The organism is Acidobacteriota bacterium (genome assembly GCA_020853395.1).
Classification (GTDB): domain Bacteria; phylum Acidobacteriota; class Vicinamibacteria; order Vicinamibacterales; family SCN-69-37; genus JADYYY01.
This window is the reverse complement of record JADYYY010000005.1, coordinates 171,314-286,656: the sequence shown is the minus strand read 5'-3', so window position 1 is coordinate 286,656 and position 115,343 is coordinate 171,314. Positions and strand designations below refer to the sequence as shown.

Sequence of the window (115,343 nt, the reverse complement as noted above, 5' to 3'; positions counted from 1 at the left end):
CAGGTGGCGTTGGTCGAGAACATCCAGCGGGAGAACCTCAATCCGATCGAAGAGGCGCAGGCGTACCGCCGCCTGGCGGACGAGCTGCAACTGTCGCAGGAGGACATCGCAGCGGCAGTCGGCAAGGATCGAGCTACCGTCGCTAACTACATGCGTCTGTTGAGGTTACCTGTCGAAGTCCGAAGCGATCTCGCTGCCGGCGCGCTCTCGATGGGGCACGCCCGTACGCTCCTCGCGCTCGCCGACGAGGCGGCGCAGCGGCGGATCGCGCGCGAGATCGTGTCGCGCGGTCTGTCGGTTCGAGAGACTGAGGCGCTCGTCCGCCGAGAGCAGGCGCCGCCCGCTCCGCCGCCCCCGGTCAAGAAGGTCGACCCCAACACCCGCGCGGCCGAAGAGCAGCTCCGGCTGGCGCTCGGCACGCGCGTGCGCATCGAGCGGCGCGGCCGCGGCGGCCAGATCGCGATCGAGTTCACGAGCGAGGACGAGCTGCAGCGGCTCTACGACGCGCTGACCGGCAGCCGGTGAACGCCTCCTCGTCTTGAAGGTATCCGAAGGCAAATGGTATAAATTGACGTTTGCCTCGGCCCCCGGTGTGTGCGCCATGAGGCACGGTCATCTCAGGCGATCCGCGCGGCAGGGATCGCCTGCGCCTGACGACCGTTCGCGCCCCTCGACCATGACCTTATGAACGCTCGGACCTCAGCGCGACAGTACGCCAACGCCCTGTTCGACGTGGCGAGCCGCAACGGCCGCACCGAGGAGATCCGGCGCGACCTCGCCCGGTTCGCGGCGCTCGTCGCCTCGCACGCCGAGCTCGGCCGCGTCGCAGCCGATCCCGCCGTGCCATCGTCTGCGAAGGCCGCCATCGTGCGCGCGTTGCTCGATCGCATGGGCGGTGTCGCCGACGAGGTCCGCCGGCTCCTGACCTGGCTCGCGGACCGCGATCGCCTCGTGCTCGTCGCCGACGTCGACGCGCTCTTCTCCGCTCGCGTGCTCGACGCGGCTCGGATCGTCAACGCCGAGGTCACGACGCCGACGGGCCTGGACGAGGGAGCGCGGGCGGCGCTGCAGCAGGCGTTGAGCAAGGCGCTCGGTCGCGACGTCGTGATGACCGAGCGCGTCGACTCGTCGATCGTGGGCGGCCTGATCGCGAAGGCGGGCAGCATCGTGTTCGACGGCAGCGTGACGCGGCAGATCGACCGCGTGCGCGAACAACTTCTCGGGAGCCGCTGACCACACGGCCTCCGATCCGGCCGACGCGAGCGATGACCCGCAACGAGGACTGACCACATGCAGATCAAGGCCGACGAGATTTCCAAGATCATTCGCGACCACATCGGCAACTTCGCCGCGACGGTCGACGTCGCCGAGGTCGGCACCGTCGTGTCGGTCGGCGACGGCATCGCGCGCGTTCACGGCATCGAGCGGGCGATGGCGGGCGAAATGCTCGAGTTTCCGCACGGCCTGTTCGGCATCGCGCTCAACCTCGAGGAGGACGCCGTCGGCGCGGTGTTGCTCGGCCACTCGACGGAGGTCAAGGAAGGCGACACCGTCAAGCGGACCGGCCGGATCATCTCCGTGCCGGTCGGCGACGAGATGATCGGCCGCGTCGTGAACGCCCTCGGGCAGCCCATCGACGGCAAGGGACCGATCGCGTCGAAGCAGTTCTCCCCCATCGAGCGTCTCGCCCCCGGCGTCGTCGATCGCCAGCCGGTGAAGGAGCCGCTGCAGACGGGCCTCAAGGCCATCGACGCGATGGTGCCGATTGGCCGCGGCCAGCGCGAGCTGATCATCGGCGACCGGCAGACGGGCAAGACCGCGGTCGCCGTCGACGCGATCATCAACCAGCGCGGCCTGGACGTGATTTGCATCTACAACGCGATTGGCCAGAAGCAGTCGACGGTCGCGCAGGTGGTTCGCACGCTCGAAGACGCGGGCGCGATGGAGTACACGATCGTGGTGTCGGCGGCCGCGTCGGATCCGGCGCCGCTGCTGTACATCAGCCCGTACTCGGCGTGCACGATCGGCGAGTACTTCCGCGACACCGGCCGTCACGCGCTGTGCGTGTACGACGACCTCTCGAAGCACGCGCAGGCGTACCGCGAGATCTCGCTGCTGCTCCGGCGTCCGCCGGGCCGCGAGGCGTACCCCGGGGACGTCTTCTACCTGCACTCGCGGCTGCTCGAGCGCGCGGCCAAGCTGCGCAAGGAGCTCGGCGGCGGGTCGCTCACGGCGCTGCCGATCATCGAGACGCAGGCCGGCGACCTCTCGGCCTACATCCCGACGAACGTGATCTCGATCACGGACGGGCAGATCTTCCTCGAGGCGGACCTCTTCAACCAGGGCATCCGACCGGCGATCAACGTCGGCAACTCGGTATCGCGCGTCGGCGGCTCGGCGCAGATCCGCGCGATGCGTCAGGTGGCCGGGTCGCTGCGCCTCGATCTGGCGCAGTACCGCGAGCTGGCCGCGTTCGCCCAGTTCGGCAGCGACCTCGATCCGGCCACGCAGCGCCAGTTGAACCGCGGCCGCCGGCTGGTCGAGATCCTGAAGCAGCCCCAGTACCGGCCGCTGGCCGTCGAGAAGCAGGTCGCGATCGTCTACGCGGCGACGAACGGCTATCTCGACAGCGTGCCGGTCGACCGTGTGCGTCAATTCGAAGAGGGGTTGTATCCGTTCCTCGAGACGCGCCACGAGGCCGTCCTCACCGCCATCCGCGAGAAGAAGATCCTCGATGACGAGGTGAAGGGCACGCTGAAGGCGGCGATCGAGGACTACGTGCGCACGTTCGCGGCCGCCACCGCCGCCTAGAGCCAGCCATGTCGCCGTCCATGCCCAACGAGATCTCGCCGTGCCGTCGCTGATCGACATGCGCCGGCGCATCCGCGCCGTCAAGTCCACGCAACAGATCACGAAGGCGATGAAGATGGTGGCCGCCTCCAAGCTGCGGCGCGCGCAGGAGCGGGTCTTCGCGACGCGGCCGTACGCCCGCCAGGCCCGCCACGTGCTGGCGAGCATCGCGTCGCGCGTGGACGAGCACGCGCATCCGCTGCTCGCCCGCCGGCCGGGCGTCGAGGCCGGCGCCACGCTCGTCATCGCGATCACCGCCGACCGCGGCCTCTGCGGCAGCTTCAACACCAACGTCGCGAAAGCGGTTGGCGCGTTCATCAAGGAGCGTCCCAGTCAGCCGGTGTCGCTCGGCCTGGTGGGCCGCAAGGGACGCGACTTCTTCGGCCGCCGCGGATTGCCCATCCGGTTCGAGCACGTGAACCTGCCGAAGGTCATCGGCGTGGCCGACGCCGAGGCCATCGCGGCGCCCGCGATCAGGGACTTCCTCGAGGAGCGCGTCGACAGCGTGTTTCTCGTCTACAACGAGTTCAAGAGCGTCATGCAGCAGCGCGTGGTGGTCGAGCCGCTGTTGCCGCTCACGAGCGTGTCGGCCGAGGAAGAGGCGGCCGCGGCCGTGACGGATTATCTCTACGAGCCGTCGCCCGACCGCATCCTGGACGTGCTGCTGCACCAGTTGGTGCAGGCGCAGGTGCTCCGCGCGCTGGTGGAATCGTCGGCGGCGTTCTTCGCGGCGCAGATGACCGCCATGGACGCGGCGACGCGCAATTCCTCCGAGATGATCGACAGCCTGACGCTCTACATGAACAAGATCCGGCAGGCGGCGATCACGAGGGACATCATCGAGGTCGTATCCGGCGCGCAGGCCCAATAGGGTCCGCGCCGAACGGAAGGTGGAGAGAACGATGGCAGTGGCCGAAGCGGTCAAGACGGGCAAGGTCGTCCAGGTAATCGGGCCGGTGCTCGACGTGGAGTTCGACGGCGGATACCTGCCGGCGATCTACAACGCGCTGCGCATCACCGGCGACGCGGGCGGCACGGCGGTGGATCTGATTGCCGAAGTCGAGCAGCACCTCGGCGAGAACCGCGTGCGCGCCGTCGCGATGAAGCCGACCGACGGCCTGCAGCGCGGGATGCCGGTGCAGGATCTCGGCGGGCCGATCTCGGTGCCGGTGGGGCCCGCGACGCTCGGACGCGTGCTGAACGTGCTCGGCGAGCCGGTGGACTTCCCCGACCGGCCGGTCGCCGCGACGGAACGCTGGCCGATTCACCGGCCGGCGCCCAGCCTCGAGGAGCAGTCCACCGAGCTCAAGATGTTCGAGACCGGCATCAAGGTCATCGATCTGCTCGAGCCGTACCTGCAGGGCGGCAAGATCGGGCTGTTCGGCGGCGCCGGCGTCGGCAAGACCGTCATCATCATGGAGCTCATCAACAACATCGCGATGAAGCACGGCGGCGTGTCCGTGTTCGGCGGTGTCGGCGAGCGCACGCGAGAGGGCAACGACCTCTGGCTGGAGTTCCAGGAGACGGGCGTCATCGATCCGGCCGATTCGTCCAAGTCCCGGGCCGCGCTCGTCTACGGCCAGATGACGGAACCGCCGGGCGCACGGCTGCGCGTCGCGCTCTCGGCGCTCACCGTCGCCGAGTACTTCCGCGACGCCGAGAACAAGGACGTGCTGCTGTTCGTCGACAACATCTTCCGGTTCACGCAGGCGGGCTCGGAGGTCTCGGCGCTGCTCGGCCGCATGCCGTCCGCCGTCGGCTATCAGCCGACGCTGCTCACCGAGATGGGCGAGCTACAGGAACGCATCACGTCCACCCGCAAGGGCTCGATCACGTCGGTGCAGGCGATCTACGTGCCGGCCGACGACTACACGGACCCGGCACCGGCCACGACCTTCGCCCACCTCGACGCGACGACGAACCTCTCGCGCGCGATTGCCGAGCTCGGCATCTACCCCGCGGTCGATCCGCTCGCGTCGTCGTCGCGGATTCTCGATCCGCGCATCATCGGCGACGAGCACTACGCCGTGGCGCGAACGGTCAAGCAGATCCTGCAGCGCTACAAGGACCTGCAGGACATCATCGCGATCCTCGGGATCGACGAGCTGTCGGAGGACGACAAGCTCACGGTCTCGCGCGCGCGAAAGATCCAGAAGTTCCTGTCGCAGCCCTTCTTCGTCGCCGAGCAGTTCACCGGCTACAAGGGCAAGTACGTGCCGATCGCCGACACGGTCCGCGGCTTCAAGGAGATCACCGAGGGCAAGCACGACGAGATCCCGGAACAGGCCTTCTACATGGCCGGCACGATCGAGGAAGTGCTTGAGCGGGCCCGGGAGCAGAAGTAGCCATGGCGGCGCTGCCTGGCCATCTGCGGCTCGAGTTCGTCACGCCGGCGCAGTCGATCGTGCACGAAGAGGTGGACGAGGTGCAGCTGCCAGGCGAAGAAGGCCAGTTCGGCGTCCTGCCCGGCCACGCGCCGATGCTGGCGGCGCTGAGCACCGGACCGATGTGGTACCGGAAAGGGGCGGACACGAAGTACGCCTTCGTCGCTGGCGGCTTCGTCGAGGTCCTGCCCGACCGCGTCTCCGTGCTGGCCCAGGTGGCCGAGCGCGCCGAGGACATCGACATCGAGCGCGCGGAGGCCGCCAAGCGCCGCGCCGAGGAGCAGTTGGCGCGGGCCTCGGTCATCGACGCCGACGTCGAACGCGCGCGCATCGCGATGCTGCGCGCGATCGCCCGGCTGCAGGTGTCCCGACAGTTGCGTCCGCCCCGCGCGTAACCGTCATGGTGCGCATCTCCTCGGCGGCCGCATCCCACCCGGGGTTGCGTCGGGACGAGAACGAAGACGCCTTCGCCATCCGTGACGATCTCGGCCTCTACCTCGTGGCCGACGGCATGGGCGGACACGCGGCGGGCGAGGTCGCGTCCCGGATTGCCATCGAGACGATTGAGGCTTTCGTGCGCGATACCCACGACGCGGACGTGAACCGCACCTGGCCGTTTCCGTACGATCCTGCGCTCAGCCTCGACGGCAATCGTCTCAAGGCGGCGTTCCTGCTCGCGAACCGCCGCTTGGGTGCCGCGGTGGACGAGAACGAGGCGCTGCGCGGCATGGCGACGACGGCGGCCGCCGTCCTCTTCGGGACCGGCAAGCCGGCGGTGGCGCACGTCGGCGACAGCCGCGTCTATCTCTGCCGCGACGGCGCGCTGCGTCAGGTCACCCAGGACCATTCGTGGGTCAGCGAGCAGGTGCGCGCCGGCCTGATCTCCGAGACGGACGCTCGTCGCCATCCCTGGCGCAACGTCGTGACCCGCGCGCTGTCCGGCGGCCAGGACTTGCAGGTCGACGTCGCGGAGTTCGAGGTGCAGCCGCACGACCGGCTGCTGCTCTGCTCCGATGGTCTGCACGGCGTTATCGCTCCGGATCGGCTCGCCGCGCTCGTGCAGCAGCCTGCCCCGCTCGCCGACGTGTGCCGGACGCTCGTCGACGCGGCCAACGACGCAGGCGGACCGGACAACATCACGGTCGCGCTGCTGCAGATCGATGTGGCGTAACCTCGCCGCCCTCGTGCGGTATCGGCCCCTGATCCAGAGTCTCGTCGCGCGGGAGCTCAAGGCGCGCTACCGCGGATCGGTGCTCGGGTTCTTCTGGTCGTTCGTCAACCCGCTGCTGCTGCTCTCCATCTACACGTTCGTCTTCACCAAGATCATGCCCGGCCAGGACGAGCGCACGCAGCCGTACGCCGTGTTCTTCTTCTCGGGCCTGCTGCCGTGGACCTGGTTCACGACGTCGCTGCTCGAGGCCGCGAGCTCGCTCATCGCCGGAGGCAACCTGATCAAGAAGGTGCTGTTCCCGGCCGAGATCCTGCCGATCGTGAGCGTCCTCGCGAACATGGTGCACTTCGTCCTGGGCTTGATCATCCTGGTCGGTTTCATGATCGGCACGCATCACTACCCCGATCCGGCCGGCCTTCCCTGGTTTCCGGTCGTCGTCGCGATTCAGCTCGTGTTCACGCTGGCCCTGGCGCTCGTGCTGTCGGCGCTGACTGTGCACTTCCGCGACATCCGCGACCTGCTCTCGAACCTGCTGACGTTCTGGTTCTTCGCCACGCCGATCATCTACGCCTACTTCATGCCGACCGTGCAGTCGTACCGGTGGCTGTTCCGGTTCAATCCGTTCTACCATCTGGTCGTCTCGTACCAGGAGATCCTGTTCTTTCCTGGCCCGTTCGGGCATCTTCGCTCGCTGCTCATCATGGGCGCGGCGTCGGGGCTCTTCTTCTGCGCGGGCTACTGGCTGTTCGATCGGTTGCGGGATTCGTTCGCCGAGTCGGTATGACCCCTGCGATCGCGCTCGACGACGTCACGAAGATCTACCGCCGGTACGGCGGCCGCCATTTCTCGACGCTGAAGAGCGCGCTGCTGCAGCGGAGCCTGCTCAACGATCTCAAGCCCACCGAGACGTTCGCGGCGCTGCAGCACGTGTCGTTCAGCGTCGCGCCCGGCCAGACGCTCGGCGTCATCGGCCGCAACGGCTCCGGCAAGAGCACCGCGCTGAAGCTCGTGGCCGGCATCACGAAGCCGACGAGCGGCACCGTCACGGTGCGCGGCCGCATCTCCGCGCTGATCGAGCTCGGCGCGGGCTTCCACCCGGAGATCTCCGGGCGGGAGAACGTGTTCATCAACGGGATCATGCTGGGCCTCTCGCGCCGGGAGGTGCAGCAGCGCTTCGACGAGATCGTCGAGTTCGCGGAGATGGCCGAGTTCATCGACGCTCCCGTGAAGACGTACTCCTCCGGGATGTACATGCGTCTGGGCTTCTCCGTTGCGATCCACGTCAATCCCGACGTGCTCCTCGTCGACGAGGTGCTGGCGGTCGGCGACGAGGGCTTCACGCACAAGTGTCTCGACAAATTTGCCGAGTTCAAGCGCCGCAACAAGACGATCCTGCTCGTGACGCACGCCCTCTCCATGGTCGAGCGCTTCTGCGACGATGCCGTCTGGCTCGACGCGGGCGTGAAGCGCGCGCAGGGCGATCCGACCCGGGTGATCGGCGCATACGTGACCGACGTCGCTCGGCAGGAGGAGCAGTTCCTCGCGCGGAGCGACGCCAGGCATCAGGCCGAGGCCGCTGGGCAGGCCCGCAGCTCGCCGGCGGGTCCGGTCGACGCCGGCGAGGCTCGCGCCGACATGTCGCGCGCCACCGAGGGACGATGGGGGTCCGGCGAGGTGGAGATCACGGACGTGTCGCTCCGGAACGATCAGGACGAGGCGACGCACATCTTCCACACGGGACAGTCCATGTCGTTGAGGCTTCAGGTCTCGGCGCGACGGCCCGTCACCGACTTCGTGTTCGGCGTCGCCATCTACAACGCCGAAGGCGTGTGCGTCTACGGCACGAACACCGACATCGAGGAGTACGAGCCCGATCACCTCGGAACGTCCGCAGAGGTGCGGCTGGAGATCGAGGCGCTGGACCTCGTCGAGGGCACCTACAAGCTCGACGTGGCCGTGCACCAACGCGACGGCGCGCCCTACGACTACCATCGCCTGCTCCACACGTTCCGCGTGAAGTCTCGCCTGAAGGACGTCGGCATCTATCGGCCGCGCCACCGGTGGCAGTTCGGCGGCGACGTGAAGGTCACGCCGCGCGTCTGACCGCCATGCCGATCCTGCAGATCGCCGATGCCACGCGCTTCGCGCGCGCGCTTCAGGCCGACGGCCGGCGCGTCGTGATGACGAACGGCGTCTTCGACCTGCTCCATCCCGGCCACGTCCGGTACCTGCAGGCGGCGCGCCGCGAGGGCGATGCGCTCGTGGTGGCGACCAACTCGGATCGCTCGGTGCGCGCGATCAAAGGACCCACACGGCCCATCACGCCGGAGCCGGAGCGCGCCGAGATTCTCGCCGCGCTGGCTTGCGTGGATGCGGTCGTCATCTTCGACGAGGAGACGCCGGATGCGATCATCCGAGCCATCCTGCCCGACGTGCTCGTGAAAGGTGCGGACTGGGCGCTCGATCGGATCGTCGGACGCGAGACCGTCGAGGGCCGAGGCGGGCGCGTCGTGCGCATTGCCGTCGAGGAGGGCTGGTCGACCTCGTCGATGGTCCGGCAGATCGAGGCGGCCGAGCGGCGCCGGCGGTCCGGATCTAGCATGGGATGAAGGGCCTGTGATCGGGTCGTCGTCGTCGCTCGCCTTTCGATCGCTTCTGAAGTCGGCCGCCGCGAAAGCGCGCCTCGACCGGCCGCATCCCCGTCTGTCCGGCATCACGCCGGCGGCGCTCGCGCTGCACGCGGCGGCGCTGGCGCTCGACTCCTCCGTGTTCCTCGTCGTGCCGAACGACGCCGACGTCGAGCAGATGACGGCCGACGCGCGGTTCTTCTTCACGGTGCTGCAGGGCGCGACCGATCGTGCGGTGGCGCAGCAGGTGCTGCCCTTCCCTTCCCAGGAGGTCGATCCCTATCGTGGTCTGAGCCCGCACTTCGAGGTGACATCGGCGCGTGCGCGGGCGCTCCATGCGCTCGCGACCCGGCAGGCGCGGCTCGTGATCGCGTCGGCGCGCGCGCTGCTGCCGCGCATGAGCGATCCCGGGCGCATGGCCGAGGCCGGGCTCGTCGTCGAGCCGGGCGTCGAGATCGCGCCGCTCGATCTCAGCGAGCGCCTGGCTCTCGCCGGCTACGTTCCCGAGGACCCGGTCGACGAGCCCGGCGAGTTCTGCATCCGCGGCGGGGTCGTCGACGTCTATCCCGCGCAGGAGCCTCACCCGCTCCGCCTCGAATTCATCGGCGACATCGTCGAATCGGTGCGATGGTTCGACGGCGGCACGCAGCGCTCGCTGGGCGCCGCCGAGCGGGTCTCGCTCGCGCCGCAGCGGGAGCTGCTGCCGCACGACGCGGCGCCCGACGATCCCGACCATCCCGATCGATCCGCCACGGTGATCGACTTCGTCCGCCGCGCGGGCGCCATCGTGGAGGTCTTCGAGCTCGACGACGTGGCGGATCGGGCCGCGACGCTCGAGCGCCAGTGGCGTACGACGGCCGCCGACATGATCGCGCGCGGCCGGGCCGTCGCGCCGTACGACGAGATCGCCGTCGCCTGGGACGACCTCTCGCCCTGGCTCTCGGCGGCGCACCGGATCAGTCAGCTCAACGTCGATGACGTCGAAGAGCCCGGCGCGCACGTCTCCGTCGTGCCGTCGCTCGAATACCACGGCCGAATCGGCGACTGGGCCGACGAGCTGCGCCGCGCGCGCGAGCGCGACGAGGCGATCGTCTTCGTGGCGGCCACCGCGGGGCGTGCCGAACGCACGATCGAGCTCTTGGCCGATTACGGTCTCAGGGCGCGATCGATGGACACGGCCGACGATCTCTCGAGCGCCGCCGTGCTCGTCGCGACCGGCCAGCTCTCGAAGGGGTTTCACGTCCCCGCCGGCCGGCTGCTCGTCTTCGCCGAGACGGATCTGTTCGAGGAAGAGCGCCGGGTGCACGAGCGTCGCCGCTCGACGGCCCGCACGTTCCTCTCGGACTTCCGCGACCTGAAGATCGGCGACCTCGTCGTACACGTGGACCACGGCATCGGCCGCTTCGCCGGCTTGAAGCGGCTGGGCGTCGTCGCCGGCCAGGACGCGCAGGAGTTCATGGAGCTGCGCTACGCGGGCGACGACAAGCTGTTCGTCCCGCTCGAGCGGCTCGATCTCGTGCAGAAGTACACGGGCGGCGCGGCGCCGGCGCTCGACAGGCTCGGCGGCACGACGTGGGAGAAGGCCAAGACCCGCGTCAAGAAGGCGATGCGCGACATGGCCGAAGAGCTGCTGAAGCTCTATGCCGCGCGCAAGGCCGTCCAGGGGCACGCGTTCAGCCCGGATGCGCACTGGCACCAGGAGTTCGCCGACGCGTTCGAGTACGAGCTGACGGTCGACCAGAAGGCCGCGATCGCCGACATCACGAAGGACATGGAAGCGCCCGTTCCCATGGATCGCCTGCTTTGCGGCGACGTCGGCTACGGCAAGACCGAGGTCGCGATGCGCGCGGCGTTCAAGGCGGTGATGGACAACACGCAGGTCGCGTTCCTCGCCCCGACGACGGTGCTGGCGTTTCAGCACACGAGGACGCTGAAGGAGCGCTTCGCGGGCTTTCCCGTGCGCGTCGAGATGGTCAGTCGATTCCGCACGCGGCAGGAGCAGCAGGAGGTGCTCGCGCAGCTCGCCGCCGGGTCCGTCGACATCATCGTCGGCACGCACCGGCTGCTGTCCAAGGACGTGAGGTTCCGCGACCTCGGTCTGCTCGTGATCGACGAGGAACAGCGGTTCGGCGTGGTCCACAAGGAACGGATCAAGCAGCTCCGCAGGAAGGTGGACGTGCTCACGATGACCGCCACGCCCATCCCGCGCACGCTGAACATGTCGCTCGTCGGCATCCGCGACATGTCGATCATCGAGACGCCGCCGCGCGACCGGCTCGCCGTCCAGACGCAGGTCGTGAAGTTCGAGGCCGACGTGATCGGCCGGGCGATCCGGACGGAGCTGGAACGCGGCGGACAGGTCTACCTCGTGCACAATCGCGTCGAGTCGATCTACTCGATGGCCAATCTGGTCGCGCGGCTCGTGCCGGAGGCGAGGATCGCCGTCGGCCACGGCCAGATGAGCGAGCAGGACCTCGAGCGCGTGATGGTCGACTTCGTCGCGCACAAGCACGACGTGCTCGTGGCCACGACGATCGTGGAGAACGGATTGGACATCCCGAACGCCAACACGATCGTCATCAACCGCGCCGACCGGTACGGGCTGGCGCAGTTGTATCAGTTGCGCGGACGCGTGGGCCGATCCGACCGTCGTGCGTACGCCTACCTGCTCATCCCGGCGGAGCAGACGCTGTCGCCGATCGCGCGGCGCCGGCTCGCGGCGATTCGCGAGTTCAGCGATCTCGGCAGCGGGTTCCGCATCGCCGCGCTCGATCTCGAGATTCGGGGCGCCGGCAATCTGCTGGGCGGACAGCAGAGCGGGCACATCGAAGCCGTCGGTTTCGACATGTACGTGAAGCTGCTCGAGGAGACGATCCGGGAGCTGAAAGGCGAAGACCTCGAGGACGAACGCCGCGCCGCCGTCAACTTGCGCATCGATCTGCGGATCGACGACCGGTACGTGCCGGACATGAATCAGCGGCTCACGGTGTACCGGCGGCTCGCGCGCGCCGCCACCGAGGGCGAAGTGGCCGCGATCCTCGACGAGCTGCGCGATCGCTACGGCACGCCGCCGACGGCCGTCGAAAACCTTGCCCAGTACGCGCGCATCCGCCTGATGGCGGATCAGATCGGCCTCGAGAGCCTCGAGCGCGACCGGCAGATCGTCGTCCTCAAGTTCCGGCAGGACACGCGCGTGGACGCGGTCGTCGTGGCCGAGCTGCTCAAACGGCGGGGCGACCTCACGCTCGTGCCTCCGGCCGTGCTCCGGCTGGATCTCGCGAAGCCCGAACGCGCCCCCGCTCCTGCGGTGCCGGCGCCCACGACGCGACGCCCGATTCGAGGGCCGAGCCCGGCTACGGCCCCCACGTCGGACGTCTCAACGTCGTGGTGGACGGCCCGCGCCACGACCGAGGTCGCGTCCGGGTTCACCCGGGCCGAGATCCTGGCCGAAACGCCGCCCGACCCCTCGCAGCCAGGCGGGCTGTTCGACCGGGTGACGCGGCTCCTCGCGGAGTTGAGCCGCTCGCTGGTCGCCCGGTAACATGGAGAGTCTGCCATCATGAAGAAGCTCACGACCAGCGCGCTCGTTGCCATCCTGTCGTTCGCCGGCACCGGCCTTGCGGCCCGTCAGCAGACGACCGGCATGATCCTCGAGCGCATCATCGTCCGGGTGAATGGCGAGATCCTGACGCAGACGCAGCTCGTCGACCGCCAGACCGAGGCGGTCCGCGAGCGCAATCGCGGGAACCCGAACCTCACGGACGCCGCGATCGTTCAGCAGCTCACCGCGGTCACGCCGGACGTGCTCGTCAATGCCGTGGACGAGATGCTGATCGCGCAGCACGGCCGCGAGCTCGGCGCGAAGTTCACCGACGTGGAATTCAAGAACGCGCTGGAGACCATCAAGAAGGAGAACAACCTCAACGACGAGCAGCTCAAGGCCGCCATGGCGCAGGAAGCGCTGACGATGGATCAGTTGCGCAACAACTTCGAGCGCGCGTACATGATCCAGGCGGTGCAGAGCCAGGAAGTGCTCCGCCGGATCACGCTCACCGAGGAAGAGCTGCGGCAGTACTACAGCGGACATCGCGAGGAGCTGATGACGCCCGCGACGTTGACGCTGCGGGAGATCACCGTCGCGGTGCCGCTCCAGGCCGGGGCCGGCGCCCTCACGGCGCGGCCCGAGGATCTGGCGGCGGCGCGGGCGAAGATCGACGCCGCCCGCGCGAGGCTGGCCGCGGGCGAGGATTTCGCGAGCGTAGCGAAAGCGACGTCCGACTCCCCCACCAAGGAGAACGGCGGGTTGGTCGGACCGCTGAACGTCGAGGACATCAATCCCACGTTGAGGACCGTGCTCGACAAGCTTCGACCGGGAGAGCTGAGCGATATCGTGGAGATGCCGCGAGGCGGCTACCAGATCTTCAAGCTGGAAGAGCGCGCCGCGTCCGTGCTGCCGCCGTTCGATACGGTGCGGCCGCGCGTGGAGCAGGCCGTTCGCGGGAACCGTCTCGATGCCGAGATGCAGAAGGTGAAGGCGAGGCTTCGCAACCAGGCGGTCATCGAATGGAAGGACGAGACGCTCCGGACGCAGTATCAGCGTCGGCTCGCCGAGTTGACCGCGCAGCAGTGAAGATCGCCGGCATCGTCCTCGAACACCCGGTCGCGCTGGCGCCCATGGCCGGCATGACCGACACGGCCTTTCGCCGGCTCGTCAAACGCGGAGGCGGCTGTGGGCTGGTCGTCACCGAGATGGTGAGCTCGGAGGGGCTTGTGCGCGGGATCGGCCGCACGCTCGAGTACGCGGAGTACACCGAGGAAGAGCGGCCGGTGGCGGTGCAGGTGTTCGGCGGCGATCCAGCCGTCATGGCCGAAGCAGCCCGCATCGTCGAGCACATGGGCGCCGACATCGTCGACGTGAACATGGGCTGTCCGGTCCCGAAGATCGCGAAGCACAACGCCGGCTGCAGTCTGATGCGCGAGCCGGATCACGCCGCGGCGGTCGTCCGCGCGATGACCGACGCCGTGAGCATCCCGGTCACGGTGAAGATGCGGGCTGGATGGAACGAACGCGAGATCAACGCGCCGACGCTGGCGAAGATGGTCGAAGACGCTGGCGCCAGCGCGGTGGCCGTCCATGGGCGGACGGCGGCGCAGTCGTACACCGGCGAATCCGACTGGTCGTTGATCGGGAGCGTTGCCGCGAGCGTCGGGATCCCGGTGTTCGGATCGGGCGACTGCGTCGAAGCGGCGCACGTGACTTCTCGCCTGTACGATTCCGGGGTCGCAGGCGTGCTCGTCGGGCGGGGCGCGCTACGGAATCCCTGGATCTTCTCGCAGACCGCGGCCCTGGCTGCGGGCCGGTCTCCGGCCACGGTCTCGCTGCGCGATCGAGGACAGTTTCTCCTCGACTACATCGAGCTGCTCGTCTCGGAGCGCGTCGCCGAGGCGGAGGGCTTCAGGCATCTGGCGCCCGGGGCCGGCGCCCTGGCGCCGCCCGCGACCGGACGAGCGCGTTGGGTGGTGAACAAAGTGCGGGCGCTCGCGAGCTGGTATACGAAAGGCATCGATGGAGGCGCGCAGCTCCGCGTCGCCATCAATTCAGCAGACTCGATTCCTGCCCTTCGGGACATCATCGCGAGCTTCTTCGGCGCACACGACGACGGACTAGTGTCGGTCGTTAGCCAGATTTCTTTGTCTTAGGGCCATTTCTGTGGCCACGGTTCGGCCTCGACCCGCCGGCCATTGAAGTGCTCGTCTGGCGCTGGCGCCGTTTGAACCTTGCTCGCTTCTGATCTCGAGACAGCTTGAAACGCTCGCGCGGGTCTGCGTGAACGCCGCCGGGACGCCAGCTCTTCGGCCGCCGTGGCCGTTGTCGCTCTGCGCGAGTGGCGTCCTCAGGCGACTCCCACAGCTTGCCGCGGGCGAACCACCTAATCGTGGCATCTGGTTGAGTCCGTTGAAGCTGCCGGAGCGTGGGCAGCAGCTCCTCGCGCGTCGCCCCGCGGAAAGCGGTGCTCTCCGTTCCCGACACGATGATCCAGCAGGAAAGGCGGCCCATGATCAGTGGCGCTCCAGGCGCTTGAGCTTTTCGATGAGCGTCGTGCGCTTCAGATTCAGGAGGTCAGCCGCCTGGCGCTTGTTGCCCGCCGTCCGATCGAGGGCCTTGCGGATCAGGCTGTGCTCGAAGTCCGACACGAGACGTTCCATGTCGATTCCTTCGTCAGGAATCGCCAAGTCGGTACTGGCCAGGGCGCCGGCCGCCTGCGTCAGTTCGTCCGGCAGATCGGCTCGCGTGATCTGCGCGCGTCCCGGCGAGAGCGCGAACGCTCGCTCCATCACGTTCTCGAGCTGCCGCACGTTTCCGGGCCAGGCGTAGCGCATCAGCGCCTGCTGGGCATCCTGGGCGATCGTCACGCGCCCGCGCGGCGGCACGGTGTCAGCCGCGAAGCGATCGAGGAAATGCTGGGCGAGCAACGGGATGTCGGCCCGACGCTCGCGAAGTGCAGGCAGCCGGACGGGGATCACGTTCAACCGGTAGTACAGGTCCTCTCGGAACGCGCCAGCCTCGACCATCCGCTTCAGGTCGGAATTCGTGGCGGCGATCACGCGCACGTCCACCTTCACGGTTTGCGAGTCGCCGACGCGTTCGAACTCGCGTGACTGGAGGACGCGGAGCAGCTTCGCCTGAAGGGCAGCGCTCATCGTGCCGACCTCGTCGAGGAACAGCGTCCCTCGGTGCGCCTGCTCGATCCGGCCCTGACGATTCGCGATCGCACCGGTGAACGCGCCCCGCACGTGGCCGAACAGCTCGGCCTCGAGCAGCGTCTCCGGAATGGCGCTGCAGTTGATCGCCATGAAGCGCTGCTGGCGCCGCGGGCTCGCGTCATGAATCGCCCGCGCCGCGAGCTCCTTGCCCGTGCCGGTCTCGCCTGTGATCAGCACCGTGCTCGCCGTGGTCGCGACCGTCTTGAGCAGCTCGAAGAGCTGCAGCATCACGGGCGTGCGGCCGACGATGCCATCGATGTTGAACCGATCGTGGAGCTGGGCGCGAAGGTAGGCGTTTTCGGCCTTCAGCCGCCGTTTCTCGATCGCCGTGTTCACCTCGTGCAGCAGCTCCTCGAATTGAAACGGCTTGGTGATGAAGCCCTCGGCGCCGCGCCGCGTGATCTCGACAGCTTCACGCACGGTGCCGAAGCCGGTGACGACGATCGCGATGATGTCGGGATAGCGCTCGAGCGCATCCTCCAGCACCTGCCGGCCATTCACTCCCGGCAGGCGCAGATCGGTGACGAGGATGCCAAATGCGAACTCGGCGAGCTTCGCGAGCGCTTCCTCGCCCGTATTCGCCTGCTCGACGATGAAGCCATGCTCGCCGAGCCGCTCCGCGATGACGTCGCGAAACGCCGCTTCGTCATCGACGAGCAACAGATGATGCGCGGGCACTTCCGACATGACGCGACGGTATTTTGACATGGATCGCCGCCGCCGGTCCGAGCGCGGTGAAAGGCTTAAAGTCCGCACATGCCACGCCGATACTGCAATGCAGACGTGACGTTTGTGGCGGGACCTGCCGCAAGGCGAGCGCCCGCAGGGATGGCTGAACATGCTGCTCGAGAGAAAGACCGTATCGATTCCTCGCGCCTGCGAACTGGTCGGCGTGAGTCGCCGCACCATCTACAACTGGATCGCCGGCGGCAAGATTCAGTACGTCAGAACCGCCGGCGGGTCCGTCCGCATCTTCGCCGACACGCTGTGGCGCGAACCCGAACCCGCGGCCGATCGGACGGAAGGTGAGTGGAGTGACCGCGTCAGCCGTGGAGCGTGATCGCCTGACGCCGGAACCCGCGCGGACCGATCGCTCCTCCCAGGATCTCTCCGGCGTGTTCCACAGGCTGAACAACCAGCTCGGCATCATCCTCGCGAATGCGGAGCTGCTCGAAGCTCGTCTACACGAAGAGGCGCTCCGGGCGCGCGCCAGCCAGGTCGTGCTGGGCGCCCTCGAAGCGATTTCGTCCGTCCAGGAGTTGCGCACGCACGTCGGCGGCCGCCTGTCTGTCGAACGTTGACGGATGGTCGGACCGCCGACGGTTCGGTGACGGTTTTGCGATCCCCGTCAAGCCGTTGACGCCAGAAACTGCCTGATCCCGCCCGTTCACAGCGATACACGCTCCTGCACGTCTAGCTTGTAAGTCCTACATATTCAACGCTTTGCTGCCAGTGACATCCGGTGGCCGGCCGCGCGATCGAAGCCGAGATCTGGCTGGCATCGCTGTTGCGAAGAGGTGTGCCGTCTTGGGCGTTGCCGCCCTGCAGGAGGCATTGATGTCACGGGTCCCCTTGGAGCAGTCGCAGCAGGATCGAGTGGAGTCCTGCCTGCCGTTCGTTCAGTCGCTCGCTCGACGGATGGCATCGACGATGCCGCATTCGATCGATCTGAGCGATCTCGTGCAGGACGGCGTGCTGGGCCTCATCGATGCCGCGAACCGCTTCGAGGAGTCGCGCGGCATCAAGTTCGAGACCTTCGCCGAACGGCGGGTCCGCGGCGCGATGATCGATGCGCTCCGCCGCGACGCCTGGCCCCGCGGGGTGCGCCGCGTCCGCCGCGAGATCGAAGCGGCGCGCGAACAGCTTCGTCGCGAGCTGGGCGCCGAACCGACGATGGCCGACCTGGCGCGGCGGATCGGATCCGACGAGGCGCAGCTCGAGCGCACCATCGTGCGCATCAACACCATCGAATCGACGTCGCCGCTCGCCAACGTGGAGGCGATGGACAGCACCATGCTTCCGGCGGTGCTGGTGCCGAGCGAGCCGCCGTCGCCCGATCGGCTCTTCGAACAGAACCAGACCAAGGCGCGCGTCCGGCGCGCGCTGGCCCAGTTGCCGCCACGGGAGCGGCGCATCATCGGCATGTACTACTTCGCCGAAGCGACGATGAAGGAGATCGGGGCGGCGATCGGCGTGAACGAATCGCGCGTCTCACAGCTCCACGCGCGTGCGATTCAGCGGCTTCAGCGGATCCTCGTCACCCAGCAGCAGCCGGCCGCGCCCAGGCTGGTGGCCAAGACGCGGAAGCCGAAGTTCCGCCAGCGCGTCGCCGCGGTCCCGACGAACCGTCGCCTGGCAGAGATGCCAGACGATCGGCGCGCGGTCGCCTGATTGCCCTCAGCCGAGCGCCTCGCGCGCGGCGCGCACGAGATCGCGAAGCCGGAACGGCTTCGCGATCCATCGGCAGCCCGTCTCTTCGAGAAACCGGCCGGCTTCGGTGCCGGCCACGTCGCCCGTGACGAAGATCAGCCGGCGGGCGACGTGCGGCATCTTGGCCGACACCTCGCGGAAGAACGCCATGCCGTCGAGTTTCGGCATCTTCAAGTCGCAGATGATGACGTCGTAGTGCCGTTCGCGCAGCCGGACCAGGGCTTCCTCGCCGTCCGCCGCGCGATCCGGTCTGAACCCTTCGTCGGCGAGGGCGGCCGCGACTGCCTCGCCGAGTGCCGCCTCGTCCTCGACGACGAGCGCGCGCGTGCCTTTCGGCACGGCCGGCAGCGGAGTGCTGACCGGCGCCTCGGCGGTCTTGACGCTGGCGCCGCTCACCGGCAGCTCCAGGAAGAACGACGCACCGCGTCCCGGCACCGAGGCGACGCTGATGCGGCCGCCGTGTTCCTGCGCGATCGCGTACGCCACGGTCAACCCCAACCCCGTGCCTTTGCCGACGGGCTTCGTCGTGAAGAACGGATCGAAGACCTTCGACTGCGTCTCCTCCGGCACGCCGGGGCCGTCGTCGCTCACCTCGAGCACGACCGCGTCGCGATCCGGCTCGTGCCAGGAGCGTAGGACGAGCGTGCCGCGGCCGTGCGCGTCGATCATGGCCTGCTCGGCGTTGATCACCAGGTTGAGCACGATCTGCTGGATCTGGTGCGGGTCGGCGAAGACGGGCGGCAGCCCGGCCGCCAGCGCGTCGAGGATCGCGACGTTCGCTGCGCGCTGCTCGAAGGCGCGGAGCGCGACGGTATCGCGCACGACGTGGTTGAGATCGACGGTCGCGCGCGTCGTGTGCCGTTTGCGCGCGAAGGTCTGGAGGTTCCTGACGATGCGGGCGGCGCGTTCGGCCGAGCTGTGAATCGCGTCCAGGTCCCGCCGCGTCGCGTCGTCGAGCCGCCGGCCGGCGAGCCGTTCGGCGCAGACGAGAATCGTGGCGAGCGGGTTGTTCAGCTCGTGCGCCACGCCCGAGATCGTCTGCCCGAGCGCCGCCAGCTTCTCGGCCTGCGAAAGCTGCAGGTACAGCTCGCGTCCCTGATCCTGCAGCTTCTTGCGATCCGTGACGTCGCGCATGATGGCCTCGACGCGCAGCGTCGAGGAGGCGGCGACGGGCTCGGCGCGCGCCGTGACCTCCACCCACATCGCCGAACCGTCGGCGCGCCGGAGCCTGAGCAGGTAATCCTGCGCGGCGCCGTCACGGGCGAGATGGTGCAGGAACTCGCCGCGCGCTTGATCGTCGACGAAGCGATCTGGATCGAGCGGCCGGATGTCGGCGTCGGGCACGTCGTCCATCCAGCCGAAAATCAGCCGCAGGTGAGGATTCGCCGCGAGCGTGGCCGAGCCGTCGAGCTGGACGAGACCGATGTAGATTCCTTCGCGAAGGCCCTCGAACAACCGGGCGAAGGCGGCATCGGCCAGGCGTCCGCGGCCGGCTTGGCTCAACGGCACGGGACGCTCGCCGGCATCGATCGAAGTGTCGTGCGTGAGAGCCCAGGGACGAGCAGCGGGCGCACTCGGAAATCTTAGCATCCCGCGCTAGACTGCCTCGACCGCATGGCACGTCTCCCTCGCATCGCAGAGCTCGACGCCTCGGCGTCCGGCGCCGGCTATTTCCTGTGCGTGCGCAAGGAACGGCGCACCGGCCGCGGCGGACCGTTCCTCGCCATGCACCTGCAGGACGCGTCCGGCGAGATCGGCGCGAAGCTCTTCCAGGACGTGGAGAGCGCCGAGAACCTCTTCGAGGCCGGGGATTTCGTCGCCGTGCAGGCGAAGGGTAACCTCTTCAACCAGCGGCTCGAGCTGGTGATCGAGCGCATTCGTCGCGTGACGGCCGAGGACGAGAAGCTCGGCTTTCGCGAAGAGGACTGCATCCGATGCGCGCCGAGGCCGATCGAGGCGATGTGGCAGGAGCTCTGCGCGCGCATCGACAGCGTCGGCGATCCGCACATCCGTGGCCTGCTGTCACGGCTCGTCGCCCGTCACGGCGATCGGCTGCGCATCTGGCCGGCGGCGCGGCAGATGCACCACGCGTATCGCGGCGGGCTGCTGGAGCACGTGCTGAAGATCGCCGAAGTCGGCGCGCTGCTCGCCGACAGTTATGGCGCGCGGCGCGACCTCGTGATCGCGGGCGCGATCGTCCACGACATCGGCAAGCTCGATGAGCTGACCTACGCGGGCACGATCGAGTACTCGCTCGCGGGCAACCTCGTCGGCCACATCGTGATGGGCGCCGCCATGGTGCGGGAGGAGATCCGATCGATGCCGGAGTTCCCGCCGGAGCTGGCTCTCGAGATCGAGCATCTGATCCTGTCGCACCACGGCGCGAAGGAGCTCGGATCGCCGGTCGTGCCGCTCACCGTCGAGGCGCTGATCCTCTCAGCCGTGGACGACTTCGACGCCACGATGCAGCAGGTCAGGCAGCACCTGTCGAGCGACGACGGCGACGGCCGGTTCACGTCGTACCATCGCAATCTCGAACGGGTGCTCTTGAAGCCGCCGGCCGTGTAGCGCTAGGCCTCCGCCGGCGCGCCGCCGGTCTTCGGTCCGAGCGCGAATCGCATGGTCCCGTCGCAGACGACCTCGCCGTTGACGCGCGCGGCACCGCTCAACACGCCCATGCGGCTACGCAAGCGTTTGACGATCGCTTCGACGACGACGGTGTCGCCGGGGCGGACGGGACGCCGGTAGCGGACGCGTTCGATGCCGAGGAAGAACGGCAGCTTGCCTTCGTTCTCGGGCTTCGCGAGGATCAGAATCGCGCCCACCTGGGCGATGGCCTCGGTGAGGATCGTCGGCGGCAGCACCGGCATCGCCTCGCGTCCGTGCCAGAGATACCGCTCGTTCAGCGAGACGTTCTTGATCCCGACGATGCGCCGGTCCGGCTCGAAGTCGGTGATCCGGTCCACGAGCAGGAACGGATACCGGTGCGGCAGGATGCGCTCGATCGCCGCGTAGTCGAGCGGGAGCTGTAATGTCATCGGCGCCAAGTATAATTCGTTCAGGTTCCCGCCTCGTTTGGCATGAGCCACCATTCCAGTCTCGAGTCCGCTTTGGCGCCGTCAGCCGACGAGCGCGACGTCCTGCTCACGTTGTTCGATCTGGGCCGGAAGATCGTCTCGGTCATCGACCTCGACGAGTTGCTGCCGCTCGTACCACACCTGGTCGGCCGGCTCATTCCCTTCGACGCCTTCGCGGTGTACTTCTATCGCGACCGCCGCAAGGACAAGCGAGACGAGCTGACGCTGGCCTATACCGTCGGCTATCCGGACGAGGCGAAAGCGCTGGTGCGCGATTCGTCGAAGGGGCTCGTCGGCCGCGCCGTCACGACGCAGCAGCCGGTCGTGTCAGGAGACCTCGCGTCGGAGCCCGACTACTTTCCCCTCGTGCCCGCCATGTCGTCGATCGTCGTCGTGCCGCTCCTCCACAAGGCGAACGCGATCGGTGCGCTGAACGTGCTGAGCCGCGAGCGCGACCGCTACACCGAACGCGACGTGACGATCCTCCGGCAGTTCGCGGCGCACGTGGCGACGGCGCTCGTCAACGCGCGGTTGTTCGAGCGGCAGCGGGCCGACGCCGAGGCGTTCGAGACGCTCGCCGAAATCGGCCGTGAGGTCGCGGCCGTGCTCGACCTCGAGCGTCTCCTGTCGCGGATCGCGCAGCTCGCCGCCCGTCTCGTGGACTACCGCACGTTCGGCATCCTGCTGCTCAACGAGGCCACGTCGGAGCTGGAGCTGAAGGTCGGCGTCCAGTACGGGGAGAAAGTCCAGTTGCCGACCGTGCCGCTCGGCGAAGGGCTCGTGGGCTACGCGGCGCTCCACAAGGTGCCGGTCCTCGCACCGGACGTGTCGCAGGACCCGCGCTACATCAAGGTGGTCGAGGACGTGCGGTCGGAGCTGGTCGTGCCGATGCTGCTGAAGGATCGGTGCATCGGCGTGCTGGATCTGGAGAGCCCCGAGCTCGACGCGTTTTCGAAGCGGGACGTGGAGATCCTCACGCTGCTGGCCAGTCAGGCCGCCGTGTCGATCGAGAACGCGCGGCTCTACGAAGAGGTCTCGGCGAACGAATCGCGGCTCGAGCGGGAGCTGCGGTTCGCGACGCGCGTGCAGGCCGCGTTGCTGCCGACGACGCTGCCCAAGCGGGTCAAGGGCATCGACGTCGCGGCGTCGTTCGCGCCCGCGCGCGAGCTCGGCGGCGACTTCCACGATTTCATCCTGCCGGAATCGTCGACGGTCATCGTCGCCGTCGGCGACGTGTCGGGCAAGGGAGTGCCGGCGGCGCTCTATGCGGTCTTCGCGGGCGAGTTGGTGCGCAGCCGGACGTTTCGGCGCCGGATGACCGAGCGCTCGTCGCCCGCGCAGATCCTGTCGTCGATCAACACGATCCTGCACGAGCGCCAACTGGAGGAGTACTACTGCGCGCTGTGCTACGCCGCGTTCGATCTGAAGCGGAAGACGGTGACGCTCGCCAACTCCGGCCTGCCGTACCCGATTCGCACCAGCGGCGATTCAGTCCACCAGATCGAGCTGCCCGGCGTGCCGCTGGGGTCGTTCTTCGGCGTGACGTACGACGAGGTGGAGTTCCCGCTCACCGCCGGGGACGTTTACGTCTTCTGCTCGGACGGCGTCGTGGAAGCGATGAACAGCCGAGGCGAGGAGTACACTCCGGCGCGGCTGCAGGACGTTGTCGCCGCGTCACGGCACCTGAGCGCCGCGGAGATCGCGCGGGCGGTGGTCGAATCGGTGGACGAGCATCGCGCCGGGTTCGCGCCGAACGACGACACGACCGTCGTGGTCGTCAGGGTGACGACGTGAGACGCGCGGCGTGACCTGTTCTGAGTGCTGGGTCTCGAAAGTGGCGACTCCCGAGACTGAACGTCACAACGATCGAGATGTAGCGTTGGGTGGGCTCGACTCCAGGCTTGCAACTCGTGCTCGTGATCGTCGGTCCCTGTGAGCCGCCGGTGCGTCGCCTGACCGGATCGCGGTGATGCCAGCGCCTGCCTGTCGATGTTAACCACGTCCGGTTGACGCCCGACGGCTCGCCCCCTCCAAGTTCAAGACACGTACCACCGGGCGATCGGACCCGCCGCCTGATGGGCACGGCCCGGGATCAGGCGTGTCACTCGCGGAGGACGAGCGGCCGATGCCTGCAGGCTACGCCTGCGCGGCGCTTCGCGCGTCGCTGACCTCGGTCGGGCCGGCGAGGACGGCAAGCTGCGCCGCGATGATGCGCGCGACGGCGACGAGGTCCTGGGACGGCCTCGCGTCGCGTACCTCGGCCGAGAGCACGCCGGCGCATCCGTTGGGCGTGATGAGCGGCACCGCGATCGCCCCGGACGACTCCGGCGCTCCCGGCATCACCTGCGGCCGCATCGTCCGGAAGCACAGCGACGTGACGTTGTCGGCTGACACCGGCAGGGTGCCGAGCCTTGCGACGACCCTGGCGGAGTAGCCGTGTGTCAGCGATGGCCGGAGCGTCGTTTCGTCCACGTCGGGGGCCCAGAGAATCACGCCCTTGGCCTCCAGCAGATCGGCGGCGCGCTGCAGCAGGGCCGGGACGTCCCGGCTGTCGATGACGCGCGCCAGATCGACACACAACTCTGCGGCCTCTCCGAGATTCACCGAGGAGGCCGGTGCGGGTGCCGCCGGCTTGATGGGTGCCGGCTGCGGCGGTGCGGGGGCAGGTGCCGTCTTCACCGGCGGAGGCAGCTCGCGAATCATCTGAGCAGTGAGCGAGGCCGGCGATGCGGGAGCGGGCCGCGTCGTGCGGCCGGCGAGCAGCACCAACACGACGAGCAGCCCGAGCGCGCCGCCGGTGACGCCGAGGCCGAGCTGATGCAGTCCGGCAATGCGTGCTTCGGCCTCGCGCGTCTCCACGGCCTGGCCTTCGCCCAGCTCGCCGCGAATCTGCTGCGTTCCATCGACGCTGTCGGTGAAGATGAGATCGGCCGCGAGATCGGCCTGGGCGTTTGCAAGCTGCTCACGCGCCCGGCTGTCGGTGTCGGCGAGGCCGGCCACCGCGGCCAGCGCCGCCTCGTACCGGCGTCGAGCGCCGGCCTCAGCCGCCGCATCGCGCACGCCGGCCAGCATGGTCTCGAGCCGAGCGAGCAGATCCGCGCCGCGGCGCATCCAGAGCTCGCGCGCCTGCGGTTGAGGCGCGAAGTACGCGTGCTGCGCCGCTTTCAAATCGGACAACGCGACGTCGATCGCCGCGGTCTCACGTTCGCGCGACGTGACGGCGTGCCGCTCGCGATCGATCGACTGCGTGACACGGAAGCCGGAGAAGAGGGCGCCGAAGCCGGCGATGACTGCGAGGACGACCAGCAGACCGAGGAATGCTCTCGTTCGCTCCTGCTGCATCGCCGCTACTATAGCAGGCTCGTCGCACGCCTCAGGCGTGTTTCTCCGGCATCTACCGCGACGGCGGTGGCGTTCCCGCGGCCTTCGGTCTGAGGATCGCGTACACGGGCAGACCGACCGCCTCGATCCGGCGGAGCAGTTCCTTCGTGGGTGTGCTGTCGGGATCCTCGGCTTGATGTTTGACGAGCGTGTAGCCTCGCAGTGCCTGGAGCACGTCGGGATCGCGAAGCGTCGTGCGATCCATGACGAGGCAGTTCTTGCACCACGTCGCCCAGAAGTCGACGAGGACGAGCGTGCGTTTCTGCTCCGCGATCGTCAGGCCCTCGGCGAGCGACGCGTGCCATCCGGACTTCAGTTGCTCGGCGACGCTCGCCTTGACGCGCTCGGGATCGACCCAGCGACTCGAGACGATCTCGTATGCGGTGTAGGCGTAGTAGGCCGCGGTCGCGAGGATGAACACGCCCATCGCCTGTTTGACGCGCACCATCCAGGCTCCTGGCTTCGGCAAGGCGGCCAGGCCGGCACCGGCGATGGGCCAGGGCAACGCCATGCCGAGGCCGAGCACGAACGGCAAGGCGAGGGCCAGCCTCGTGCCTCGCGCGTACATGTCGCTCGCGAACACGACGACCTGGACGACCACCGGCGCGACACAGGCACCGGCGAGCAAGGCCGCGACGGCTCCCATGCCGAACGCGAGATACAGCGTGCCGCGGCTCTGCTCGCTGAAGCGAATCCGGCTCGAGAACCGCGAGAAGTCGAGCGAGAAGACGTCGAACATCGCGAGCCCGAGGAACACGAACAGCCCGGCGATCGCGACGTTGAACCAGACCGACGCGTTGATCGTGCCGAACGTTCCGGCGGTCAGAATCACCACGACGCCGAGCACGCCGTAGACGACGGCCATGGCCGCTCCGTACGTCAGGCCCAACAGGAAGCCCCGCCCGCGCCGGCCCGCGCGTGCGCCGGCGCCGATGATCGCCAGGTTGATCGGGATCATCGGCAGGACGCACGGCGTGAGGTTCAGCGCAAGACCGCCGACGAAGACGAGCATGAGGATCGTGGCCGGACCGCGTCCCTCGAACAGGCCCTTCGAGGCGACGCCAGCCTCCGCATCCCGGATGAACTGCACGAAGGCGCCGGGCGAGGCATAACCGGTCGTGCCGAGCACGTCGAACCGATCGAACTGCGCCAGCACATCGTCAGGCCGCCCGGTGGCGGCGGGGACGGGTGCGGGCCGCGGCGGCGCGGGCGCCGCTGCCGGCGGTTTCGTCGCGCGGGTCCAGTCCACCAGGCTGAACAGGTCCGGGTGCAGACGCCGCGGTGCTGTGGCGGAATCGACGCGCACGGTCCACAGCAGGTCGACCGTCTTCGGCGGAAAGCACGCGGTGTCGTTGCACGCCTGGTAGCGCACGCGTCCTTGGATGGGCAGATCGCCGGGTGGGTGGGTGTTCGCGATCCGCAAACGCGCGCCGATCACGACGTCACCTTCGAACACGTCGAGCGGCTGATCGAAGCCGAGCACGCGGAACTCGGTCGTCGCCGGAAACGCCACGTCCTCGTAGGTGACGCCGGCCGGCGTGTCGATGGCGAGCCGCGTGGGGATGACCGAGGGGTCCGTCGGGCGGTCGGACTGCAGGTGCAAGCCGGCCGGCATCGCAATCGAGACGCCGACTCTGGCGATGCCGCCGGGCACGACGACATCGGTTTCGACGATCGGCGCAACGGTGATGGCTGGTGCGCCGGGGCCGGTCTGACCGAGGCTGAGCGTGCTGGCCGCGAGCAGCGCGAGCGTGAGCGATCGCCGGGCTGTCATCGCGGCCGCCGCGGCCGGTCTACTTCACTTCCTTCAGCGGAATGACTTCGGCACGCGGCAGCGGACCGAAATCCTCGCCGAACTTGACCGGCGGCAGGTCCTGGAACATGAAGTCCCACTTCCATCGCTCCATCGGGTTCGACGCCTGCAGCCACTGGCGTGCGGCGATGGGTCGCGAGAACGCCATCGAGGACAGGGCGCGGTAGCCCGGCACGGCCTCGAGCGCCGCGGCGATGGCTTCGCGAACGGCCTGCGACGACGCGTACTGCACGTTCATGCCGAACACGACGCCGAGCTTCGCGAGGATCTGCCAGTCTTCGATCGCGTCACCGGGCGGAAGGATGACGCGCGAGGCCGGCTGCACGTGTCCCGTCATGTTCGTGTACGTCGCGTCCTTCTCGACGAAGGCGGCGCCGGGCAGCACGATGTCGGCCGCGTCGGCCAGCGGCGTGTGCAGCACGCCTTGGACGACCAGCGTGCCGATGCGCCCCGCCTGCCGCGCCGCCAGGATCCAGTCCACCTCGCCGATCGATCCGTCGGGACCGGGATCCAGCACGTACAGCAGGCGGACCTGGCCGGCGTCGACCGCGGCGCGGAGCGCCGAGACGTCAGCCGGAGCGTGTTCGTCGGCGATCGGAAACCCGAGATCGCGGGCACCGCGCAGGTTGGGGGCGTCCACCGCCGGAATCCGGAACGTCGTGTTGCTCGGCTGCGGCTTCTCGCGGTAGCGCCATCCGAACGTGACGCTGCCGGCATGGGCCGTGATGTCGCGGAGCACGAACAGCTCCTCGAGCGAGGCGTGGCCCGAGACGAAGAAGCGCGCCGCCGACGGACCGCCGCCGGCATCGACCGCGTCCTTCACCGCGACGAGCGCGTCGGCCCACGGCACGGCGTCGAGCGATCGGCCGCGCCGGACGTGCGGCTGACGCAGCCGCCGGTCGCTCTCGATCCAGTGATAGTCGAAGCGGCCGATGTCGCACATCCAGTAGCTGTTGATCTCCGGATTGAGCCGCGGGGTCGTCCGGATCAGCCTCGCGCCCTTCGCCCACTCGGGCTTCGCCTTGATCCAGGCGGTCGTGTTGCACCCCTTCGCGCAGAGCGTGCAGATCGTGTCGACCGCCAGGGCGTTGTCCCACGGCCGCGACTTGAACCGGTAGTCGCGCGTCGTGATCGCGCCGACCGGGCAGACGTCCATGAGGTTGCCCGACAGGAGCGAGACCACGCCCTGTTCGGCGAACGTGGCGATCTCGCTGCCGTAGCCGCGCTGCACGATCCCGATCTGCGCGTCGCCGTCCACTTCCTTCATGAACCGCACGCACCGCGTGCACAGGATGCAGCGGTTGCGGTTCAGCATCAGCGTCGGCCCGAAGTCGACGTCGGCCTTCACGCCTTCGCCGTCGAACACCCGGCGCGGGAACTCCATCCGGCTCCGCTCGGGGCCGAACGAGTACGAGAAATCCTGGAGCGGGCACTCGCCGCCCTTGTCGCAGACCGGGCAGTCGAGCGGGTGGTTGATGAGGAGGAACTCGAAGACGCTGGCGCGCGCCGCTTCGACGTCCGCGGAGTTGGTCGTCACGACCATGCCATCCGCGCAGATGGTCGAGCAGGCGGTCTGCAGCTTCGCCATCTTCTCGATCTTGACGATGCAGACGCGGCAGGACCCGTCGACGCCGATCCCCGGGTGATAGCAGTAGTACGGGACGGGGCTTCCGTGCTGGTTGGCCGCCTCGAGCACGGTCGTGCCCTTCGCGACCGTGACCTGTTGCCCGTTGATCGTCAGCGTGACCGTGTCCATATCGAACCGATCATATCGCAGGCGTTTTCGGGGCCGAGCGCGCCGGGCCGGCCTCGATGATGCGCAGCCGGCGGCCCACCTCTCCGAAGATCTCCAGGGCCCGTTCGAGCTGCTCGTGCGAGTGCGTGGCGGTCACGATCGTGCGGACGCGGGCCTTGCCCCTCGGGACGGTCGGGAACGCGAGGCCCTGGGCGAAGACCCCTTCGGCGAAGAGCTCGTCGGACAGCCGCATCGCCAGGGCGCCGTCGCCGACGATGACGGGCGTGATCGGGCTGTCGCTCGTGCCGGTGTCGAATCCGAGCGCCGCCAGCCCCGCCTTGAAGAACCGCGTGTTCTCCCAGAGCCGATCGATGAGCTGCGGCTCCTCTTCGAGCACGTCCAGCGCGGCCAGGCAGGTAGCCGCGACGGCAGGCGGATGTGAGGTCGAGAAGAGAAGCGGCCGCGCCCGATGCTCCAGGAACTCGATGAGCGCGCGCGATCCCGCAACGTAGCCGCCGAGGGCGCCGATCGCTTTCGAGAGCGTGCCGACCTGGACGTCCACGCGGCCGTGCAACCCGAAGTGATCGACGGTGCCGCGGCCCTGTCGGCCGAACACCCCGCTCGCGTGCGCGTCGTCCACCATCATGATCGCGCCGAATTGCTCGGCGGCGTCGCAGAGGCCGGGCAGGGCGCCAACGTCGCCGTCCATGCTGAAGACGCCGTCGGTGATGACGAGCGTGCGCTGGGCCCGCGGCACGTCGCGCAGAATCCGCCGCGCCGCGTCGACGTCCTTGTGTGGAAAGACCTTGATCGATGCGCGGCTCAGCCGGCAGCCGTCGATGATGCTCGCGTGGTTCAGCTCGTCCGAGACGACGACGTCGTCTTTCGTGAGGATGGCCTGGACGGTGCCCGCGTTGGCGGTGAAGCCGCTCTGGAAGACGAGGGCGGCTTCCGTGCCCTTGAAGGCCGCGAGGCGCCGTTCGAGCTCGACGTGCAGCGTCATCGTGCCGGCGATGGTTCGCACGGATCCCGAGCCGACGCCATAGCGATCGATCGCGTCCTTGGCGCGCTCGATGAGCCGCGGGTGCGTGGTGAGCCCGAGGTAGTTGTTCGACGACAGGTTGATGACGTCGCGGCCGTCGAACTCGGCCTGCGCCTGCTGGCGCCCTTCGAGGATTCGGAACGTGCGGCGCAGCCCCTGCGAGGCCAGGGCCTCGAGATCTGCCGTCAGGTATCGCAGCGGATCCGCGCGCATCCCGCTACTGCGACAGGAATGACGCAGTGAACGCCGCCATGTCGTCGTAGATCGTCGTGAGCACGTCGGGCGCGGCGAGACAGACGATCCGGAAATACCCGTCCTCGGGGCGCGTGCCGAACCCGGCGCCGTAGACGCAGAGGTTGCCCGACGCCTTCAGGAATCCGAGCACGTAGTCCTCGTCGGTGCGTCCGGGCGGCAGGTCCACCTGCGGCATCGCGTAGAACGCGGCTCGCGGCGTGACGCAGCGCATGCCTGGAATCGCGTTGATCCGCTGAGCGGTCAGCTCCGCGCGCACGCGCAGGGCCCCGGCGAACCCCGCCTGATGCGAGCGGTCGCCGTTGAGCGCGGGCTCGATGGCGTACTGCATCGGGCCGGGGCTGCAGAGCCGTCCGTCGGCCATCTTGCGGATCGCGGCGAGCGCCTCGTCGAGCCGCTCGGACCGTCCGACCACCAGCCAGCCGGTGCGCCAGCCGGGCGCGAGGTACGCCTTCGAGAGCGACGAGAACGAGAGGATCGGCGCGTCCGGCGCGAGCGAGCCGTACAGCGGCGACGGCCCGTCGTAGGCGACGTCGCTGTACACCTCGTCGGCGAGCAGGGGCACGCCGGTCCGATCGGCGAGGTCGATGAGCGCGCGGCGCGTCGCTTCCGGATAAATGGCGCCGGTCGGGTTGTTCGGATCGATGACGACGATCGCGCGCGTCGCGCGCGTGATCAATCGCCGGATGTCGTCGACGTCCGGCTGCCAACCTTGCGTCGGATCCGTCCGGTAATAGACGGCCTTCGCGCCGATCTTCGCGAGCACCGCGGTGTACAGCGGATAGGTCGGCGTCGGCACGAGCACTTCCTCGTGCGCGTCGGCGAGCGTGCTGAGCGCAAGCTCGATGCCTTCGCTCGTGCCCGAGGTGATCACGACGCGATCGGGCGACACCGGCATGCCGCGTCGCGTGTACTCCTCGGCGACGGCGCGCCGGGCGGGCTCGATGCCGGCCGACGGCACGTAACCGTTGTGACCGTCTCGCAGTGCGCGTTCGATCGCCGCGACGAGGTGCGCCGGGGTTCGGAACCCGAACTGAATCGGATCCCCGATGTTGAGGTACCGCACCTGACGGCCCGCGGCCTCGAGCTTCTTCGCTTCCGCCACGATGTTCCGGATGGCATAGGAGAAACCGCCGACGCGCGAAGAAATCGGGACCGACGTGCCGAGAGCCATGACCACATCGTAGCGTAGGACCACCGGATCCTTCCGAGAATGCCCGGCGGCCTACAGCCGGGCGGGCCTCGCTCCGACACTCCTGACGAGGGCCCTTCATGTCATTGCACAGCAAGTGGTTCGCGGCGCTGGTGCTGGCCGGCGCGGTCACGGCGCCGGTTGACGTCCTGGCGCAGGCGTTCGGCATCGGACCGCGCCTGAGCTTCGTCCGCAGCGAGGTCGGCTCGTCGGGGCCGGCGACGCGGCTGGTCGGCGGCACTTTGCGGCTCAGGTCGTCCCGCCATGTGGCATTGGAGGCGGCGCTGGATTATCGGGCCGACTACACGGCCGATCGAACGTCGCGTGTTCGGCAGAGTCCGCTGCAGGTGTCCCTGCTGCTCTTTCCCATCCGATCCACGATCTCGCCCTATCTGCTGGCCGGGATGGGGCTCTACACCGAACACGCCGATTCGCTGAACCCTGCGGGCGCGGTGCTCGAGACGACAATGACGCGCAAGACCGGGTCGCATCTCGGCGTGGGCGCGGAACTGCTCCTTGCCCGGCACGCCGCGCTGTTCGTGGACTACCGGCTCCGGTTCGTGAAGTTCGGCACGGCCGAGCCCGACGCCGAGCCGATCGACATCCCGGGCCTGCGCAGCCTCGAGCTGTCGCACCGCGGAACGATGTGGACGTCGGGGATGGCGTTCTACTTCTAGTCCGCGAATTCGGTGTCAGAATCAGCGTCGATGGTGGCCCCCGGCCTGCTCATCGTCCGACTGACGCTCGCGACCGTCCTCATCGCCCACGGCTGCCACACGCTGTTCGGCTTCTTCTCCGGGCCGGGTGTCGGTCCAGGCGGTCTCTCGGCCTCCGCGGCGTTCTTCACCACGATGGGCCTGTCGCCAGGATTCGCGTTCGCGGTGCTCGCCGGCCTCGTACGGCTCGCCGGTGGCATGCTCATCGCGATCGGGTGGTTCACCCGTCCCGCCTCCGCCGGCATCGTCACGCTCGTCGCGATAGAGGCATGGAGAGCGCAGTGGCGCTGGGGATTCTTCCTCAACTGGATGCTCGAGCCGACACAGGGGCACGGCGTCGAGTTCTCGGTCCTGTTGATTGGGGCGCTGACGGGCCTCGTGCTGACCGGGGCCGGTGACTGGTCGTTCGACGGGCGCCGCGCCGAGTCGGCGGCATCGCGGGCATCCGCGCGGGCCCGCCTGCGGACGCGAGGCTGACCACGATGATGCTCACATCGCGCGTCGTGCTGCTCACCGGCGCCAAGCGGATTGGCGCCGAGATCGCGGCGGCCGTCGCGGCGCGCGGCGCGGACGTGGCGGTCGTCTATCGGCGTTCCGCCGCCGAGGCGCGGCAGGTCGAGGAGCGCGTGCAGTCGCTCGGCCGCAGGGCGCTGTTGATTCAGGCCGACGTCGCCGATCCGGCGGCGTGCCGCAGCGCCGTGGCCGCCGTGGATCTCGAGTTCGGGCGGCTCGATGTGCTGGTGAACATGGCCTCGGTGTACCACCAGGTGGCGTTCGACGAGCTGGACGCCGCCGAGTGGCGCCGGCAGCTCTCGGTCGATCTCGACGGATCGTTTCACTGCGCGATGGCCGCCGTGCCGGTCATGCGGCGTCACGGCGGCGGCCGGATCGTGAACTTTGCGGACTGGGTCGCGGCGAGCCGGCGGCCCCGGTATCCCGGCTTCCTGGCGTACTACGTGGCCAAGGCCGGCGTGCAGGCGCTCACCGAAGCGCTGGCGCTCGAAGTCGCGGCCGATCAGATCCTCGTGAATGCGATCGCGCCCGGTCCGATCCTCGCGCCTCCGGGCACGTCGGAGACCGAGCTCGAGGCGGTCGTCGCCGCGACACCGCTCGGCCGCTGGGGCGGCGCCGACGAGATTGTCAAAGCGGTGCTGGCGCTCATCGAGACCGACTTCATCACCGGCGAGACCATCCGGGTCGACGGCGGACGGCATTTGCGATAGCGGTGACGACGGGTACGACGGGTACGACCGGTACGCTGGGTACGACAGGTCCAAGGAACGAACTGACGCTCGCCATCGGGCTGGACAGGTACGACGGGTACGACCGGTCCGAGGAACGAACTGACGCGGGTCATCGGGCTGGACAGGTACGACGAGTACGACCGGTGACGACGGGTACGACCGGTACGACGGGTACGACAGGTCCGAGGAACGAACTGACGCGGGTCATCGGGCTGGACAGGTACGACGGGTACGACCGGTGACGACGGGTACGACAGGTCCAAGGAACGAACTGACGCGGATCATCGGGTTAACAAACACTGGACAGTCATTACAGGCCAACGTCAGGCCGTGCGCATGCGGATCGCGGTTGGCTTCGAGGGAGTGCTCGAGATCCTCACACGCGGTCCGTACCGAAGAAGGCGCGCCCTGGAAGCGTCTTCGGAGACGAGATGAACGCTGGACTGCTGCGGAAGGCCCACGCGTGGGTGCGAATGCTCTGGCGGCGCAACGGCGCCGGCCCTCCGCTTCCGCCGCTTCCGCCAGCGAGCGGCGTGCGACAGCCGAGGAACCAGAAACCTCCACTCGCCGGCTCGTCAGTCGCCGTGCTCGAACCGCCAGATGATCGGGGTTCAGTCAGCGCGGTAGGCCGAACGCAGAGATGAGGCTCTTGGGGCGGGACAACGCCAGCGTTATTAGACCGATGGCCCGCGTCAGTTCGTTCCTTGAACCCGTCGTACCCAGCGTACCGGTCGCACCCGTCGTACCGATTCGGTACTCGCTGAAATCGAGGACCCGCGTCAGTTCGTTCCTTGAACCCGTCGTACCCAGCGTGCCGGTCGCACCCGTCGTACCGATTCGGTACTCGCTGAAATCGAGACCCGCGTCAGCTCGTTCCTTGGACCCGTCGTACCCAGCGTACCGGTCGTACCCGTCGTACCTGTCGAGCCCGCGTCAGTTCGTTCCTTGAACCTGTCGCACCTTCGGACCCGTCGTGTCCGCCGTACCGACGAGCGACAGGATTCTGGTGAGCGTCTGCTTGGCGCGTCCGACGGGCAGGTTCGAGACGTACCACCGGCGGATGCCTGCCGCGTGCAGCGCCGCAATCGTGCGGGCGCAGACCTCGTCCGGCGACGCACCGGCGGCGAACTCCTCCGTCAGTGCCGTGACCGGCACCGGCAGGAACTGTCGCAGCACTTCCAACGTCTTGGCGTTCGCGCTGCGATAGTAGAAGACGCCGAACACGCCCGGGAGGTCGACGTGCTTGCGCACGACGGCGTCCTGGAAGCGTTCGATCGCTCCGCGGTCGTGGTGCGAGACGATCTGCGTGAGGAAGAACTCGCCGGTGAAGTGCGAATCCGCGAGGAAGCCGGCCTGCGCGTCCGCGTTCGCGTGAGGGTTGGCCCAGCCGCCCAGCGCGAGCCCCGGCACCTGCGCGCGGATCTTCTCGCGAAGCTGCCAGGCGTGCTCGACGCAGCGCCTGGGCCCGACGCTTCGATCGCCCCCGAGCACGACGAGCGATCGAAAGCCCTCCTGCCAGGCCTGCTCCGCGTACGAGAGACAGAAGTCGAGCGTGTGCTTGGTCGTGAGGAACGGGACGACGCGGTCGCGCGGCACGTCGCCGCCGAGGTTGTTCACGAGATGGCGGAGGTTGTGCTCCTCGCGCGTGCCGACGGCGCTGTCGGTCAGGAACACGAACGTCCCGCCGCGCACGAGGCCGCGGACCGCGTGGTAGGTGTCGATCCAGGCATCGCGGCTCGCGGCGGCGTCGAGCTCGGCCCGCGGCGGGCGGAGCTCAACCGACATGAGCGCGTCCCCGGTGCCGAGCGCTGTCACGAGCGCGGACGACATGCCGGCAGTATAGCGGCAGGCAGCGCGAGGCGCCGCTTGTCAGCCATGCGGGAGTCGCCAATACTGCTACGCGTGACACTGACTTTTCTGGGCGCGGCGCGCACGGTCACCGGGTCGAAGCATCTGCTCGAGGTGAACGGTGCGCGCGTGCTCGTCGACTGCGGTCTCTTCCAGGGCCTCAAGGAGCTGCGCCTGCGCAACTGGGCGCCGCTGCCGGTCAACGCGACCGGCATCACGTCGGTGGTGCTGACGCACGCGCACCTCGATCACTGCGGCTACCTGCCGCGCCTGGTCAACCAGGGATTCCGCGGCCGGATCTTCTGCACGCCGGCCACGGCCGAGTTGACGCGCATCGTGCTCGCCGATGCCGCGCGGCTCCAGGAAGAGGACGCCGAGCGCGCGAACCGGAAGGGCTACACGAAGCACCATCCCGCGCTTCCGCTGTTCACGATGGAGGACGCGAGCCGTGCGATGGCGCTCCTCCAGCCGGTCGGTTACGAGCGGCCGGTACCGGTCGCGCCAGGCGTGCAAGCGGAGTTCCTCAATGCCGGCCACCTGCTCGGCTCCTCCTACGCGCGCGTCGTCGTCGAGTCCACCGGCCGCACGCTGCTCTTCGGCGGCGATCTCGGCCGGTACAACCGGCCGGTGCTTCCCGATCCCACGCCGGTCGCACACGCCGACCTGCTGCTGCTCGAATCGACGTACGGCGATCGCCTGCACGAGGCCGACGACGACGGCGAGCGCTTCGCCGGCATCGTGAGGACGACGCTCGAGCGCGGCGGACGCCTGCTGATTCCGGCGTTCGCGCTGGGCCGGGTCGAGGAGCTGCTGTACTGGGTCACGCGGCTGGAGCGGGAGCGGCGCATTCCGACCGTGCCCGTGTACGTCGACAGCCCGATGGCCGCGTCGGTCTTGGCCACGTACCGCGCGCGCGTCGAAGAGCTCGACCCCGACATCGCCGGCCCGCTCGGCGAGACCGACCGCGCGAAGGCCTTTCGGGACATGTGCGCATTCTGCGCGTCCGAGCTGAAGGTCGTCGTCTCGATTGCCGAATCGCGCGCGATTCAGGAGTCGCGCGCGCCGGCCATCATCATCTCGGCGAGCGGCATGGCCACCGGCGGGCGCGTGCTGCACCACCTCGCACGCGAGCTGCCGGACGCGCGCAACACGATCCTGTTCGCCGGCTACCAAGCCGTCGGCACGCGCGGCCGCGCGCTCGTCGACGGCGCCAAGTACACGAAGATCCACGGGCAGGACATCCCGGTCGCGGCGCGAATCGAGCGTCTCGACGCGATGTCCGCGCATGCCGACGCGAACGAGATCCTCCGCTGGCTACGCGGTTTCGAGCGCCCGCCGTCGCTCACGTGCCTCGTGCACGGTGAGCCGTCGGCCATGGACGCGCTCAAGGCGAGGATCGAGAGGGAACTGGGCTGGACGATCCGCACGCCGGCGCACCAGGAGAAGATCGAGCTCGGATGACGCCGGCCGGCCGGTCGAACGGCCGACGCCGCACGTGACGTGATCGCATCGAGCCCGGACCGATCGAGCCGACGGCTTCCCGTCACGCGGATCGCCCGCTCGTCGTCACGCGCCCGTGAACGAATCTCATAGAATGACGGCGATGTCAGCGCTGTTCGCCCACCTCGCGACGTATGGCCCCGACGACTGGAGCCGCGCCGTGGAGACGCTCGCGGCCGAAGGCCATCCGGTCGATCGCAACGCGACGCGGATCTGGTTCGCGTTCTTCCCGCTCGAGCTGCACGAGCTCGTCGCCAGCGCGCCCGATCGCGACGCCGCCGCGCGGAAGCTCGGGCTGATGGGGTCGTGGCGGCTGGCGGACCAGATCGACACGTCGCATCGGTTCTTCTACGCGCACCGTTACTGGCCCCAGGTGAAGGGCGCGATCGAGGCGGCCGCGGCGCCGTTCCCTCAGGACCTCACGGCCCTGGCACGCAACGTCGCCGACGTCGCAGCCCGCCGGTCCCGGCTCGATCGCGAGTTCCTGCTGGGCTTTGCGCTCGCCGGCCTGATGACGCTGCGGCAGGCCGGGCCCGAGGCGTTCGCCGCGGCGCCGGGGAAGGTCGCGCTCAGCGACAAAGCCCGCGCGATGTCCGCGCTGCAGGTGCTGAAGCGGCGCGCTCGCGACGACTGGCAGGGCCTGCTCGGGTTCACCCGCGGCCTCAAGAAGCGGTGGACCGTCACGTTCGACGAAAACGATCCGGACGCGAAGTTCACGGTCCTCGAAGGTCAGGAGCTGGCGTCGGGTGCGCAGAGCGATCCGCGCGACTATCGCTCGAGGGATTTGCGATGTACGCCCGGCGAGGGCCCGATTCCGGTCGAGTGCCGGGCGGCGTCGTGCGGGACGTGCTGGGTCGGCGTGCTCGGCGGGGCCGAGAAGCTGTCGCCGGTCGTCGATCGGGACGAACGCCGCCGGATGCGCGTGTTCGGCTACCCGAGCACCGACGAGGAGCGGCCGTTGATCCGGCTCGCGTGCCAGGCGCGGGCCTCGGGCGCCGTCTCGATCGTCATTCCGCCGTGGAACGGGATGCTGGGGGCTTACCTTTCCCGGCGCTCGTGAGGGCGTCCAGCTCGCGCGTGATCCGCTCGCGGATCTCCTGAACCTCACGATCGTCCTTGGCCTGCTTGAGCTCCTCGAGCGCCCGCCGAATCAGCGACTGGCCGATCCAGTTGGTGAACGCCGCCTGCAGCCGATCGATCGCCGGGATCAAGTCGGAGCTGTACATCTCCTTCGGCGTCACCATGTCCAGGAATTCCTGGTGCGTCATCGGATTGCCGCGCCGGGTGGGACCGTTGAGGAAATCGTACCCGCGCGTGTACTCGGCGAAGCTCGGCTGCCTGGCGATGATCTCCAGGTAGAACCGGAGTTGCTGCTCGTCCAGGCGCAGGCCGGATTGCCGGCGGGCGAGTGCGCGCTGAACCCGCTCGATCTGCGCCGGCGTGACCGTCAAAGGTGGAGGCGGCGTCGTGGCGTCAGGCGCCTGTGGCGCTGGCGACGCCGCAACGGCCGGAGGCTGGGCGGGCGGGGTGGCCCGTGCGAACAGCTCGACTGCAGGAGTCGACAGCGCGATGACCGCCAGACACCAGAGTGCGCGAACTCGCCAGGTCATATGCGGCCCTTACGCAATTAGGACGCCAGGCAACAGCCGTCAGTCGTTCAGCCAAACGTCGACGTTCGCCCAAGTCTCCGGATCGAGCACGGCCAGCGTCCGTAGATAAATCCGCACGTCCTCCGGGTCGAACGCGCCCTTCATCGTCGCCACGGCACTCCCAAGCCGCTCGCGGTCCGGAGGTCGCACCGCTTCTTGGGTGATGAGACCGTGATCGTGCGCGATGCCCAAGGCGTCGAGGAAGCTCGACATGAGGGCCTGCTGGTTACGGAAGTGATACGCGATGAGCGCGCGCGTGGCAATGGCGTCCGTGACCTCGGGCAGATGCGCCAATTGCGCCGCGCGCCGCTCCACCGGCTCGGCCAGGATGCTCTTCGGTCTGAACTTCAACCGACGCGCCAGGGCGACGACCGCCTCCTGCTGCTGCACCTCGATCTCCGGCGAGTCCTCGTCCCTCCAGAAGGCGTCCGCGGCGAGGAGACGCTTGGCGAGCGGCAGGTCCTTCCAGAGCCGCGAGGGCAGTTCCGGCATCCCTCGATTCTATCAAGCACGAATGCGCGCCCTATACTGAGCGCTTCATGTCCGAGCGGCTGTTCACGCCCAGGTTCGTGACGATGTTCTGCTACAGCTTCACCGTCTTCGTCTCGGTGTTCCAACTGCTGCCGGCCGCGCCGTATCGCGTGCTCGCACTCGGCGGGTCGACCGCCGTCGCCGGTCTGTTCCAGGGCGTCCTGACGTTCTCGTCGGCCGCATCGGCGGCCTTCACGGGCCCGATTACCGATCGACTCGGCCACCGGCCGGTGCTGATCGTCGTGAGCCTCGTGCTGGCGGGCGTTACCGGCAGCTATGCGTTCGTCGCCAGCAACACCCTGCTGCTCGTCGTCGCGTTCGGCCATGGCCTGATCTGGTCGGCGCTCTTGTCGGCGTCTGGCGCCTACATGACGGCGACCATTCCCGAGAGCCGCCGCGCCGAAGGACTGAGCTACTGGGGGTTGGCCTCGGTCATGGCGATCGGCGCCGCACCCGCGCTCGGCTTCTGGGTCTACAGCCATGGCTGGGCCGTGCTCTGTGCGGAGCTCGCGGCGCTCAACCTCCTGATGGCTGGAATCGCCTGGTTCCTGCCCGACGATCGAATCGCGCCGAGGACGAGCGCGCGCGCGGCGTTGAAGCGCGCGCCGCGGCATCTGGTGCGACACGGCCCGGTCGCGCTGATTCGGACGCACGTCGAGTGGCGCGTCCTGCTCCTGTCGATTGCGATGGCGCTCGTGACGTTCGGCTGGGGATCGCTCACGAGCTTCTCGGCGCTCTTCGCGGATGAGCTCGGCGTCGCACCGCGCAGCCTTTTCCTGACCGCCATGGCGACCGCGACGCTCTTCGCGCGCGTAACGGTGGGCCGCACGCTGGATCGACTCGGCCACCGCCGCGTCCTGCTCTGGTGCTTCCTCGCGCCGCCGGCGGGCCTGGTGCTGCTCGCGCTGGCCCACGATCAGCTCGGCATGCTCGTCGCCGGCCTCGTGTTCGGCGCCGGCTTCGGCCTGACGCATCCGGCCTACACGGCGTTCGTCCTCGGGCACGTCGCGCCGGCTCGGCGGGGCGCCGCGTTCGGCGCCATGCTCGCGGCTTTCGACACCGGCATCGGCGTGGGCTCCGCGCTGATGGGCTGGTTCGTCCACGCCCACGGCTTTCGACCCGCCTTCGGCATCGCGGCGCTGCTGGCGGCCCTCGCGCTGCCGTACTTCGTGTTCGCCGAACAGCGGCTGGGTTTCCGTTTCGCCATCGCAACCGAGGACGCAACGTCATGATTGCCGACGCACACTGCCACTTCTTCTCTGCCGGGTTCTTTCAGGCGCTGGGTCGCGAAGCTGGCGTCGGCGACGCCGACGTCGCGCTGCCGCGTCAGCTCGACTGGGATTCGCCGGGCGATGCCGCGGCCCTCGCGGATCGATGGGCCGCCGAGCTCGATCGGCACGACGTTCAACGCGCGATGCTCATCGCCAGCGCGCCTGGCGACGAGGACTCCGTGGCCGTCGCCGTCCGCCGGCACCCGACCCGCATCGCCGGCGCCTTCATGGTCCATCCAGGAATGACGGACCTCGTCGAGCGGCTCGATCGCGCGTTCGGCGAACAGCGGCTCTCGACGGCCTGTCTCTTTCCCGCGATGCACCACGTCGCGGTCGACGATGCGCGAACGGCGGTCGTGTTCGAGGCGGCGCGCCGGTACGGCCGCGCGGTGTTCGTGCATTGCGGGACGCTCACGGTGGGCATTCGCGGGAGGCTGGGGCTGCCGAGTCGGTTCGACCTGCGGCTCGGCGATCCGTTGGCCGTGGCGGCGGTCGCGGTCCGCTATCCGGAGGTGCCCGTGATCGTCCCGCACTTCGGCGCCGGCATGCTGCGGGAGGCGCTCATGGCCGCCGCCGCGGCGCCGAACGTGCTGCTCGACACGTCCAGCTCGAACAGTTGGATCCGATTCCACCCGAACCTGACGCTGCGCGACGTCTTCGCCCGCGCGCTCGACGTGGTCAGCGCGTCACGGCTGCTGTTCGGCACCGATTCGTCGTTCTTTCCGCGAGGCTGGCATCGCGCCGTGTACGACGCGCAACGCGCGGTGCTGACCGACCTCGGCGTCAGCCGGGACGATCAGGATCTCATCTTCGGCGGGAACTTCGCTCGGCTCTTCGGTACGCCGCGCGAGTAGGTTCCGACCAGGACTCAGGACCGAGGATTCACTCCCCGCATCACACCGCCGCGACTTCGCGCTCCTGAGGCCGCCGATTCGGCGAGGCCTGGCGGCGCGACCGATCGGTGATCTGGCGGCACGCCTCGCGGAACCGGGCGCTCAGCACGCGCGCTTCCGGTTCGGCGACCGGCGGCAGACGCTGCCACGCGGCCTGTGCCTCTTTGACGGCGTCGGCTGCGGCACGCCACTTCGCGTCGTCGCTGGCGCGGCCGCCGATGGCGTTGGACGCGAGCGCCGAGCGGAGCTTGGCGGCCAGCATCTCGGTCGGCGACAGGCCGGCCGGCTGATCCGTGATGTCGCCGAGGAACGACTCGACGCGCGCGACGAGCTTCTCCATCTTCCGAAGCACGGCCGTCGGATCGAGATCCGTGCCGGCGAAGACCTGCGGGGCGAGCATCACGACGCGCCCGATGGCCGTCTGCCAGCGATCGTTCAGGACGCGCATGCCTGGAGCGGGAATCGGCACGCTGCGATTCCAGGTGGTGCGCAGTTGCTGCACCCGGTCCGACAGATCGGCCGGCAGCGCGGTCGGATCGTTGTTGGCGATCGATTCGAGCTCGACGACGAGCGCTTCCCGCTCGGCGAGCTTGGCGTTGAGCGTGATCTCGTGGCGATTGTGATAGCGCGTGAAGAACGTGTCGGCGGCCGACCGGAAACGGTTCCAGATCGCCTCGGAGCGGCTGCGGCGCACCGGGCCGATCGTCTTCCACGCGGCCTGCAGCCTCTTCATCTCGGCCCCGACGGCCTCCCAGTCGGTGGATTCGGCCAGCGCTTCGGCCTGGGCGCACAGGGTTTCCTTCGCCGCCAGATTCTCCGTCCACGCCTTCTTGCGGTCCGTGAGGTCTTCGCGGCGGCGCGTGAAGAACGTGCTGCACGCCGTCCGGAAACGCTGCGAAAGCTCGCGGCCGATCTCGCGCGGCACGGGACCGAGCGTCTGCCACTCCGCCTGCAACTGCTGCAGCGTTTCGGCCGTCTTCGTCCAATCCTGTGACGTGGCGAGCGTTTCGGCTGCCTCGACGATCTCCTTCTTACGATCGAGCGCCGCGCGCCGCTCTTCGCGCTGCTTGGCGAAGTGGGTTTCACAGCGCGCGCGGATGAAGTCGGTCGCCGCGCGGAAGCGATCCCACAGCCGCTGGGCGTTTTGACGAGGGGCTTCGGCAACTTCCTGCCATTTGGTGTGCAGCTCGCGCAAGGCGCGGGCGGTGGCGGCGAGATCGGACGGCCTGCCGGCCTCCTCGTCGCCGCGAAGCGAGCCGACAATCGCCTCGGCCATCGCGATGAGCTGCTCCTGGCGCTGGCCGTTCGCGAAGCGGCGCCACTCGTCCATCTCGCGCAGCTCGCGCACGCGCGGCGCAATCTGCTCCTGCAGCGCCCGCAGCCGCGCGACGGCCTCGTCGATCTCGTGCCACGCCGCGGCGCGCGCCGCGGTGTCGAACGCGGCCGTGATGTCGCGGATGAGGCGCTCGCCTTCGCGAAGGGTGATCGAATCGGCTTCGGCGGCGCGCTTGGCGCGCTCGGTCAGATGGCGGAACTGGTTGAGCACCGCCTGGCGGGCCTGTTCGGCGGCGGCATCGATCGCGGCTTGCCGGGCTTTGGCCAGCGCGTCGAACCGCTCGGCGACGACGGCGAGCCTGTTGAGAAGATCGGCGGCGGGCCGGCCGGAATCGTTCAAGACGGCGGCGACGCCGCGTGCCTCGCGGCTGAGCGTGTCCCACCGCGGCAGCGCGCCCGCGTCGTCGGCCGGGAGCCTTTCGGCTTCGGCGACGAGCGCCTCCAGGGCGGCGCGCTGTTCCGCGAGCAGGGCGCCCATCTCGTGCCGCTTGCGGCACGCGGCGACCGCCTGGGCGAAGCGCTCCGCCAGTCGGTCGGCCTCCGGGCCGTTGCCGACGAGCGGCAGGAGCGATCGCCATTCTTCTTCGATTGGAATCAACTGCTCGAGCGCGTCGTCGCCGTCGAGCGTCTCGACGCGCGCGCAGAGCGCGTCGCGCGTGGCGATCGCCTCGGCTCGCAGCCGGCGCAGGTCGGCCGCTTCGGCGGCTTCGCGTTCGCGGCGCGTCAGGCAGACGTCGGCGGCGGCCTGACCGCGCTGGAATCGTTCGACGAGCTCGGGCTCACCGATCGCCAGGGCCTTCCACGCGTCAACCACGCGCGCGAGCTCGGCTCGCGCGGCGGCGACGTCCGTCAGGCTGCCGACCTGCTCGACCGCGTCGCAGAGGGCGGACGCGCGGCGGCGGCGATCTTCGACGGCGGCGAGGCGGGCGGCTTCGGCCGCTTCGAGTTCCTGAATCATGGTGCGCGCCTTGCGGGCGACGTTCTTGTGGGCAGCGGATTCGATGGCGCGGAGCTGCGCAACGCCTGGGCCGTCGGCAGCGATGCGGTCGAACGCGGCGAGCGCGATCTCGGCCGACACCGCGTGGAGCGCGACCTCGACGAGCTCGTTTGGATCGGTGAGCCGAGCGAGCGCGTCGGCGGCCGTCGATGCATGCCGCGCCTGCCGTGCGACCGAGCCGAGGGCACGTTCGCCCGACAGTCGAGTGAGCGCCGCCTGCGTCACCGGCTCGGCGGCATCGCTCTTGGCGATCGTCGACAACCGTCGCGGGTCGGACAGCTCGCCGAGCGCGGACAAGGCCAGTTCCAGGCCGGCCGCATCGTCGGTTGCGAGGACGCGCGTCGCCAGCGCGACGAGCCGATCGGCCGCGCGGTCACGCAGCTCGGCATCCGCATCGTTCGCCGCGATCCGGCCGAGTGCCGCGGGCGTCGATACGCGTGCCGTCGCGGCCCGCCTCACGCGGACGTCTGGGTCGGACTCCGCCAGGGCGGCGAGCTCCACCTGATCGTCCAGTTCGCGGACGGCGTCCAGCCTGACGGCCGGATCCGCGTGCTTCCAACGGGGTTGCGGCTTCAGCTTGTCGAGAAGTCCCATGGTTTGGACATCTCTGTAAGAAAGGTCTGTGCCGTACGCTGGAGGCGGTCTCTCGGCGGGGTATCGACTACCCGATCCTTACGGATCAATCACTTACGACGATGAGCGCCGTGGAAGTGGGGGATCCCCCTTCCGCGGGATCCAGCAGTCCGAATCGTCAATCCAAAGTTACAAGGTCGCGTTGCCGGCGCGCGTCCGTCCTCGTCGAGCCGTCAGAGGAGCTCCTCGAGGCGATCGAGCAACGTGTTCAGCTCGAGGGACACGGCTTGCACGGTCGACGGCTCGCTCAGGTCGATGCCCGCGCCCTCGAGCAGCGTCATCGGATGGTTGCTGCCGCCGGCCGCGAGGAGCGTCAGGAATCGATCCCGCGCTTCCGCGCCGGCTGTCCCGCCCTGGCGGATCCCGGCCGCCAGCCGCGCGGCCGATGCGAAGCAGGTCGCGTACTGGTAGACGTAGTACGGCGACCCGTAGAAGTGGGGAATCCTGGCCCAGGTCGCGGGCGTCAGATCCTCGAGGTCGACCGCGTCGCCGTAGTAGGCCTCGAACCGCGACTTGTACAGGACGCTCAGCACGTCGGCGGTGACCGGCTCGTCGCGTTCCACCAGCTCGTGCGCCGCGAGCTCGAAATCGGCGAAGAGCACCTGGGTGTAGAACGTGCTCGAGATCTCGTCGATGGCGTGCGTGAGCAGCACGATGCGCTCCTGCCGATCGTGCGCGCGGTCGAGCAGATGATCGAGCAGCAGCATCTCGCTGAGCGTCGACGGCACCTCGGCGACGAAGATCGTGTAATCCGAGTACACGAACGGCTGGCGCGCGTGCGAGAGCAGCGTGTGCATCGAGTGGCCCATCTCGTGCGCGAGCGTGAACACATCGTCGAGCGTGTCGGCCCAGTTGAGGAGCATGTACGGGTGCACGCCGTACACGGGGGCCGAGTAGGCGCCGCTCTGCTTGCCTTCGGTTTCGTAGACGTCGATCCAGCGGCCCGCGAAGCCTTCGCGCATCCTGGCCTGGTAGGCATCGCCGAGCGGCGACACCGACCGGACGATCGCCTCCAGCACGTCGTCGTAGGCGTAGCGGCGATCCCATTCGACGATGGGGATCGAGAAGTCGTAGGGGTAGTAGCGATCGAGCTGCAAGGCGCGCCGGCGGAGCCGGTGGTAGCGCCGCAGCGGCTCCACGCCCGCGCTGGCGCGGGTGGTGGCGATGAGATTGTCCACCACGCTGCGCGGGATGTTGTTGCCGTGGAGCGCGGCGTCGAGCGTCGTCTCGTAGCCGCGTGATCGCGCATGGAACCAGTCGCGCTCGCACACGGCGTGGTAGAGCGCGGCATAGGTGTTGAGCGTCGCGGCGAACGTGCCGTAGTGGCCGAGGAAGGCCGCGCGGCGGTCCGGCTGGTGCCGGTTCGTCGCCATCACGGCGCGGTACTGGCCGTACGTGCAGGTCATGGTCTCGCCCGTGCTGAGCGTGATCTCGGGGAACTTGGCGTCTGCGACCGACAGCGCCTGATACGCCTGCGGCGGCGCGCCCGAGAGTTGCGCCGAGAGCGACAACAGGCGCTCACCCTGCTCGTCGAGCACGTGCTCCTGCAGGCGATAGATCTCCTCGAGGTAGAAGCGATAGATGGCGAGCTGCTCGTCGCGTGCCATCCACGCCTGGACCGTCGCCAGCGGAATCGCCAGCAGTTCCGGACTGAACCAGGACGTGGCTTGCTGCCAACGCGCCATCAGCGCCTGCACCTGCTGCCTTCTGGCGTTGATCTGGTTGTCGCGCTGGTCTTCGTCGTACCGCAGCGACGCGAAGAAGTAGACCCTGTAGGCGAGCTGCCCCAGCCGATCGTTGAGGTGCATGGCGGCGAGCAGCCGGTGGGGCCCTTCGGCCAGCGTGCCCTTCAGGCTCCCGTACTCCGCGATCGCGCCTTCGAGCTCGGCCCGTGCCCGATCCCAGCTCGTCCAGTCCGGGTAGATGTGTCCGAGGTCCCACTGGTAGCGGCGATCGATGTCGGCGCGACGACGGGAGCGGGCGGGAGCGGGGGGCGTCATGCCGGCATCATAGCGGGTCACGCCTGGCGCATCCACGCGGCCGCGGCATCGAGCACGGCGGCGAATGCGGCGCCCGCCGGATCGACGCGCCGCGGCGCTTCGAGCGAGTGGTCTCCGCCGTCGACCAGGTGCAGCGTGGCCAGCGGCAGCGCGGCGGCGAGCGCGCGCATCTCATCGGGCGACCCGAACGGATCGCGCGTGCCGTGCAGCAGCAGGAGCGGCACGCCGACGCGCGCGAGGTGTCGATCGCGACGCTCCGCGGGCCGGCCCGGTGGATGGAGGGGATAGCCGAACGCGAGCACACCGCGCGGGGCCGGCGCGAACCCGCCCGTCGCGGCCACCTGCGTGGCGATGCGGCCTCCCATGGACTTGCCGCCGGCGAAGAGCGCCGCGGCGCTCCGGCCGTCGGCCGAGCTCGCGACGGCGCGCCAGGCCTCCTGGAATGCGGCCTCGAGCACCGGGCCGCGATCGGGGACGCGGCGTCCAGCCCGCAGGTAGGGGAACTCGAAGGTCACGACCGTCACGCCGCGTTCGGCCAGACCGCGCCCGACGCGCTCCATCCACGGGTGCAGCTCTCCCGCGCCCGCGCCGTGGGCGAGCAGGAGCAGCGGCGCGCGCCGGCGGCCGGCGGCGGCATAGGTGCGCACCGCCAGATTCTACGGCGGTTGCGATACGTCATCGATATATGTAGATTTGTTGATGTGATCGATACGGCTGGCCTCCTGCGCGTCCTCGCCGATCCCGCCCGGCTGCGGCTGCTGCGCGCGCTGGCGCGCGAGCCGCTGAACGTCACGGAACTGACCGCTGTGCTGGCCATGGCGCAGTCCGGCGTGTCCAGGCATCTGGGGCTGCTCCGCAAGCTCGGCGTCGTCGTCGAGGAGCGGCGCGGGACGTTCGCGTGGTACCGGCTGGCGCCGGACGTCGCCGGGCAGGCCGGGCCCAGGGCCGCACTGTGGAGCTGGCTGCACGGCGAGTTCGAGCACGCCACCGACGAGACCAGGAGCGACGACAGCCGCCTCGAGGAAGTGCGCCGGCTGCGGAAGGAGAACTTCCTGCAGCACGGCGGCGGCAGCGAACGGCGCCAGTTCGTGCCCGGGCGGAGCTGGGCAGCCTGGGCGCGGGCGCTGTCGCTGCTGCTGCCCGCGGCCGACGTCGCCGATCTCGGCTGCGGCGAGGGGTACCTGACGGTCGAAACCGCACGCTGGGCGACGCGCGTGACCGCGATCGACCGATCGGCCGACGTGCTCGCGCGCGCACGCGCCCTGGCCGCCCGCCGCGGCGTCGACAACATCACCTGGAAGCGCGGCGAGCTCGAGCGGCTGCCGCTCGGAGACGCGAGCGTGGACGTCGCGATCCTCTCGCAGGCGCTCCACCATGCGGACGACCCGGCGGCCGCGCTCGCCGAAGCGTGGCGCGTGCTGCGCCCCGGCGGCCGCGTCCTGATTCTCGATCTCCGCGAGCACGACCAGACGTGGGTCCGATCGAAGCTGGGCGACCGCTGGCTCGGGTTCACGGACGAGAGCCTGCGCCGGCTGCTCGCCGCGTCGGGATTTCACCAGCCGGTCGTGCGGGTGGGCGCGCGGCGGACGGCCGATCCGTTCACGGTGCTGGTGGCCTCGGCGATCAAGCCGTCGGCCGCGGCACGCACGTCCAGCCGTCGGCCGCGAACGGTTTCCGCGCCGCGCCGCCGGGCACCGCGCACGACGCAGGGCGCCGCTGACGTCTCCCTCTCCAACGAAAGGCCGCGACGATGACCGCACGTGAGTATCTCGATCGGATTCTCCAGAGACGGATTGCCGTCCTGGACGGCGCGATGGGCACGATGATCCAGCGCCGCCGGCTGAGCGAAGCCGACTTCCGCGGCAGCGTCTTCGCCGGCCATGCGATCGATCTCAAGGGCAACAACGACGTGCTGGTGCTGACGCAGCCGGCGGTGATCGGCGAGGTCCATCGCGAGTACCTTGCCGCCGGCGCGGACATCGTCGAGACGAACACGTTCAACGCGAACGCCGTGTCGCAGGCCGACTACGGGCTCGAGTCGGCCGTCTACGAGCTGAACCTGGCCGGCGCGCGGCTGGCGCGCGAGGCCGTGGACGAGTGGTCGGCCCGGACGCCGGCGCAGCGACGCTTCGTGGCCGGGGCGATCGGGCCGACCAATCGCACGCTGTCGATCTCGCCGGACGTCAACAACCCGGCGTTCCGCAACATCACCTTCGACGCGATGAAGGCGGCGTACGTCGACCAGGTGCGCGGCTTGATCGACGGCGGCGTGGACCTGCTGCTGCTCGAGACGATCATCGATGCGCTCAACACGAAGGCCGCGATCGTCGCGATCCAGGAGGTCCAGGACGAGCAGGGCGTCGAGCTGCCGTTGATGATCTCCGCGACGATCACCGATCGCAGCGGCCGGACGCTCGCGGGCCAGACGCTCGACGCGTTCTACATCGCGATGCTGCACGCCGATCCGTGGGCGATCGGGATCAACTGCGCGCTCGGCGCAGCCGAGATGCGTCCGTTCCTCGCCGAGCTGTCGCGCATCGCGGAGTGCTGGGTCAGCGCGTACCCGAACGCGGGCCTGCCGAACGCCTTCGGCGAGTACGACCAGCAGCCCGACGAGACCGGGCACCTCCTGCGCGACTTCGCCGCGAGCGGCTTCGCGAACGTCCTGGGCGGCTGCTGCGGTACGACGCCGGACCACATCGCCCGCGTCGTGCAGGCCGTCGACGGCGTGGCCCCTCGCCCTCGCCCCTCGCCGGCCGCGCACGGTACGCGGCTGTCGGGTCTCGAGCCGCTCGAGATCCGGCCGGACAGCAACTTCCAGATGATCGGCGAACGGACCAACGTCACGGGGTCGCGCAAGTTCGCCAGGCTGGTGAAGGACGGCCAGTGGGCGGAGGCGGCGAGCGTGGCGCTCGAGCAGGTACGCGGCGGGGCGAACCTCATCGACGTGAACATGGACGAGGGCATGCTGGACTCGGCCGCCGCGATGACGACGTTCCTGCAGTACGTCGCGACCGAGCCGGAGATCGCCCGCGTGCCGCTGATGATCGACAGCTCGCGCTGGAGCGTGATTCAGGCCGGGCTGAAATGCGTGCAGGGCAGGCCCGTCGTCAACTCGATCTCGCTGAAGGAGGGCGAAGCCGACTTCCTGCAGAAGGCCCGCGAGATCCGCCGGTACGGCGCGGCGGCCGTCGTCATGGCGTTCGACGAGCAGGGCCAGGCCGACACGATCGATCGCAAGGTCGAGATCTGCCAGCGCGCGTACCGGCTGCTCACCGAGCGCGCCCGGTTCGCGCCCGCCGACATCATCTTCGATCCGAACGTCCTGGCCGTCGCGACCGGCATCGAGGAACACAACGCGTACGCGCGCAACTTCATCGAGGCCACGCAAATCATCAAGGCGACGTGCCCGGGCGTGCGCGTGAGCGGCGGGATCAGCAACCTGTCGTTCTCGTTCCGCGGCAACGACGTCGTGCGGGAGGCGATGCACGCCGCGTTCCTGTACCACGCGATCCGGGCCGGCCTCGACATGGGCATCGTCAACGCGGGCCAGCTCGCCGTCTACGAGGACATCCCGCCGGATCTGCTCGAGCGCGTCGAAGACGTGCTCTTCAACCGCCGGCCGGACGCGACCGAGCGGCTCGTCACGTTCGCTGATCAGGTGAAGGGCGCCAAGAAGGAGCAGGACGTCCAGGCTTGGCGCGAGCAGCCGGTGCGCGAGCGGCTGGTACACGCGCTCGTGCACGGCATCGTCGACTTCATCGAGGCCGACGTCGAGGAGGCGCGCGTCGCGCTGGGCCAGCCGATCGACGTCATCGACGGCCCGCTCATGGACGGCATGAAGACCGTGGGCGATCTGTTCGGCGCCGGCAAGATGTTCCTGCCGCAGGTGGTCAAGAGCGCGCGCGCGATGAAGCGCGCGGTCGCCTACCTCGAGCCCTACATGGCCGAGGCGCAGGCGAGCGCGACGTCGAACGGCGCCCGCGAGCCGAACGGGCGCGTGCTGCTCGCCACGGTCAAGGGCGACGTCCACGACATCGGCAAGAACATCGTCGGCGTCGTGCTGGGGTGCAACAACTACCAGGTGATCGACCTCGGCGTCATGGTGCCGATGGATCGGATCCTGTCGGAGGCCGAGGCCCAGCAGGCCGACGTCATCGGCCTGAGCGGGCTGATCACGCCGTCGCTCGACGAGATGGTCGCCGTCGCGCACGAGATGGAACGGCGGCGGCTGCGGACGCCACTGCTCATCGGCGGCGCGACGACGAGCCGGCAGCACACGGCGGTGAAGATCGCGCCGGAGTACCAGGGCATCACCGTGCACGTGCTCGACGCCTCGCGCGCCGTGGACGTCGTGTCGAGCCTGCTGAGCGACCGGCAGCGTGACGCGTTCGTCGACACCGTCCGGCGCGATCAGGCCGCGCTCCGGGACCGCTACGCCGCCTCCCGGGAGAAGCCGCTGCTCGCGTTGGCGAACGCGCGCGCGAACCACCTCGTGACCGACTGGGACACGCAGGAGCTTCCCGTCCCGTGGTTCGTCGGCCGGCGCGTCGTGGAGCCGCCGATCGCCGACCTCGTGCCGTTCATCGACTGGACGTTCTTCTTCTCCGCGTGGGAGATGAAGGGCCGGTTTCCCGCGATCCTCGACCATCCGGAGCTCGGCGCGGCCGCGCGCGAGCTCTACGAGAACGCGCAGGCCGTGCTGTCGCGGATGATGGGCGATCCGCGCATCGCGGTCCGCGGCGTCTACGGCTTCTGGCCCGCCAACAGCGACGGCGACGACATCGTGATCTTCACCGACGATGCGCGCCGCACGGAGCTCGCGCGGTTCCACATGCTCCGGCAGCAGGAGCGGATCGCCGACGGGCGGCCCAACCGCTGCCTTGCCGACTTCGTGGCGCCGCGCGCGTCGCTCGCGCCCGACTACATCGGCGCCTTCGCGGTCACGGGCGGCATCGGCGCCGACGTGCTGGCGCGCGAGTACGAGCGCGCCCACGACGACTACGACGCCATCGTGGTCAAGGCGCTGGCGGATCGGCTGGCGGAGGCCTTCGCGGAGTACCTCCACGCCCAGGCTCGCCGGGACTGGGGCTACGCGCGCGACGAGCAGTTGTCGGCCGAGGATCTGATCCAGGAGAAGTACCGCGGCATCCGGCCCGCGTTCGGCTACCCGGCCTGCCCCGATCACAGCGAGAAGACCACGCTCTTCCGCGTGCTGCGCCCGGAGGACGTCGGCATCGAGCTCACGGAATCGTTCGCCATGACCCCGCCCGCTTCCGTCAGCGGCATCTATCTGAGCCACCCGCAGGCCAAGTACTTCAACGTCGGCCGGCTCGGACGCGACCAGGTGGAGGACTACGCGCGCAGGAAAGGCGTGAGCGTCGAGCAGGCTGAACGCTGGCTCGCGCCGTATCTGGGCTATTGACGTACCGACGGTCGGGGCACTGCTCCGCGCCGCGGCCGGAACGTCATCAGGAGAGACGAGCGAGCCGCCAGTAGCGCGACGTGCCGGGATGCCGCACGAGCCAGAGCGCGACGACGAATGAGAGCAGTTGGGCGATCGCCACGAGGCTGAGCGACCACCCCGGCACGGTGCGCGCCTGATCGGTCGAGATCGTCAGCCAGAAGTTCAGGAACGCGTGCAGGCCGATCGCCGGCCAGAGCGAGGCGAACCGCCAATAGACCCAGGCGAAGACGATGCCGCCGGCGGTCAGCGTGGCGATCTGTCCGGCGAGCATGCCGACGCGCACGAGCGTCAGCTCCCACGGCGAGCTGATGTAGTAGGACCCCACGTGCGCGTTGAGCTGCGGGCCGTGCGCTGCCCCGAACGCGAGCGCGCTGAGCGCGACGGCGGCTGGCAGCGAGAGGCCGGCGCTCCGCCGCAGGTGCGTCAGCAGGAAGCCTCGAAAGAGCACTTCCTCGGCGAAGGGCCCGAGCAGTACCGTCCCGACGATCAGGTCGCCGGTGGCCGTCCGATAGCCGGAAGCGGCGACGGCGGCCGCCATCGGCAGCGTTGCGATCAGGCCGAACGCGAGGCCGCGCGCGATGCCGGCGTCGAGACCGAGCGCCGGCCATCGATCGGCTGCGCCCCGGCGCGCGAGCAGCGCGGCCGCCATGGCGCTCGGCAGGACCCAGATGCCGGCCTTGAAGAGGCCGCTCCAGGTCGCCGAGTACGAGGCGGGTGATTGCTGATCGTCGAGCCACCAGAACAGCCGCACGGCCGCGTACACGAACGAGAGGAGCACGGCGGCCGTCAGCGCGCGGCGGACCTTCACGTCATCCCCGAGAGGCGGCCGCGTCGCGCGACCGGCGGAACGCGGCGAGACGTTGCTCGCGGACGGCGCGGAACTCGCGGCCGGCCGACCACGCCGGATACGCCTCGGCGTTCGCCACGCGGTAGCCGAGCGCGAACAGCAGCTTGCCGTCTTCGGCGGCGCCGCCGAGATCCCACCAATCCTGCACCTGGTCCGACGGCTGGTGGTAATACTTCTCGGTCCACTCCGCTCGCACCCGCTGCCCGTGGTCGGCTGGCTTGCCGGCGAATTCGACGCCCGAGTCGGGATTGAACGCCGGCACGCCGGCTTTCGCGAAGTTGAAGTGATCCGACCGGTAGTAGAAGCCTTTCTCGGGCTCCGGATCGGCGCAGAGCACGCGTCCCTGCTCGGCGGCCGCCTCCGCCGCATACGCGTCGAGGTCGGACGCGCCGAGGCCGATGACCGTCACATCGCGCGTGCGGCCCCACACGTTCAGCTCGTCCACGTTGATCGCGGCGAGCGTCGTCTCGAGCGGATAGAGCGGGAACGTCGCGTAGTAGCCCGATCCGAGCAGGCCCGACTCCTCGGCCGTGACGACGAGGAGCAGAATCGTGCGCCGCGGCCTCGGTGAGATCCGCGCGAACCGCCGCGCGAACTCGATCAGCATCGCGACGCCGCTCGCGTTGTCCCTCGCGCCGTGATGGACGGCCGTCCCGCGCGGCGTCTCCGACGTTCCGAGATGATCCCAGTGCGCGACGTAGAGGACGTGCTCGTCGGCGACGGCGGGATCGCCGCCGGGAATCTTCGCGATCACGTTGCGGGAGTCGACGGTCCGCAGCGTCTGGCGGAACGACATCGACGCGCGCCCGCCGAGCGCGACCGGCGCGAACTCCCGCGTGCGTGCGCGCGATTTCAGCTCGTCGAAGTCGAGACCTGCGCGCGCGAGGAGCCGGACCGCCGCGTCGCGCGACAGCCAGCCCTCGATGGCGGCCCGGCGCATGTTCCGATCCGGCGTGACGAGGTCGAACCGCTCGCCGTCCATGCCCTGCACGACCGTGAAGGGATAGCCGGCCGGCCCGGTCTCGTGCACGATCAGCACGGCCGCGGCGCCGAGCTCGGCGGCTTTCTCGCACTTGTACGTCCACCGGCCGTAGTAGGTCATCGCGCGGCCCGTGAACATGGCGGGATCCAGCTCATCCGGCTTCGATGGATCGAGCGGCACGGGCGGATCGTTGACGAGCACGACGATCGTCTTCCCGCGCACGTCCACGCCCTTGAAGTCGTCCCAGCCGTACTCGGACGCCTGCACGCCGTATCCGACGAAGACGATCTCCGAGTCGTTCACCGTGATGTCGTCGGTCACCCGGCGGCTGAAGGCGACGACCTCCTCGTGCGGCTGGAAGCGTTCGCGATGGTCGTCGAACGCCACGACCAGATCGGTGAACGTGTGGGCGCGAAGGCTGACGAGCGGAACGTGTTGCACCCACCCGCCGTCCGGATGGCCAGGCGCGGCGCCGGCCTCCTGGAAGCGGCGCACGAGGTAGTCGACCGTGCGCTGCTCTCCGGCCGACCCGGGCGCGCGCCCGCCGAAGTCGGCCGACGAAAGCTGGCGGATGTCAGCCAGGACCGACGCGATGTCCACGTCCGGCAGATCCGCCATCGGAATCCGCGGCGCGGTTACCGGCTGACGCTGATTCGCCTGCATCGCTATCCCTCGGCCCCCGAAACCGTCGCCCCAGCGTCTTCTCTAGCGTCCCGCTTCGGCCGCCTTCGCCAGGCTGCGCACCGCCTGCACCATCGACATCAGGCCCATCCCTTTGCCCATCGAGATGTTCTGCCGGAAGATCTTCTCGACGATGTCGGGCGTGACGGCGGCGATCTCGGACGGGGGCAGGCCCGATAGCGATCGGTCGAGGATCGTCGCGAGCGCTTTGGCCGAGATGCCGGACGGGTTCTCGACCGCGAAGTGCAGCTTGAGCGTGCCGTCCGGCTGCTTCAGCGCCCACACGTACGCTTCGGACTCGCAGTGCGGCACGAGATGGTGCTTTGGGAACGGCCGGCTCGCGACCGCGGCCGGCACCTCCCTGAACTGATCCGCGTAGCTCAGCAGCAGGCCGGTGCGATCCGCCGGATCGCTGAACATCTCGAAGGTCTCGAGCACCGCCTGGAGTGTCTGAGGCAGCGCCGGCATCTCACTTCTCGATGGGCAACCCGACCGAATTGCCCCACTCCGTCCACGAGCCGTCGTAGTTCTTGACGTTCTTGAACCCGAGCAGGTACTTCAACGCGAACCAGGTGTGGCTGCTGCGCTCGCCGATGCGGCAGTACGCGATGGTCGGCTTGTCCTTCTTCAGCTTGTTCGTCTTCAGGTAGAGGTCGGCGAGCTCGTTCGCCGTCTTGAACGTGCCGTCGTCCGGGTTGACCGCGCGCGCCCAGGGGACGCTCTTCGCGCCCGGGATGTGGCCGCCACGGAGCGCGCCCTCGTTCGGGTAGTCGGGCATGTGCATCCGCGTGCCCGCGTACTCCTCGGGGCTCCGGACGTCCACGATCTGCCCCTTGCCCTTCACGTGCACCAGCACCTCGGGCCGGAACGCGCGGACCGGCTTGTCGTTGCGCTCGACCGCCGGGTAGCGCGCCGGCTTGATCGCCGGCACGTCTTTCGTCATCGGCCGGCCCTCGCGCTCCCACTTGATCCGGCCGCCGTCCATGATCCGGACGTTCTTGTGGCCGAACAACTGGAAGACCCAGAGCGCATAGCACGCCCACCAGTTGTTCTTGTCGCCGTAGAAGACGACCGTCGTCTTCGGTGTGATGCCGATGCGCGACGCGAGCGCCGAGAACCCCTTCTCGGTGATGTAGTCGCGCCGGACGGGATCGTTCAGATCGGCCGTCCAGTCCACGTGGACGGCGCCCGGAACGTGCCCGGACGCGTAGAGCAGCGTGTCTTCGTTCGACTCGACCAAGCGGACGTTGGGATCGTTCAAGTGCTCGGCGACCCACTCGGTGGACGCGAGCATCTCGGGGTGCGCGTAGCCGCGTGCAGCAATGTCGGACATATCGTCATTATGCCGCAATCATTGCCGCTACAATGCGGGCATGCGCGCCGGGATCCTCGTCCTGTTGCTGTCCGCTGCGGCCGCTCCCGCGGCCTCGGCCCAACCGCCGGTCCAGTCGCCGTACTCGGCGGAGGAGATGAGAGGGAAGCAGGCCGTCGTCGAGACGACGCTGGGGCAGTTCGTCATCCAGCTCCTCCCCGACGTGGCGCCGAACCACGTCGGCTTCTTCATGAAGCAGGCGCGCGACGGCGCGTACGCCAAGACCCTGTTCCACTACGTGTTGAAGAACGCCGTCATCCAGGGCGGCGATCCCAACACGAAGGACCCGGCGAAGGCCGCCGACTACGGACAGGGCGGGTTTCACCAGCTCGCCCGCGAGGAGAACGACCAGAAGCACACGTCGGGCGCCGTCTCGACGGTGCGCGATCTGTCGATGCCGGCGAGCGGCGGCGCGCAGTTCTTCGTGTGCGTGACGGATCAGCCCGACTTCGACGGCAAGTACGACGTGTTCGGCCGCGTCGTGGAGGGCATGGAGGTCGTGCAGGCGATCTCGGCGGCCGAGGCCAGCGCGGCCGGCCTGCCGAAGGCGCGCGTGGAGATCACGAACATCACGATTCGCGATACGCCGCCGGAGCCGTTCGTCAACGACACGCCGGCCGATCTCGCCGGCTACAAGGCGGTGATCGAGACCACCATGGGCCACATCGAGCTGGAGATGCTGCCGAAGGTCGCGCCCGAGACGGTGCGGCAGTTCCTCCGCCTCGCCCAGGCGAAGATCTTCGACGGCATCAAGGTCCACCGCATCGTGCCGAACTTCGTGATCCAGACCGGCGCGCTCAACTTCCGGGCGACGCCGCTCACCGGCGCGCAGCGCCGGCTCGTGCATCCCCTCAAGCCGGAGTTCAACGACACGACCCACGTGCCCGGCGTCGTCTCGATGGCGCACGGCGACGATCCGGCCAGCGCGACCACGTCGTTCTTCATCTGTACCGGCCAGTGCCGCGGCCTCGACGGGAAGTTCACCGCCTTCGCCCGCGTGATCAGCGGCATGGACGTCGTCCGCACGATCGCGACGGTGTCGGTCGAGGGCGAGACGCCGCGGCAGGACATCGTGATGAAGCAGGTCAGGGTCGAGAAGCGCTAGCGGCGATCAGCCGCGCGGCGGCCGCCTCCGATCCCTCGAGGAGCGCCGCCACGCCGATCCTGCCGAGGTAGTTGCCCGCCAGCGCGAGCCACGGCGGGCAGTCCGGCACGCGCGCAGCGACGTCGAGCACATCGCACGAGTAGATCGGCAGCGCGTCGGGCCGGCGGACGATCCGCCACGAGACTGGGGCGTCGCGGCGCCCGGTCAGCCGCTCGCGATCGGCAGCCAGCACCGTCATGATCGTCTCGCCGGAAGGCAGCGTCGCCGCGGCGCCGGTCGTCCGATAGATCCACGTTTCCGATCGCAGCGCGCTCCGGCCGGCGAACACGTCGGCGTTGAACAGCACGCCCAGCGCCTCGACGCCCGTCGAGCGCGGAAACAGCACGCCGAAGCCGTGCGCGTCGTCCGGATGCGGCGCGAAGAACGCCGTCGTGGTCACGATCGACGTCATGCTCACGCGCCGAATCGCATCCGCCAGCGCCGGCGCGTGCGACGCCACGAGCGCCGCGGCCGGCGGCGCGCTCGTCGCGATCACCGTCGGGACGTCTGCGGCGAGGTGGTTCACGTCATGGCCGAGCCGGATCGTGACGCCTCGCCGCTCGAGATCGTTCACGAGCGCGTCGATGAACTGGCCCATACCTCCCTCGGGCGCGGCCAGCCGCTGGCCTTGATAGCGAGGCGGGCGCTCCCGGCCGATGATCACGCGCGCGCAGAGACGATCCGCCGGCGCGCCGTAGATGCCTTGCAGGGCCGGGCCGACGAGCCACTCGGTGGCGCCCCGGCCGACGACCCGCGCGCTCCAGGCCGCGACGCTCTCGCGCTCGTGCGGCCGCGTGCGCCGCGTGCCGAGCGCGGCGACGCCGCGTGCGGCCATGGACAGCGACTCGGCGATGCCGAGCGGCCATCGCCGCGGCCGGCCGCTTCGGAACACGAAGCGCCGGCGGGAGAGCGGCCCGGGGAACGCCGGCGTCAGGCCGAGCCGCTGGAACCATCGCGCGGTCGTCTCGGTCCAGACGAACGCGTTGGCGGCGCACTCGACGAGGCCGTCGGGCGTGCGAAGCGTTTCGATCAGCCCGCCGGGCCGGCCCGACGCCTCGACGACCTCGACCTCGAATCCGGCATCCGACAGGTGCGAGGCTGCGGCCAGCCCGCTCAGCCCGCCGCCGACGACGCGCGCGGCGCGCATGTCAGGCCGAGGTCGAGTACAGCGGCCCGGTGCGCTGTCGATCGAGCTGCGCGTACTCGTCGAAGATCGCGGCGGCGATGTTGCGCAGGAACGGCCGCCCCTCCGGCCGCACGATCAGGCGATGGCCGCGCACGTCGAGCAGGCCGTCGTCGGCCAGCTCGGCGAGCCGGCCGGCGCTCGCCTCGAGATCGGCCGGCGAAAGATCGGCGCAGAGCGTGTTCATGAGCGAGGCGATGCCGGCGCGCCGCCGCCGATCCTCGGGCGAGAGCCGGTGGCCGCGATGTGTCGGGATCTCGCCGGCGCGCACGCGCTCCTCGTACCGCGTGAGCACCTTCTCGTTCTGGTGATAGCAATCGTCCGTCTCGGAGATGCCGCTCACGCCGAGCGCGACCATCGTCGTCGTGTGGACGTCCGTGTAGCCCATGAAGTTGCGGTGCAGCGTGCCGCGGGCGGCCGCCACGGCCAGCGAGTCGTGCGGGCGCGCGAAGTGATCGAGGCCAATCTCGAGGTAGCCCGCCTCGAGCAGCCCGTCGCGCACGATCTCGTAGAGCCGCCGCTTCTCCGCGCCGGTCGGGATCTGGTCGTCGCGGAAGCGGCGCTGCGCCGGCTTGATCCAGGGCACGCGCGCGAAGCTGTAGACGGCCAGCCGATCCGGCGCGAGCCGGACGATCTCGGGCACGAGCCGCGTCATCGATTCGGGCGTCTGTCCTGGCAGCCCGTAGATCAGATCGACGTTCAGCGACTCGTAGCCGAGATCGCGCGCGGCCGCGCAGAGCGTGGCCGTCAGCTCGACCGGCTGATGCCGGTTCACGAGGTGCTGCACTTCCGGATCGATGTCCTGCACGCCGAGCGAGATCCGGCGGAACCCGCGCGCGCGCATGGTCTCGAGCTGCTCGATGGTCGTGACTCGCGGGTCCACCTCGACCGCGCCGATGAACTCGGCGCCGGCCGAGAGCCGTCCGATGAGGCCGTCGATTAGCCGCACGAGCGAGCCGGACGAGAGAAAGGTCGGCGTGCCGCCGCCGAGATGGATCTCGCGCATCGGCGTCTGCGCGAGGGACGGCACGCGCGACAGATACAGGTCGAGCTCGGCCAGCACCAGATCGACGTACGGCCCCTCGCGCCCGTGGTCGCGCGTGATGACCGTGTTGCAGCCGCAGTAGCTGCAGAGCGATTCGCAGAACGGCAGGTGGACGTAGATGGCGATCGATCCGTTGTCGGCGGACGCCGCACGGGTGAGCGAGTCGACCCACTCGTCGGGTGTCGGCGTGGCGTGCCATTGCGGCACGGTCGGATAGCTCGTGTACCGGGGGACCGGCAGGTCGTACTTGGCGAACAGATCCGTGCGGTTCATGACAGGCGCCTCCGGACCGTCTGAACGAAGGTCTTGACGCTTTCTTCGGGCGTGCCCGGCAGCACGCCATGGCCGAGCCCGCAGATCCACCCGGCGCGCGCCTCCGGCTCGAGCTGGGCGAACGGCTCGAGGAACTCGTCGATCGCCTGCCGGAGGTCGCTGCCGGTGAGCTGCAACAGGGCCGGATCGAAGTTGCCCTGGATGAAGCCGCGGTCGGCGTCCGAGGCGAGCACGTCCGGCACGTTCCAACGCCAGTCGACCCCGAGCCCTGCCCACGCGGTGCTCGGCCGCGCCATGCTGTGCTCAAGGTGTGCTGGATGCAGGCCGCGCGCGTAGTAGCCGAGCCGGCCCGGAAAGCGATCCGCGAGCCGGCGCAGATCGGGAAGCAGCAGGTGGCGGAAGGCCGGCGGCGACAGCTCGCCGGCCGCCGTGTCGAACACCATCACGAGGTCGGCGCCCGCCGCGAGCTGGGCGCCGATCGCGCGCTCCAGCAGCTCCACCACGATCGGCGCGAAGCGCCGGTAGAGCGCCCGCGACGATTTCGCGATGACGAGCGATCCGGCGTGCGTGCCCTCGACCGCGTACACGAAGAGCGTCCACGGCGCACCGACGAACCCGATGAGCCCCTTCTCGCCCGGCAGCCGGCGCCGCAGCGCCGCCACGGCCTCGCTCTGGAACGCGAGCGCGGCGGCGGCCGCGTCCACGTCGCGCAGCTCGCCGATCGTGTCGGCCGTCAGCCGGCGGGTGACGACCGGCCGGCCGTCGTCGTAGCGCACCGGGAGGCCGAGCGCGTCGAGCGGGAACAGCAGGTCGCTGAAGAGAATGGCCGCGTCGAAGTCGAAGTCGTCGATCGAGGCCATCGCGACCTGCGCCGCGAGCTCGGGCTCCCGGCACAGCGTCTCGAAGGAGTGCTGCTGCCGGAACTGCTGATACGCGCGCTGGTAGCGGCCGGCCTGCCGCATGCACCAGATGGGCGGCACGGCCTGCACGCGGCCTTCCAGCGCGGCGAGGAACGGATGGCTCATGTCGCCTCCGGATCGGGCGTCCATTGATAGCCCACGCCGCGGACCGACCGAATGAAGTGCCCGCCATCGTCCTGCAGCGCCTGCCGCAGGCGGACGATGGTGTTGTCCACCGCCCGCGGCGTCGGGAACTGATCGCGTCCCCACACGCGGTCGAGAATCGCGGATCGATCGACGGCGGCCGGCGCCGCGGCGATCAGCAGCTTCAGCACCTGGCCGTCGCGCACCTGCAGGAACGCGCGCTCGCCGCCCGGCGTCGTCACCGTGAGCGCACGCAGATCGATCTCGCGGCCGTGCGTGCGCACGACGTCCGGGACGTGCTGCGTCGCGAGCACGTGCCGAACCCGGAGGATGAACTCCTTCAGGTGAAACGGCTTCGGCAGGTACTCGTCGGCGCCGGTCTCGAAGCCCTCGAGCCGGTTCTCCGCGGAGTTGAGCGCCGTCATGAACATGACGGGCGTGAGCGACGTCCGCTTGATCTGGCGCGCCAGCCCGAAGCCGGATCCATCGGGCAGCCGGACGTCGAGAATCGCCAAGTCCCACCCGCCTTCCTTGAGCGCGGTCGTCGCGCTCGCCACGGTCGTGGCCCACACGACGTCCAGCCGTTCCTTCTGGAGCCGCTCGGTCAGCGTGCGGCCGAGCGACTCGTCGTCTTCGACGAGCAACACGCGCGGCATCAGGACGCCCCTGGCAGCTCCATGCGCACCGTCAGCCCTTGGCCGGCCGACGGCGAGAGGAACTGCAGGGCGCCGTGCATGCGCGCCACGAGCCTGCCGCAGACGAACAGCCCGATGCCCGTGCCGCCCGTGCGGCCGACGCGCGCGAACGGCTGGCCGAGGCCGGCGAGCACTTCCGCCGGCACGCCGCGGCCGTCGTCCTCGACCGTCAGCCGCACGCTGCCGCGATCCTGCGGCTCGACGCGGATGCGGACGTGCCGCGCGCCGCCGTGCACGGCGGCGTTCTGCAGGAGGTTGCGCAGCACGGCGTCGAACGCGCGCGCGTCCACGAGGACGAGCGCGTCGCCCTCGACGGCGATCGAGAGATCGGGCCAGTCGAGCGCGAGCCGCGCCACCGCCGTGCGCACGTCGATGCGCTCGCTGAGCAGCCGGCCGTCCGGCTGCGCCACGAACAGCGAGTTCTCGAGCTGAATCTGGAGCCGCACGATGTCGTGCAGCAGCCGATCGAGCGCCTCGCTCGGCAGCGCCTCGGGCCAGTCCTCACGGAGACCGTCGGCCTCGAGCTGGACCCGCGCGAGCGAGGTCTTCAAGTCGTGGGTGAACGACATGAAGAACGTCTCGAGCGACTGGCGGCGGAGGTGCTCACGCCGGATCGCCAGCACGATCGTCGTGCCGCCGGCGACGAGCAGGGCGATGAACGCGCCGCCCTCCCAGAGGAACATGCGGTGCATCGCGGTCGTCGGCGATAGCGAGAGCCCGAGGGCCAGCCACCACGAGGCCAGCGACACCGTCGCGACGAGCCAGCAGATGGCGATCACGTAGTGCACCCGGCTGCCGATCGGCCCGCCCGTCATGGCTCGGCGTCCCTGGCCGCCTGAGCGAGCACGGCGCGCGCCTGCTCGAGCGTGGCCTGGTCGTGCACCATCGACAGGAAGCTCACTTCATAGGCCGACGGCGGCAGGTAGACGCCGCGCGCGAGCGCGGCGTGGAAGAACCGCGCGAACCACTCGGCGTGATCCGCGCCGATCCGGTCGGGCCGTCGCACCGGTTCCGCCGAACCGCGGCGGATCCAGAACAGCGAGGCGTGGCGCACGACGTGCAAATCGGACGAGACCTCGGCCAGTGCCGCACCGAGCTCGCGGACGAACTGGTCCGCCCGGTGCTCGAGCACGGTCCAGCCGTCGCGCCGCGTCATCTCCTCGAGCGTCGCCAGGCCGGCCCGCATGCCGACGGGATTCGCGCTGAGCGTGCCGGCCTGATACACGGGACCGTCCGGCGCGACGAGCGCCATCAGGTCCGCGCGGCCGCCGTACGCGGCGACGGGAAACCCGCCGCCGATGACCTTCCCGTAGCAGACGAGATCCGGCGTGATCTCGAACGCACCCGCCGCGCCGGCCAGACCGGTGCGGAATCCGGTGATCACTTCGTCCAGGATGAGCAGCGTGCCGTTCGCGCGGCACGCCTCGGCGAGCATCGTGAGCCACTCCGGCCGCTGCGGCAGCAGGCCGTAGTTGGCCGGCACCGGCTCGACGATCACGGCCGCGAGATCCTCGCCGTGCTGCTCGAACGCGAGCGCCACCGCCGCGTCGTCGTCGAGCGGCGCGACGACGGTGTGGGCGAGCGTGCCGTCCGGAACGCCGGCGCTCGTCGCCGCGGTCCGGCCGGCGAGGCCGCTGCCCGCGCGCACGAGCAGGCCGTCGGCATGGCCGTGATAGCACCCCTCGAACTTCAGGATCGTCGAGCGGCCGGTCGCCGCGCGAGCGACGCGCAGCGCCGACATCACCGCCTCGGTGCCGGACGAGACGAAGCGCAGCCGCTCGACCCAGGGCACGCGCGCGAGGATCCACTCGGCGAGCGCGAGCGAATACGGCTCGCACGCGCCGAACGACCAGCCGTCCTCGAGGCTGCGCGCGACGGCATCGCGAACGACGGGATCGCGGTGGCCGAGGATGAGCGGCCCGAAGCTCATGCAGAAATCGATGTAGCTCACGGCCGAAACGTCGGTGAGGCGCGGGCCGGCGGCTGACGCGAAGAACACCGGCGTGCCGCCGACGCTGCGAAAGGCGCGGACCGGGCTGTGCACGCCGCCGGGCGCGGTGAGCCGCGCGCGATCGAACAGCGACTGGCTGCTCATGCCAGGCCGGCCGCGCGCGCGCGCCGCGCGCCGTAGGTGATGATGAACGCCGCGCCGGCGCGGCGGAGCACGTGGAGCGTTTCGGCGAACGCCGCGTCGAAGTCCGCGAAGCCGCGTTCGGCGAGCGCGAGGAGGCTCGCATACTCGCCGCTCACCTGGTACGCGCCGACCGGCGCGCCCGTCGCGTCGCCGATCGGGCCGATGAGATCGAGCGACGTCATCGCCGGCTTGACCATGAGCAGGTCGGCGCCCTCCTCGGCGCACCGGAGGCTGGAGCCGATCGCGTCGCGGCGGGAGCGCACGTCGATCTGATAGTGCCGGCGATTGCCGAACTGCGGCGCCGAGTCGGCCGCCACGCGGAAGGGTCCGTAGAACTGGCTCGCGAATTTCGTGCTGTAGCTCATGATCGGCACGCGGCCATGGCCGGCCGCGTCGAGCCCGGCGCGAATCGCCGCCGTGCGGCCGTCCATCATGTCGCTCGGGCTGACGCCGTGGGCGCCGGCGTCGGCGACGCTCACCGATGCGCGGGTGAGCGCGTCGAGCGTCGCGCCGAGATCGATCCCGCCCCCCGGTTCGAGCACCGCGCAGTGCCCGTGCGTCGTCGACGAGCAGAGGCAGATGTCCACCCAGAGATGGAGGCGATCGCCGAATCTCGAGACGATCGACTCGACGGTGCGGGCCGCGTGGCCGAACTCGAGCGCGTGTTCGCGCTTCGCGGACGGCACGGCGAAGAGCAGGAAGTGCGTCACGCCCGCGTCGAGATCACGGGCAATGGCGTCGAGCGCCGATGCGCGGCCGTGCCGGGCGTTGTCGCCGAGCCCGGGGATGGGCTCGCTCCCGGTCAGCGCTTCGTCCACGAACACCGGCTGAACGAGCTGCGCGACGGAGAAGGACGTCTCGGCGACCAGGTCGCGGAGATGCGCCGTTTGCCGGAGGCGAAGCCGCGACCACGCTGGCGCGGCGGCGTTCAGGGTGTCACGTGACGAAGCCATTGGGTGTAGTCCAGCCAGATGCTTGCCCTTGCCGGCGACGCCAGCGCGTCGTGAATCACGCGCGCCGTCCGTCCCGGGCCGCTCGCGTGCCACCCGCCGGCAATCGAGGGATGGAGCGCGAGCGCCCGAAGAAACGCGCTGCCGCTCGTCCAGTAGAAGTGCGTGCGGGCCTCGAGATCGGCCGGGAATTGGACGTCCGCGGTGTAGGTGACCAGCGCCTCCGGATCGCCGGCCTCGGCGTGCGTCAGGCGTCGCCACGGTACGGGATGTCCGACCATCTGATCGATGCCGGGGCGTTCGGCGTCGCCGAGCCCTTCGGCGCAGCCGTTGACCCAGATCCCGCGCGCGGCCAGCCTTTCCCACGTGCGGCGGCCGGCAGCCCACACCGGCTGGTCGGCAGCCGGCATCCAGCGGGCCGGCAGCGCCTCGGCGCGCGTGACCCACACGCCGCCCTCCGGCAGACTGCCGGCCGCGTCGATCGGCCGGCGTCGCGTGAACTCCCGTTCCGACGGCTGCGGCCAAACCCGATCCATCGTCGTCGGTGGCGGCAGCGGCGCCGGCGGGCGCGTCAGCGTCCACGAGTGCGCCGGCGGGCGGTCCGGCACGCTGGCCCGTACGCTCATCACCTCTCCGTAGTCTCGCACGAGCACGGTCACGCCGACCGCATCGTGGCAGCCGCCGCCGAACGCCCGCAGCGTCTCGCGCTCGCGGAGGACGGCCCGCCACGTCGGCTCGTGGTTCACGGCGCGCATCACGTCGAGCACGTCGGCGCGATGCGCCGCGACCTCCACGGCGATGGCGCCTTGGGCGGCGGCCGTCGGGAAGTCCTGGAGCGGCAGCACCATCCAGCGGCATCGATCGACGAGGCGGCGGACGTCCGCGGCCGTGCCGGCTGGTGCCTCGGCCGACAGCAGCCGGTCGAGGGCCGCCTTCGCCATCACCAGCGCGTCGCCGTCGCCGTTCACGAGCTTGCGAAGGCGCGTCGCGATGTTGCCGCGCACCGGCACGCTCTCCCACGCCGACATCGTCCACGGCAGCAGACCGTGGCCCGATGCGGTGATCTCGGCGACGCGCCGCGGCGACGACGAGAGCACGCGCAGCGTCTCGGGCCGCGCTTCGGCGGCCTCGCGCCGGACGAGCAGCACGTCGCGCGGATCGGCGCGTTCGAGCGTCGCCGCCACGAGCGTCTCGGCGCGATCGTCGATCGGCAGGTCTTTCCAGGAGTGGACGACGGCCTCGGCGTCGCCGGCGAGGAGCGCGGCCGACAGATCGGCGGTGAAAACGCCCTTGGTGCCCGTCGCCCACAGATCGAGCCGGCGATCGCGGTCGCCCTCCGACGATCGCGTCGCGCGGTCGATCGCGAGCGACGGCCAGCGCGATCGCAACGCGCGCTCGACGAAGTCGGTTTGGAGTGTCGCGAGCGCGCTCGATCGGCTGAGCAGCCTCAGGCGCACAGATCGTCCCACCCGAGGGGACGCACCTGTTCCCGGCGCTCGAAAGCACGTGCGAGGCGGGTGATGTCGGACCGCGCCGCCTCGATCCGCTCGGCGGGCATGCACGCCGAGCCGCGCGCGTCGGCGAACAGCGTGTCGAGCGTGACGACCGGCAGGTCGTCGGCGATCGGCGATCGCTGATCGGCCGAGCGCAGGTCGATGACTTCGCGCACATCGGCGTAGCAGCGGGCGACGGTGGCGGCCACGGCCGACGCCACCGGCGAGGCGAGGACGAGCGTCGTCGGCGCGGAGCTGACCACGCCGCGCGCATCCGCCGTGGCGATGAGCAGGAGCGCCGGCCGCCCCTCGACGGCTCGCCGCGCCCATTGGTCGATCGTGTGACGGCCGGCAAGGGCCGCCGTGACCTGGCCGGCGAGCGCGCCCGCGCCGACGAGCGCGACGCGCCGGCCCGAGGGCACGCGGCGAGCGGCCAGCACTCCGTACGAGTGGGCGCCGAATCCCTGGAGATGATGCTGGCGGATGTACTTCGCGTCCGCCAGAACCCGCTGTCCGAGCCGGTGCAGATCGAGGTGCGCTGCCGGATCGAGCGAGGCCAGGAAGGCCTTGAACTGCGCCTGCACTTCCGTCTCGCCGACGAGCGGCGATCGCAGGCCGGTCACGATCTCGAGCAGCAGGGCGTACGCCTCCGCGTGGCCGACGAGCTGCTGTCCGGGTGCCGCGCGATGCCAGTCGTCGACGAACGCCACCTCGCGCAGACACGTGCGCCAGACGGGTGCGTCGACGGGCAAGGTCGCTCGGCCGGGCGGCTGGTGAAGGACGAACACGAAAGACCTCTCAGGTGATCTTATTCATGCGGGCGGCGGGAAGTGTCATCGGATTGTCCGATTGTCCGGGCTTTGTCCGAACGCTACGCGCGCCCTGCCCGGCGCGCTACGCTCCAACCATGTCCGCCCCTTCGGTCGGCATCGTCCTGCTGCAACTGGGCACGCCGGACGCGCCGGAAACGTCCGCGCTGCGCCGGTACCTGCACGAGTTTCTCAACGATCGGCGGGTGATCGACCTGCCGCGCGCGCTGTGGTGGCCGATCCTGTACGGCATGGTGCTGCCGACGCGGCCCAAGCGCTCAGCCGAGCTCTACCGGCGGATCTGGACACCGGAAGGGTCGCCGCTGGCGGTCATCACGCAGGGGCAGGTGCGCGGGCTCGAGGAGCGGCTCCAGCGCGCCTCGCCCGGGGCTGCCGTGCGCGTCACCTACGCGATGCGGTACGGACAGCCGCCGGTGTCGCGAGCCATCGACGAGCTGATCGCGGCCGGGTGCGATCGGCTCGTGGCGGTCCCGATGTACCCGCAGTACGCGAGCGCGACGACCGGCTCGAGCGTGCAGCAGTTCTTCGAGGAAGCCGGGCGGCGGCGGGTGGTGCCGCCCGTCCGCGTCGTCCCGCCGTATTTCCTCGCGCGCGAGTACATCCAGGCGCTCGCGGCCACCGTTCGGGATGCGCTCGGCGACTGGCCCGCCGACCACGTGCTCATGAGCTTCCACGGCTTGCCGAAGCGATATGCCACGCTGGGCGACCCGTATCCGCAGCAGTGTCTCGCGACCGCCAGCGCGCTCTCGGCGGTCATGGGCTGGCCGCAGGATCGCGTCACGGTGTCGTTCCAGTCGCGGTTCGGTCGCGAGGAGTGGCTGCAGCCCTACACCGAGCAGACGCTCCGCGATCTGGCCCACCGCCGGCTCGAACGCCTCGCCGTCCTCTGCCCGGGGTTCACGGCCGACTGCCTCGAGACGCTCGAGGAGATGGATCTGACGAACGGCAAGATCTACCGGCTCGAGGGTGGCGGCGAGTACCGGCGCGTGCCGTGCCTCAACACGCACGACGCGTGGCTCGACGCGCTCGCGGCGATCGTCGGCCGCGAGCTCCAGGGCTGGATCGAGCCGTCGCGCTCGTCGGCCGACCTCGGGCTCACGGCGTAGCCGCCGGCGCTCGCGCTCAGCGCTCGTCGAACGGCAGCCATCCGGCATCGATCGTCTCGCGCGCGGCGAGGCCGTGCACGCCGGCGCCGAGCAGCCGCACGGGGCGCTCTCCGGCGGCCGTCTTCTCGAGCAGGCCGACGGCCCGGCGGACGATGTCGGCGGCGTCGGCCGTGGGCCGGCCGCTGTGGCTGCGCGTGACGGTGGCGAAGTCGCCATACCGCACTTTGATCGTGACCGTGCGCGCGACGAGATCGCGCGCGCGAAGCCAGTCGGCGTTCTCGCGCGCCAGCTCCGCGATCTCCTCCCGGATGCGATCGAGATCGACGAGGTCCGCGGCGTAGGTGCACTCGCTCGACGACGACTTCGCCTCGCGGTTGGGCTGTACGCGCCGGTCGTCGCGCCCGTGAGCGAGTGCGACCAGCCACTCGGCGAGGCTGCCGACGGCCGAGCGCAGCACGGCGGGATCGACCTGGCGGACGTCGACGAGCCGCTCGATGCCCCGCTCGCGCAGTCGCTCGGCCGTAACGGGCCCCACGCCCCACAGCGCGTCGACCGGAAGCTGCTGAAGGAACGTCTCGACGCGCTCGGGCGCGATGACGGTCAGGCCGTCGGGCTTGCGCCAGGCGGACGCGATCTTCGCCAGGAACTTGTTGGGCGCGACGCCGGCCGAGGCCGTCAGGCCGGTGCGCTCGCGGATGAGCGCCTTGACGCGCCGCGCGACCGTGACGCCGAGCGGCTCGTGCCAGGCGTTGTCCGTTACGTCGAGATACGCCTCGTCGAGCGACAGCGGCTCGACGAGCGGCGTGACGGATCGAAAGATCGCGAAGACCTGGTCGGACACGGCGCGGTACTTCTGGAAATCCGGGCGGACGATGTCGAGCGCCGGGCAGAGCCGGACGGCGCGCGCCATCGGCATCGCCGATCGCACGCCGAACCGGCGCGCCTCGTAGCTCGCCGCCGCCACGACCCCGCGCGACGCGGGCGAGCCGCCGACGGCGACGGGCCGGCCCCTGAGCGCCGGGCGATCGCGCTGCTCGACCGACGCGTAGAACGCGTCCATGTCCACGTGGATGATGCGTCGGAGATCGGGCAAGACCCGGTATCATCCTACGTATGTCGAACGTGAACGCGCTGCCCGTGCTTGGACTCACCCTGCTCGGCCTCGTCGGCTGGGCGTCCGCGCCCCGCCAGGCCGGGCCGCCGGCGCAGGCGCCGGCGGCGCTCGTCTATCCGGGGGAGCGCCACCTCGCGAACGTGAAGCAGTTGACGTCCGGCGGGGAGAACGCGGAAGCGTACTTCTCGTTCGACGGGCGAAAGCTGAGCTTCCAGTCGAACCGCAACCACGGCTGCGACCAGATCTACACGATGAACGTGGACGGATCGAACGTGAAGCTCGTCAGCACGGGGCAGGGGCGCACGACGTGCAGCTTCTACTATCCGGACAATCGGTCGATCATCTACGCCTCCACGCACCTCGCCGGGGCAGCCTGCCCGCCGGTACCGAGCATGGCGCAGGGCTACGTCTGGCCGATCTACGAGTCGTACGATATCTTCCGCGTGAACGAGGACGGGACGAACCTGCAGCGGCTGACGAGCGCGCCGGGGTACGACGCCGAAGCGACGATCGCGAAGGACGGCCGCGTCGTGTTCACGAGCGTGCGCGACGGCGACATGGAGATCTACTCCATGAACGGCGACGGATCGGACGTGCGGCGCCTGACGAACCTGCCCGGTCCCGACGGCGGGCCGTTCTTCTCGCCCGATGGGTCGAAGATCGTGTTCCGCGGCCGTCATCCGCAGCCCGGCCCGGAGCTCGACGACTTCTTCCGTCTCTTGAAGCAGGCGATCTGGCGGCCGACGTCGCTCGAGGTCTACGTGATGGATCGTGACGGCCGCAATCTGACCCAGGTCACGAAGACGGGCGTCGGCGCCAACTGGGCGCCGTACTGGACGCCCGACGGCAAGCGCATCATCTACGCCTCGAACGCCGCGAACCCGCGCGGCAACAACTTCGATCTGTTCCTCATCGACGTCGACGGCACCGGCCAGGAACAGGTCACGTTCGGTCCGACCTTCGACGGGTTCCCCATGTTCTCGCCCGACGGCACGAAGCTCGTGTTCGCGTCGAACCGCAATGCGGCCAAGGAGGGCGACACCAACCTCTTCATCGCGGACTGGCGGCCCTGAACAACGCGGATCGCGCCGTCGAATCCGCAGGATCGCGCGCCGCGTGGTCGAGACCTGCGGCCGGATTCTGGCCGCGCTCTCAGCACGCTCGTCGCGGCCGAGGAAGGTGATTTCCTCCATCACCCTGGCGCCGACGCCCGACGCCTGGCCGCGACGGCGTTCCGGCCCTGTCGCGAAGCGACGGCCACGCGCGACCCTCTCGCGCATCCAAAATCAAGGTGACCCGCGTCAGTTCGCTCCTGTCGCCTGTCGTACCCGTCGTACCGGTCGTACCTGTCGTACCCGTCTACAGTCTGTTCAACGCCACGGCGGCGCGAACGAGCGCTTTGAACGCGTGCTCGTCGATCTCGTCGCCCTCGTGGATGTCGATCGCCCGCCTGGTGCGCCCTTCGAGGCTGGCGTTGAAGAGCCGCGACGGGTCCGGCAGGGCCGCACCCTTCGCGAACGTCACCTTCACGGTCTGCTTGTAGGTTTCGCCGGTGCAGATCAGGCCGTCGTGCGACCAGACCGGCACGTCCCACTTCCACTCCTCGACGATGGCGGGATCGGCGGCCCGGACGAGGGCACGGATCCGGCCGAGCACCCGGCCTCGCCAATCGCCGAGCTCCTCGATTCGCGCGTCGATCAGGCGAGACGGCGGCTCGTGGTTTCGTGGGGCGCGCTTTGCCATGGCGGGTTCGTCTCCGGACGATCGTCGATACGCGGTGTGCGCGGGGAGCCTGCCGATTGTAGCGCCGGCCGGCGCACGCTCGCGGGCGATGCTTGCGGGCGCAGGTCGCGCGCGAGAACGCGCTGACACGTGAGCTGCCGGCCGCGTCCAGCAGGCGTTGCGTGCGCCCCCGCCGCGCCGCCGAGCCTGCGGCGCCGCGGTACAATTCGCGGCCGTGGCAAAGAAGAAAACCGGCAGCTCCCCGTCCCTCTTCGACAACGCTGATGCCGACCTGCTGACGCCGCCGCCCACGGGCGGCGACGATCGCGTCGCGCTCCACGAGGCGGCGCAGGAGCGGTACCTCAACTACGCGCTGTCGGTCATCACGGCGCGCGCGCTGCCGGACGTCCGCGACGGCCTCAAGCCGGTGCAGCGCCGCATCCTGTTCACGATGTGGCAGCAGAATCTGACGGCCGACGCGAAGCACCGCAAGTGCGCGAAGGTCGTCGGCGACGTGATGGGCAACTACCATCCGCACGGCGACGCCGCGTTGTACGAGACGCTCGTCCGCATGGCGCAGCCCTTCGCGCTGCGCGAGCCGCTCGTCGACGGTTCCGGCAACTTCGGGTCGCTCGACGGCGACAACGCCGCGGCGATGCGCTACACCGAGTGCCGGCTGGCCCGGATCAGCGACGAGATGCTGGCCGAGATCGACCAGGACACCGTCCCGTTCCGCCCGAACTACGACGGCACGCGCGACGAGCCGGTCGTGCTGCCGGCGCGCATCCCGAACCTGCTGGTCAACGGCGCCACCGGCATCGCGGTCGGCATGGCGACCAACATCCCGCCGCACAACCTCACGGAGGTCTGCACCGCCCTCGTCAAGATGATCGACGCCGACCTCGAGATGTCGCCGGCGCAGCTCCGCCGCTACATCAAGGGGCCCGACTTCCCGACCGGCGGCCAGATCGTCAACACGACCGACGAGCTGCGCGAGATCTACGAGAAGGGCACCGGCACGATCCGCATCCGCGCCACGTGGCAGCCGGGGCCGGAGGCGCGCGGCGGGCGCACGATCTACGTCACGAGCGTGCCCTACACGCTCAACAAGGCCACGCTCGTCGAGCGCCTGGCCGACGTGGCGCTCTCCCGCAAGCTCCCGCACCTCGTCGACGTGCGCGATCTGTCGACCGACGACGTGCGGATCGCGCTGGAGCTGAAGAAGGACGCCGATCCGGAGATGGTGATGGCCTACCTCTACCGGCACACGCCGCTCCAGACCACGTTCCCGGTCAACCTGACCTGCCTCGTCCCCACGGAGAACGCGCTCGTCTGCAAGCCCGAGCGGCTCGACCTGCACGAGATCCTCTGGCACTTCCTCGACTTCCGTTTCCATGTCGTCACGCGGCGGCTCGAGTTCGAGCTGGCGGCGCTCAACCGGCGGATCCACGTGCTCGAGGGCTTCGAGAAGGTCTTCGACGCGCTGGACGAGATCCTGCGCATCGTGCGCAAGTCCGACGGCAAGCAGGACGCGGCCGACAAGATCATGAAGCGATTCGAGCTCGATGCCGAGCAGACGGACGCGATCCTCGAGCTGAAGATCTACCGCCTCGCGCGCCTCGAGATCCTGGTCGTGCAGCAGGAGCTGGCGGACAAGCGGCGGCGCGCGCGCGAGATCGGCGCGCTGCTGAAGAGCAAGGACCACCGCTGGACGATCATCCGCCAGGAGATCGAGCTGATCCAGAAAGCCTACGGCGGCGCGCGCCGGACGGAGATCGTGAGCGCGGTCGAGGAGAAGGAGTACTCCGCCGAGGACTTCGTCGTCGACGAGGACAACGTCGTGATCGTCACGCGGGATGGCTGGGTGAAGCGGCAGAAGGAGGTGAAGGATCTGGCGGCCACGCGCGTGCGCGAAGGCGACGCCGTGCTGACGGCGCTCGCCGGCAGCACGCGCGCGACGGTGGTCTTCTTCTCGAACGTCGGCGCGGCCTACAGCATCAAGATCGCGGACGTGCCGGCGTCGACCGGCTACGGCGAGCCGATCCAGCGGCTGTTCAAGTTCAAGGACGGCGAGCGCGTGATCGGCGCGTTCAGCCTCGATCCGCGCGAGGGCACGATTGCGTCGAAGTCGCCGGACGTGCCGGCGCCGGTACACGCGCTGGCGGCGACGAGCGACGGGTACAGCCTGCGCTTCTCGCTCGCGCCGTTCGCCGATCCGAGCACGCGCGCCGGCCGCCGCTTCGCCCGCCTCGCCGACGGCGCCGAGGTGGTGGGCGTGGCGAAGGTCACGGGCACCGAGATCGTGATCGCGGCCACGCGGCAGGCGCGCGCGATGCTCTGCCGCCTCGGCGAGGTGAACTTCCTGGCCGGCCCGGGCCGCGGCGTCATCCTGATCAAGCTCCAGAAGGACGACGACCGGCTGCTGGGCTTCGTCGCGTCGACGGGCGACCGCGATCTGCTGACGGTGGAGACCACGCGCGGCGCCGAGCAGACGATCAGCACGGCCAAGTACGACGTCACGAGCCGCGGCGGCCGCGGGCGGGAGCTGCTCCAGCGCGGCCAGTTCACGCGCGTGGTGTCGCCGCCGCCCGAGGCGCCCGTGCCGTACGAGGCGCGGTGACGCTGCGCGCGTTGCTCACGGGCGGCGATCGGCGTTCGATCGCGCACGTGGCCGCCGCACGGCGGCTCGTCGAAGCGGATCCGGCCCGCGTCGAGGAGCTCGTCGCGCTCGCCCGCGATCCCGACTGGCTGGTGACGCTGCGCGCGCTGGACCTCGTCGAGAAGCTCGCCCATGCGCATCCGGAGTGGGTCGCGCCGTACAAGCGGCTGTTCATCGGACCGCTCGCCGAGCACGACGCGTGGGAGATCCGGCTGCAAATCGTCCGCGCGCTGCCGCTGTTCCGGTGGACGCCACGGCAGCGTGCGCGGGCCGTCGCGATCCTCGAGCGCGACGTCGCTCACCCGCAGCTCTTCGTGCGCGCATGGGCGCTCGACAGCCTGGCGCGTTTCGCCGAATCCCTGCCGGCCCTGCGGCCCGTCGTCCGCCGCCATCTCGCCGCATTCGAGCGATCGGGGCGAAAAGCGCTCCTTTCCCGCGCGCGGCAGATCCGTGCCCGCCTCGCCGGATCGACGCCGTAACGACTTCCGCGGTCGGCGGGTCGGCGAGCGCGCGCGAGGCTGTGCTCGCCTGCGCGTTCAGCGTCCGGCCGCTGGCTGACCTGGCGCGGCGCACCGGCAAGTCCTTTCACGCAGGATGGGCCGGGCCGCGCGGCATGTCTCCGTGGCCGGATACCACGACGTGCGCTACTGTAGCGGCTTCAATCACCGGAGGCGCGATGCGTCAACTCAGCGTCTGGATGCTGGTGGCCGCACTGGGGGCCATGCACGTGGTCCTGGCAGGGCAATCGCAATCGCCCGCCCCGAGCGCGCAGGCGGCCGCCGCTCCCGCGGCGCCCCGCCCGACGCCGCCCACGCGCGACCCCCACACACCAGGCTTCGTCGAGAAGATCGAGCTGCCGGACGGCACGCTCCCGCCGGCCGACACGGTCGGCAACTACGTCATCGGGCCGACGCACACGCCCGCGCCCGAGACGATGCCACGGCCTGGCGTCCCGGTGGGTGACGTCTTCGAATTCCAGATGAGCTCCGCTGAGAGCCGGATCTATCCCGGCATCGCGCGAGACCCTGGCACCTTCGGAACACCCGATCCCCAGAATCCCGCCAGGCTGATCGTCACCACCAGCCATCCGGCGCCGTGGACCCGCCGCGTACAGGTGTACGTGCCGAAGCAGTACCTGCGCGGCGCCGCGGCACCGTTCATCGTCGGCGCCGACGGGCCCGATCCGATGCTCTTCGTCACGCTCGACAACCTCATCGCGCAGGGGCGCGTGCCGGCGATGATCGCGATCTCGATCGGCAACGGCGGCGGCGACGCGCAGGGCAGCCAGCGCGGGCTGGAGTACGACACGATGTCGGGGACCTATGCGGCTTTCGTCGAAAGCGAAGTGCTGCCCCGCGTCGAGGAGCAGTACAACGTGACGCTCTCGCGCGATCCGGACGCGCGCGCGACGATGGGCGGGAGTTCCGGCGGCTCGGCCGCGCTGATCATGGCGTGGTACCGCAACGACCTGTACCATCGCGTGCTCGCGTACTCGATCACGGCGGTCAACCAGCAATGGCCGTCGAACCCCGACACACCCGGCGGCGCGTGGGAGTTCCATCGCAGCCTCATCCAGAGCTCGCCGAGGAAGCCGATTCGGATCTGGCTGGCGGTGGGCGATCGCGATCTGCTCAATCCGAACGTGATGCGCGACGGTATGCACGACTGGGTGCAAGCCAGCGAGGAGATGGCCCGCGTGCTCGCCGCCAGGGGCTACACCTATCAGTACTCGTTCGTGAAGAACGCCGGGCACACCGATCGAGCGATGAAGGCGCAGACGCTGGCGCAGGCACTCGAGTGGCTCTGGAAGGACTATCCCCGGAGCCATTGAGATTCGACGACGAAGAGATCTCGCGCCGGTCGATCGGGCGGTGAGACGCGCGGCACGACCTGTTCATCCGCCGGTCCGTCCCGTCGGGTCGAGGTCCTGCAGGCCGTCGGTCGCGAAGGCGCTCGTGTCGTGCGCGCGGCAGATCCGCGCACGGCTCGCTGGCGCCGATCTTCGGCGCAACACGCCGCGGCCGCGCCGGCTCACGTCATGAGAGACGACAGCGGCCGCGCGGCCGCCGATTCGGGGAACACGCGCGCGAGCTGCGCGGGCGTGAGGTCGAACGCGGCGGCTACGACGGCTTTCAGCACCGATCGCGTGTCGAGTGTCGGCGCGAGATCGCGGCGCTCGAACAGATCCTGATCGCGCAGCCCGGGCCAGTCCGCCACCACGGCTGCCCGCGCGACTTTCGGGCCGAGCACGAATCCCGCGCCGGCCGTGCCGTGGTCCGTGCCCCGTGTGCCGTTCGGCCGCGCCGTGCGGCCGAACTCGGTCATCACGACGACGGTCGTGTCGGACCAGGCCGGGCCCATGTCGCGGCGGAACGCCATGAGCCCTTCCGCGAGCTGGCCGAGCAGCCGATCGAGCGCGCCGCCCGCCACCCCTTGATTGGCGTGCGTGTCCCAGCCGCTGAACTCCACGGCCGCGACGTTCGGGCCGGAGTCCTGGCGGAGGATGCGCGCGGCCGCCTGCATCAGCGGCGTGATGCCGCCCCGCCGGGCGTTGCCGCCGGCCATCGGCTCCTCGCCGACCACGTCCTTCTGCTGAACGGCCGCCTCGAACCGGCCCGACAGGATCTTGTCCGTGCGATAGAGCGCCGCCAGCCGCTCCAGATACGCGTCGTCCACCGCGCCGAGCTGCGCCGGCGACCAGGTCTGCACGTCGAACGGCCCGCTCAGCGAGCGCGGCATGCCGGCCGCGATCGCGATCCCCGCGCGGCGTCCGGACATCGTCTGCAGGAGGCGATTGAGCCAGCCGTCGGACGAGCCGATCGGCCGATCGATGCCCGTCTCGAGCACGGCCTGACCGTCGAAGTGGCTGCGGGTGCGGTATGGGATCGCCATGGCGTGCAGCGCGACGAGCTCGCGCGCGTCCCACAGCTCCTTGAGCGGTGCGAGCCCGGGCGCCAGGCCGAACGTGTCGGTGAGCTCCACGAGCTCGGCGGGCTGGAACGCGAACTGGCCTCGCAGCGACGAGTACGCCGGATCGCCGTAGGGGACGACGGCCGACAGGCCATCGAATCCACCGCGCAGCAGCGCGAAGACGAAGCGGCCCGGCGACGCGATCTGCGCGAAGTTGACGGTCGGGAACCCGAACGTCGCGATGCCGCCGGCGCACATGTGACGAAGGAACGTCCGGCGGTGCATGGTCATCTCCATTGGAACGCCGGGCCGGCGAGCGCGAGCGCCATGCGCTCCTCGACGGCGATCGACGCGTCGTCGAGGAACCGGCGTAGGGGATCGCCCGGCGCGATGTCCATCACGTCCGCGAGCGCGCGCGGATCGACGCGCGGCAGCCGGAGCCGGCGGGTCATGCCGCGGGCCAGCTCGGCGCGGTTCAGGAGCGAATCGGGATCGGCCCATTCGGCCGCCGTGTCGCCGAAGCCCTTCGGCGCCTGCGGCGACCAGAGCGGATGCCGGAGCTGACGCAGCACCGGCAGCACGAGAGCGCCCGCGTCGGCGACGTCGAACGCGCGCAGCATCGCGACCACCCAGTCCTGCGGCGTGCGGAACTTGCGCGCTTCCAGCGTCCAGGCTTCCGGCAGGTCGATGAGCGCCTCGGCGACGAGCGCGAGATCGCCGCCCGTCTCGCGGAACCGCCGCGCGATCCGATCGACCGCGCCGGGCGGCGGGTCGTCGCTGACGAAGTGGCGGACGAGCTTCGTCGCGATGAACCGTGCGGTGGCCGGATGGCGGGCGAGCGCGCGGATCGCCCGTTCGCCCTCGGCCTGTCCTGACTCGTCGTAGCGGGTGCCGAGCAGCGTCTTCGCGCCGGGCTCGTGCAGGAGCGGCCTGAAGGCGAAGCCGACGCCGGCGCCGGCGGCTTCGACCGGTATGGCGGCGGCCCGTCCGCGGCCGCGCGCGACACCGCGCCCGCCCGGCGCGCCGCGTGCCGCGGGCCGCTCGGGCGTGAGCCCGCCCACGGTCCAGCCCGTCAGCATCTTCGCCAGCTCCTGCACGTCCTGCTGCGTGTAGCCGCCGTCCACGCCGAGCGTGTGCAGCTCGAGCAGCTCGCGCGCGTAGTTCTCGTTGAGCCCGCGCGCGGTGCCGCGGCCGCGGCCGCTCGCGCGCGCGGCGGGCGAGCTCGGGCCGATCGACTGCAGGTTGTCGAGGTAGACGAGCATCGCCGGATGCGTCGCCGAGGCCAGCACGAGATCCTCGAAGCGCCCGAGCACGTGCGGCCGGATGGCCTCGCGCTCGTAGCGTCCGGCGAGCGGTGCGACCAGCACCTTGGCGGCCGTGGACACGCAGAGATGGTTCGACCAGAACGCGACCAGCCGTTCGACGAACGGGCGCGCGCTCGTGATGCGCTGCACGAGCGCCTGCCGGCTCTCGGCCGCGGCGATCGACGTGAGCCGTCGCCGCGCTTCCTGCCGAGCGGCCCGGCCGGTGTCGTTCACGGCGCCCTGCCCGGCCATCCGGAACGCCTCGATGGCGGCGGTGAGTTGGTCCGGCGTGGCTTCCGCTGGCGCCTGCACGATCGGCGCCCCGGCGCGAAGCTGCGCCCGGAGCCAGCCGCGCGGGTCGCCGATCGTGGCGCGCTCGCCCGGCCGTGCGCCAAGCCCGAATCCGTTGAGGGCGCGAAGCGAGAGATCCATGAGGAGGTGATCCACAGCGTTCAGCGGCGGCTGCCGGGCTATCGGGCGGACACGATCGCCTCCCATGAAGCCCGTCTCGTCGCCGCCTTCGTACAGACTAATCGGCACCTGCGCGAACGGTGCCACGTTGTAGCACTTGCCCTGCATCGGCCACAGGACGCCGCCGCCGGGCTGGGTGGTCAGGTTTGTCTCCTCGTAGGCATGGGTGACGCCGACGAACACCCCTGCTGCGACGGTTCTGACCGCGAATCCCGCAACGGATGTGCGTGTTCTTCACCGTCACGCCGATGATAGCGACGGAATCCGGCTCCTGCCGTGCGCGCCGCCGTCATCGTTGATCGAGTGTCAGGCGTGAAGGCGCCCGCGGCCGACGTAGCAGCCGCGCGCGCCGCGATGGCGGGTCCTTCGTCCCGGCCCAGTCGCGCGTGACACGACGAAGATCGGTCTCGGTCCTGCGTGGTCTTTCCGCTGCCGGCACCCCGACGACGAGCACGCGTTCGACCGGCGGCGCGAAGGGGACGACACGCGACCGCGAGGCGCGAACGCCGGCGGCGCCGCCGTGCGTTCGCTCGAGGCGCTGACGCGTGATGACGACGGCCCTGTCGGCTGCTACCATCGTCGCCATCGTGGTCGCATCGCCGGCAGATGACGCTCTTCGTGCGCTCGCGGCCGAGACGCCGGCACTACGGCTGCTCGTGCTGCACGGATCGCGCGCGCGCGGTGACGCGCACGATCGATCGGACTGGGATTTCGCGTACCGGGCGGAGGCAGGGTTCGACGCGGACGGGCTCCTGGCCCGGCTGGTCGAACACGTGAACGCCGACCGCGTCGACCTCGTGGATCTGGATCGAGCCGGCGCGCTGCTGCGCTATCGGGTGGCGCGTGACGGCGCGCTGCTGTTCGAGCGCGAGCCCGGCGGCTTCGACGGGTTTCGGCTCGAGGCGATCGACACCTGGTGCGACCTCGCGCCCGTCCTCGAACCCGCGTACGAGCGCGTGCTCGGCGCGCTGCCCCGGTGAGCCCGATGAGGATTGACCGCGCGGTGCTGGCCGAGCGGACCGCGGCTGTCAATCGCCACCTGGCACGCGTGCGAAGCCGGCTGCCCGAGCGCAAGGCCGACTTCGTGGCCTCGACCGATGCGGCCGACGCCGTGATTCTCCACATGTGGCAGGCCACGCAGATCGTGATCGATCTCGCGGTGGCCGCCTGCGTGGCGTACGACCTCGGAACTCCTCGGAGTTACGCAGACGCCTTTCGCCGCCTTCAGGCGGGCAGCATCATCGACGCGACGCTCGCCGACCGCCTGGTTCGCGCGGCCGGCTTCCGCAATGTCGTCGCGCACGCGTACGAAGAGCTCGACATGGCGCGCGTGTACGACGCCGCGTCAGCGGGTCCGGCGGACCTGCTCGCGTTCATCGGCGCGCTGGAGCGCCAGCCGCGGTAGCCGGAGACGCTACCGGCCGACCAGCTTCTGCAGGTGGTCGGGATAGCGAGCGCCCTGCACCTGGATCCGCGATGACGCCTCGTCGATCTCGCTGAGATCGGCTGCGGTCAGGTGGATCGCCGCGGCGCCGAGGTTCTCCTCCAGCCGGTGCCGCTTCGTCGTGCCGGGGATCGGGACGATCCACGGTTTCTGCGCCAGCAGCCAGGCGAGCGCGATCTGCGCCGGCGTCGCGTGCCGGCGTGCGGCGAACGCTTTCAGCCAGTCGACGAACGCGAGATTCGCGCGGCGGTTGTCGTCCGCGAATCGGGGCACGACGTTGCGGATGTCCGTCGAGGCGAAGCTCGTCGTCTCGTCGATCGTGCCGGTGAGGAATCCTTTGCCGAGCGGGCTGAACGGGACGAGGCCGATGCCGAGCTCCTCGAGCGTCGGGAGCACCTCGCGCTCGGGCTCACGCCACCAGAGCGAGTACTCGCTCTGGAGCGCCGCGACCGGCTGGACGGCGTGGGCGCGCCGGATCGTCTGCACGCCCGCCTCGGACAGGCCGAAGTGTTCGACCTTGCCCTCGGCGATCAGGTCCTTCACGGCGCCGGCGACGTCTTCGATCGGCACATCCGGATCGACGCGGTGCTGATAGAGCAGATCGATGCGATCGGTTCGGAGCCGCTTCAGCGACGCCTCGACCACCTCGCGGATGTGCGCCGGCCGGCTGTCGAGCCCCGCCTGCTTGCCGTTCTCGAACTTGAAGCCGAACTTCGTGGCGATCGCGACCTGGTCGCGTACCGGCTCGAGCGCCTCGCCGACGACGTCCTCGTTCGTGAACGGTCCGTAGACCTCGGCGGTGTCGAAGAACGTGACCCCGGCATCCGCCGCCGCGCGGATGATCGCGATCCCCTCGCCGCGGCTCACCCCTGGGCCGAGTCCGAAGCTGATCCCCATGCAGCCGAACCCCAGCGCCGACACCGCCAGCCCGTCAGATCCCAGTACACGTGACTCCATATCCGCACGCTCCGTCGTCAAGCGTAGCGGACTTGCGTGTGCGTCGTGCCGAAAAACGCTGGATCGCCAGGTGACGCGCGTTCACCGATCACGACCCCGCCAGGTCGAGCGGTCGCGGGGTCCTCGGACCTCGAGCGTCAGAGAGGCAGGGCTGCGTTCCTACTGGTCGAAACCTTCCAGCATCCAGATGTCGAACGGCCAGTTCGCGATCGATACGAACGATCCGACAAATCCTCGGTCGAGTGCCTCGGCATGGCGACGGCGTCGTTGCGCCTTCATGGTCTTCGAGATCCGGGACGGGACGATTGCCCTGCTGCGGGAAACCATGAAGCCGCGATGCCGGAGCCAGCCTGGACGTACTGACCTGGCCAGAGATCCGGGCCGCCGGCGGCGACTGCGCGCCTCTCGATCGACAACGCGCGTCAATCCGGGAGGCACGGCTCATTGGATGGCTCAGGTAAGACGCCGCGTATACTGGCGTACGTGCACAGCGCGTTGGCCAGCGACATCGCGCGCATGGACCGCGAGCGGATGCTCGCGCTCACGCCGGCCGAGCGTGTCGAGCTCGCGATGCGGTTGAGCGCGGAAGGCCTGGCGGCGTACATGGCCGCGCACGAGGTCGATCTGCGGACCGCCCGCGCCGCGATCGCCGCCACCCGCCGCGCGGGACGGCCCCGTTCGCGATCGGCTGAAGGGTGAGCGTCCGTGCCGTCGTGCGCGTGCTCGAGGCGCTCGGCATCCCCGTGGCGCTCATCGGCGGCCATGCACTGGCCGCTCGCGGCTACCCACGATTCACCGCCGATATCGATCTGCTGACAACGGATCTCCGCGTCCTCGACGCCGGGATGTGGAGCCGCCTGATGGAGACGGGCGCGGCGGTCGATCCGCGACGTGGGGACGCCGACGACCCGCTGGCCGGCGTGGTCCACATCCAGCTCGCCGACGCCACCGACATCGACATCGTCGTCGGACGCTGGGCGTGGCAGCGCGAGGTCGTGGCGCGGTCGGAGCCGCTCGAGGTGATGGGCGTTGTCCTGCCCGTGCCGCGCGTGAGCGATCTCATCCTGCTGAAGCTCGCGGCCGGCGGCTACCTCGACCGGAACGATGCCGCCGCGGCGCCTCGAACATGTCAGACGCGTCGCCTCACGCGGTGTCGCAGAAACCACGCAGGCTCTCCAGGTCTCCACGGCCTCTGTCTGGCAGATCTCGCTTCCTTCGGTCAGCCGGGCCTCGGAACAGCATCGACTGCGCTGAGGGCGGCTAACCGACAGGCCGCTATGGGGCCGTTGCACCGGTCCCGGGGCGGGCCAGAACCGCTCGCGAGGCCCGCTGGCGAGACCGGAAACCGTGAGTGAGCTATGCCATAGTGCGATCCGTGCCGTTGCACACGATCCTCGGGGCGAACGGCGTGATCGGCCGGGGGCTGTCGCGCGAGCTCCGCGCGTTCGAGGTGCGGGTGAGGCAGGTCGGCCGTTCGCCGCGCGCCGAACACGACACGGATGACGTCGTTCGGGCCGATCTGCTCGACGCCCGAGCGACCGCTGATGCGATCGCGGGCAGCGAGGTCGCCTATCTCGTGGCGGGCCTCGCGTACAACACCCGCGTGTGGCAGGAACAATGGCCCGTCGTGATGCGGAACGTCATCGACGGCTGCCTGCGGCATCGGAGCGCCCTGGTCTTCTTCGACAACGTCTACGCCTACGGGCGGGTGGACGGCCCGATGACCGAGACGACTCCGTACAACCCGTCGAGCCGCAAGGGCGACGTGCGCGCGCGGATTGCCACGACGCTCATGGACGAGGTGCGGCGAGGAACGCTCCGCGGGATGATCGTGCGCGCGGCAGACTTCTACGGTCCTGGCGCGGCACTCAGCCTCACACACGCGACGGTGACCGAGCGGATCAAGGCGGGCAAGACGCCGCAGTGGATCGGCAATCCAGAAGCGGAGCACACGTTCACGTTCACACCCGATGCGGCCCGCGCGCTGGCGCTCCTGGCGAACCGGACCGATGCGTACGGACAGGTCTGGCATGCGCTGACGAGCAAGGAGCCGATGAGCGGCGAACGCTTCGTTCGCCTCGCGTGCGAGATCGCGGGCCGGCCGAACCGGCTGCAGGCCGCCCCTCGCTGGCTGCTGTCCGTGATGGGGCTCTTCGTCCCGGTGCTCCGCGAGAACATGGAAATGCTCTATCAGTTCGAACACGACTACGTCTTCGACAGCACGAAGTTCGAACGGGCGTTCGGCCTGACCGCAACCCCGTACCGGGAGGGGATCAGGCGCATGCTCGAGAGCTGAACGCCGCTTCGAAAGCCACGAGGCGGCTGCAGGACGCGCGTCCTGTTGCCTAACAGCTACGTGGTGCTCGGCACACGCGCATGATCACGGGCGTCGCACGCGCGCCCACGCGGGGCCTCCCCCTCCGGCGCCACCCCGCCGTAAGCCACGAGCCGTCTACGGCAGCTTCCACACCCAGAGGATGGACGACGATGCGCCGCGCACGGCGGCGAGCTCGGGGGCGGTGCCGAGCGCGTTGTTGCCTTGCAGCCCGGTGTTGCCGACCGGCATCGCGAGGTACTGCTTGCCGTCCACCATGTAGGTCATCGGAAACGCGTTCGGGATGTCGTTGAGTCGCGGGCTCTCCCACAGCACCCTGCCGTCGCGATCGTCGAACGCACGGAAGTAGCGGTCCGGCGTCGCCGAGAACACGAGGCCGCCCGCGGTGGCGAGTAGGGCCGAGGACTGCGGCACCCGTGACTTCATGTCCCACACGAACTCCTGCGTCGTCAGGCCCAGCGCGAGGAAGCGGGCGGGCGTGTCGCCCTGCTTGCCCATGCAGACGTCGTTGATGGGGAGGTAGTAGCGATTCGTCAGCGGGCTGTACGCGCCGGCGGGGAAGTTGCGCGCGCCGATGTTCCCGGGGCACCGCGTGACGCCCTCGGGCAACGGCTCGGGCAGCAACGTCTTGACACCCGTCACCGGATCGATCGCGGTGGCCACGTTCTGCGCGCCCGGATCGCGCGCGAAGAGAAACTCGCCCGTGGCCGCGTCGAGCGCTTCGAAGATCCCGGGCTTGCCGACCGTGATGACCGCCTTGCGCGTGCGCCCGCCGAAGTTCACCGGCACGACGATGCGCTCGAACGCGTAGTCCTGGTCGTACGGATCGGCGCCGATGTGCTGGTAGTGCCAGACGAGCTTGCCGGTGTCGGGATTGAGCGCGAGCGTGGAGTTCATGTAGAGCCCCTTCGCGTCGTAGGTCCCGCGCGTGACGGTCGACCAGGGCGAGGGCGAGCCGGTGCCCCAGTAGGTGAGGTTCAGCTCCGGGTCGTACTGCCCGACCACCCAGATGGCGCCGCCGCCGCGCTTCTCGTCCGGCAGGTTGTTCCAGGTGTCGCCGCCGGGCTCGTTCGCGTGCGCGATCGTGTTGAAGCGCCACAGCTCCCGGCCGGTCTCGAGATCGTGGCCCGTGATGAAGCAGCCGCCAGGGGGAAACACGCCCTGGAGCGGCCCGGGTGAATTGGTGTGCCCTGGCGAGCAGTTGCCCGCGCCGACGAGGACCTTGTCTTTGATCACGATGGGCCCGCTGTTGTAGGTGCGCAGGCTCTTGTAGTCGTCGGTGCTGACGTCCCAGAGCTTCGTGCCGGTCTTGACGTCGAGCGCGATGAGGCGCATGTCGATCGTCGGCACGATGAGCTTGTTGCCGCCGATCGCGAGGTTCCGCTTCGTGCGGAAGAAGCCGGGCAGGCTGGGGTAGTCCTTCGGCAACTGGTGCGCGTACTGCCAGAGCAGCGTGCCGGTCTTCGCGTCGAGCGCCTGGATCGTCTCGCCGAAGTTCCAGAGGAACATGACGCCGTCGTGGACGAGCGGCGTGAACTCCATCACCGCGCCCGGGCTGGAGCTCAGGCTCCAGGTCCACGCGACCTGCAGGTTCTTCACCGTGTCGCGGTTGATCTCGGTGAGCGGGCTGTAGCCCCAGCCGTCGTAGGTGCGGCGCCAGTGGAGCCAGTCGCCGGGCGGCGGATTGCGCAGCATCTCGTCGGTGACCGGCGTCAGCCGATCGAGCGGCGCGCGCATGGCGGCCAGGTTGGCCTGCGCGACGGGATCGTTGGCGAGCCCGCGCCCGCGGCCTCCTCCACCGCCACCGCCAGCGGGGGCCGGCGCACCGCCCCGGCCCGGCGGTTGGGCCGGCGCGCCCGGCGCAGGCTGTTGCGTCGCGACGTCGCGATCGGCGAGCGCCCAGGCGAGCACGACGAGCAAAGACGCGCCGAGCGGGCGCGCGAGGTTCCGTCCGAACGATCCGAACCGGCGCATGTGACCGTCTCCCGGACGCCGGCCGACATCGCGATCGGGATGGCGGCGCTCGCGTCCAACTGTGAGGAATCGGCTGATGTTAGCGCATTCGCCGGCCGGTCTCGTTACTGGCCGTTCAGGGTGACGACGAGCGGGCCGACGTCGTGCTTCACGGGCGGCACGGTCCTGAGATAGCGGTAGATCGCGCGCAGGTCGTCCTCGCTCAGCCGCGAGAACGCCTGCCACGGCATCGGCGATCTCGGGATCACCTGTCCCATCCTGAAGCGCTTCACCCAATCGTCTTCGCTCAGGATGCCGACCCGTCCGGTTTCGGGATCGCTCGTGAGGTTCGGCGGCGACCACGAGCGTCCGGGATCGTCGGACTCGATGAAGTCCGTCGCGCCGCCGAACTTCGGTCCGATGAGCGCGCCCGTCATCTGGCTGCGCTGGGTGTGACAGGCCCAGCACAGCGTGACCGACTCGGCGAGGTACCGTCCTGCTTCGATCGTGGCGCCGCGCGGCGCGCGCGAGGGCGGCGTGGACGCCGGGCCGACCGGGTTGGCGAGCACGGTCGCCCGGATCACCTTGCCGAGGAGCGTGTATTCGTGCGGCGGTACCGAGTGCCGGACCGGCGCCAGCGTTCGCAGGTACGACACGACCGCGACGAGATCGTCGTCGGCCAATCCCTGCATCTCCATGAACGGCAAGAGCGCACGGCCGTCGTGGCCAACGCCGTAGCGGACGGCGCGCGCGATCGCGCGGTCGGAGACGCGTCCCAGGCCGGTGTCCGGATCCGGCGTGAGATTGCGCGTGTAGAACCTGCCGGGCGGGATGTCGAAGACGAATCCGCCGCTGAGCGCCACGTCCGCCCCACCGAAGTAGGCCTCGCGCTGCGAGGGGTCGCCGTGGCACGAAGCGCACGGCGCCGCGTCGCGCACGATGTAGCGGCCGCGCGCGATAACGTCCGGATCCGACGAGGCCGTCACGTCAGGGTAGGGCGCGTCGAAGGTCAGATGCTGCCGCAGCGCCACGAAGACGGCGCCGCCGGCCGCAAGGGCCACGATCACGCTGAGAAGGATGAGGAGCGCTCGGCGCATGGGCGTCTATTCTTACCACTCGCGGCCGCGAGCGGTCAGCCGCGTCGCGCCGCCTCGATGGCGGCGATGTCGATCTTCCTCATCGGCATCATGGCCGCGAAGGCGCGCTTGGCCTCGGCGCCGCCGGCCGCGAGCGCGTCGGTCAGGGCACGCGGCGTGATCTGCCACGACAGCCCCCAGCGGTCCTTGCACCAGCCGCACTGGCTCTCCTGACCGCCGTTGCCGACGATCGCGTTCCAGTAGCGGTCCGTCTCCTCCTGGCTGTCGGTGGCGATCTGGAACGAGAAGGCTTCGCTGTGCCGGAACGTCGGCCCACCGTTGAGGCCGAGGCAGGGGATGCCGGCCACGGTGAACTTCACCGTCAGCACGTCACCCTGTTTGCCGCCGGGATAGTCACCGGGCGCCGTCTGGACCGCGGTGACCTCACTGTCCGGAAAGGTGGCGGCATAGAAGCGCGCGGCGTCGAGGGCGTCCTTGTCGAACCACAGGCAGATGGTGTTCTTCGGTGTCATCGTTCGTGTGCTCCTCGCGTGGCCGGGGGCTCTCGCGATTCTAGATCCGGGTGCGCACGGCGCATCGGCCTGCGCCCGGAAGACGATCGCGGCGTAGTCAGCGCCAGCCGAGCGCCGGGGCGACGAACCTCAGGATGCTCTCGATGACGTGCGCGTTGTACTCGACGCCGAGCTGGTTCGGCACCGTGAGGAGCAGCGTGTCGGCCGCCGCGATCGCCTCGTCGGCGGCCAGCTCCTTGACCAGCACGTCGGGCTCTGCGGCGTACGAGCGGCCGAAGATCGCGCGCGTGTTCGCGTCGATGTAGCCGATCTGGTCGCTGCCGCGGCCCTCACGTCCGAAGTAGGCGCGATCGCGGTCGTCGACGAGCGCGAAGATGCTGCGGCTCACCGAGACGCGCGGCTCGCGGCGGTGGCCGGCCCGCGTCCAGGCCGCGCGGTAGGTCTCGATCTGCTTGCGCTGCTGCACGTGCAGCGGCTCGCCCGTCTCGTCGTCCTTGAGCGTGGAGCTCTGCAGGTTCATGCCGAGCTTCGCCGCCCACTCGGCCGTGGCGTTCGAGCTCGAGCCCCACCAGATCCGATCCCGCAGCCCTTCCGAATACGGCTCGAGGCGCAGCAGGCCGGGAGGATTCGGGAACATCGGCCGCGGGTTCGGCTGCGCGAATCCTTTGCCTTCGATGACGTCGAGGAAGACCTCGGCGTGCCGGCGGGCCATGTCGGCGTGGCTCTCACCCTCGCGAGGGGCGTAGCCGAAGTAGCGCCAGCCGTCGATCACTTGCTCCGGTGACCCTCGGCTGATCCCGAGTTGGAGCCGGCCGCCCGCGATGATGTCGGCCGCCCCTGCGTCCTCGGCCATGTAGAGCGGGTTCTCGTAGCGCATGTCGATGACGGCCGTGCCGATCTCGATCGTGCGCGTGCGCGCGCCGACGGCGGCGAGGAGCGGAAACGGCGAGCCGAGCTGGCGCGCGAAGTGGTGCACGCGGAAGTAGGCGCCGTCGGCGCCCAGCGCCTCGGCCGCGACGGCCAGCTCGATCGACTGCCGCAGCGCATCGGCCGCCGTGCGGACCTGCGACTCGGCCGACGGCGTCCAGTGCCCGAAGGACAGAAACCCAATCTTCTTCATCTCGCGGAATAGTGTCTCAAAGCGCAGCGCGCCGCGCGGCCGACCGGCGGCACGGCGCGGTTTCGGCCGCCGGTTCGACGGTACGGCATCGTCCAACCGGTACGTCCCGACCTCGGCATCGGTGACAGGCGCCCTTCGCCGTCGGCTGACAGAACTCCGACAAAACCGCGTAAGATACGGCGTCCGTTTTCTGGAGGCCCTCATGCGTGTTCTGTCACGGAAGCTGGTCACTGCCGCGGCCATGCTGGCCGGGGCGGTGGCGTTTGTCTCTGCCGCCCCCGGCGAGCAGGGACCGCCCCCCGGCCAGGGGCCGGGCGGCCGAGGCGGTGGTGCGCCGCTCGAGAACATCAAGGTTCTACCCAAGGAATGGTCGCGCCCGCAGGTGCAGCAGTTGATGCAGACGTTCGTCGAGGCGCTGGGCGTGGCCGCCCCCGCCGGCGAGGGTTGCGGCCACTGCCACACCGTCGATACCAGCGCGCCGCCGCCGCAGCCCGGCCGCGGCCCGAGCTTCAAGTTCGCGGACGATGAGAAGAAAGAGAAGGACATCGCCCGCAAGATGATCCAGATGACCATGGCGCTGAACGCCGACACGTTGAACGCCGTCGGCGATACCGCCGTGAAGGAGAAAGTGAGCTGCTGGAGCTGCCACCAGGGCAACAAGAAGCCGGCCATGGCGCCGCCGAACGGCTGGGGGCGCGGCAACTTCACGTTGATCAATCCGGGCCCCACGCTGCCGCAGCGCGGCGCGCGGCCTGGCGGCGCTCCGGGCGGTCCCGGCGGCGCGCCCGGCGGTCCGCAGTAGGCGTTTCGCAGCCTCGACGCGGGCGCGTTCGTCTCGCGCGTCTGCTACCCTTGACGGTCCGAGCTCCCGCTCGGACCGTTTTCTATTTCGGAGCTCCGCCGTGTCGAACACCCGCATCGAAACCGACAGCATGGGCGAAATCGCGGTCCCGGCCGATCGCTACTGGGGCGCGCAAACCGAGCGATCGCTGCACCACTTCAGCATCGGCCGCGAGCACTTTCCGCGGCCCATGATCCGCGCGTTGGGCGTGCTGAAGAAAGCCGCGGCGCTCACCAACGGCGAGCTCGGCGCGCTCACGAAGGCGCAGGTGGACCTGATCGTCGCGGCGGCCGACGAGGTGATCGACGGCAAGCTCGATACGCACTTCCCGCTGTTCGTCTGGCAGACCGGCAGCGGCACGCAGACGAACATGAACGCGAACGAGGTGATTTCGAACCGCGCGATCGAGCTGGCCGGCGGCGTCATCGGCTCCAAGAAGCCGATCCATCCCAACGACCACGTCAATCGCGGGCAGTCGTCGAACGACACGTTTCCGACCGCGATGCACATCGCCGCCGCCGAAGAAGTGGTGCATCACCTGCTGCCCGCCGTCGATCAGCTCAGCAGCACGCTCCGCCACAAAGCTGCCGCCTACGCCGACATCGTCAAGATCGGCCGCACGCACCTGCAGGACGCGACGCCGATCACGCTCGGACAGGAGATGTCCGGCTGGGTGGCGCAGATCGGCCTCGCCGTGGCGGCGGTGGAGGCCGCGCTGCCGCCGGTCTACGAGCTCGCGCTCGGCGGCACGGCCGTCGGCACCGGGCTGAACACGCACCCGGACTACGCCGTGCGGAGCGCGCGGCACATCGCCACGATCACGGGCCTGCCGTTCAAGACCGCGCCGAACAAGTTCGCCGCGCTCGCGGGCCACGAGGCGCTCGTGTCGCTGCACGGCGCGCTGAAGACGCTCGCGGCGGCGCTGATGAAGATCGCCAACGACGTGCGGTGGCTCGCGTCAGGACCGCGCTCGGGCCTCGGCGAGCTCGTGATCCCGGAGAACGAGCCGGGCAGCTCGATCATGCCCGGCAAGGTCAACCCGACGCAGTCCGAGGCGATGACGATGGTCGCCGCGCAGGTGATGGGCAACGACGTCGCCGTCGGCATCGGCGGCGCCTCGGGCAATTTCGAGCTGAACGTCTTCAAGCCGCTCGTCATCCACAACGTGCTCCAGAGCATCCAACTGCTCGGCGATGCGTGCACGAACTTCAACCGGTTCTGTGCCGTCGGCATCGAGCCGAATCGCGCGCGCATCGACGAGAACCTGCACAAGAGCCTCATGCTCGTGACCGCGCTCAACCCGCACATCGGCTACGACAACGCCGCGAAGATCGCGAAGAAGGCGCACAAGGACGGCACGACGCTCGTGGAGGCTGCCGCGGCGCTGGGCCTCGTCACGCCCGAGCAGTTCGGCGCCTGGGTGGATCCGAAGAAGATGACCGAGCCGGGAGACTGACTGACGGACGCGTGGCGGGCGGCGGGTGCCGCGCGTCTACTTCGCCAGCTTCAGCGTCGACCAGACGAGCAGCGGCTTCGGCCGCTCGTCCTTCTGCGCGTACGGCGTGTAGCCCCGGCCGCCCATGCCGGGGATGTACGGCGTGTAGCCCGGAATGCCGGGTTGATATCCGCCGACCTGGCCGGTGCTTCCCACGAGGTCCTGCCGCCGCCGCTGGCGCCGCGGCATCTCCGGCGTGGCGAGGCCGATCCCGATCGTGGCGCCGGGCGCGGCCGCAACCGCATACGGCCGGGCCTCGGTCTTCAGCAGCGGTACTTTGATCTCGTACACGACCGCGTCGCCGATGAGACCGGATGCGACCTCCACGCCGATCTCCGGCGTCACGTCGACGAGCCGCCGCTGGCTCTTGCCCGGGCCGAGCAGATCGAATTGATCGAGCACGTCGGTGGACACGCCGCTCGGGCCGGCCGTGGCCGCGGGCATCGGCGTGGCGCCTGGCGGCGCCGGCTCCGCGGGACCGGGCAGCCAGATGCCGAACGTCTGCGCCTTGCCACCCTTCGGGTCCAGCCAGACGACGAGGCCGCCTTCCAGCAGCGGCCGCCACTTCTGATCCGCCGCGGAGACGACGACGTACAGGAACTCGCCGTCGTTCTGCACGCCGACGGCGGGGCCCGCCTCGAGCGACGTGAGCGGCGGCCACTCGGCCGGCGCGCCGTCGATCGTCAGCGGCTGCGACCGCCAGACGCTCGTGAGCGCGGGCGCGGCGGCGGCCGCGATCCCGATCCATAGCCACACGGCGCAGGCCGCGAGCGCGCCTCGCCGGGTGAGCCGCGTGCGGACGGAATGGGCTCGCATCGCTGCCTCCTCGTGCCTTCCCACTATACCGCTCCGGTCGCGGCCGCCGCCCGCGCGCCGGTCGATCGCCAGCGTTGCGGCCGATCGCCGGCCGATCACGCGCCGATAATGGTGGAGGCTGCGAATCGCGAGCCGCACGCGGCGCGAGCGGACATCCGCTTCGACGCGCGTCTGACGTAGGATCGAGTGCTGGCGCCGATATGCCTTTCGACTTGAACGACTTTCAAGGGGTGAACGCCGGGGTCGTGCTCGAGCTGTACGATCGCTACCGCGCCGATCCGGCATCGGTGGACGAGGCGACCCGCGCGCTCTTCCGGCACTGGACCCCGCCGGCCGACACCCCGCCGGCCGGCGCCCCCACCGTTCGGCCCGATCTCATCGATCTCATCGTGGGCGCCGCGAACCTGGCGCAGTCGATCCGGCTCTACGGCCACCTGGCGGCGCAGATCGATCCGCTGGGCGCGCGCAGGCTCGGCGATCCGGCGCTCCTGCCCGAGACGCACGGCGTCACCGTCGACGATCTGAAGGCGCTGCCGGCCACGCTCGTCAAGGGCCCCGTGACGGCCGGCGCGCGCACGATGTGGGACGTCATCGAGCGGCTGAGGCACATCTACTGCTCGACGACCGGCTACGACATCGCCCACATCTTCGTGCCGGAGGAGCGCGACTGGCTCAACGAGGCCATCGAGACCGGCCGCTACCGCGCGCCTCGGGATCCGATCGATCCGTCGGCGCTGCTCGATCGGCTCACCGACGTCGAGGCGTTCGAGCGGTTCCTCCACCGCACGTTCCCCGGCAAGACGCGCTTCTCGATCGAAGGCCTCGACATGCTCGTGCCGGTGCTCGACGAGCTGATCTGGGACGCGGCCGAGTCGGGCATCCGGCAGGCGTTCATCGCGATGGCGCACCGCGGCCGGCTCAACGTCATGGCGCACGTGCTCGGCAAGCCGTACGAGCAGATCCTCGCGGAGTTCAAGGATCCGGTCCGCGGCGGCCTCGACGACGACGAGGGCCTGCAGTGGAGCGGCGACGTGAAGTACCACCTCGGCGCGTCGCGGGCGGTGAACGGCGGCGAGGAAGTGAAGATGCTCGTGTCGATGCCGCCGAACCCCAGCCACCTCGAGGCGATCAACCCGGTGCTCGAGGGGATGGCGCGCGCCGCCGGCAGCGACGTGTCGAAGCGCGGCGCGCCGGTGTTCAATCCCGACGCCGTTCTGCCGATCCTGATCCACGGCGACGCCTCCTTCCCCGGCCAGGGCATCGTCGTCGAGACGCTGAACATGCACCGGCTGCCGGGCTACACGACCGGCGGCACGGTCCACATCATCGCGAACAACCAGATCGGGTTCACGACCAACCCGCAGGATGCGGCGAGCACGCTGTACGCGAGCGGGCCGGCGCGCGGGTTCAAGATCCCGATCTTTCACGTGAACGCCGACGATCCCGAAGCGTGCGTCGCCGTGGTGCGGCTGGCGTACGCCTACCGGATGAAGTTCCACCGCGACGTGCTGATCGACGTCGTGGGCTACCGGCGCTACGGCCACAACGAGGGCGACGAGCCGGCGTTCACGCAGCCGGTGATCTCGCGGAAGATCGCCGAGCATCCGACGGTGCGCGAGATGTGGGCGCGCACGCTCGAGACGCGCGGCCTGCTGTCGAAGGAGCAGGCGCAGTCGCTGCTGAACCTGCGGCTCGATCGGCTGCAGCGGATCTACGACGCGCTCGATCCCGAGAAGAGCCTCGTCGAGGAGCTGCCGGAGATCGCGGCGCCCGGCACGGCGGAGCACACGCGCACGGCCGTGCCGGCCGACCGGCTGGGCGCGCTCAACGCCAGCCTGCTCGTCGTGCCCGACGGGTTCGCGATCAACCGGAAGCTCGAGCGCGGGCGCGAGCGGCGCCGGCAGGCATTCGCGTCGCTGACCGAGCGCACCGTGGACTGGGCGATGGCCGAGGAGCTGGCGCTCGCGTCGATCCTCGAGGACGGCACGCCGGTTCGCTTCACCGGTGAGGACGTCGAGCGAGGCACGTTCAGCCACCGGCACGCCGTGTTCTACGACGCCAACACGGGCGCGCGGTACTCGCCGCTGCAGTCGATCCCGCAGGCGCGTGTGGCCTTCGAGATCCACAACAGCCCGCTCACCGAGAACGCGACCATCGGGTTCGAGTACGGCTACGACATCCAGGCGCCGGATCGGCTCGTGGTCTGGGAGGCGCAGTACGGCGACTTCATCAACGGCGCGCAGATGATGCTCGACGAGTTCGTGCTCTCCGCGCGCGCGAAGTGGGGGCAGGAGCCGGGGCTGGTCCTGCTGCTGCCGCACGGCTACGAGGGGCAGGGCCCCGACCACGCGAGCGCCCGCCCGGAGCGCTTCCTGCAGCTCGCCGCCGACACGAACGTGCGCGTCGTCAACTGCACGAGCGCGGCGCAGTACTTCCACGTGCTGCGACGGCAGGCGGCGCTGCTCGTGAAGGATCCGCTCCCGCTCGTCGTCCTCACGCCGAAGAGCCTGCTGCGTCACCCGTTCGTCGCCTCGGCGCCGGCCGATCTCGCGGAAGGGCAGTGGATGAAGGTGATCGACGACGAGGAGGCGCTGCGCCGGGCGGACGACGTGCGGCGGCTCGTCTTCGCCACCGGCAAGGTGTCGGTGGATCTGCTGACGAGCGCGCACCGGCACGCGTCGCCGGCCGTCGCGATCACGCGGGTGGAGCAGCTCTATCCGCTGCCGATCAACGAGATGCTGCAGAGCCTGGAGTCGTATCCCCGGCTCGAAGAGGTGCTCTGGGTCCAGGAGGAGCCGGAGAACATGGGCGCGTGGGAGTTCGTGCGTCCGCTGATCGAGGATCTCGTCGGACCGCGCCGGCTGGCGGTGCTGGCGCGGCCGCGGAGCTCGAGCCCGGCGGAAGGGTCGGCCGCGCGGCACGCGCGCAACCAGGAGCAACTGCTCGCGCGCGCGTTCGAGCTGCGCTCGGATGCCGGTGCCGGCATCGGTGCCGAGAACCGCCAGGTCTGAGACTGTCTATGACCGTGAACATCGTGGTGCCCGAGATGGGCGAGTCCGTCGTCGACGCGCGCGTCGCGCGGTGGCTGAAGAAGGAAGGCGAGGCCGTGACGGTGGGCGAGCCGCTCGTCGAGCTCGAGACCGACAAGGTCGACGTCGAGGTCAACGCGCCGCGCAACGGCGTGCTCGAGACGATCGCGCAGGCCGAGGGCGCGGACGTGAAGATCGGCGACGTGCTCGGCACGGTCGCCGAGGGCGCGGCGGCCGCGGCCCCCGCCGCTGCGGCATCTGCCCCTGTAGCGCCGGCGGCGTCGGAGCGCGGCGCCGGCGCGAGCGCGGGTGGGACGAGCGCGGGTGGCGCGAGCGCGGCGCCGGTGGCCGCGACGCCGTCCGCGCGCCGGGCGGCGCGCGCGCAGGACGTGCCGATCGGCGAGGTGAAAGCCGAGGGGCCGCGCGTCACCAAGGCGGACGTCGAGCGCGCGGCCGCCGTGACGCCGCTGTCGCGCCCGTTCGCGGCGCTGTCGGATGCGGTCAAGCACGCCGCGGCGCCGGCGCCGGCACCAGCTCCTCCTGCGCAGGGCGCGCCGACCGCCGTCGCGCCGATCGCCCCGGCCGTCGCGGGCGAACGGCGCGAGGAGCGCGTGCGCATGTCGAAGCGGCGCGCGACGATCGCGAAGCGCCTCGTCGAGGCGCAGCACACCGCCGCGATGCTGACGACCTTCAACGAGGTCGACATGAGCGCCGTGATGGCGCTGCGCGAGCGGCACAAGGAATCGTTCAAGACGAAGCACGGGTTCGCGCTCGGCATCGTCTCGTTCTTCGTCAAGGCGTCCATCGCCGCGCTCCGCGAGTTCCCGCGGCTGAACGCGGAGATCCGGGGCGACGAGATGGTGCTCAAGCACTACTACGACGTCGGCGTCGCCGTCGGGGCGGCCGAAGGGCTGGTCGTGCCGGTGCTGCGCGACGCCGACCGCCTGTCGTTCGCCGCCGTGGAAGGGAAGATCCGCGAGTTCGCGAAGAAGGCGGGCGACGGCACGCTCACGCTCGACGACCTGCGCGGCGGCACCTTCAGCATCACGAACGGCGGCGTGTTCGGGTCGCTGATGAGCACGCCGATCCTCAATCCACCGCAGGTCGGCATCCTCGGCCTGCACGCGATCAAGGATCGGCCCGCCGCCGTGAACGGCCAGATCGCGATCAGGCCGATGATGTATCTCGCCCTCACCTACGACCATCGCATCGTGGACGGCAGCGAAGCGGTGCGGTTCCTCGTTCGCGTCAAGGACCTCATCGAAGATCCCGCCGCGCTCGTCATCGAGGGATAGCGTGCGCCTGGCGCGATGGCCCGCATGGAGCACGGCGGCGCTCGCGGCAGGCGCCGTCGCCGCCTGCGTCAGCCAGCTTCCGGACCAGGATCTCCGGATCCGGACGACGGCACCGTCGGCGAAGCTCTCGGCGGATCTCTTGTGGAAGGAATTCCAGGACAACGCTGGAGCCGCGCGCAGTGCGTACTTCGGCAAGGCCGTCGAGGTCACCGGCACCGTCACGAAGATCGGCGACGACGTGCCCGGCCAGCGGTACGTCGTGTTCGGCCAGAGCGGCGGAGACCGCGGCGTGAGGGCGAACCTGCTCGACGAGACCGCCGGCGCGATCCTGACGAGCCTGCCCGAACACCGCCGGCTGACGCTTCGCTGCTATTGCGAAGGTCTCGAGGGTGACGTCGTCTTGAAGAGCTGTGTCAAACCCTGAAGCATCGGGGCATCGGACATCGGACATCGGACATCGGGATATCGGGATATCGGATATCGCATCGGATCGTCGAGGCATCGGCGAGCGTGCGATCGCTGCCCGATAATCCGATCCGAGGCCTCCCGATGTGCCGACGCCTCGATGAACCGATGATCCGATCCGACGTCCCGATGCGCCGACGCCTCGATGATCCGATGATCCGATCCGATGTCCCGATGCCCCGACGCCCCGATGAACCGGTGATCCGATCCGATGTCCCGATGCGCCGATGATCCGAAAATCCGATAATCCGATGATATGGCTGTCCACTCCACGATGATCGACCTCGGCACGAAGGCGCCGGCGTTCGCGCTGCCGGACGTCGTGACCGGCGAGACCGTCTCGCTCGACACGTTTGCCGACGCGAAGGCGCTGCTCGTCATGTTCATCTGCCGGCACTGCCCCTTCGTGAAGCACGTGCAGGACGAGCTGGCGCGTCTCGGGCGCGACTACCAGCCGCGCGGCCTCGGCATCGTCGCGATCAGCGCCAACGACGCCGAGACGCACCCGGGCGACCGCCCCGAGAGCCTCGCCGAGATGGCGAGCGCAGTCGGGTTCACGTTTCCACTGTGCTACGACGAACGCCAGGACGTGGCGCGCGCGTACTCGGCGGCCTGCACGCCTGACTTCTTCCTGTTCGACGTGGATCGCCGGCTGGTGTACCGCGGTCAGCTCGACGACAGCCGGCCGGGCAGCGGCAAGCCGGTGACCGGCCGCGACCTGCGGGCGGCGATCGACGCCGTGCTCACCGGTCGCCCCGTGCCCGCCGATCAGCGGCCGAGCGTCGGCTGCGGGATCAAGTGGAAGGCGGCGCGCTGACGATGCCCGCCGATCGATGAGCCGATGTCCATCACGCGACTGAATCACTTCGAAGCCAAGCCGGGCCGCGGTGGAGACTTGCGCCGGTTTCTCGAGCAGGTGATCGACGTGATCCGGCTGGCCGACGGCTGCCGATCGTGCGAGCTGCTCGAGTCGACCGACGTGCCGGAGAAGCTGGCGATCGTCGAAGTCTGGGACAACGTCGCCTCGCATCGCGCCGCCGCGAACCGCATCACGCCGGCACAGCTTCAGGAGGCGATGGCGCTGATGGCCGGTCCGCCATCCGGCGCCTACTACGTCGTCGTGAAGAGCTGAAGGATGCCCCGATGCCATGACCCGATAGCCCGATGCCCCGATGTCCCGATGCGATGACCCGATATCCCGATGCCCCGATGATCCGATGTCTCTGACCGCCACGGTTCACCAGTTCGACATCGACCTCGCTGACCACGACCGCGGTGTGTACGAGACGTTGAACCTGCGCGTGGCGCGCCATCCGTCGGAGTCGGAGGACTTTCTCGTCGCGCGCGTGCTCGCCTTCGCGCTCGAGTACGAGGAAGGCATCGAGTTCTCGAAAGGCGGCATCTCGAGCCCCGAGGAGCCGGCAATCGCCGTGCGCGATCTGACCGGCGCCTGCCGCCGCTGGATCGAGATCGGCACGCCCGAGCCGGAGCGGCTGCACCGGGCGGCGAAGGCCGCGTCGAGCGTCGCCGTGTACGTGCATCGCGATCCCGCGAAATGGCTCGATCGTGTCGCGGGCGAGCGGATCCATCGCGTCGAGGCGATGCGCCTGTGGGCCCTCGACCGCCCGCTGATCGCCGGGCTCGCCGCGCGTCTCGATCGGCGCGTCCAGTTCGCCCTGGCGATCTCGGACCGCGAGCTGATCGTCTCGTTGCGCGACGACACGCTCTGCGGCGCGGTGAGGCCGTTGTCGCTCAGCCGATCGTAGGACGGCCGTGGACTGTCGCTCGTCCAGCCCGTGCCGGCGCGCGATGGTCACGTGCTCGTCGAGCCGCCATCTCACCTTGAGATCGGCGGTGGGCGACGCTACCATCTGACGCCCACAGAGTGCGTTTCGAGACTCCCGCGGCGGGAAGGGCGCCGGATGGGGCCGTCCCGCGTGGCGCGCAGGCGACGCCCGTGATCATGCGCGTCGTGCAACGCACCACGTGCGGCTGTCCGGCGACAGGATCCGCGCGTGCCGAGTTTCGAAACACACTCACAGGGACGTCGGTGCGATCTGCGACCCGAGTACGCCATCGATCGTGAGGGTGCATGAGAACAGCAGTGATCGCGGCATTGGTGCTGTCCGCCGCCGGCGCCGCGCGCCAGCCGGCGCCGAGCGTTCTGTTCTTCGACGACTTCGCCGGCAGCGCGCTCGATCGGTCGAAGTGGAACGTCATCGTCAGCGGCCGGACGGTCAACAACGAGCAGCAGGCCTACGTGGACTCGCCGGAGACGGTCAATCTCGTCCGGGACGCGTCGGCCGAGGGCGCCGAGAACGGCGCGCTCGAGATTCGGCCTCGCTATCGCGCGGGGTTCGAGACGGCCGACGGCCGCTCGTTCGACTTCACGTCGGGCCGTCTCGAGTCGCGGGGCAAGTTCGATTTCACGTACGGCACCGCCGCGGCACGCATCAAGATGACGGCCGGCGCGGGCCTGTGGCCGGCGTTCTGGCTGCTCGGCAACGACGGGTGGCCGGCGACCGGCGAGATCGACGTCATGGAGAACGTCGGCGACCCGCTGTGGACGAGTGTCGCGCTCCACGGCGCCGGCTACTCGGGCAACACGCCGCTCGTCGCCCGCCACGAGTTCGCGGCCGGGAGCGACATCACGAGCTGGCACGTGTACTCCGTGGACTGGTCACCCGATCTCATCGTCTTCAAGGTGGACGACGTCGAGGTCTACCGTGCGACGAAGGCGACGGTCGAGCGCCATGGCGCGTGGGCGTACGACACGCTGAAGTTCGTCATCCTCAACTTCGCGCTGGGTGGCGCCTACCCGCAGGGGGTGAACAAGGTGAATGCGCCGTACCCGGGGCTGAGCGCGGAGACCGTCGATCTGATCAAGGCCGATCGCGCGAGGTTCCTCGTGGACTGGGTGCGCGTCACGCGCCGCTGAGGCCCGCGCACCCGATGTTCACGCTCGATCGGATCGTGCCGTGGGGCCGGTCCTTCGACGAGTACCGGCGGATGTTCGCGCTGACCGGCGCCGATCTGCGTTCGACGATGATCGGCTGCGGCGACGGCCCGGCGAGCTTCAACGCCGAGGCGACCCGTCGCGGGTCACGGGTCGTGTCGTGCGATCCGATCTACCAGTACGACGCCGGGCAAATCAGGGCACGCATCGACACGACGTACGGCCGGATTCTGGACGAGACCCGGCGCAACGCGGACGAGTTCGTGTGGGATGACATCCGGTCTCCCGAGGAGCTCGGCCGGGTTCGGCTGGCGGCCATGAACGAGTTCCTTGCGGACTTCGGCGGCGCCGGCAGGGCCGCAGGCCGGTACGTCGCGGCGGCGCTGCCGCATCTGCCGTTCGCCGATGCCTCGTTCGACCTCGTGCTCTCGTCGCACCTGCTGTTTCTCTACACCGAGCAGCTCGGCGCGGCCTTCCACGACGCGGCGATCCGCGAGATGTGCCGGGTGGCGGCCGAGTGCCGCGTCTTCCCGCTGCTGGCGCTGGGCGGCCGCCCGTCGCCGTTCGTCGATCCGGCGGTCCGCGCGCTGACCGCCGCCGGCCTGGCGGTTTCGATGGAGGACGTACCGTACGAGTTCCAGCGCGGCGGGAACAAGATGATGCGCATCCGCAGGTGACCCGTCGTGCGTTCCGGCATCGATGGCCGAACCGCTGCGCTCACGCTCGTCGTGCTCGTCGCTTTCGCGTCGAACTCGCTGCTCACGCGCGGCGCGCTCGGCGCGCACGAGATCGACGCCGCGGCCTTCACCGCGGTTCGACTGATCGCGGGCGCCGCCGCGCTCGCGTTGATCGCACGCGTCCAGAGCGGGACGTGGGCGCCGTTGCGCGGTGCCGAAGTCGTCGGGCCGGCCGCGCTCTTCGCCTACGCCGTGCCGTTCTCGTTCGCCTATCTCCGCATCGGCGCCGCGGTGGGCGCGCTCGTCCTGTTCGGCGCCGTGCAGCTCACGATGATCGGCTACGGCCTCGCGCGCGGTGAACGGCCGGCCGTGCCGGCCTGGATCGGCGTCGTGCTCGCCGTGGGCGGCCTGGGGATGCTGACGTTGTCGCCGGCTACGCGTCCGGATCCGACAGGACTGCTGCTGATGGCGATGGCGGGCGCCGCATGGGGCGTCTACTCGCTGGCCGGCAGAGGCCAGCTCGATCCGATCGCCTCGAACGCACGCAGCTTCTTCTGGAGCGGCCTGGCGGCGCTCCCGCTGGCGCTTGCGCCGGCGTCGAGATCCACGGCGACCGCTCGAGGTTTCGGCCTGGCCCTGATCTCGGGCGCGCTCACCTCGGGCGTCGGCTACGCGCTCTGGTATCGCGTGTTGCCGCGGCTCTCCGTGACGCAGGCCTCCGTCGCGCAGTTGAGCGTGCCGATCATCGCCGCGCTCGGTGCGGTCGTGTTGCTCGGCGAAGCCATCACACCGCGCCTGGTGATCTCCGGCGTCGCCGTGCTCGCCGGCGTCGGGCTCGTGCTCTCCGCTCGGACGCGCCGCACGGCCTAGCGGCCCCAGCACGCTCGGTCACTGCCGCCTGCCGGTCGGCGCATCTCGGCTCTCGGCGTTCTGCGTCGCTCACATGCGGCCGGCATTCCGTCTCGCGCCTGCGATTCGGGCGCCGCGCGTCGGCGAGCGGTACTGGCCGAGCGTGGACGGAGCACCAGGCTGTACTATCGTTGTCTCGTGGCATCGACGTACTCCGCCAAAGACATCACCGTTCTCGAAGGGCTCGAGCCCGTCCGGCGCCGGCCGGGCATGTACATCGGCGGCGTCGGCGCCACCGGCCTCCATCATCTCGTCTGGGAGATCCTCGACAACGCCGTCGACGAGGCGATGAACGGCTACGCCTCGAACATCGCCGTGCTCCTGCACGAGGACGGCACGTCGATCACGATTCAAGACGATGGGCGCGGGATTCCGGTGGATCGGCATCCGCAAACGAAGACGAGCGCGCTCGAGGTGATCTTCACGACGCTCCACGCCGGCGGCAAGTTCGAGGGCCAGAACTACAAGACGGCCGGCGGGCTGCACGGCGTCGGCGCGTCGGTGGTCAACGCGCTGTCGCGCGAGCTCGTCGCGACCGTTCGGCGCGACGGCGCCACGTGGGAGCAGCGTTACAAGCAGGGTGTGCCGGCTGGCGGCGTGAAGAAGGTCGGCGCCGCGCGCGGTACCGGCACCACCGTCTTCTTCCGGCCCGACCCGACGATCTTTCCGAAGACGCACTTCGACGCCGCCACCATCCGCGAACGCCTCGAGATCGCGAGCTACCTGCACAAAGGGCTGCGGATCACCTTCGAGAACGAAGCGGCCGAGCCCGGGCAGCCGCCGCGCGAGGTCTTCCAGCACGACGAGGGGCTGGCCGACTACCTGAAGAAGATCCTGGCCGAACGCAAGGCCGCACCGGTCCACGATCAGCCGTTCGCGGTCGCGCGCGAGCACGACGAGACCGGCGTGAAGCTCGATCTGGTCGCGCAATGGACCGAGTCCACCGACGAGCACCTGCGCAGCTACGTCAACGGCATCCCCACCGCGTCGGGTGGGACGCACGAGAACGGATTGCGCGCGGGCATCGGGAAGGCGGTCCGCAACTTCATCGACACGCACGGTCTCTCGCCCAAAGGCGTGACGCTCACGGCCGACGACATCCGCGAGGGCATGGTCGGCGTGCTCAGCATCTTCATCGAGGAGCCGCAGTTCCAGGGGCAGACGAAGGATCGGCTCAACAACCCCGAGGTGACGACGGTCGTCGACTCGATGGTCCGCCCGGGGCTCGAGCACTGGCTCAACCACAACATCTCGGTCGCGCAGGCCATCGTCGCGCGCATCATCCTGGCGGCTCGCGCGCGCGAAGCCAGCCGCGCGGCGCAGGCCGAGGTCACGCGCAAGAGCGCGACGTCGTCGCGCCTGACGCTGCCCGGCAAGCTCAGCGACTGCACCTCGTCCGGCCGCGACGACAGCGAGCTGTTCATCGTCGAGGGCGACTCGGCGGGCGGATCGGCGAAGCAGGGGCGCGATCGCACGAAGCAGGCGGTGCTGCCGCTGCGCGGCAAGGTGCTGAACGCCGAGAGCGCGTCGCTCGCGAAGGTCCTCGAGAACAAGGAGCTGGCCGATCTCGTGACCGCGATGGGGTGCGGCATCGGCAAGAGCTTCGACATGTCGAAGGTGCGCTACGGCCGCATCATCATCCTCGCGGACGCGGATTCCGACGGCCACCACATCGCGACGCTGCTCCTGACGTTCATCTACCGCCACATGCCGGCGCTGCTCGCCGCCGGCAAGGTGTTCCTCGCCCAGCCGCCGCTGTACCGGATCGACGTCGGCAAGGAGACGTTCTGGGCGCTCGACGAGAAACACAAGGACGCGATCCTCGCGCGGGCGTCCGGCCGCGCGAAGCCCGAGATCACCCGGTTCAAGGGGCTCGGCGAGATGATGCCCAAGGTGCTGTGGGAGACGACGCTGAACCCGCGCACGCGGCGGCTGCTGCGCGTGGAGGTCGTGGATCAGATCGCGACGGATCGGATCATCAACGAGCTGATGGGCAAGGATCCGTCCGCGCGCTTCCGGTTCATCATGGAACGCGCCGAGGAAGCCGAAGCGCTGGACGTGTAGGGCACGTCGGACGCGCACGCCCGAGACGTGTCGAGAGCCCCGACGGCCTGATTCTACGGGGCCAATCGACGTCGTCGAGAACGTTGCGAGGCCAGGAGATGGAGCGGGCGGTGCGAGGCCCGCACAGCCCGGGCAGAGCGGAAGTCCGGCACCAGAGGCTGCCAGGCTGGCGGCGTCCGCGAACGAAGATCCAGAGCGTGTTTCAGAACTCGGCGCGCGCGGGGTGTCGCCGGACAGCCCCACGTGGTGCGCGGCACGACGCGCGTGATCACGGGCGTCGCCTGCGCGCCACGCGGCGCGACCCCGGTCCGGCGCCACCCCGCCGCGGGAGTTCTGAAACGCGCCCTCAGAAGCCGGCGACGAGAACGAGCGTGGCGAGCGTGCTGACGCCGACGATCGACCACCCGAGCGCCTTCAGCCGGGATGGCGGCGGCCGGCGGAACGTGATCGCGAGGGCGAAGACGATCGCAGGCGTCACGGCGCCGAGCATGATCGACGCGGGCCGGTGCGTGCTGCTGGTCCACCAGAGCCCCGCCACGGCCGCGGCAGAGACCCACCAGATGGCGATGCACGTGGCGCGGACGGCATCCGGGTTCCCGCCGCCGCGCACCCCGAGGATCACCGTGCGGACCGCGAGCACTGCGGCGGTGAAGACCACCGAGAAGACCAGGCCGATCGCAACCGCCGTCGAGACGGCCGCCCCGGCGCCGAGCGCGGCCGGGATGGCGGCGAGCGAGAACGTGATCGCCACCGCGAGCTCGCCGGCGGCGCTCTTCTCGCGATTGACCGCGACGAGCAGCGCCACGACGAGCGCGGGAATCGCCGGGACGGCAAATGCCCAGCGCGCGGCCGCCGGCGCGGTGAGCACGGCCGCGGCGGCCGCCGCGAGCGCGACCGCGCCGGTGATCGCCGCGGCGACCGCCGCCTGTGGGCCCCGCTCGCGCCGCGCGCGCGCGCCGCGATGACCGAGCAGCACGAGCGCCGGCTCGTGCGCCACGAAGGCCATCGCCACCGCCAGCATCCAGGCGAGCGTCGCCACGCTCGCGCCGCTGACGAGGAGCGCCGTGACGAGCGGGAACGCCATCTGGCCGTAGGCGCCGTGCTCCTTCGGCAGGAACGTCATGACTCTGACAAGCCTACACGGCCCACGGCCGGCCTGTATGACGGTCATCATGCCGCGGCCGCGACGCGGCCGCGCGCCCGCCGCGCGGGGCGCGTGCTCGACTACAGTGTGCGGGCGTGACGGATCGATCGCCGTTCCCGGACGTGCTCGCGCGACTCCCGCGGGCCGGCGCCGCGCTGTTGCGGCGGCTCGCTGAAGACGTGCACGTCGGGCTGGCGCGTGCGTGGCCGCATACCGCTGATGTCGCCGGCGTTCCGGCGGCTGCCGGCGCGAGCGATGCCGCGTTGGACCGCATGCGGCGGGAGGCGGATGCGGCGCTGCGCGATCTCGTGCTGCCGTTCTGGGCGGCGCACGGATGTGACGAGGCGCATGGCGGCTTCGTGCTGGCCGTCGACGCGGACGGCCGGACGACAGGCGCGATCGACAAGCACCTCGTGCCGCAGGCGCGTATGGTCTGGACGTTTGCCGCTGCGCACCGGCACGGCATCGACCGCGACGGCCGATACGCGGACCTCGCGCGGCGCGGCGCCCGCTTCCTCGTCGATCGGATGTGGGACGCGCGGCACGGCGGGTTCGTCACGGCGGTCGCGCGCGACGGCGCCGCGCTCCATCCCGACAAGCGGACGTACGGCCAGGCGTTCGCGATCTACGCGCTCGCGGAACTGGCGCTGGCCACGGGCGACGCGTGGGCGCGCGGGTGGGCCGAGCGCGCGGTCGACGTGCTCGTCGAGCGCGCCGAGGACGGCGCGCTCGGCTTCTTCGAGCGGTTCGATCGCGAGTGGCGGCCGATCGCGGGGCCCGCCGGTCAGGGGAAGACCGTCAACGTGCACCTGCACCTCGTGGAGGCGCTGACGCCGCTCGTTGCGCTGACGCGCAGCCCGGCGCACGCGGCGCGGCTGCGCGCCCTCGTCGCGCTCGTGCTCGAACGTGGCGTCGACGCGCGGTGGCGTTGCACGATCGACGACCTCCTGACGCGCGATTGGACGTGGCGTCCCGGTTGGCGCCGTCCCGTCGTCGTGAGCTACGGGCACGCCGCCGAGCTGGCGTGGCTCGCGAGGCTGGCGATCGACGTGCTGGGCGATCCGGCAGAAGACATCCGCGGCATCGTGCTCGGTCTCGTCGATCACGCGCTCCGCTACGGCTTCGACCCCGTCGGCGGCGGCATCGCGACGTTCGGTCCGCCGATCGGTGCCGCGCGCCGCGCGTGGTACCTGCCGCGATCGTCTCGCGCGAAGCGCTGGTGGGAGCAGGCCGAGATGCTCGTCGCCCTGCTGATGGCCGACGAGTGGACGGGCGACCCGCGCTATCGGGTGCCGCTCCTCCGGCAGTTCGCCTGGGTGCGGCCAGCCGGGCCGCGGTTCGATCCGCGCACGTGGGGCAGCCATGACTGGGGTGATCCGTACCACGGCGTTCGCGCGCTCATCGAGGTGTCGCGGCGGCTCGCCCCGGCTATGCTGTCTGCGTGACGACGGACGAGCTGCGCGAGGAGGTCGCGAAGATCCGCTGGTGGCATTCGATCGATCTCGGCAACGGGATCGTCACGCCCGGACGCACGAACCTGCCCGACAAGGTCGACTACATCGGCCTGCCCGCGGATCTCACCGGCCGCACGGTGCTCGACATCGGCGCCTGGGACGGCCTGCTGTCGTTCGAAGCCGAGCGCCGCGGCGCCCGCCGGGTGATGGCCGTGGACTCGTTCTGCTGGAACGGCCCCGGCTGGGGGACGAAAGCCGGGTTCGAGTTGGCGCGGCGCGCGCTCGGCTCGCGCGTGGAGGATCGCGAGATGGACGTCGTCGATCTCTCACGAGAGACGGTGGGCGTGTTCGACCTCGTGCTCTTCCTCGGCGTGCTCTACCACGTCGTCGATCCGCTCCGCGCGCTGCAGAGCATCTACAGCGTGACCGGCGAGCAGCTCATCCTCGAGACGCACACCGATCTCGCCGACTGTCCGTATCCGGCGATGCGCTTCTACCCGAACGGTGAGCTCTCTGGCGATCGGACGAGCTTCTGGGGCCCGAACGCGGCCGCCGTGGAGGCGATGCTCCGCTGGGTCGGGTTCCGTCGCGTCGAGCGCGTGGCCGTCCGCCAGGTCGCCCCACGGCCGCTGATCGGCCGCCAGCTCCTCAATCCACGCCGCTGGCTCCACCGCCTCCGGCGGATCGAGCCGACGATGGTGGTCTTCCATGCGTGGCGGTAGCCCGATGCGCTCCTCCGTGATGCGCACGTTGGCGGTCGCCGGCCTGGCCGGAGTGCTCGTCGTCGCGAGCGTGCTGGCGGCGCCGCAGTTGCCCGTGCAGCGGCCGCCGGTGATCGGTCGGAGCGCCGGGATTTCGACCGGTCATCCGCTCACCACGGCGGCGGCGCACGGGATTCTCGTCCAGGGCGGCAATGCCTTCGATGCCGGCGTCGCCGCCATGCTCGTCGGCGGCGTCGTCGAACAGGATCTCTACAGCCTCGGCGGCGAGGGCCACGCGCTCGTGTATCCCCAGCGCGAGAAGAAGGTCAGTTCGGTCAACGGGCAGGGCTGGGCGCCCGCGTTCGCGACGATCGACTGGTTCACGTCGCGCCACAAGAACTTCGTCGGAATCGGCCTGGATCCGGCCGTCGTGCCGGGCGTGCTGCACGCCGCGCTCACGATCCTCGAGCGCTGGGGCACGATGAGCTTCGCGCAGGTGTCCGCGCGCGCGATCGACTACGCGGCGAACGGCTTCCCGCTCCGGCCGCTCACGACCACGGCGATCGACAAGAACCGCGCGTTCATCGACAAGTGGCCCGACAACCGGCGCATGTGGCTCAGGCCCGACGGAGCGAGCTACCAGGCCGGCGAGACGATCGCGCTGCCCGACCTCGCGGCGACGCTCCGCCGGATGGTCGAGGCCGAGCGCGGCGCGGCGTCGCGCGGGCGCGCCGCCGGCATCGTCGCCGCGCGCGATCGGTTCTACAAGGGAGACATCGCCGCCGAGATGGTGGCGTTCCTGAGGGCGCAGGGCTACCCATGGGAGCTCAGCGACTTCGCCGAGTACTCGGCGCGCGTGGAAGCGCCCGCCACGACGCGCTATCGCGGCTACGACGTCTACACCCAGGGGTTCAACAGCCAGGGCCCGTCGCTGCTCGAGGCGCTGAACATCCTCGAGACGATGGACGTGCGGTCGATGAAGCGCAACAGCGCGCCGTACCTCCACGCGCTCGTCGAGGCGCTGAAGCTCGCGTACGCCGACCGCGATACCTACTACGGCGATCCGGCCTTCGTGAACACGCCGGCCGAAGGGCTGCTCTCGAAGGCGTACGCGCGCGAGCGGGCGGCGCGGATCGATCCGAAGGCGGCGTCGCGCGCGTTCGTCGCCGGCGACCCGTTGCCCTTCGACTCGAAGATCAAGAGCTGGACGTACTTCAAGGCGAACATCGCCGACGGGTACCAGCCGGGTCCGCTGCCGCCCGATGCCGAGCCGCTGCGCGGCATCCTCCGCGACACGACGCACATCGCCATCGTGGACAAGGACGGCAACGTGTTCGACAGCACGCCGAGCGGCGCGTGGATTCCGACGGCCGTCGTCCTCGGCCGGACCGGCATCCTCATGAGCGTGCGCGGCGAGTCGTTCTGGCTCGATCCGACGCACGCCGCGCAGGTGCGGCCGCACGCGCGGCCGCGCTACACGCTCAGCCCGGCGATCGTGCTGCGCGCCGGCGAGCCGTTCATGGCCTTCGGCACGCCCGGCGGCGACAACCAGGTGCAGACGATGCTGCAGGCGTTTCTCGGCGTGGTGGAGTTCTGGCCCGAGTGGTACCCGAACCTGCACGCGGCGTTCGAGTGGCCGCGATTCCAGACGCTGCACTTCTTCGGATCGTTCTATCCGCACACGGCGGGGTTCAACAAGCTGAACGTCGAGGCCGCGATGACCGGCCCGGTGATCGACGAGCTGAAGGCTCTCGGGCACGACGTCACGACGATCGCGCCGCAGAGCATCGCGAGCTGCGCGACGGCCGTGATCGTCGACCCGGCCACGAAGAACCGGATCGCCGGCGCCGATCCGCGCCGCGACTGCTACGCGATCGCGTACTGAGCCCGCGCGCGTTCCATGTCCGACTACCTGCTCGGGATGGCGCCGGCCGAGATCGAGCGGCTGCGCCGGCAGCACGAGGCCTGGCGGGACGAGACGACGCGCGTGTGGCGGGCCGCGGGATTCGGCCCGGGCCAGACGGTCGTGGACCTCGGCTGCGGCCCAGGCTTCACCAGCCTCGATCTGGCCTCGCTCGTCGGTCCGGCCGGGCGCATCGTCGCCGTGGACGCGTCGTCGGTGGCGACCGCGTGCGTGCGCGACGCCGTCGCCCGCGAGCGCCGGACGAACGTCGACGTCGTGACGCACGACGTCTGCGATCTGGATCTGTCGGCGTGGCGCGCCGACGGCGTCTTCGCGCGCTGGCTGTTCAGCTTCCTGCCGAACCCCGATGCAGTCGTGGCGCGCCTTGCGCGCGGCCTGCCGCCGGGCGCGGTCGTCGCCGTGATGGACTACTGGCACTACCTCGCGATCGAGTCCGTGCCCGCGGCCGCGGTGTTCCGGACGGTCTTTCGCGCCGTGCACGAGAGCTTCGCGCGGGCCGGCGGATCGCTCGACGTGGCCGGCGTGCTGCCCGCGGCGTTCGAGGCGGCCGGCGTGCGCGTGACGTCGATCGAGCCGATCGTGCGCACCGGCCGCCCCGGCGATCCGGTGTGGCGCTGGATCGAGGCGTTTCTCGCCCTGCACCTGCCGTCGCTCGTCGACAGCGGGATGCTCGCCGATCGCGAGGCACGAGAGTTCTGGGAGTGGTGGCGGGAGATCGCTCGCCGTCCTGGCGCGTTCGTCTTCGGCCCGCCGATGCTTGCCGTGGTCGGGAGGAAAACGGGGGACGGTCTTTGGCCGTGAGGCTTCTCGTACGAGAGCGAACGTCCCGGCGGTCGACTACACTTGACGGCACCGGTTCCTGCCACGCGCCGAGAGGTGCATCATGGCCAAGCGCTGCTCGCTCGTCATCGTCTCGATGATCGTCGGGCCCGTGTACGCCGCGGTCGGCGTCCCGGATCGCTCGGCGGTCCAGGACTCGCCGCCGGCGGTCGAGCTCGTGACCGCGCGTGCGGCGGCGTACGCCGCGCGGTACCTCGACCAGCTCTCCAGCCTGGTCCTTCAGGAGGACTACTCGCAGGAAGTGGCCGGCATCAGCCGCGTCGTCACCGTCACGCCGCAGAGCCGGCCCCAGGTCGTCACGGCGCCGGGCCGTCGTCGCGATCTGCGATCCGATACGGTCCTCGTGCGTGTCGGGCCGCCGCTGGAATGGCAGATGTTCCGCGACGTGTTCGAGGTCGACGGCCGGCCCGTGCGCGACCGGCAGGATCGGCTGGCGCGGCTCTTCCAGCAGCCGGCCGACGTCGCGCGCGCGCAGGCGCTCCGCATCGACCACGAGAGCGCGCGGTTCAACATCAGCGACGTCGGCAGGACGCTGAACGTGCCCGGCATCCCGATCCTGTTCGTCCAGGCGCCGCTGCGGCCACGCTTCACGTTCGAGGTGTCGCGTCGCGACGAGATCGGCGGCCGGAACGTGTGGGTGTTGAGGTACCGGGAGACCGAGCGGCCCACGCTGTTCCAGCACAATTCGACGCAGGACAACCCGAGCGGCGGGCGAATCTGGATCGACGTCGATACCGGCGTCGTCCTGCGAACCGAGCACGTGCTGACGCCGCCGAGGCTCAGGGTCTCGATCACGACGCAGTTCCGCTTCGACGATCGCTCCGGGATCGCGCTCCCGGTCGAGATGCACGAGCAGATCTCGGGCTCGACGGCGTCCATCCGCAGCCTCGACGGCGTCGCCCGCTACAGCAACGTCCGGCGCTTCGAGGTGCGGACGGACGAAGCGCTGGCCGGCCAGGGGAAGTGACGCCGGTCGGCGTCGCCGTACCGGCGCAGCACCGCGCGGCGTTCGAGTCGCCGCTCCTTCACGCCGGGACCACGTGGCGATCCGAGCGGCGGCAGGACGAGTGGGTCGACGCGCCAGCGACCGATGCCGCCGCGACAGCTATAGTGCTCGCGTGCCCGTCCACCTCAGCGCCGGCCTCGTCGTCGTCCGCGACTGGCGGGACGACGATGCGGAACCCATGACACGGCAGGCGGCCGATCGGCGCGTCTGGCTCGGGTTGCGCGATCGATTTCCGCACCCCTACACGGTCGACCACGCGCGGCAGTTCATCGCCTCGGCGTCGGCGGCTTCCCCGGCCACCGACTTCGCGATCGAGGTCGACGGCCACGTCGCTGGCGGCATCGGCTACCAGGTGCGCGAAGACGTCGAGCGCATCGGTGCCGAAGTCGGCTACTGGCTCGGCGTCGAGTTCTGGGGGCGCGGTGCGGCGACGACGGCCCTCCGGCTGCTCACCGCGTTCGTGTTCGATCGACATCCGGCGCTTCGCCGGTTGTACGGGTTGCCTTTCGGCTGGAACGTCGCGTCGGCCCGCGTGCTGGCCAAGGCGGGATACCGTCACGAGGCGACGCTGCGGCAGGCCGTCATCAAGGACGGCTGCGTCTACGATCAGCTCGTGTTCGCGATCCTGCGCGACGAGCTTTCCAGCGACTCCGCGCCGTAGGCTGTCGCGCTCGCGATCGTTTGCGGCGGCGCCGGCCTCCGCACGCCGCCGGCCAGTTCACTCTCTAGTCAACCCGCCGCGCGGTGCGCTTCAGTCCTTGAAGATCCCTTTGAGGCCGGTGCCGAGCCCTCGGAGCAACTCGCCGATCGCGCGGGTGGCGGTTTCGCCGAACGTGCCGTCGTGCTCGGGGCAGACCGCCGAGGGGATGTCGTCGCCAGGCTTGAAGTACTCGGTGTAGACGGGGCACGACTCGACCGGCCGGAGCCCGGTGACGCGGCAGAGGGCGACGGCGCGCAGGCCCGGCGGCACCGGGAAGCTTCGCGGCGGGATCACGCGCGCCGCCTGTTTCATGAAGTCCGCCCAGATCGGCAGCGCGACGCGCGCGCCGTACGCGTTCGCTCCGATCGGCGCCGGCTGGTCGTACCCCACCCAGACGCCGACGACGAGCGCGGACGAGAAGCCGACGAACCAGGCGTCGACGTACCGATCGGTCGTGCCGGTCTTGCCGCCGACGGGGCCGGCCACGCCGAAGGCTCGCGCCGGCGCGCCGGTGCCCGCGTCCACCACGCCGCGCAGGAGCGCGATCATCTGGAATGCGACCTCGGGGCTGAGCACGCGCTCGGTCTCAATCGGATCCGCATAGAGCGGCGTGCCGTCGGCGTCGAGCACGGAGAGCAGGCCACGCGGGCGCGCCGCCTGCCCGTAGCCGGGAAAGACGGTGTAGGCGGCCGTCAGATCGAGCGGCGTCACCTCGCCGCTGCCGAGCGCGAGGGATGGCACTGCGGGCAGATCGCTCAGCCCGGCACCTTCGGCGATGCGGAGCACGTTGCGGACGCCCACCCGCTGCTGGAGCACGACGGCCGCCGCGTTGTTCGACTGCGCGAGCGCGCGTCGCAGCGTCACGTCGGGCAGCGGTTCGTCGGTTCCGCCGTCGACGTGGACGACCGACGTCGGCCGCCAGTCGGGATCTTCCGGGCTCGTCACGTTGTCGAGCCCGGTGAGCAGCGAGACGGGCGAGAAGCCGCGCGACAGCGCGGCGGCGAACACGAACGGCTTGAACGCGGAGCCCGGTTGGCGGCGCGCGCGGACGGCGCGGTTGAACGTGCTGCGCGTGTAGTCCGCGCCGCCGACCATCGCGAGGATGTTGCCCGTCGCCGGATCCATCGCGACGAGCGCCGCCTGAAGCGCCGGGCGCCGCAGCCGCCGGATGCCGTCGCCGACGGCGCGCTCGGCCGCCTCCTGCAGTGCCGGCACGAACGAGGTGTTCACGCGCCAGTCCGGCGGGTGGTCGCCGCCGAACTGGTTGCGGAACTGCTGGCGCAGGTAGTCCTTGGCCCACGCCGCGCGCGGATCGGTCGGCCCGCGGTAGGGCGCGATCTTCGGCCGGACGCGGCTGGCGGCGTCCGCCTCCTGCGGCGTGACGTAGCCGAGCGCGCGCATCTGCGCCAGCACGAGCCGGCTGCGCTCGAGCGCCAACTCGTAGTTGTTCCATGGCGAGAGCGCGGACGGCGCGCGGATCAGCCCCGCGATGAACGCGGCCTCGGCGAGCGTGACGCGCGTCGCCGGCTTGCCGAAGAGCAGCTCGGACATCGCTTCGACGCCGTACACGCCGCCGCTGAGGTAGACGCGGTTGAGGTACAGCTCGAGGATGTCCTTCTTGCTCAGCCGCAGCTCGAGCAGCACCGCGAGGCCAATCTCCCTCAGCTTGCGACCGAACGTGCGCGTGTTCGACAGGAACAGCGTGCGCGCCAACTGCATCGTCAACGTGCTGCCGCCCTCGGCGCGCGTGCCGGAGCGCAGGTCGCGGACCGCCGCGCGCGTGAGGCCGATCGGGTCGACGCCAGGGTGCAGGTAGAACCGCCGGTCTTCGATGGCGACGACCGCCTGCTGGAGCACGGGCGCGATCGCGTCGAGCGTCACGTCGTGCCGGCGCTCGTCGAGCCGGAACCACGGCCGGCCGTCGGCGCCGTAGAACACCGTGTCGCCGACGCCGCGCGCCAGGCGGTTGACGGCCACCGAGTAGCGCGCCAGCCACCAACCGGCGCCGATGGCGAGCGCGATCGCGGCGGCGACCGCCGCGATCGCCATCCAGCGGTAGCGCGACGAGGACCAGGACGACCAGCGCAGCAGACGCGGCCAGCGAGGCCGGTAGGAGATGACGAGTCGCACGGCAGGGCCCGAGCGCCTGCTGTGCAAATCCGGCACCGTCGGCCGTGGACGCGCCGCCTCGTCCCGTGTCCGTCCGAGAGGGCAAACTCGGCAGCCGGCCGCCCAGCCTCTCTGTTATCTTGGCGGGCGCGCGTGAAGGTCTTCGTCTACCTCTGGGCCCCCGTCGCCAACCTCCTCTGGTACGTCGAGACCGTCGTCATGGGCACGATCTCGCTCGCGCTGTGGCCGTTCGACCGTACGGGGGAGCTGCAGCACGGATGCGCGCGATGGTGGTGCCGGATGGTCGCGCTCACGATCGGCGCAGGGATCCGGGTGCACGGCGCCGAGCGCGTCGCGGCGGGCCGGAGCTACGTCTACATGGCCAACCACGCGAGCCTCATCGACACGCCCGCGCTCTTCGCCTACCTGCCGCACCAGTTCAAGATCATGGCGAAGAAGGAGCTGTTCTACGTGCCGTTCATGGGGTGGCACCTGTGGACGTCGGGCAACTTCCCGGTCGATCGCGGCGACGCGCGGCGGACGGCGAAGAGCCTCCGCCGGGTGATCGAGGGCCTGAAGGCCGGCACGTCGCTCGCCGTCTTTCCGGAAGGCACGCGCACACCGGATGGCCGGCTCCAGGAGTTCAAGCCCGGCACGTTCAAGATCGCCATGAAGGCCGGCGTGCCGATCGTGCCGGTGACGATCCGGGGCACGTTCGCGCTCTTGCCGAAGACGACGCTCGCGCCGCGGCCGGGACGCGTGGACGTGTTCATCGGCGAGCCGATCGACACGCGCGAGTACGACGAGAAGCGGCTGCCCGCGCTGATCGAGCGGACGAAGCAGGCGATCCAGGCGAATCTCTGAGGTCACCCGGCGGTGATCCGGAACTCGCGGTAGTTCTCGTACGTCGCCACGCCGGACACGCGCCGGGCCGCGGCTTCAGGGCCGGTCGACAGCAGTTCCCGCATCTCGTGCGGCACGGCGACACCGAAGCGCGCGTCGTGCCGGAAGACCGTGGTGAACGTCGCCTTGAGCGGAAACGGCGAGACCACGTGCTCGGCACGCTGGACCTCGCCCGTCGAGGCGTCGATCCAGAAGCGGCCGGAGCTCGGGTTGTCGAGCGTGCGGTTGTGGCGGAACAGCGACGGCCGTCCGTGCTCGGTGAACGCCACGATCCAGACGTTGTCCTCGCGCCGTTGCAGGGTGAGCTGGACCCTGCTCCTGACGGCGTCCCTCAGGAACACGAACGGGAGGGCCGGCTCGTTCAGCACGCGGCCCACGTTGCTGATGTTGTAGCGCGCGCTCTCCTCGGCAATCCGCTCCGCGGCACGGACGGCGCTCTCGGCCGGCTGCTGGAGCAGCGTGACGAGCCTCGCGTTGCGATCCTTGACCCCGAGCCCGTCCACCTCGAAGACGTTTCGATAGAACCGCCACTCGAACGGCGGACCGACGCGGAGGACGATGCACTCCGAACGGAGCACGCGCTGCTGCTCGCCCGTCGGCCGGCTCGGCGCGGAAGCCCGCCCGGGAGGCATCGGAGACATGACGCGAGCGACGACGATGTCCTGGACGTAGCGCTCGTCGAACGTCAGCCGGGACATGGCTTCGTAGTAGCGGTCCACGTAGGCCGCCGCCTTGGAGACGAGGTCGTCCAGTACCGGATTGGGTGGCGCTGGTGTCTGGGCGTACGTCGTCACACGCACTACCGAGGCAGCCGCGAGCCCGACGAGCGACAGGCGCCACGTCACGCTGCGACCTCGAATCGCACGCTGCGCGATTCGGCCCGAGCGCCGCTGCGGACGTCCATCGTGAGCACGTGCGGGCCGACGGCCAGCGAACTGAGGGGCAGCGTCACGTCATGCCCTCGACCTTCACCGGAGAGTCCGGCACGACCGTGAGGCGTGAGATCGCATCCCGCAGCCTCCCACGATCGGTGGTGAACCCTTCCGGCACTCCTCCGGTCGAGGCGAAGACGATCGCACCGAGGTCGTCTGCGTCGAGGCTGTCGAGTGCGGCCAGCGCGGCACTCCTCGCCTGGCCGACGTCGCCCGGAAGCGCGCGGGCCTCGGCGAGGCTGTAGTCGTCGAGCACGACGACGAGCAGGCGGGCCGCCGTGCGGTCGCTGGTCGCGAGATCCGCGGCCGCGATCTGATCGGAGCCCGGGCGCCGCTCCGATCCTCGACCGGCCGCACCGACCTCCTCGAAGGCGACGATCCTCTGCGGCTGCCCGTCGAGCAGCAGCGTGAAATCGGCGGCCGTCCACCCGCGCACCGGGCGCCGCTCTCTGTCGAGGACGCTCACATCGACGCGCACGATCTCCGTCGCGGAGCGGAACGGCGCGGCCTGTTGTTCGCGTCGCGACGCCGCCGGCGCATTCGACAGGAAGGCGACGCACAGGAACCCGAGGAACACGACGAGCCGCCCTCGCACTTGCCCTCCTGTTCTTACTCTACTCAGTGTCGGTGCAAGAGCGGCCCAGCGTGCAGAAGAAACAAGCCGCTCGCCGTCGGCCGAGCGATCCTCCAAGCCGCAAGCGCCGCGGACGACCTTCCACCCGAATCGAGCCAGGCCGAGAGGTGGCCGGGCACGTCAAGCGTCCTCCATCACCTCGTCGCGCGCCGCCAGCACGCAGTCGAGCACGTGGCGCATGAGCTTCGGGTGGATGTGCACGTTCATCGGGAAGATCTTGAGCGCGAACACGACGGCATCCGGATCGGCGGCGTCGCGGTTGTACTCGGTCACGCGGAAGCCGGTGCTGAAGCTGATGTACGGCGTGTGCAGGCCGTCGATGCGCTTGCCGGCGCGGAACCACTCCCACAGCCGATCGCCGATCGCGCGCGTGAGCTGGTTGTGGCGGATGAGCGCGTCGCGCGCCGACGGATCCGTCAGCTCGCGCTCGAACTGCGCGTTGCCGTCGACGCCGCGCGGATAGGCGCGGAACAGCGTGCACAACCCGTAGTCGTCCGGGTTGGCGCAGACGAGCGTCTCGGCGTCGAACAGCAGACGCCGGAGGTACGCCTTGGTCTCCATGATGCCGCCGAGGATCGACTGGAAGCCCTCGAGGCCGAGGTAGCGGAGCGTAGCCCAGCCGGCGAGCGATCCCGTCGCGGGGCGCGACACCTCCAGCGTGTAGTCGAGCGGGTTGTACGGCGATCGGGCCTGCAGGTAGGGCGACAGCGGACGGCTCAGCAGGGACTGGAACTCGTCGGCGTCGCGGTACACGAAGACGCTGCTGCCGTACGGCGTCCAGCCCACCTTGTGGAAGTCGACGCCGACGGCATCGGCGTGCTGGATCGTCGACGCTGCCGTGGCCACCCGGCGGATCAGCGCGAGCGCGTCGTCCGAGAAGCCGAGCGGGTTCACGTCGAAGTCGTACTGCCGGAACAGCGCCCACGACCAGCCGACGACCGCATCGCAGTAGAGCAAGGCCGGGCCGTAAGGCTCGGCGTTGGGATGGCGATCCAGCAGCGCGCGCACCTTGTCGGCCGGATCGAAGGCGTTCGCGTCGGTCGTCCCCATCGTGCAGACGACGGCGGCGATCGGCACGGCGCGGGCGGTGAGATCGCGCAGCACCTCCTCCAGGTGCGCGAGATCCATCGCGTTCGTGTCGACGTCCGTCCGGATTCGGATGACGTTGTCCATGCCGAGGCCGGTCCAGTCCGTGCTGTTCTGCATCGTGTAGTGCGCCTGCTGGGAGCAGAGCACCTTCGCGTCGGTCCGCACGCCCCGCTGCCGCGATCCGCGCAGCACGCGCGTGAGCCCGTACTTCACGGCATACGTCCAGCAGCCCGAGCCGCCATACGTGTAGATGCCGCCGGCCCGCGCCGGGTCCCACCCGAACGCGCCGGCGAGCATCGCGGCGCTCTCGAGCTCGGCGCGGTGCACGTTCCAGGCGTACTCGCCTTCGAGGATGTTCAGCGAGTACACCTGCGCGAGCATGGACGCGATGATCGCGACCGTGTTCGGCTGCGGCACGACGTTGCACATCGTGAGCGGATGGCCCCAGTTCGGGGCGCCCTGGAACAGGTTCACGACGTCGCGGACGACGTCGGCCGGATCCGCCATCGCCGCCGGGATGGCCGCGCGCTTCACGGCGTCGAAGTCGATCGACAGCGACGGGTCGCTGCCGAGGAAGGCGGGGCCGAGCGGCTCCGGCCGCAGCTCGTCGATCCGCCGCACGGCGTCGGCGATGGCGCCCGGCAGCGGGTCGGACTCCGATCGGTACGGCGCGGGGAACGCCGAGAGCATGTCCCGCCGATACCGTGCCCAGCGGGGCGCGGCGTCGAGCAGCGCCCCCGTGTCGTCCCAGTGCGATTCGAATTCGCTCACGCGTGTGCTCCGCAATGGGCGCCGTCGTCGCGGAAGCGTGCCGCGGCGCGCGCGCTGAGAGACAATATCCGAAGTGATGACGAAGGCGATTCTCTGGGACAACGACGGCGTGCTCGTCGATACGGAGCAGATCTACTACGAGGTCACGCGGGACGTGCTGGCCACGGTCGACGTCGAGCTGACGCCGCCGCTCTACCACGATCTCTTCCTCCTGCAGGGGCGCGGCGCCTGGCACCTCGCGGAAGCGCGCGGCCTGCCCGGCCACGAGGTGGAGCGGCTGCGCGACGTGCGGAACACGCGCTACGCGCAGCGGCTGCGTGACGCGCCGCTCCTCATCGACGGCGTCGCGCGCGTCCTGCAGGCCCTCCATGGCCGATTCACGATGGGCGTCGTGACGAGCTCACGCCTGG

The 115,343-nt window shown here is 69.9% G+C and carries 100 protein-coding genes (2 of these 100 running past the window's edge); 58 read left to right on the top strand and 42 right to left on the bottom strand.

Going from position 1 to position 115,343, the window contains the following annotated elements:
• From IT184_05475 to dusB, 13 genes are all read left to right on the top strand, one after another.
• Positions 1 to 525 carry the 3' portion of a ParB/RepB/Spo0J family partition protein gene (locus IT184_05475; GenBank protein ID MCC7008247.1) on the top strand. 339 nt of this gene lie to the left of the window's left edge, so only the last 525 of its 864 coding nucleotides appear in the window; its start codon lies off the left edge, out of view; it ends in the stop codon at positions 523 to 525.
• Positions 526 to 684: 159 nt separating this feature from the next.
• On the top strand, positions 685 to 1,233 hold the full coding sequence (atpH, locus tag IT184_05470) for an ATP synthase F1 subunit delta (GenBank protein ID MCC7008246.1): 549 nt from the start codon (positions 685 to 687) through the stop codon (positions 1,231 to 1,233).
• Between the two features lie 57 nt (positions 1,234 to 1,290).
• Positions 1,291 to 2,811 (top strand): F0F1 ATP synthase subunit alpha, encoded by a 1,521-nt coding sequence (locus tag IT184_05465; GenBank protein MCC7008245.1) that lies wholly within the window; start codon positions 1,291 to 1,293, stop codon positions 2,809 to 2,811.
• A 40-nt stretch (positions 2,812 to 2,851) separates the two neighbouring features.
• Complete coding sequence (atpG, locus tag IT184_05460) at positions 2,852 to 3,721, top strand: ATP synthase F1 subunit gamma (GenBank protein ID MCC7008244.1); 870 nt, start codon at positions 2,852 to 2,854, stop codon at positions 3,719 to 3,721.
• A 31-nt stretch (positions 3,722 to 3,752) separates the two neighbouring features.
• Entirely contained in the window at positions 3,753 to 5,195 is a 1,443-nt protein-coding gene (gene atpD / locus IT184_05455; protein MCC7008243.1) for a F0F1 ATP synthase subunit beta, read from the top strand.
• An 11-nt stretch (positions 5,196 to 5,206) separates the two neighbouring features.
• Positions 5,207 to 5,629 (top strand): F0F1 ATP synthase subunit epsilon, encoded by a 423-nt coding sequence (locus tag IT184_05450; GenBank protein MCC7008242.1) that lies wholly within the window; start codon positions 5,207 to 5,209, stop codon positions 5,627 to 5,629.
• Between the two features lie 5 nt (positions 5,630 to 5,634).
• Positions 5,635 to 6,405: a serine/threonine-protein phosphatase gene (locus IT184_05445; GenBank protein ID MCC7008241.1), complete on the top strand. Its 771-nt coding sequence runs from the start codon at positions 5,635 to 5,637 to the stop codon at positions 6,403 to 6,405.
• Positions 6,395 to 7,189, top strand: coding sequence for an ABC transporter permease (locus IT184_05440; GenBank protein ID MCC7008240.1), 795 nt, complete (start codon positions 6,395 to 6,397; stop codon positions 7,187 to 7,189). Before IT184_05445 ends, IT184_05440 begins: the two co-directional genes overlap by 11 nt.
• Positions 7,186 to 8,508 (top strand): ABC transporter ATP-binding protein, encoded by a 1,323-nt coding sequence (locus tag IT184_05435; GenBank protein ID MCC7008239.1) that lies wholly within the window; start codon positions 7,186 to 7,188, stop codon positions 8,506 to 8,508. The genes IT184_05440 and IT184_05435 overlap by 4 nt, the downstream gene beginning before the upstream one ends.
• A 5-nt stretch (positions 8,509 to 8,513) precedes the next feature.
• Positions 8,514 to 9,014, top strand: coding sequence for a D-glycero-beta-D-manno-heptose 1-phosphate adenylyltransferase (rfaE2, locus tag IT184_05430; protein MCC7008238.1), 501 nt, complete (start codon positions 8,514 to 8,516; stop codon positions 9,012 to 9,014).
• A gap of 619 nt (positions 9,015 to 9,633) precedes the next feature.
• Positions 9,634 to 12,573, top strand: coding sequence for a transcription-repair coupling factor (gene mfd, locus IT184_05425; GenBank protein MCC7008237.1), 2,940 nt, complete (start codon positions 9,634 to 9,636; stop codon positions 12,571 to 12,573).
• Between the two features lie 18 nt (positions 12,574 to 12,591).
• Positions 12,592 to 13,662 (top strand): peptidylprolyl isomerase, encoded by a 1,071-nt coding sequence (locus tag IT184_05420; protein ID MCC7008236.1) that lies wholly within the window; start codon positions 12,592 to 12,594, stop codon positions 13,660 to 13,662.
• Positions 13,659 to 14,732 carry a tRNA dihydrouridine synthase DusB gene (gene dusB, locus IT184_05415; protein ID MCC7008235.1) on the top strand — a complete coding sequence of 358 codons (1,074 nt, stop codon included), beginning with the start codon at positions 13,659 to 13,661 and terminating at the stop codon, positions 14,730 to 14,732. The genes IT184_05420 and dusB overlap by 4 nt, the downstream gene beginning before the upstream one ends.
• 360 nt (positions 14,733 to 15,092) lie before the next feature.
• Here dusB and IT184_05410 read toward each other — a convergent pair whose 3' ends face one another.
• Entirely contained in the window at positions 15,093 to 16,484 is a 1,392-nt protein-coding gene (locus IT184_05410; GenBank protein MCC7008234.1) for a sigma-54-dependent Fis family transcriptional regulator, read from the bottom strand.
• 205 nt (positions 16,485 to 16,689) lie between these two features.
• On the opposite strand from IT184_05410, the gene IT184_05405 reads away from it, so the two are divergent.
• The 3 genes from IT184_05405 to IT184_05395 all read left to right on the top strand — a co-directional run bounded on the left by IT184_05405 (position 16,690) and on the right by IT184_05395 (position 18,188).
• On the top strand, positions 16,690 to 16,857 hold the full coding sequence (locus IT184_05405; GenBank protein MCC7008233.1) for a hypothetical protein: 168 nt from the start codon (positions 16,690 to 16,692) through the stop codon (positions 16,855 to 16,857).
• Positions 16,847 to 17,098 carry a hypothetical protein gene (locus tag IT184_05400; protein ID MCC7008232.1) on the top strand — a complete coding sequence of 84 codons (252 nt, stop codon included), beginning with the start codon at positions 16,847 to 16,849 and terminating at the stop codon, positions 17,096 to 17,098. The genes IT184_05405 and IT184_05400 overlap by 11 nt, the downstream gene beginning before the upstream one ends.
• A gap of 256 nt (positions 17,099 to 17,354) precedes the next feature.
• Positions 17,355 to 18,188: a FliA/WhiG family RNA polymerase sigma factor gene (locus IT184_05395; protein MCC7008231.1), complete on the top strand. Its 834-nt coding sequence runs from the start codon at positions 17,355 to 17,357 to the stop codon at positions 18,186 to 18,188.
• Positions 18,189 to 18,194: 6 nt separating this feature from the next.
• Here the strand turns inward: IT184_05395 and IT184_05390 are convergent, their stop codons facing one another.
• A complete protein-coding gene (locus tag IT184_05390; GenBank protein ID MCC7008230.1) occupies positions 18,195 to 19,736 on the bottom strand; it encodes a response regulator in 1,542 nt (513 codons plus the stop codon).
• Positions 19,737 to 19,841: 105 nt separating this feature from the next.
• Here IT184_05390 and IT184_05385 point away from each other — a divergent pair, with 105 nt between their 5' ends.
• A complete protein-coding gene (locus IT184_05385; protein ID MCC7008229.1) occupies positions 19,842 to 20,795 on the top strand; it encodes an HD domain-containing protein in 954 nt (317 codons plus the stop codon).
• Between the two features lie 2 nt (positions 20,796 to 20,797).
• On the opposite strand, the gene fabZ is transcribed toward IT184_05385, so the two are convergent.
• A complete protein-coding gene (gene fabZ, locus IT184_05380) occupies positions 20,798 to 21,265 on the bottom strand; it encodes a 3-hydroxyacyl-ACP dehydratase FabZ (GenBank protein ID MCC7008228.1) in 468 nt (155 codons plus the stop codon).
• Positions 21,266 to 21,337: 72 nt separating this feature from the next.
• Here fabZ and IT184_05375 point away from each other — a divergent pair, with 72 nt between their 5' ends.
• Positions 21,338 to 23,098, top strand: coding sequence for a GAF domain-containing protein (locus IT184_05375; protein MCC7008227.1), 1,761 nt, complete (start codon positions 21,338 to 21,340; stop codon positions 23,096 to 23,098).
• Between the two features lie 342 nt (positions 23,099 to 23,440).
• Here IT184_05375 and IT184_05370 read toward each other — a convergent pair whose 3' ends face one another.
• Genes IT184_05370 through IT184_05350 form a run of 5 tightly spaced genes read right to left on the bottom strand, consistent with a single transcriptional unit; the run spans position 23,441 to position 30,701 of the window.
• Positions 23,441 to 24,646, bottom strand: a complete 1,206-nt coding sequence (locus tag IT184_05370; GenBank protein ID MCC7008226.1) for a hypothetical protein — start codon at positions 24,644 to 24,646, stop codon at positions 23,441 to 23,443.
• 52 nt (positions 24,647 to 24,698) lie between these two features.
• On the bottom strand, positions 24,699 to 26,459 hold the full coding sequence (locus IT184_05365) for a thioredoxin family protein (protein ID MCC7008225.1): 1,761 nt from the start codon (positions 26,457 to 26,459) through the stop codon (positions 24,699 to 24,701).
• Positions 26,460 to 26,478: 19 nt separating this feature from the next.
• The gene (locus IT184_05360) at positions 26,479 to 28,254 is read right to left on the bottom strand and encodes a molybdopterin-dependent oxidoreductase (GenBank protein MCC7008224.1); all 1,776 of its coding nucleotides are present in this window, start codon (positions 28,252 to 28,254) and stop codon (positions 26,479 to 26,481) included.
• 10 nt (positions 28,255 to 28,264) lie between these two features.
• Positions 28,265 to 29,488 (bottom strand): glycine C-acetyltransferase, encoded by a 1,224-nt coding sequence (locus IT184_05355; GenBank protein ID MCC7008223.1) that lies wholly within the window; start codon positions 29,486 to 29,488, stop codon positions 28,265 to 28,267.
• 4 nt (positions 29,489 to 29,492) lie between these two features.
• Positions 29,493 to 30,701: an aminotransferase class I/II-fold pyridoxal phosphate-dependent enzyme gene (locus IT184_05350; protein ID MCC7008222.1), complete on the bottom strand. Its 1,209-nt coding sequence runs from the start codon at positions 30,699 to 30,701 to the stop codon at positions 29,493 to 29,495.
• 98 nt (positions 30,702 to 30,799) lie between these two features.
• On the opposite strand from IT184_05350, the gene IT184_05345 reads away from it, so the two are divergent.
• Genes IT184_05345 through IT184_05335 form a run of 3 tightly spaced genes read left to right on the top strand, consistent with a single transcriptional unit; the run spans position 30,800 to position 32,658 of the window.
• Positions 30,800 to 31,396 (top strand): porin family protein, encoded by a 597-nt coding sequence (locus IT184_05345; GenBank protein MCC7008221.1) that lies wholly within the window; start codon positions 30,800 to 30,802, stop codon positions 31,394 to 31,396.
• Between the two features lie 30 nt (positions 31,397 to 31,426).
• The gene (locus IT184_05340) at positions 31,427 to 31,912 is read left to right on the top strand and encodes a DoxX family protein (protein MCC7008220.1); all 486 of its coding nucleotides are present in this window, start codon (positions 31,427 to 31,429) and stop codon (positions 31,910 to 31,912) included.
• A 5-nt stretch (positions 31,913 to 31,917) separates the two neighbouring features.
• On the top strand, positions 31,918 to 32,658 hold the full coding sequence (locus tag IT184_05335; GenBank protein MCC7008219.1) for an SDR family oxidoreductase: 741 nt from the start codon (positions 31,918 to 31,920) through the stop codon (positions 32,656 to 32,658).
• A gap of 954 nt (positions 32,659 to 33,612) precedes the next feature.
• On the opposite strand, the gene IT184_05330 is transcribed toward IT184_05335, so the two are convergent.
• Positions 33,613 to 34,509 carry a hypothetical protein gene (locus IT184_05330; GenBank protein ID MCC7008218.1) on the bottom strand — a complete coding sequence of 299 codons (897 nt, stop codon included), beginning with the start codon at positions 34,507 to 34,509 and terminating at the stop codon, positions 33,613 to 33,615.
• Positions 34,510 to 34,581: 72 nt separating this feature from the next.
• Here IT184_05330 and IT184_05325 point away from each other — a divergent pair, with 72 nt between their 5' ends.
• Positions 34,582 to 35,988, top strand: a complete 1,407-nt coding sequence (locus IT184_05325) for an MBL fold metallo-hydrolase (protein ID MCC7008217.1) — start codon at positions 34,582 to 34,584, stop codon at positions 35,986 to 35,988.
• A gap of 142 nt (positions 35,989 to 36,130) precedes the next feature.
• Positions 36,131 to 37,087, top strand: coding sequence for a (2Fe-2S)-binding protein (locus tag IT184_05320; protein MCC7008216.1), 957 nt, complete (start codon positions 36,131 to 36,133; stop codon positions 37,085 to 37,087).
• Here the strand turns inward: IT184_05320 and IT184_05315 are convergent.
• Together IT184_05315 and IT184_05310 are read right to left on the bottom strand one after the other, a co-directional pair.
• Positions 37,035 to 37,637: a hypothetical protein gene (locus IT184_05315; GenBank protein ID MCC7008215.1), complete on the bottom strand. Its 603-nt coding sequence runs from the start codon at positions 37,635 to 37,637 to the stop codon at positions 37,035 to 37,037. The genes IT184_05320 and IT184_05315 overlap by 53 nt on opposite strands.
• Positions 37,638 to 37,676: 39 nt before the next feature.
• Positions 37,677 to 38,168, bottom strand: a complete 492-nt coding sequence (locus tag IT184_05310; protein MCC7008214.1) for a hypothetical protein — start codon at positions 38,166 to 38,168, stop codon at positions 37,677 to 37,679.
• A gap of 47 nt (positions 38,169 to 38,215) precedes the next feature.
• Here IT184_05310 and IT184_05305 point away from each other — a divergent pair, with 47 nt between their 5' ends.
• The gene (locus IT184_05305; protein MCC7008213.1) at positions 38,216 to 39,439 is read left to right on the top strand and encodes an MFS transporter; all 1,224 of its coding nucleotides are present in this window, start codon (positions 38,216 to 38,218) and stop codon (positions 39,437 to 39,439) included.
• Positions 39,439 to 40,332, top strand: a complete 894-nt coding sequence (locus IT184_05300) for an amidohydrolase family protein (protein MCC7008212.1) — start codon at positions 39,439 to 39,441, stop codon at positions 40,330 to 40,332. Before IT184_05305 ends, IT184_05300 begins: the two co-directional genes overlap by 1 nt.
• Positions 40,333 to 40,372: 40 nt before the next feature.
• Here the strand turns inward: IT184_05300 and IT184_05295 are convergent, their stop codons facing one another.
• The 3 genes from IT184_05295 to IT184_05285 all read right to left on the bottom strand — a co-directional run bounded on the left by IT184_05295 (position 40,373) and on the right by IT184_05285 (position 45,983).
• A complete protein-coding gene (locus IT184_05295) occupies positions 40,373 to 43,297 on the bottom strand; it encodes a DUF349 domain-containing protein (protein MCC7008211.1) in 2,925 nt (974 codons plus the stop codon).
• A 212-nt stretch (positions 43,298 to 43,509) separates the two neighbouring features.
• Positions 43,510 to 45,336 (bottom strand): oligoendopeptidase F, encoded by a 1,827-nt coding sequence (pepF, locus tag IT184_05290; protein MCC7008210.1) that lies wholly within the window; start codon positions 45,334 to 45,336, stop codon positions 43,510 to 43,512.
• A 17-nt stretch (positions 45,337 to 45,353) separates the two neighbouring features.
• Positions 45,354 to 45,983, bottom strand: coding sequence for a dienelactone hydrolase family protein (locus tag IT184_05285; protein MCC7008209.1), 630 nt, complete (start codon positions 45,981 to 45,983; stop codon positions 45,354 to 45,356).
• 54 nt (positions 45,984 to 46,037) lie between these two features.
• Between IT184_05285 and IT184_05280 the strand changes: the two genes are divergently transcribed.
• Positions 46,038 to 47,090 (top strand): metalloregulator ArsR/SmtB family transcription factor, encoded by a 1,053-nt coding sequence (locus tag IT184_05280; protein MCC7008208.1) that lies wholly within the window; start codon positions 46,038 to 46,040, stop codon positions 47,088 to 47,090.
• On the top strand, positions 47,087 to 50,761 hold the full coding sequence (metH, locus tag IT184_05275; protein ID MCC7008207.1) for a methionine synthase: 3,675 nt from the start codon (positions 47,087 to 47,089) through the stop codon (positions 50,759 to 50,761). Before IT184_05280 ends, metH begins: the two co-directional genes overlap by 4 nt.
• Positions 50,762 to 50,807: 46 nt before the next feature.
• Here the strand turns inward: metH and IT184_05270 are convergent, their stop codons facing one another.
• The 4 genes from IT184_05270 to IT184_05255 all read right to left on the bottom strand — a co-directional run bounded on the left by IT184_05270 (position 50,808) and on the right by IT184_05255 (position 54,646).
• A complete protein-coding gene (locus IT184_05270) occupies positions 50,808 to 51,611 on the bottom strand; it encodes a CPBP family intramembrane metalloprotease (GenBank protein ID MCC7008206.1) in 804 nt (267 codons plus the stop codon).
• Between the two features lies 1 nt (position 51,612).
• Positions 51,613 to 53,250, bottom strand: a complete 1,638-nt coding sequence (locus tag IT184_05265; protein ID MCC7008205.1) for a M20/M25/M40 family metallo-hydrolase — start codon at positions 53,248 to 53,250, stop codon at positions 51,613 to 51,615.
• Positions 53,251 to 53,337: 87 nt separating this feature from the next.
• Positions 53,338 to 53,781 carry a SufE family protein gene (locus tag IT184_05260; protein MCC7008204.1) on the bottom strand — a complete coding sequence of 148 codons (444 nt, stop codon included), beginning with the start codon at positions 53,779 to 53,781 and terminating at the stop codon, positions 53,338 to 53,340.
• Position 53,782: 1 nt separating this feature from the next.
• Positions 53,783 to 54,646: a sulfurtransferase gene (locus IT184_05255; protein MCC7008203.1), complete on the bottom strand. Its 864-nt coding sequence runs from the start codon at positions 54,644 to 54,646 to the stop codon at positions 53,783 to 53,785.
• 40 nt (positions 54,647 to 54,686) lie between these two features.
• Between IT184_05255 and IT184_05250 the strand changes: the two genes are divergently transcribed.
• Positions 54,687 to 55,790: a peptidylprolyl isomerase gene (locus IT184_05250; GenBank protein MCC7008202.1), complete on the top strand. Its 1,104-nt coding sequence runs from the start codon at positions 54,687 to 54,689 to the stop codon at positions 55,788 to 55,790.
• On the opposite strand, the gene IT184_05245 is transcribed toward IT184_05250, so the two are convergent.
• Genes IT184_05245 through IT184_05205 form a run of 9 tightly spaced genes read right to left on the bottom strand, consistent with a single transcriptional unit; the run spans position 55,771 to position 65,433 of the window.
• Complete coding sequence (locus IT184_05245; protein ID MCC7008201.1) at positions 55,771 to 56,976, bottom strand: FAD-dependent oxidoreductase; 1,206 nt, start codon at positions 56,974 to 56,976, stop codon at positions 55,771 to 55,773. The genes IT184_05250 and IT184_05245 overlap by 20 nt on opposite strands.
• A gap of 1 nt (position 56,977) precedes the next feature.
• Positions 56,978 to 58,330, bottom strand: coding sequence for an oxygen-independent coproporphyrinogen III oxidase (hemN, locus tag IT184_05240; GenBank protein MCC7008200.1), 1,353 nt, complete (start codon positions 58,328 to 58,330; stop codon positions 56,978 to 56,980).
• Entirely contained in the window at positions 58,327 to 59,355 is a 1,029-nt protein-coding gene (locus IT184_05235; GenBank protein ID MCC7008199.1) for a uroporphyrinogen decarboxylase, read from the bottom strand. Before IT184_05235 ends, hemN begins: the two co-directional genes overlap by 4 nt.
• On the bottom strand, positions 59,352 to 60,032 hold the full coding sequence (locus IT184_05230) for a response regulator transcription factor (protein MCC7008198.1): 681 nt from the start codon (positions 60,030 to 60,032) through the stop codon (positions 59,352 to 59,354). Before IT184_05230 ends, IT184_05235 begins: the two co-directional genes overlap by 4 nt.
• A complete protein-coding gene (locus tag IT184_05225; protein ID MCC7008197.1) occupies positions 60,029 to 60,883 on the bottom strand; it encodes a HAMP domain-containing histidine kinase in 855 nt (284 codons plus the stop codon). Before IT184_05225 ends, IT184_05230 begins: the two co-directional genes overlap by 4 nt.
• Positions 60,880 to 62,163 carry a glutamate-1-semialdehyde 2,1-aminomutase gene (locus tag IT184_05220; protein MCC7008196.1) on the bottom strand — a complete coding sequence of 428 codons (1,284 nt, stop codon included), beginning with the start codon at positions 62,161 to 62,163 and terminating at the stop codon, positions 60,880 to 60,882. Before IT184_05220 ends, IT184_05225 begins: the two co-directional genes overlap by 4 nt.
• Positions 62,160 to 63,155: a porphobilinogen synthase gene (hemB, locus tag IT184_05215; GenBank protein ID MCC7008195.1), complete on the bottom strand. Its 996-nt coding sequence runs from the start codon at positions 63,153 to 63,155 to the stop codon at positions 62,160 to 62,162. The genes IT184_05220 and hemB overlap by 4 nt, the downstream gene beginning before the upstream one ends.
• Entirely contained in the window at positions 63,131 to 64,609 is a 1,479-nt protein-coding gene (hemC, locus tag IT184_05210) for a hydroxymethylbilane synthase (protein MCC7008194.1), read from the bottom strand. The genes hemB and hemC overlap by 25 nt, the downstream gene beginning before the upstream one ends.
• Entirely contained in the window at positions 64,600 to 65,433 is an 834-nt protein-coding gene (locus IT184_05205) for a hypothetical protein (GenBank protein ID MCC7008193.1), read from the bottom strand. Before IT184_05205 ends, hemC begins: the two co-directional genes overlap by 10 nt.
• A 119-nt stretch (positions 65,434 to 65,552) precedes the next feature.
• Between IT184_05205 and IT184_05200 the strand changes: the two genes are divergently transcribed.
• The gene (locus IT184_05200; protein MCC7008192.1) at positions 65,553 to 66,581 is read left to right on the top strand and encodes a ferrochelatase; all 1,029 of its coding nucleotides are present in this window, start codon (positions 65,553 to 65,555) and stop codon (positions 66,579 to 66,581) included.
• Positions 66,582 to 66,597: 16 nt separating this feature from the next.
• Here IT184_05200 and dinB read toward each other — a convergent pair whose 3' ends face one another.
• Positions 66,598 to 67,641 carry a DNA polymerase IV gene (gene dinB, locus IT184_05195; protein ID MCC7008191.1) on the bottom strand — a complete coding sequence of 348 codons (1,044 nt, stop codon included), beginning with the start codon at positions 67,639 to 67,641 and terminating at the stop codon, positions 66,598 to 66,600.
• A 53-nt stretch (positions 67,642 to 67,694) separates the two neighbouring features.
• Here dinB and IT184_05190 point away from each other — a divergent pair, with 53 nt between their 5' ends.
• Complete coding sequence (locus IT184_05190) at positions 67,695 to 68,768, top strand: PD40 domain-containing protein (GenBank protein ID MCC7008190.1); 1,074 nt, start codon at positions 67,695 to 67,697, stop codon at positions 68,766 to 68,768.
• Between the two features lie 286 nt (positions 68,769 to 69,054).
• Here the strand turns inward: IT184_05190 and IT184_05185 are convergent, their stop codons facing one another.
• Entirely contained in the window at positions 69,055 to 69,438 is a 384-nt protein-coding gene (locus IT184_05185; protein MCC7008189.1) for a DUF1801 domain-containing protein, read from the bottom strand.
• 214 nt (positions 69,439 to 69,652) lie between these two features.
• Here IT184_05185 and IT184_05180 point away from each other — a divergent pair, with 214 nt between their 5' ends.
• The 3 genes from IT184_05180 (at position 69,653) to IT184_05170 (ending at position 73,907) form a co-directional block, all read left to right on the top strand.
• Positions 69,653 to 72,037 carry a DNA topoisomerase IV subunit A gene (locus IT184_05180; GenBank protein ID MCC7008188.1) on the top strand — a complete coding sequence of 795 codons (2,385 nt, stop codon included), beginning with the start codon at positions 69,653 to 69,655 and terminating at the stop codon, positions 72,035 to 72,037.
• Entirely contained in the window at positions 72,034 to 72,555 is a 522-nt protein-coding gene (locus IT184_05175) for a hypothetical protein (protein ID MCC7008187.1), read from the top strand. The genes IT184_05180 and IT184_05175 overlap by 4 nt, the downstream gene beginning before the upstream one ends.
• Before the next feature lie 197 nt (positions 72,556 to 72,752).
• A complete protein-coding gene (locus IT184_05170) occupies positions 72,753 to 73,907 on the top strand; it encodes an esterase family protein (protein MCC7008186.1) in 1,155 nt (384 codons plus the stop codon).
• Positions 73,908 to 74,107: 200 nt separating this feature from the next.
• On the opposite strand, the gene IT184_05165 is transcribed toward IT184_05170, so the two are convergent.
• Together IT184_05165 and IT184_05160 are read right to left on the bottom strand one after the other, a co-directional pair.
• Complete coding sequence (locus IT184_05165) at positions 74,108 to 75,271, bottom strand: DUF1501 domain-containing protein (GenBank protein ID MCC7008185.1); 1,164 nt, start codon at positions 75,269 to 75,271, stop codon at positions 74,108 to 74,110.
• 2 nt (positions 75,272 to 75,273) lie between these two features.
• Positions 75,274 to 76,788 carry a DUF1800 domain-containing protein gene (locus IT184_05160; GenBank protein ID MCC7008184.1) on the bottom strand — a complete coding sequence of 505 codons (1,515 nt, stop codon included), beginning with the start codon at positions 76,786 to 76,788 and terminating at the stop codon, positions 75,274 to 75,276.
• A 518-nt stretch (positions 76,789 to 77,306) separates the two neighbouring features.
• Between IT184_05160 and IT184_05155 the strand changes: the two genes are divergently transcribed.
• The gene (locus IT184_05155) at positions 77,307 to 77,741 is read left to right on the top strand and encodes a hypothetical protein (protein MCC7008183.1); all 435 of its coding nucleotides are present in this window, start codon (positions 77,307 to 77,309) and stop codon (positions 77,739 to 77,741) included.
• Between the two features lie 5 nt (positions 77,742 to 77,746).
• The gene (locus IT184_05150) at positions 77,747 to 78,166 is read left to right on the top strand and encodes a DUF86 domain-containing protein (GenBank protein MCC7008182.1); all 420 of its coding nucleotides are present in this window, start codon (positions 77,747 to 77,749) and stop codon (positions 78,164 to 78,166) included.
• 9 nt (positions 78,167 to 78,175) lie between these two features.
• Here IT184_05150 and IT184_05145 read toward each other — a convergent pair whose 3' ends face one another.
• Positions 78,176 to 79,162, bottom strand: a complete 987-nt coding sequence (locus IT184_05145; protein ID MCC7008181.1) for an aldo/keto reductase — start codon at positions 79,160 to 79,162, stop codon at positions 78,176 to 78,178.
• A 483-nt stretch (positions 79,163 to 79,645) separates the two neighbouring features.
• On the opposite strand from IT184_05145, the gene IT184_05140 reads away from it, so the two are divergent.
• From IT184_05140 to IT184_05130, 3 genes are read left to right on the top strand one after another with little or no spacing between them, the layout of a single operon-like run.
• A complete protein-coding gene (locus IT184_05140) occupies positions 79,646 to 79,861 on the top strand; it encodes a hypothetical protein (protein MCC7008180.1) in 216 nt (71 codons plus the stop codon).
• The gene (locus IT184_05135) at positions 79,858 to 80,517 is read left to right on the top strand and encodes a hypothetical protein (GenBank protein ID MCC7008179.1); all 660 of its coding nucleotides are present in this window, start codon (positions 79,858 to 79,860) and stop codon (positions 80,515 to 80,517) included. Before IT184_05140 ends, IT184_05135 begins: the two co-directional genes overlap by 4 nt.
• Positions 80,518 to 80,537: 20 nt before the next feature.
• Positions 80,538 to 81,458, top strand: coding sequence for an NAD-dependent epimerase/dehydratase family protein (locus IT184_05130; protein MCC7008178.1), 921 nt, complete (start codon positions 80,538 to 80,540; stop codon positions 81,456 to 81,458).
• 156 nt (positions 81,459 to 81,614) lie between these two features.
• On the opposite strand, the gene IT184_05125 is transcribed toward IT184_05130, so the two are convergent.
• The 4 genes from IT184_05125 to IT184_05110 form a co-directional block, all read right to left on the bottom strand.
• On the bottom strand, positions 81,615 to 83,471 hold the full coding sequence (locus IT184_05125; GenBank protein MCC7008177.1) for a PQQ-binding-like beta-propeller repeat protein: 1,857 nt from the start codon (positions 83,469 to 83,471) through the stop codon (positions 81,615 to 81,617).
• Between the two features lie 104 nt (positions 83,472 to 83,575).
• Positions 83,576 to 84,547 carry a cytochrome C gene (locus tag IT184_05120; protein ID MCC7008176.1) on the bottom strand — a complete coding sequence of 324 codons (972 nt, stop codon included), beginning with the start codon at positions 84,545 to 84,547 and terminating at the stop codon, positions 83,576 to 83,578.
• 35 nt (positions 84,548 to 84,582) lie between these two features.
• Positions 84,583 to 85,059: a VOC family protein gene (locus IT184_05115; protein ID MCC7008175.1), complete on the bottom strand. Its 477-nt coding sequence runs from the start codon at positions 85,057 to 85,059 to the stop codon at positions 84,583 to 84,585.
• Positions 85,060 to 85,156: 97 nt separating this feature from the next.
• Positions 85,157 to 86,179 (bottom strand): LLM class flavin-dependent oxidoreductase, encoded by a 1,023-nt coding sequence (locus tag IT184_05110; GenBank protein ID MCC7008174.1) that lies wholly within the window; start codon positions 86,177 to 86,179, stop codon positions 85,157 to 85,159.
• A 202-nt stretch (positions 86,180 to 86,381) separates the two neighbouring features.
• Here IT184_05110 and IT184_05105 point away from each other — a divergent pair, with 202 nt between their 5' ends.
• Both IT184_05105 and fumC read left to right on the top strand, forming a co-directional pair.
• A complete protein-coding gene (locus tag IT184_05105) occupies positions 86,382 to 86,981 on the top strand; it encodes a c-type cytochrome (GenBank protein ID MCC7008173.1) in 600 nt (199 codons plus the stop codon).
• A 130-nt stretch (positions 86,982 to 87,111) separates the two neighbouring features.
• On the top strand, positions 87,112 to 88,476 hold the full coding sequence (gene fumC / locus IT184_05100) for a class II fumarate hydratase (protein MCC7008172.1): 1,365 nt from the start codon (positions 87,112 to 87,114) through the stop codon (positions 88,474 to 88,476).
• Between the two features lie 36 nt (positions 88,477 to 88,512).
• Here the strand turns inward: fumC and IT184_05095 are convergent, their stop codons facing one another.
• The gene (locus IT184_05095; protein ID MCC7008171.1) at positions 88,513 to 89,331 is read right to left on the bottom strand and encodes a hypothetical protein; all 819 of its coding nucleotides are present in this window, start codon (positions 89,329 to 89,331) and stop codon (positions 88,513 to 88,515) included.
• A gap of 200 nt (positions 89,332 to 89,531) precedes the next feature.
• Between IT184_05095 and IT184_05090 the strand changes: the two genes are divergently transcribed.
• The 10 genes from IT184_05090 to IT184_05045 all read left to right on the top strand — a co-directional run bounded on the left by IT184_05090 (position 89,532) and on the right by IT184_05045 (position 100,726).
• Entirely contained in the window at positions 89,532 to 92,342 is a 2,811-nt protein-coding gene (locus IT184_05090; protein MCC7008170.1) for a 2-oxoglutarate dehydrogenase E1 component, read from the top strand.
• An 8-nt stretch (positions 92,343 to 92,350) separates the two neighbouring features.
• Positions 92,351 to 93,655, top strand: a complete 1,305-nt coding sequence (gene odhB / locus IT184_05085) for a 2-oxoglutarate dehydrogenase complex dihydrolipoyllysine-residue succinyltransferase (protein ID MCC7008169.1) — start codon at positions 92,351 to 92,353, stop codon at positions 93,653 to 93,655.
• A 1-nt stretch (position 93,656) separates the two neighbouring features.
• Positions 93,657 to 94,079: a hypothetical protein gene (locus IT184_05080; GenBank protein MCC7008168.1), complete on the top strand. Its 423-nt coding sequence runs from the start codon at positions 93,657 to 93,659 to the stop codon at positions 94,077 to 94,079.
• Positions 94,080 to 94,376: 297 nt separating this feature from the next.
• Entirely contained in the window at positions 94,377 to 94,937 is a 561-nt protein-coding gene (locus tag IT184_05075; GenBank protein ID MCC7008167.1) for a thioredoxin family protein, read from the top strand.
• Positions 94,938 to 94,961: 24 nt separating this feature from the next.
• Entirely contained in the window at positions 94,962 to 95,252 is a 291-nt protein-coding gene (locus tag IT184_05070) for an antibiotic biosynthesis monooxygenase (GenBank protein MCC7008166.1), read from the top strand.
• 85 nt (positions 95,253 to 95,337) lie between these two features.
• Positions 95,338 to 95,886 carry a YaeQ family protein gene (locus IT184_05065; protein MCC7008165.1) on the top strand — a complete coding sequence of 183 codons (549 nt, stop codon included), beginning with the start codon at positions 95,338 to 95,340 and terminating at the stop codon, positions 95,884 to 95,886.
• 326 nt (positions 95,887 to 96,212) lie between these two features.
• Positions 96,213 to 97,058: a glycoside hydrolase family 16 protein gene (locus IT184_05060; GenBank protein MCC7008164.1), complete on the top strand. Its 846-nt coding sequence runs from the start codon at positions 96,213 to 96,215 to the stop codon at positions 97,056 to 97,058.
• A 14-nt stretch (positions 97,059 to 97,072) separates the two neighbouring features.
• The gene (locus IT184_05055; GenBank protein MCC7008163.1) at positions 97,073 to 97,753 is read left to right on the top strand and encodes a methyltransferase domain-containing protein; all 681 of its coding nucleotides are present in this window, start codon (positions 97,073 to 97,075) and stop codon (positions 97,751 to 97,753) included.
• 6 nt (positions 97,754 to 97,759) lie between these two features.
• On the top strand, positions 97,760 to 98,623 hold the full coding sequence (locus tag IT184_05050; GenBank protein MCC7008162.1) for a DMT family transporter: 864 nt from the start codon (positions 97,760 to 97,762) through the stop codon (positions 98,621 to 98,623).
• Between the two features lie 177 nt (positions 98,624 to 98,800).
• On the top strand, positions 98,801 to 100,726 hold the full coding sequence (locus IT184_05045) for a type IIA DNA topoisomerase subunit B (GenBank protein MCC7008161.1): 1,926 nt from the start codon (positions 98,801 to 98,803) through the stop codon (positions 100,724 to 100,726).
• A 346-nt stretch (positions 100,727 to 101,072) separates the two neighbouring features.
• Here IT184_05045 and IT184_05040 read toward each other — a convergent pair whose 3' ends face one another.
• The gene (locus IT184_05040) at positions 101,073 to 101,849 is read right to left on the bottom strand and encodes a YwiC-like family protein (GenBank protein ID MCC7008160.1); all 777 of its coding nucleotides are present in this window, start codon (positions 101,847 to 101,849) and stop codon (positions 101,073 to 101,075) included.
• A 116-nt stretch (positions 101,850 to 101,965) separates the two neighbouring features.
• On the opposite strand from IT184_05040, the gene IT184_05035 reads away from it, so the two are divergent.
• From IT184_05035 to IT184_05010, 6 genes are all read left to right on the top strand, one after another.
• Positions 101,966 to 103,315, top strand: a complete 1,350-nt coding sequence (locus tag IT184_05035) for an AGE family epimerase/isomerase (protein MCC7008159.1) — start codon at positions 101,966 to 101,968, stop codon at positions 103,313 to 103,315.
• On the top strand, positions 103,312 to 104,046 hold the full coding sequence (locus IT184_05030; GenBank protein ID MCC7008158.1) for a DUF1698 domain-containing protein: 735 nt from the start codon (positions 103,312 to 103,314) through the stop codon (positions 104,044 to 104,046). The genes IT184_05035 and IT184_05030 overlap by 4 nt, the downstream gene beginning before the upstream one ends.
• 4 nt (positions 104,047 to 104,050) lie before the next feature.
• A complete protein-coding gene (locus IT184_05025) occupies positions 104,051 to 105,910 on the top strand; it encodes a gamma-glutamyltransferase (protein ID MCC7008157.1) in 1,860 nt (619 codons plus the stop codon).
• A 15-nt stretch (positions 105,911 to 105,925) separates the two neighbouring features.
• The gene (locus IT184_05020) at positions 105,926 to 106,750 is read left to right on the top strand and encodes a methyltransferase domain-containing protein (GenBank protein ID MCC7008156.1); all 825 of its coding nucleotides are present in this window, start codon (positions 105,926 to 105,928) and stop codon (positions 106,748 to 106,750) included.
• Positions 106,751 to 106,832: 82 nt separating this feature from the next.
• Positions 106,833 to 107,756, top strand: coding sequence for a hypothetical protein (locus tag IT184_05015; protein ID MCC7008155.1), 924 nt, complete (start codon positions 106,833 to 106,835; stop codon positions 107,754 to 107,756).
• Between the two features lie 217 nt (positions 107,757 to 107,973).
• Complete coding sequence (locus IT184_05010) at positions 107,974 to 108,456, top strand: GNAT family N-acetyltransferase (GenBank protein MCC7008154.1); 483 nt, start codon at positions 107,974 to 107,976, stop codon at positions 108,454 to 108,456.
• 90 nt (positions 108,457 to 108,546) lie between these two features.
• Here the strand turns inward: IT184_05010 and IT184_05005 are convergent, their stop codons facing one another.
• Positions 108,547 to 110,625 carry a transglycosylase domain-containing protein gene (locus tag IT184_05005; GenBank protein MCC7008153.1) on the bottom strand — a complete coding sequence of 693 codons (2,079 nt, stop codon included), beginning with the start codon at positions 110,623 to 110,625 and terminating at the stop codon, positions 108,547 to 108,549.
• 132 nt (positions 110,626 to 110,757) lie between these two features.
• Here IT184_05005 and IT184_05000 point away from each other — a divergent pair, with 132 nt between their 5' ends.
• Positions 110,758 to 111,468, top strand: a complete 711-nt coding sequence (locus tag IT184_05000) for a 1-acyl-sn-glycerol-3-phosphate acyltransferase (GenBank protein MCC7008152.1) — start codon at positions 110,758 to 110,760, stop codon at positions 111,466 to 111,468.
• A gap of 2 nt (positions 111,469 to 111,470) precedes the next feature.
• Here the strand turns inward: IT184_05000 and IT184_04995 are convergent, their stop codons facing one another.
• From IT184_04995 to IT184_04985, 3 genes are all read right to left on the bottom strand, one after another.
• Complete coding sequence (locus IT184_04995) at positions 111,471 to 112,352, bottom strand: hypothetical protein (protein MCC7008151.1); 882 nt, start codon at positions 112,350 to 112,352, stop codon at positions 111,471 to 111,473.
• 103 nt (positions 112,353 to 112,455) lie between these two features.
• Positions 112,456 to 113,034 carry a hypothetical protein gene (locus IT184_04990; GenBank protein MCC7008150.1) on the bottom strand — a complete coding sequence of 193 codons (579 nt, stop codon included), beginning with the start codon at positions 113,032 to 113,034 and terminating at the stop codon, positions 112,456 to 112,458.
• A 159-nt stretch (positions 113,035 to 113,193) separates the two neighbouring features.
• The gene (locus IT184_04985; GenBank protein MCC7008149.1) at positions 113,194 to 114,852 is read right to left on the bottom strand and encodes an aspartate aminotransferase family protein; all 1,659 of its coding nucleotides are present in this window, start codon (positions 114,850 to 114,852) and stop codon (positions 113,194 to 113,196) included.
• A 157-nt stretch (positions 114,853 to 115,009) separates the two neighbouring features.
• Between IT184_04985 and IT184_04980 the strand changes: the two genes are divergently transcribed.
• Positions 115,010 to 115,343: the 5' end (the start) of an HAD-IA family hydrolase gene (locus IT184_04980; GenBank protein MCC7008148.1), read on the top strand. It continues 350 nt past the right edge of the window; 334 of the gene's 684 nt are visible here — the first part of the coding sequence; the start codon lies at positions 115,010 to 115,012; the stop codon falls past the right edge of the window.

Coding starts and splice junctions, on each gene's coding strand:
- atpH (MCC7008246.1), top strand. CDS start 685: ATGAACGCTCGGACCTCAGCGCGACAGTACGCCAACGCCCTGTTCGAC.
- IT184_05465 (MCC7008245.1), top strand. CDS start 1,291: ATGCAGATCAAGGCCGACGAGATTTCCAAGATCATTCGCGACCACATC.
- atpD (MCC7008243.1), top strand. CDS start 3,753: ATGGCAGTGGCCGAAGCGGTCAAGACGGGCAAGGTCGTCCAGGTAATC.
- IT184_05445 (MCC7008241.1), top strand. CDS start 5,635: ATGGTGCGCATCTCCTCGGCGGCCGCATCCCACCCGGGGTTGCGTCGG.
- IT184_05440 (MCC7008240.1), top strand. CDS start 6,395: ATGTGGCGTAACCTCGCCGCCCTCGTGCGGTATCGGCCCCTGATCCAG.
- IT184_05435 (MCC7008239.1), top strand. CDS start 7,186: ATGACCCCTGCGATCGCGCTCGACGACGTCACGAAGATCTACCGCCGG.
- rfaE2 (MCC7008238.1), top strand. CDS start 8,514: ATGCCGATCCTGCAGATCGCCGATGCCACGCGCTTCGCGCGCGCGCTT.
- IT184_05420 (MCC7008236.1), top strand. CDS start 12,592: ATGAAGAAGCTCACGACCAGCGCGCTCGTTGCCATCCTGTCGTTCGCC.
- IT184_05410 (MCC7008234.1), bottom strand. CDS start 16,484: ATGTCGGAAGTGCCCGCGCATCATCTGTTGCTCGTCGATGACGAAGCG.
- IT184_05395 (MCC7008231.1), top strand. CDS start 17,355: ATGTCACGGGTCCCCTTGGAGCAGTCGCAGCAGGATCGAGTGGAGTCC.
- IT184_05385 (MCC7008229.1), top strand. CDS start 19,842: ATGGCACGTCTCCCTCGCATCGCAGAGCTCGACGCCTCGGCGTCCGGC.
- fabZ (MCC7008228.1), bottom strand. CDS start 21,265: ATGACATTACAGCTCCCGCTCGACTACGCGGCGATCGAGCGCATCCTG.
- IT184_05370 (MCC7008226.1), bottom strand. CDS start 24,646: ATGCAGCAGGAGCGAACGAGAGCATTCCTCGGTCTGCTGGTCGTCCTC.
- IT184_05365 (MCC7008225.1), bottom strand. CDS start 26,459: ATGACAGCCCGGCGATCGCTCACGCTCGCGCTGCTCGCGGCCAGCACG.
- IT184_05360 (MCC7008224.1), bottom strand. CDS start 28,254: ATGGACACGGTCACGCTGACGATCAACGGGCAACAGGTCACGGTCGCG.
- IT184_05355 (MCC7008223.1), bottom strand. CDS start 29,488: ATGCGCGCGGATCCGCTGCGATACCTGACGGCAGATCTCGAGGCCCTG.
- IT184_05350 (MCC7008222.1), bottom strand. CDS start 30,701: ATGGCTCTCGGCACGTCGGTCCCGATTTCTTCGCGCGTCGGCGGTTTC.
- IT184_05345 (MCC7008221.1), top strand. CDS start 30,800: ATGTCATTGCACAGCAAGTGGTTCGCGGCGCTGGTGCTGGCCGGCGCG.
- IT184_05340 (MCC7008220.1), top strand. CDS start 31,427: ATGGTGGCCCCCGGCCTGCTCATCGTCCGACTGACGCTCGCGACCGTC.
- IT184_05335 (MCC7008219.1), top strand. CDS start 31,918: ATGATGCTCACATCGCGCGTCGTGCTGCTCACCGGCGCCAAGCGGATT.
- IT184_05330 (MCC7008218.1), bottom strand. CDS start 34,509: ATGTCGTCCGCGCTCGTGACAGCGCTCGGCACCGGGGACGCGCTCATG.
- IT184_05320 (MCC7008216.1), top strand. CDS start 36,131: ATGTCAGCGCTGTTCGCCCACCTCGCGACGTATGGCCCCGACGACTGG.
- IT184_05315 (MCC7008215.1), bottom strand. CDS start 37,637: ATGACCTGGCGAGTTCGCGCACTCTGGTGTCTGGCGGTCATCGCGCTG.
- IT184_05310 (MCC7008214.1), bottom strand. CDS start 38,168: ATGCCGGAACTGCCCTCGCGGCTCTGGAAGGACCTGCCGCTCGCCAAG.
- IT184_05305 (MCC7008213.1), top strand. CDS start 38,216: ATGTCCGAGCGGCTGTTCACGCCCAGGTTCGTGACGATGTTCTGCTAC.
- IT184_05295 (MCC7008211.1), bottom strand. CDS start 43,297: ATGGGACTTCTCGACAAGCTGAAGCCGCAACCCCGTTGGAAGCACGCG.
- pepF (MCC7008210.1), bottom strand. CDS start 45,336: ATGACGCCCCCCGCTCCCGCCCGCTCCCGTCGTCGCGCCGACATCGAT.
- metH (MCC7008207.1), top strand. CDS start 47,087: ATGACCGCACGTGAGTATCTCGATCGGATTCTCCAGAGACGGATTGCC.
- IT184_05265 (MCC7008205.1), bottom strand. CDS start 53,250: ATGGCGGATCTGCCGGACGTGGACATCGCGTCGGTCCTGGCTGACATC.
- IT184_05260 (MCC7008204.1), bottom strand. CDS start 53,781: ATGCCGGCGCTGCCTCAGACACTCCAGGCGGTGCTCGAGACCTTCGAG.
- IT184_05255 (MCC7008203.1), bottom strand. CDS start 54,646: ATGTCCGACATTGCTGCACGCGGCTACGCGCACCCCGAGATGCTCGCG.
- IT184_05250 (MCC7008202.1), top strand. CDS start 54,687: ATGCGCGCCGGGATCCTCGTCCTGTTGCTGTCCGCTGCGGCCGCTCCC.
- IT184_05245 (MCC7008201.1), bottom strand. CDS start 56,976: ATGCGCGCCGCGCGCGTCGTCGGCGGCGGGCTGAGCGGGCTGGCCGCA.
- hemN (MCC7008200.1), bottom strand. CDS start 58,330: ATGAACCGCACGGATCTGTTCGCCAAGTACGACCTGCCGGTCCCCCGG.
- IT184_05235 (MCC7008199.1), bottom strand. CDS start 59,355: ATGAGCCATCCGTTCCTCGCCGCGCTGGAAGGCCGCGTGCAGGCCGTG.
- IT184_05225 (MCC7008197.1), bottom strand. CDS start 60,883: ATGACGGGCGGGCCGATCGGCAGCCGGGTGCACTACGTGATCGCCATC.
- IT184_05220 (MCC7008196.1), bottom strand. CDS start 62,163: ATGAGCAGCCAGTCGCTGTTCGATCGCGCGCGGCTCACCGCGCCCGGC.
- hemB (MCC7008195.1), bottom strand. CDS start 63,155: ATGGCTTCGTCACGTGACACCCTGAACGCCGCCGCGCCAGCGTGGTCG.
- IT184_05200 (MCC7008192.1), top strand. CDS start 65,553: ATGTCCGCCCCTTCGGTCGGCATCGTCCTGCTGCAACTGGGCACGCCG.
- dinB (MCC7008191.1), bottom strand. CDS start 67,641: ATGGACGCGTTCTACGCGTCGGTCGAGCAGCGCGATCGCCCGGCGCTC.
- IT184_05190 (MCC7008190.1), top strand. CDS start 67,695: ATGTCGAACGTGAACGCGCTGCCCGTGCTTGGACTCACCCTGCTCGGC.
- IT184_05185 (MCC7008189.1), bottom strand. CDS start 69,438: ATGGCAAAGCGCGCCCCACGAAACCACGAGCCGCCGTCTCGCCTGATC.
- IT184_05170 (MCC7008186.1), top strand. CDS start 72,753: ATGCGTCAACTCAGCGTCTGGATGCTGGTGGCCGCACTGGGGGCCATG.
- IT184_05165 (MCC7008185.1), bottom strand. CDS start 75,271: ATGCACCGCCGGACGTTCCTTCGTCACATGTGCGCCGGCGGCATCGCG.
- IT184_05160 (MCC7008184.1), bottom strand. CDS start 76,788: ATGGGAGGCGATCGTGTCCGCCCGATAGCCCGGCAGCCGCCGCTGAAC.
- IT184_05150 (MCC7008182.1), top strand. CDS start 77,747: ATGAGGATTGACCGCGCGGTGCTGGCCGAGCGGACCGCGGCTGTCAAT.
- IT184_05145 (MCC7008181.1), bottom strand. CDS start 79,162: ATGGAGTCACGTGTACTGGGATCTGACGGGCTGGCGGTGTCGGCGCTG.
- IT184_05125 (MCC7008177.1), bottom strand. CDS start 83,471: ATGCGCCGGTTCGGATCGTTCGGACGGAACCTCGCGCGCCCGCTCGGC.
- IT184_05120 (MCC7008176.1), bottom strand. CDS start 84,547: ATGCGCCGAGCGCTCCTCATCCTTCTCAGCGTGATCGTGGCCCTTGCG.
- IT184_05115 (MCC7008175.1), bottom strand. CDS start 85,059: ATGACACCGAAGAACACCATCTGCCTGTGGTTCGACAAGGACGCCCTC.
- IT184_05110 (MCC7008174.1), bottom strand. CDS start 86,179: ATGAAGAAGATTGGGTTTCTGTCCTTCGGGCACTGGACGCCGTCGGCC.
- IT184_05105 (MCC7008173.1), top strand. CDS start 86,382: ATGCGTGTTCTGTCACGGAAGCTGGTCACTGCCGCGGCCATGCTGGCC.
- fumC (MCC7008172.1), top strand. CDS start 87,112: ATGGGCGAAATCGCGGTCCCGGCCGATCGCTACTGGGGCGCGCAAACC.
- IT184_05095 (MCC7008171.1), bottom strand. CDS start 89,331: ATGCGAGCCCATTCCGTCCGCACGCGGCTCACCCGGCGAGGCGCGCTC.
- IT184_05090 (MCC7008170.1), top strand. CDS start 89,532: ATGCCTTTCGACTTGAACGACTTTCAAGGGGTGAACGCCGGGGTCGTG.
- odhB (MCC7008169.1), top strand. CDS start 92,351: ATGACCGTGAACATCGTGGTGCCCGAGATGGGCGAGTCCGTCGTCGAC.
- IT184_05075 (MCC7008167.1), top strand. CDS start 94,377: ATGGCTGTCCACTCCACGATGATCGACCTCGGCACGAAGGCGCCGGCG.
- IT184_05070 (MCC7008166.1), top strand. CDS start 94,962: ATGTCCATCACGCGACTGAATCACTTCGAAGCCAAGCCGGGCCGCGGT.
- IT184_05065 (MCC7008165.1), top strand. CDS start 95,338: ATGTCTCTGACCGCCACGGTTCACCAGTTCGACATCGACCTCGCTGAC.
- IT184_05060 (MCC7008164.1), top strand. CDS start 96,213: ATGAGAACAGCAGTGATCGCGGCATTGGTGCTGTCCGCCGCCGGCGCC.
- IT184_05055 (MCC7008163.1), top strand. CDS start 97,073: ATGTTCACGCTCGATCGGATCGTGCCGTGGGGCCGGTCCTTCGACGAG.
- IT184_05040 (MCC7008160.1), bottom strand. CDS start 101,849: ATGACGTTCCTGCCGAAGGAGCACGGCGCCTACGGCCAGATGGCGTTC.
- IT184_05025 (MCC7008157.1), top strand. CDS start 104,051: ATGCGCTCCTCCGTGATGCGCACGTTGGCGGTCGCCGGCCTGGCCGGA.
- IT184_05020 (MCC7008156.1), top strand. CDS start 105,926: ATGTCCGACTACCTGCTCGGGATGGCGCCGGCCGAGATCGAGCGGCTG.
- IT184_05015 (MCC7008155.1), top strand. CDS start 106,833: ATGGCCAAGCGCTGCTCGCTCGTCATCGTCTCGATGATCGTCGGGCCC.
- IT184_05010 (MCC7008154.1), top strand. CDS start 107,974: ATGACACGGCAGGCGGCCGATCGGCGCGTCTGGCTCGGGTTGCGCGAT.
- IT184_04985 (MCC7008149.1), bottom strand. CDS start 114,852: ATGCTCTCGGCGTTCCCCGCGCCGTACCGATCGGAGTCCGACCCGCTG.